Genomic DNA, 103,073 nt, shown 5'->3' on the forward strand with positions numbered 1-103,073 from the left:
GTCCAACAGGTCCAACAGGCCCAACAGGCCCAACAGGTTCAACAGGTCCAACGGGTCCAACAGGTCTAACAGGTCTAACGGGTCCAACAGGTCCAACGGGTCCAACAGGTCTAACAGGTCCAACAGGTCCAACAGGTCCAACAGGTCTAACAGGTTCAACAGGCCCAACAGGAGCAACAGAAGGTTGTCTTTGTGATTGTTGTGTTTTCCCTATGCAGGAAGTTTTACGACAACTTGTCGGACAGACTGTGATTCTTGCCACTATTGCAGACGCACCAAACGTAGCCCCTCTTTTCTTTTTATTCAATATTACTTCTGTGAATGATTTTTTAGTTACAGTTACAGATCCAGTTAGCAACGCAACCTTCGTGGTCAATATTTCTGATGTAATAGGGGTAGGATTTTCACTAACAGTACCACCTCTAACATTACTTCCACCTGCCGATTTAGGGTGCGAATGCGATTGTCGTGAACGACCAATTAGAGAATTACTAGATACACTGATTGGTTCTACAGTGAACCTTTTAGTAAGTAATGGCTCTATGGCAACAGGTTTTAATGTGGAACAAACAGCTCTTGGTATAGTTATAGGTACTTTGCCAATACCTATAAATCCACCTCCACCTACACTCTTTAGATTCGCTATTTCAACTTGTAAAATTACAGCTGTGGATATAACTCCTACGGGGACATAGTTCATTTCTTTCAAGAAGTCCCGTTGCAATTTTTCTAAACTTGAGGAAAAATATATAATAGAAGAAAAATGAAAAATTCATTCGCTTTGTTATCACCCTGTTGGTAACAACCTCATGCGCCTAATGGCCACAAAAAACATATACTTCGTCCCATTCGGCCAAGACGCACCAGAGAAAAAACCGAACTCAATGGTAGCTCGTATGGAGCTACTGGAAGATACAGTATTAGAAGCGCTACAAGGAAAACAATTGCAACCGGTTGTCGTAGAAAAATTCAGATATATGAATTAAAAAACGAAAAAAAACGGACAATTTTCGATGAAACCATCATTCTTACTGTAGAATATGATAAAATTAACGTTATTAAGATTAGAAGGGGTATTGTATACTCCTTCTAATTCTAAGTTATAGAAGGATTGGTATCTAGAAAGGGGCATAGTGATGGAAAAGCAAAAAACTTTTCATGTCGCTGTAGTTGGAGCAACCGGCGCAGTTGGTGAACAAATGTTAAATACTTTAGAGAAACGAGAATTTCCAATCGGGAAATTAACGTTACTTTCATCTAAACGATCTGCAGGTAAGAAACTTGTATTTAAAGGCGAAGAATTTACAGTTCAAGAGGCGACTCCTGAAAGTTTTGAAGGAGTAGATATCGCACTATTTAGTGCTGGTGGATCTGTATCGAAACAATTAGCGCCAGAAGCAGCAAAGCGCGGTGCGATTGTTGTTGATAATACAAGTGCATTCCGTATGACAGAAAACGTGCCACTTGTTGTACCTGAAGTAAATGAAAACGACTTAAAAGAACATAATGGTATTATCGCAAATCCAAACTGTTCTACAATTCAAATGGTAGTAGCTCTTGAGCCAGTTCGTCAGCAATATGGTTTAAAACGAGTAATCGTTTCCACATATCAAGCTGTATCAGGTGCTGGTGCGGCAGCGATTGAAGAACTTCATGAACAATCACAAGCAATCTTAAATGGCGAAGAAGCTAAGGCGAATGTTTTACCTGTATCAGGTGATAAAAAACATTACCAAATTGCTTTTAATGCGATTCCACAGATTGATAAGTTCCAAGATAATGGATTTACATTTGAAGAAATGAAAATGATTAATGAAACGAAAAAAATTATGCATATGCCTGAATTAGAAGTAGCGGCAACATGCGTACGTTTACCAGTTGTATCAGGGCATTCTGAGTCTGTTTACATCGAAGTAGAAAAAGAAGGCGTAACAGTAGCAGAATTAAAGAGCTTACTTGCAAATGCAGAAGGTATTGTTCTGCAAGATAATCCAGAAGAGCAGTTATATCCAATGCCAGCTACTGCAGTAGGTAAAAACGAAGTATTCGTTGGAAGAATCCGTAAAGATTTAAATAACGATAAAGGATTCCATCTTTGGGTCGTATCTGATAACTTATTAAAAGGCGCTGCATGGAATTCTGTTCAAATTGCAGAGCGCTTAGTAAAATTACAATTAGTGTAAACGGCTAAGAGAAGGTGCAAAATATGAAAATAATTGTTCAAAAATTTGGTGGCACATCAGTACGTGATGAAAATGGACGTAAGCATGCGCTTCATCATATAAAAAAATCGTTAGCTGCTGGATATAAAGTAGTTACTGTCGTATCTGCTATGGGTCGTAAAGGTGAACCGTATGCAACGGATACGTTATTAAGTCTTGTAAATCAAGAGGAATCTACTATTTCTAAACGTGAGCAAGATTTATTATTATCATGTGGAGAGTTAATCTCTGCAATTGTTTTCTCTAATATGTTGAATGAGAACGGTATAAAAGCAGCGGCATTAAATGGTGCACAAGCTGGTTTTGTAACAAATGATGACTTTACAAATGCGAAAATCGTAGAAATGAATTGCGATCGTATACATGAAGAATTAGAAAATCTAGATGTAATCGTCGTTACAGGATTCCAAGGGCAAACGAAAAAAGGTGATACGACAACACTTGGACGCGGAGGTAGCGATACTTCAGCTTCAGCATTAGGTGTTGCGCTTCATGCTGAATTTATTGATATCTTCACAGATGTAGAAGGTGTTATGACTGCGGATCCTCGTATTGTAAAAGATGCACGTCATCTTCAAACGGTAACGTATAACGAAATTTGTAATATGGCTTACCAAGGTGCAAAAGTCGTTCATCCACGTGCGGTTGAAATTGCGATGCATGCAAAAGTACCGCTTCGTGTACGTTCTACGTATTCTGATAGCGAAGGTACGCTTATTGCAGCATACGATGGTGCTACAAAAGGGCAGGATGTAGAAGAACGTCCTGTTACAGGTATTGCCCACGTATCAAACGTAACGCAAATTAAAGTACTTGCAAAAGAAACGGCATATGATTTGCAACAACATGTATTTAAAGAAATGGCAAACGAAGGCATTAGTGTTGATTTAATTAACATTTCTCCTACTGGTGTAGCTTACACAGTAAATGATAATGTATCAGCTTGTGCTGTCGAAGTGTTGAAACAACTTGGATATGAGCCAATTGTGACAGAGCATTGTGCCAAAGTATCTATCGTTGGAGCTGGAATGGCAGGAATCCCAGGGGTTACTGCGAAAATCGTTACAGCTTTAGCAGAAAAAGGTATTCAAATTCTGCAATCGGCAGATAGTCATACGACAATTTGGGTTCTTGTAAAAGAAACTGATTTAGTGGAGGCTGTAAATGCATTACATAGTGCGTTTGAGCTTTCAAAAGAAAAGCAACTGGAACAATAAGGAGTGAGACCATGATAGATTTTGGGACAATTGCAACTGCGATGGTAACACCGTTTGATATAAACGGGAATATCGATTTTGCAAAGACAACGAAATTGGTAAATTATTTAATTGATAACGGTACAACAGCAATCGTGGTAGGAGGAACGACAGGTGAATCTCCTACATTAACTTCAGAAGAAAAAGTAGCGTTATATCGCCATGTCGTATCTGTTGTCGATAAAAGGGTGCCCGTAATCGCTGGAACAGGTAGCAATAATACACATGCCTCTGTTGACTTAACTAAAAAGGCAACAGAAGTTGGTGTTGATGCAGTTATGCTAGTAGCGCCGTATTATAACAAACCGAGTCAAGAAGGAATGTATCAGCACTTTAAAACGATTGCTGAAAGCACGCCACTTCCGGTTATGCTATATAACGTTCCAGGACGATCTATTGTACAAATCTCCGTTGATACAGTTGTTCGTTTATCAGAAATAGAAAACATTGTTGCGATTAAAGATGCAGGCGGCGATGTACTAACAATGACAGCAATCATTGAAAAAACAGCGGACGACTTTGCAGTATACAGCGGTGATGACGGTTTAACGTTACCGGCTATGGCGGTTGGAGCAAAAGGTATCGTTTCAGTAGCATCTCATGTTATCGGAAATGAAATGCAAGAAATGATTACAGCATTCCAAGCGGGAGAGTTTAAGAAGGCGCAAAAATTACATCAATTACTTGTAAGAGTAACGGATTCATTATTTATGGCGCCAAGCCCAACGCCAGTAAAAACAGCGTTACAAATGGTTGGATTAGATGTAGGTTCTGTACGTTTACCGCTTCTTCCATTAACAGAAGAAGAAAGAGTAACGTTACAATCTGTAATGCAATCTATTCCTCGTTAATAAGAAATGACCTAGTGTGAAACTAGGTCATTTTTATTTAGATTAAATATACGTGAGTGGTAAAAATAGCATAGTTAACGAGGTGTAATAAGAAGGGGACGGCATAATATTGGTTAGAAATTGATTATAGAGATCATGTGTTTTTAGTGAATAGCGCTTTATGTTTATATACAGAACACACATGTATATTTTTCCATTAATATCTTATATAAGTAGAAAAAATAATAGGTAGTATGTGGAAAAAAACCTCCCACATTACAACCTCAATTTAGCTTCTTATCTAGTCTTTCATATAATTTAACTTGTGTTCTATTTCTTGTATCAGGTATAATATGGCTAAGTAGCTTAGTACGGGTATGCTTAGCAAAATTGGAAGAAATTATAATTTAATTAAATTTTCATATCATATCGAATAAGATATTTGATTTATATAATGAAAGAGAGGTGAAACCTGGTTTAAAAAATATACAAGGACATGATATCGCATAACGGTAAGGACATTCGTCTTGGACGGTGAATATATGGTGGTTGTAGAGTTTCCCCTGGTGTCTCTACAATTTTAGTGAAATCAGTGTTTGCAAGATTTTTAAACCAGGCAACAACATGAAGAGAAAAGAGAATGAGTCTGTTAAAGTATTTGCTCTTGGTGGAGTAGGTGAAATCGGGAAAAACATGTACTGTGTTGAAATTGATTCTGAAATCTTTATTGTAGATGCAGGATTAATGTTCCCAGGAGATGAAATGTTTGGGATTGATATCGTTATTCCTGATATTACATACTTAGTGGAAAATCAAGAGCGAGTAAAAGGTTTATTTATTACTCACGGTCATGAAGATCATATTGGTGGAATTGTTTATGTACTTCGTAAATTATCTATTCCAGTGTATGCAACGAAATTAACGGTAGGACTTATACAAGAAAAACTTGGTGAAGCGGGCATGTTAGGCCGTGTGGACTTAAAAACAATCGATTCAAATTCAACAGTAGAGTTTAATACTACAACAGTGTCATTCTTTGGAACGACACATAGTATTCCGGATTCTGTTGGTGTTTGTTTCCATACATCAAAAGGTGCTGTAGTGTATACAGGAGACTTTAAATTTGATCAAACTCCAATTGGAAATAATGGAGCAGATCTTGGGAAAATGGCACAAATCGGAAATGAAGGCGTACTTTGCTTATTATCTGATAGTACAAACGCTGAGCGTCCAGGCTATACAGGTTCGGAAAAAGAAGTTGGTGTAGAAATTTCTAAAGTGTTCTACGGTGCAGAAGGTCGTATTATCGTTGCTTCATTTGCATCGAACGTACATCGTATTCAACAAGTATTTGACGCGGCTGCCGAAACAGGAAGAAAAGTAGCGGTAGTAGGACGTAGTATGGTGAAAGTAGTAGACATTGCAAGACGTCTTGGTTATTTAGATGTTCCAGAAGGTATGGTTATTTCATTACAAGAAGTAGACAACTTCCCAGAGAAAAAGGTAGCTATTTTAACGACAGGTAGTCAAGGGGAACCGATGGCAGCACTTTCTAGAATGGCGAAGCAAGCTCATAAACAAATTTCAATTCGTAAAGGTGATACTGTTATTATTGCAGCTTCTCCAATTCCGGGGAATGAAATATCTGTATCGAAAATTATTGATTTGTTATTTAGAGCTGGAGCTGAAGTTATTTATTACGGTGAAAGAAAAGTTCACGTTTCAGGTCATGGTAGTCAAGAAGAATTAAAACTAATGTTAAATTTAATGAAACCTAAGTATTTTGTACCCGTACATGGTGAGTTTCGTATGCAAAAAGCACATGCATATTTAGCTGAAGATGTAGGTATTACAAGAGAAAATATTTTTATCGTAGAAAAAGGCGATGTAATTGCTTTTGGTGATAATGAAGCCAACTTAGTTGGTAAAGTGCAAGCTGGTAATGTCTTAATTGATGGATTAGGTGTAGGTGACGTTGGTAATATCGTTCTTCGAGATAGAAAGATGTTATCTCAAGATGGAATATTAGTAGTTGTTGTAACACTTGGTAAAGATGAAAAGAAAATTATCTCTGGTCCAGAAATCATTTCACGTGGTTTTGTATATGTTCGTGAATCAGAAGCATTAATTGAGCGATCTACAGAGATTGTACGCATGATTGTTGAGCAATCAATTAAAGAATATTCAATTGAATGGTCTATGTTAAAACAAAATATTCGTGAATTATTAGGGCAGTTCTTGTACGAAGAGACAAAGAGAAAACCTATGATTTTACCGATTATTATGGAAGTGTAAAAAAGATCACCTTTACGGGTGATCTTTTTTCTTTTTAAACCCTATCGAATGAAATTTATAACTTAAGAAATAATAGTTATATACGAGTGAAAGGGGATGCGATATGACAGAACGTGATCGTTATACAAATGAAGAAAAAGAAGCTGGGCCGAAAGAAGTTCCGAAAGAAGCTTCAATAGTGGAGAAAATTCAACAGCTTGGACAAACGAATGTGCCGCAAATGAATGAATCACGTATTCATTGTTTAACAATCATTGGACAGGTGGAAGGTCATGTTCAGTTGCCACCGCAAAATAAAACAACAAAATATGAGCACATTATCCCTCAAATTGTCGCGATTGAGCAAAATCCGAAAATTGAAGGTTTGCTTTTAATATTAAACACAGTTGGAGGAGACGTTGAAGCAGGGCTAGCGATTTCTGAGATGGTAGCTTCGCTTTCGAAACCGACGGTATCTCTTGTTTTAGGCGGAGGGCATTCGATTGGTGTACCAATTGCAGTTTCGACTGATTATTCATTTATTGCAGAAACAGCGACGATGACGATTCACCCAATTCGTTTAACCGGTCTTGTTATAGGTGTGCCGCAAACATTTGAGTATTTGGATAAAATGCAAGAAAGAGTCATTCGATTTGTGACGAAACATTCGAAAGTAACGGAAGATCGTTTTAAAGAACTTATGTTTGCGAAAGGGAATTTGACCCGAGATATTGGGACGAATGTAATTGGTGGAGATGCAGTGAAGTATGGTCTTATTGATGATGTGGGTGGCATTGGGAGTGCACTTCAAAAACTAAACGAATTAATAGAGGCTCGCGCAGATGATAATGCAGAAGGAACGATGCTACAATGATTCTATATACAATTATGCCAGAGCAACTTGTATACCCTGCCGATTATTCGCAATGTGAAAGTCAAAAAGTTGTAAATATACATGGTGTTGAATTGATGGTTTCTGAAGAGGAACATGGGTGTTATTCTATTGTGCGTGTGTTAAGTACGAATCCATTGCACTACTTAGAGTATGAGCCTGGTCAGAAAATAACCTTTTAGCAAAAAGAAGGATTTTGTTCAGAAGCTATGGTATAATATAAAAAACAAGACGGTTGAGCAGCCATGAGTAGGGGGCTGCTTTCTTCTGTTTATTTAACATTTTACAAGAAGTGTAAAAATAGAAGAGATAAAGACCTGAAAGAATAGAGAAAACAGACATATAAGTAGAGTTTTTTTAGAGGTTGTCCTTATTTATATGTAGAACACGAGGTGAAGAAATGGCAAAACAAAAGCAAAGAGGGACGAAGGCAAAGGCAAGACGTACGATAAAGCCAACTCTATATTATGAAATCGTCGGTTTGGCTCTTTTTGCACTTTCAATCATTACGATTTTACAGCTAGGCGTTGTAGGGAAATCGTTTGTGTTATTTTTTCGCTTCTTCTTTGGTGAGTGGTACATAATTGGTGTGTTAGGTGTAATAGCTTTATCGGTTTCGTTTGTTATAAAACGTGGATGGCCGAACCTTTTAAATAAACGGTTAATCGGTTTTTATTTAATTGTATTGGCGATATTAATGTTCAGTCATATTACATTATTTAACCTTCTTACGAAAGATGGAGCAGTGCAAAATACTTCTGTTATTGTGAGTACGAAAGATAACTTCTTTCTTGAAATGAAAAAAGGGCCAGATAGTGTTCACTTAGGCGGTGGGATGTTTGGTGCGCTCATGTTCGCAACATGTTACTTCTTATTTGATGAAGTAGGAGCCTATATCATTGGAATTATTTTAGTTATTCTTGGAATACTTTGTATAACAAATAAGCATATTGGAGAAGTTCTTGCCCCGGTGGGTAGAATTCTTAGAAGTCAATTTCAAGTTATGCAAGGAGATTATAAAGATTGGCGATCAAAAAGGATTGCTGAACAAACAGAAAAGAAAAAAACAACAAGAAGTTCAAGACACGCACGTGCTGTGGAGCAAGAAGAAGTGATTGAGCCGATGGAAGAGATGCAAATTGATCCCCCCATTATTTCAAATTTCACTGAGAATTATCCTGTAAATGAAGAAGAGGATAAACGGATGGAAGAAGAACATGTAACAGATCCAATTACTTCACCGTTTATTGAAGAAGCTCCACCTATTGAAGAGCCTAAGAAAAAGCGTGGAGAAAAAATTGTGGAATCTTTAGAGGCGGAAACAAGTGCCCCACCGATGCAATTTTCAAATGTTGAAAATAAAGATTATAAGCTTCCTTCGCTTGATATATTAAAGTTCCCAAAAAATAAGCAAGTTACAAATGAAAATGCGGAAATTTATGAAAATGCTCGTAAATTGGAACGTACATTCCAAAGTTTTGGTGTGAAAGCGAAAGTGACAAAAGTACACAGAGGTCCTGCAGTTACGAAGTATGAAGTGTATCCTGATATGGGAGTAAAGGTAAGTAAAATTGTTAGTTTAAGTGATGATTTAGCGCTTGCTTTAGCTGCGAAAGACATTCGTATTGAAGCGCCTATTCCCGGGAAATCAGCTGTGGGGATTGAAGTTCCGAACTCAGAAGTTTCTATGGTAACACTTAGGGAAGTGCTGGACTCTAAGGCTAATAATCATCCAGAAGAGAAGTTGTTAATTGGTCTTGGACGAGATATTACAGGTGAAGCTGTATTGGCCCGTTTAAATAAAATGCCCCATTTACTAGTAGCCGGTGCGACAGGTAGTGGGAAAAGTGTGTGTATTAACGGGATTATAGTTAGTATTTTAATGCGTGCAAAACCGCATGAAGTAAAATTAATGATGATCGATCCGAAAATGGTAGAGTTAAATGTATATAATGGTGTGCCCCATTTGTTAACACCAGTTGTAACTGATCCGAAAAAAGCATCGCAAGCTTTGAAAAAGGTTGTAAGTGAGATGGAACGCCGTTATGAGTTGTTTGCTCATAGTGGTACGCGGAATATTGAAGGGTATAACGATTATATTAAAGCGCATAATAATCAATCGGAAGCGAAACAACCTGAATTACCGTATATTGTAGTAATTGTGGATGAGTTAGCAGATTTAATGATGGTTGCTTCGTCGGATGTAGAGGATGCGATAATGCGCTTGGCACAAATGGCTCGTGCGGCTGGTATTCATTTAATTATTGCAACGCAGCGCCCATCGGTTGACGTTATTACAGGTGTTATTAAAGCGAATATTCCATCACGTATTGCATTCGCTGTATCTTCTCAAACGGATTCTCGTACAATTCTTGATGGTGGTGGCGCAGAGAAGCTGCTAGGTCGTGGAGATATGCTATTTATACCAATTGGTGCATCAAAGCCTGTTCGTGTACAAGGTGCATTTTTATCAGATGATGAAGTTGAGAGAGTTGTAGAATATGTTATTGGACAGCAAAAAGCACAATATCAAGAGGATATGATTCCACAAGATGTCCCTGAGACAAAGCAGCAAGTTGAAGATGAATTATACGATGAAGCAGTTCAGCTCGTAGTGGAAATGCAAACAGCGTCTGTTTCTATGTTGCAACGTAGGTTTAGAGTAGGTTATACGCGAGCTGCTCGTCTAATTGATGCAATGGAAATGAACGGTGTAGTAGGTCCATATGAGGGTAGTAAACCGAGAGAAGTGCTCATTAATGATGTACAAGAAAAAAGTTCTTAAAAAAAGCCTAATTGTTTTTGCAATTAGGCTTTTTTATATACTGTTTTTGTTATATACTATATTCAACAAGAAAGAAAGGGCTTACATTCAAGTCGATTCTTTAGAATACGAATGCTATGAGTGTGCCTTTTTATAAATGTTCGATATTCATTGTAGAAAAATGTTAAATTTTGTTGACACGTATGAGAGCAAGTGGTAAGATTACTTCGAAAAGAATCACTGCCTCATATAATCTTGGAGATAAGGTCCATAAGTTTCTACCTGGCAACCATGAATTGCTAGACTATGAGGGGAAAAGTGTGTAACAAAGGATGTAAGGGATCTTTGTGCCGAACTTTTTCTCGAAAAGAGGAATGTTTATGGTGCAAAGTTTTTTTTATGCAGTAAAGAGTGAAAATTTTATCTAAAAAAATTATTAATATTTATTCGACAATTGTGTTTATTTATAGTGATTAGTCATGTTTACTATGTTGTAAGTTGAAAAAAGAGAAAAGAAGTCTTACATCAGAGGTCGAATAATTGAAATGCGGGGGAGTCTTATGTCAGTAAAATCCGATAGTCGTCACCTATATTTACGGGTGATTGATCACATCAAAGAAAAAATTAAAGATGGGGCTTACAAAGAAAGACAAAAGCTGCCATCAGAGTTTGATTTAGCGAAAGAACTTGGCGTAAGTAGAGCTACTTTAAGGGAAGCATTGCGTATTTTAGAAGAAGAAAATGTTGTCATTCGTAGACATGGTGTAGGGACGTTTGTAAATGCAAAGCCATTATTTTCTTCTGGAATAGAACAACTTTCTAGTATTACAGATATGATTTCTAGTGTGGGGAAAACACCAGGAACAATCTTTTTATCATCATCTACAACAACTTTAACCGAAGAAGAAAAAGAGAAGTTTAATAGTGAAGATGGTTTTAATGCAGTGATGATTGAGCGTGTGCGTACAGCGGATGGGGAACCTGTTGTATATTGCATTGATAAACTTGCAAAAGAAATATTGCCGGATTTATCGGGCTACAATGAAGAATCATTACTTACAGTGATACATAATAACACGCATAAGCGCATAACGTATGCGGTTGCTCATATTGAGCCGATTGGTTACCATCCGAAAATCTCACCGATTTTAGAATGTGAGCCTGAAACAGCACTGCTTGTATTAAAACAAATGCACTATGATCAAAATGATGAGCCAATCTTATATTCTATTAATTACTTTAGAGCTGATAAGTTTAGCTTCCACGTATTAAGAAAACGTATGTAAGTAAGTTCCTTTTTAGGGAGGTGACAGCAAGAAGTAAGGGACAGCAGCGTAAGAAGAAATATATATATATCATTTTAGGAGGGGTTTCTAGTATGAAGAAAAAAGCAGGTCTTTTATTATCATTAACATTAGCAGCAAGTACAGTTTTAGGTGCATGTGGTAACTCGGATAAAGCGAGCAGTGACAAGAAAGACAGTAAAGACAATAAAGATTTCAAAGTCGGTATGGTAACAGATGTTGGAGGCGTTGATGATAAATCATTCAACCAATCTTCTTGGGAAGGGCTAAAAAAGTTTGGTAAAGATAACGATTTAAAGGAAAAGACAAATTATCGTTACCTACAGTCTGAAAAAGAAGCAGATTATATTCCGAACTTAAAGAAATTTTCAAAAGATAAGTATGATTTATCTTTCGGAATTGGTTATAAATTAGAAGGTGCAATTAAAGAAGTAGCAAAAGAATCTCCAAAACAACAATTCGCAATCGTTGATACTGTTGTAGATGCACCAAACGTAACAAGCATTACATTTAAAGATCATGAAGGCTCATTCCTTGTAGGTGCGGTAGCAGCTATGTCAACGAAATCGAATAAAGTAGGATTTGTTGGTGGAATGAAGAGTGATTTAATTAGTAAATTCGAAAATGGATTTAAAGCTGGTGCAAAGGCAGTAAATCCAAATATTGAAATCGTATCTGAATATGCAGAAGCATTTGATAAACCTGAAAAAGGTACAGTTCTTGCTTCAGCAATGTATGGTCAAGGCGTAGATGTAATTTATCATGCTGCTGGTGGTACAGGTAATGGTGTATTCACTGAAGCGAAAAACCGTAAGAAAAAAGGTGAAAACGTTTGGGTAATCGGTGTTGACCGTGACCAAAACCAAGAAGGTATGCCTGAAAACGTAACATTAACTTCAATGGTAAAACGTGTAGATATCGCTGTTGAAAAAGTAGCACAAGAAGCGAAAGACGGTAAATTAAAAGGCGGTAAAATAGAAGCGTTTGGCTTAAAAGATGACGGCGTTGGTATTGCAAAAACAACTGACAACGTGAAAAAAGTTAACCCTGAAATTTTAACAAAAGTAGAAGAGTTTGAAAAGAAAATTACAGATGGTGCAATTAAAGTACCAGCTACAGATAAAGAGTATAAAGAATATGAAGCTTCTCTAAAAAAATAAATAGAGAAATAGCAAAGGTTAGTTCATAGAACTAACCTTTGTATGTATAAAACTTCCGAATTGCTTAATAAGTTAATAGTGTAATAGGGGAATGTTCCCTGTTAAAAGGAGGAACACAATGGAATACGTAATTGAGATGAATAACATTACGAAAGTATTCCCAGGCATTGTAGCGAATGATGATATTACGCTGCAAGTAAAGCAGGGAGAAATACATGCTTTACTTGGAGAAAATGGTGCAGGGAAATCCACATTGATGAATGTACTATTTGGTTTGTACCAGCCAGAACAAGGTGAAATTAAAATTAAAGGAAAAACTGTAAAGATTACAAATCCGAATATAGCAAATGACCTTGGTATTGGAATGGTACATCAGCACTTTATGCTTGTTCATAATTTTACAGTTACAGAGAATATTATTCTCGGAAACGAACCGAAGAAAAAAGGGAAAATTGCTGTTGAGGAAGCTGCTAAAGAAATTCAAAAACTGTCTGAACAATACGGTTTAGCTGTAGATCCATATGCGAAAATACAAGATATTTCTGTCGGTATGCAACAGCGTGTTGAGATTTTAAAAACACTTTACCGCGGGGCAGAAATTTTAATATTTGATGAACCGACAGCTGTGTTAACACCACAAGAAATTCATGAGCTAATTCAAATTATGAAAAAGCTTGTGCAAGAAGGGAAATCTATTGTTCTTATTACACATAAGTTGAAAGAAATTATGGAAGTTTGCGATCGTTGTACGATTATTCGTAAAGGAAAAGGGATTGGAACGGTTGACGTTGCAAATACGGATGAAAATAAACTTGCAGAATTAATGGTCGGACGTCAAGTGAATTTTAAAACAGAAAAAATAGACGCGAAGCCAAAAGAAGAGGTACTTTCAATTGCAAACCTTGTTGTTCACGATGCACGTCAACTACCTGCTGTAAAAGGCCTTGACTTAACTGTTCGTGCGGGGGAAATTGTTGGTATTGCAGGAATTGATGGAAACGGACAAAGTGAATTAATAGAAGCAATTACTGGTTTACGAAAAGTTGAGTCAGGTTCTATTGCAATTAAAGGGAAAGAAATAACAAATTGGCCTGTTAGAAAAATAACAGAAGAAGGAATTGGTCATATTCCAGAAGATCGTCATAAACACGGACTCGTTCTTGATTTTTCTGTTAGAGATAATATAGTTTTGCAAACGTACTATAAAAATCCGTTTTCAAAGAAAGGGATTTTAAATTTCAGCAAAATTACAGAAAAAGCAAAGGCACTTATTGAACAGTTTGATGTACGTACACCTAGTGAGCAAACGTTAGCTCGTGCACTATCTGGGGGAAATCAGCAAAAGGCAATTATTGCACGTGAAGTAGACCGTGATCCAGATTTATTAATTGCAGCACAGCCGACACGTGGTTTAGATGTAGGGGCAATTGAATTTATTCATAAGAGATTAATAGAGCAAAGAGATAAAGGAAAAGGTGTATTACTTTTATCACTAGAGTTAGAGGAAATTTTAAATGTTAGCGATCGAATTGCTGTTATTTATGAAGGAACAATTGTAGCAATAGTTGATGCGAAAGAAACGAATGAACAACAGCTTGGATTGTTAATGGCTGGAGGAACAAAGAAGGAGCAGGTGGGTACAAATGGCTAAAAAACTTTTAACAGAACGAACGATAAATATTTTAGTCCCAGTACTATCCGTTATTTTTGGCTTACTTGTAGGAGCGATTGTAATGCTAGTTAGTGGCTATGACCCAATTGTTGGTTATAGTGCACTTTGGACAGGCATGTTCGGCAGTCCAAGTGCGATTGGTGAAACACTTCGTACAATGATACCGCTTATTCTTGCTGGTTTATCGGTGGCGTTTGCATTTCGTACAGGTTTATTTAATATCGGGGTAGAGGGTCAATTGTTAGTTGGTTGGCTTGCAGCGGTTTGGTTCGGTTATGCAGTCTCGCTACCAGCTGTTCTTCACATTCCATTATCTATTTTATTCGCAGCGTTAGTAGGCGGAATCTGGGGTTTCATCCCTGGATATTTAAAGGGAAAGTTTCAAGTTAATGAAGTTATTGTAACAATTATGATGAACTATATCGCGTTATATGTAACATATGATATTATTAAGCGCTTTTTACACGAGGGTAATGATAAAACGTACGACATTAAAGAGAGTGCGTCATTATCTTCAGACTGGCTTGCATCCATTACTGACGGTTCACGCCTTCACTGGGGAATTATTGTAGCAATTTTAATCGCTATTTTAATGTGGTTCTTATTAGATCGAACAACTTTAGGTTATGAATTAAAGTCAGTAGGATTTAATCAACATGCTTCTCAATATGCAGGGATGAAAGTTTCTCGTAATGTAGTATTTTCCATGACAATTGCTGGTGCGTTCGCAGGGATTGGTGGAGCGATGGAAGGATTAGGAACATTCCAAAGCATGACAGCGATGTCCTCCTTTACAGGGGTAGGGTTTGACGGGATTGCCGTAGCCTTACTTGGAGGAAATAATCCGTTTGGTATTATCCTTTCAGCTTTATTATTTGGTGGTTTGAAAAGTGCTTCCCCTCAAATGAACTTTGAGGCAGATGTGCCATCAGAGCTTATAAACGTAATTATTGCATGTATCATCTTCTTTGTTGCATGTAGTTATGTGTTAAGATGGGCGCTTACACGCATGAGCAAGGAGGGGAAATAAATGAGCTTTTTAGATATATTAGCCATTCTTGTGACGGGTACGTTATATACATCGGCACCTATAATTTTCACAGCACTAGGTGGTGTATTTAGTGAACGATCGGGTGTTGTAAATATCGGATTAGAAGGACTAATGCTATTTGGTGCATTTATTGGAGTTGTTACAAACTTATTAATGGGTGATACTTGGGGAACGATGACTCCGTGGATTGCGTTATTGTTTGCGGCAATTGGTAGTGGTTTATTTGCATTACTTCATGCAGTAGCATCTATTACATTCCGAGCGGATCAAGTTGTAAGTGGTGTAGCAATTAACTTCTTATCTCTTGGTTTAACAGTATTTGCAATTAAGAAGATCTTTGATAAAGGGCAGACTGACTTTATTCAGTACCGTATTGAAAAGATTGATATTCCAGGTCTTTCGGATATTCCGGTTATAGGGAAAATATTCTTTTCAAATGTACCAATAACGTCGTATATTGCGATTATTTTAGCATTTGTTGTTTGGTATGTTATTTATAAAACACCGTTTGGTCTTCGATTGCGTGCTGTTGGTGAACACCCAATGGCAGCGGATACGATGGGGATTAACGTATATAAAATGCGCTATATCGGCGTTTGTATATCAGGGGTGTTTGCCGGAATTGGTGGGGCGATTTTTGCAATGTCCATTTCTAATAACTTCTCAGGGGCAACTATTACAGGACAAGGTTTCTTAGCTTTAGCTGCTATGATCTTTGGGAAGTGGAATCCGCTAGGCGCACTGGGTGCAGCTCTATTCTTTGGTTTTGCTCAGTCTCTTAGTGTAACGGGTGGAACAATTCCTGTATTAGACCAGATTCCAAGTGTTTTATTAACGATATTACCGTATGTATTCACAATATTAGCACTTGTCGGTTTTGTAGGTCGTTCTGAAGCTCCGAAAGCATTAGGAACTCCTTATGAAAAAGGAAAACGATAAGTAATTTGTAAGTAGAAAAAAGCTCGCACATTAGTGTGAGCTTTTTTACATAGAATATATGTAATACGAAATTTTACTATGTTCCTTACATATTATAGTTTTTAGAAAAAGTCATTTGTAAGCATAATAAGGAAGAAAAATTGGTTTTTTATTTCTAAAAACTGTATATTGAAGAGGAATATTCCTATATACGTAAAGGAGGGCTATAAATGAAACTAATGGAACAACAATTACATGAGTTAGGTGGTTTGCGAGTACATATTATTCCGACTGATAAATATAAAACAAATACCTTTGTATTTCGTTTTAAAGCACCTTTAAATGAGGAGACGGTGACAGAGCGTGCCCTATTGCCATACGTATTGCAAAGTGCGACAGAAAAACTTCCTTCTGTAATTCGTCTACGTCAATATTTAGAAGAATTATACGGATCTTCTTTGGGAGTAGATGTAAGTAAAAAAGGGGAAGACCATATCATCTCCATTTATGTAGACATTGCAAATGAAGTATATTTACACGATGCACCACCGTTATTTGAAAAAGCGCTTTCTATGTTATCGGATATTGTTTTACATCCAGCAACAGAGGGGAATAGTTTCCTACCTTCTATTGTAGAAAGTGAAAAAAGAGCGCTTTTGCAGAGAATTGAAGCTACTTATGATGATAAAATGCGCTATGCAAATGAGCGTTTAATCGAAGAAATGTGCAAAGTAGAACCGTATCGATTAAGTGCAAATGGAAAAAAAGAGAGTGTTACTTCTATTACAAATGAAAGTCTGTATCAATATTATCAAAAGGTGTTAGCGGAAGATGAAATGGATCTATATATTATTGGTGATATTTCAGAAAACGCAGTTGATCTTGTAAGTAAGTATTTTTCTATTACAGCGCGTCCTGTGAGAGAAAGAAATGTACTCCTTCATAAGCGAAATAATGAAGAAAAAGAAGTTGTTGAAAAACAAGAATTAAAACAAAGTAAATTACACATTGGTTATCGTACGTTTGTCACATATAAAGATGAAGATTATTTCGCACTGCAATTGTTCAATGGGCTATTTGGAGGTTTTTCTCATTCGAAGTTATTCGTAAATGTCCGTGAAAAGAATAGTTTAGCGTACTATGCAGCATCAAGATTTGAAAGTCATAAAGGCTTGTTGTTTGTTATGTCAGGGATTGAAGCAAAAAATTATGAAAAAGCAGTTGAAATTATTAAAGAACAAATGCTTGCGATGCAAAATGGTGATTTTTCTGAAGAAGAGATGCATCAAACGAAAAGTGTCATTCAAAATCAAATATTAGAAGCAATTGATACGCCACGTGGATTTGTGGAAATGCTATATCATGGTATTATTTCAGATCGTACACGTCCAGTTGAAGAATGGTTAACAGGTATAGAAAGTGTGACGAAAGAAGAGATTGTGAAAGTTGCTAAAAATATTGAACTAGATACAATTTACTTTTTACAAGGAACGGAGGGAGAATAAATGGAGAAGATTGTTTATGAGCAATTAAAAGAGACGCTCTATTATGAAAAACTTCCGAATGGATTAGATGTATATGTTTTACCGAAGCAAGGATTTAATAAAACATTTGCAACGTTTACGACAAAGTATGGTTCTATGGATAATACATTCGTACCATTAGGTAAAGAAGAAATGATTCGTGTACCTGACGGAATTGCGCATTTTCTTGAGCATAAATTATTTGAAAAAGAAGATCACGATGCTTTTCAATTGTTTAGTAAACAAGGAGCATCGGCAAATGCTTTCACATCCTTTACAAGAACAGCTTATCTTTTTTCATGCACATCAAATGTAGAACAAAATTTAAATACGTTGTTAAATTTCGTACAAGAGCCTTACTTCTCTGAAAAAACTGTTGAAAAAGAAAAGGGGATTATCGGACAGGAAATTCAAATGTATCAAGATAATCCAGATTGGCGCTTATACTTTGGATTAATTGATAGCTTGTTTGTAAAGCACCCCATTAAAATTGATATTGCAGGGACAATCGAGTCTATTAGTAAAATTACGAAAGACCTATTATATGAATGCTACGAAACATTTTATCATCCGAGCAATATGTTACTATTTGTTGTTGGTGCAATTGATCCAGAGGAAACAATGGACTTAGTGCGTGAAAATCAAGCGAAAAAAGATTATAAAAATCAGCCGGAAATTGTACGTTCATTTGAAGATGAACCAAATGAGGTAAATGAAAAGAAGAAAATCATTTCAATGCCTGTACAAACACCGAAATGTTTAGTCGGTATTAAAGCGACAAATTTAAAAGAAAAAGGGAAAGCTCTTTTAAAACAAGAAATCGCGCTTACGTTACTTTTAGATTATTTATTTGGAAAAAGCTCCGTTCATTATGAATCGTTATATAATGAAGGGCTTATTGATGATTCGTTCTCGTATGATTATACGGAAGAGAATAACTTCGGTTTTGCAATGGTTGGCGGTGATACGAAGCAACCGGATGAATTGGAAAAGCGTTTGAAAGATATTTTATTAAACACAAATTATGATCAATTAGATGGGGCAGCATTAGAACGAGTAAAGAAAAAGAAAATTGGTGGCTTTTTACGCTCGTTGAATTCACCGGAATATATTGCAAATCAATTTACGCGATATGCGTTTAATGAATCTAGCTTGTTTGATGCATTGACTGAATTAGAAAGTCTAACTGTTCAAGATTTACAAGAAGTAGCGAAATTATTATTATCAGAAGAAAAAATGAGCGTTTGTCAAGTTTTACCGAAAAAATAAAATTTAAAAGATACCCTCATCTTATCATTGATAAATTGTAAGATGAGGGTATTATTTAGTTATATGAAAAATGAGCTTGTAGAGATAAGAGAGGGTAATTATGAAAAAGTATGCATTAGTAACTGGAGGGAGCGGAGGGATTGGCTCTGCTATTTCAAAACAATTAATTCAAGATGGATATACTGTATATGTTCATTACAATAACAGTGAAGAGAAGGTAAATGAGTTACAGAAGGAATGGGGTGAAGTAATTCCTGTTCAAGCGGATTTAGCTTCTAATGATGGGGCAGAGCAGTTGTGGGGACAAATTGAACATCCTATTGATGTTATCGTATACGCAGCTGGAAAGAGTATCTTTGGATTAGTGACAGATGTAACAAATGGTGAGTTGAATTATATGGTAGAACTTCAAGTTAAGAGTGTATATAAATTACTATCAATGGCACTTCCACCTATGATTGGGCGGAGAAGTGGAAATATTGTAGTTGTTTCATCTATATGGGGGCAAATAGGGGCTTCTTGTGAAGTGTTATATTCAATGGTAAAGGGAGCACAAAATTCATATGTGAAAGCTTTAGCAAAAGAGGTTTCTTTAAGTGGATTGCGTGTGAATGCAGTAGCACCAGGTGCAATTGAAACGGAAATGTTAAGTGTCTTTTCTGAAGAAGATAAGATTGGCATTGCTGAAGAGATACCATTAGGCAGAATAGGTTTACCAGAAGAGGTAGCAAAGACAGTTTCATTTCTCGTATCACCAGGAGCATCTTACATAACTGGACAAATTATCGGTGTGAATGGTGGCTGGCATTGTTAAAAAATTCTTACATAAAAAATGAAAAGTTGCACAAATTAAGCATGATTTTATTACTCAATAGTGAGGTGCTTAATTATGTCAGTGTTAGATAATTTTGATCAGTGGAAGAGCTTTTTAGGAGAACGTTTAGAACAAGCGGAAGGAAAAGGGCTTAATAATGGTGCCGTATCAGATATGGCATTTCGTGTTGGCGATTATTTAGCAAATGAAGTAGAAGCGCGTAACGATCAAGAAAAATTATTGTCTGAGCTTTGGAAAGTTGCTGATGAACAAGAGCAGCATACAATCGCAAATTTAATGGTTAAGTTTGTACAACATAAGTAAAAGTAGAGAGGAGAATCTCCTCTCTACTTTTTTTGTATAATAATTACACGGGAGAGATTATACATTTAGCTTCCCTATTAAGGTGAAATCATATAATATAGTACGTAGGTGTAAAGTAAGCAAGGGGAGTGATCTTGGATGATTGAATGGTATTTTGAATATGAAATACATAAAAACCGACCTGGCTTGCTTGGTGACGTTTCTTCGTTAATCGGTATGCTCGGCATTAATATTGTCACAATTAATGGTGTTGATAATGCACGACGTGGGTTACTCCTTATGTGTGATAATCAAGAGCAGATCTCTAGACTTGAATCAATTTTAAATACGATGGATAACATAACGGTAACGAAATATCGTCCGCCAAAGCTAAGGGATAAACTAGCGGTTAGACATGGTAGGTACATACAACGAGATGCAGATGACAAGAAAACATTTCGTTTTGTGCGTGATGAACTAGGATTACTTGTAGACTTTATGGCGGAAATCATGAAAAAAGAAGGCCATAAACTAATTGGGATACGAGGAATGCCTCGTGTCGGAAAAACAGAATCCATTGTTGCCGCAAGTGTTTGTGCAAATAAACGATGGTTATTTGTATCATCTACTCTCATTAAACAAACTGTTCGTAGTCAATTGATTGAAGATGAGTATAGCGATGACAATATTTTCATCCTAGATGGAATTGTGTCAACAAAGCGTGCCAATGAAAGGCATTGGCAACTCGTTCGTGAAATTATGAGATTGCCTGCAACGAAAGTTGTGGAACATCCTGATGTATTTGTGAGTCAGTCAGAATACACATTGGATGATTTTGATTATATTATCGAGTTACGTAACGATTATGATGAAGAAATTCAATATAATTTAGTAGATGAAATTGAGCAAGGTACGCAAAATAATTTCTCTATGTTCGACTTTTAAAGAAATATTGAGGTGTTAGTAGTGACAGAATTAGGACAAAAGCTGAAAGAAGCAAGAGAAGCAAAAGGCTTGTCTATTGATCAGCTGCATGAGATTACAAAAATTCAAAAACGCCATTTAGTAGCGATTGAAGAAGGCAATTATGACGTATTGCCAGGAGCTTTTTATGCACGTGCATTCATTAAACAATACGCGGATGCGGCTGGATTAAATGGAGAGGAACTGCTTGTAGAATATCAGAGTACGATACCACAATCTGAAAATCGTGATGTTCCACAAGTATCAACTGGACAAAAAACACAAGAAACAATGCAAAAATCTTCATCATTGCCAATGGCAGATCATATGCCGAAAATCTTAATTGCATTGTTAGTAATCGCATTTGGAGTCGTAGTTTGGTTTGTTATTCAAGCACTGACTGGTAAAGATGACGGACGAGTTCCGGCTACTCAAAGTGAGAAAATTGAAGTTAAAAAAGCAGAAAATTCTCCGCTAGATACGAAGAAAGATGAAGCGAAAGCGGAAGAACCAAAGAAAGAAGAGCCAAAAAAAGAAGAGCCAAAAAAAGAAGAGCCAAAGAAAGAGGAACCAACTGGACAACAAGAAGTAAAAGTAGTTGGAACAAGTGGTAAGGTATCTACTTTGGAAATTCATAATAATAAAACATTAGAACTGGAAATTTCAGCGAAGGGTACAAGTTATGTAGATGTTAAGGACGATGCGGGTAATGAAATTCTAAACACTACAGTACAAAGTGGTCAAACAGAAAAACGAGATTTATCAACAGCAAAAGAAGTGCGACTTAATATTGGAAATGCAACGAATGTTGAAGTTAAACTGAATGGCCAAGTGGTCGCTTACCCATTGGATCCAGAAAAAGAACTTCACCAAAGATTGGTGATAAAAAACCAAGGGGTAGAGCAACCTGCACAATAACAGTCATCGCTTCGATGACTTTTTTCAATGAACAAATGTTTTTGATATGATGGAGGAATAGCTGTGAATTTACCAAATAAAATTACAATATCTAGAATCTTCTTAATCCCAGTTTTTATGGTAATTATGTTAGCACCCTTTGATTGGGGTTCATACACAATTGGTGATGTAGATCTACCAATTCAACACTTAGTAGGGGCGCTTATCTTTATTATTGCCTCAGCTACAGATTGGATTGATGGACATTACGCAAGAAAGTATAATCTTGTAACAAACTTAGGGAAATTCCTTGACCCGTTAGCAGATAAATTACTTGTTTCGGCAGCACTTATCACATTAGTCGAGATGGGATCTGTACCAGCTTGGATCGTTATAGTAATTATAAGCCGTGAGTTTGCTGTGACAGGTTTACGACTTGTACTTGCTGGAACAGGGGAAGTCGTTGCAGCGAATCAATTAGGGAAAATTAAAACATGGACACAAATTATCGCGATTGCGGCATACTTATTACACGATGTACCTTTAAATTTAATCCATATTCCAGTTGCTGATATCTTTATATGGATTGCATTAATTTTTACTGTTATTTCAGGATGGGATTATTTCTGGAAAAATAGAGCTGCTTTTGTAAACTCAAAATAGAAGTTTATGGGGGAATTGGGATGAATGCTGAAATTATTGCGGTTGGAACGGAATTATTACTTGGACAAATTGCAAATACAAACGCCCAGTTTTTATCTGAAAAGTTAGCTTCAATTGGCATTAATGTGTACTACCATACTGTAGTTGGAGATAATAACAAACGATTACAGCAGGCGATTGAAGTTGCAGAAGAACGTGCGGATATGCTTATTTTTACAGGTGGATTAGGCCCGACAAAAGATGATTTGACGAAGGAAACAATTGCGTCTAGCTTAGGGGAAGAGCTTGTATATGACGAAAATGCATTAGCATTAATAAGCGATTATTTTAAGCGTACAGGTCGTGAGTTCACTGAAAATAATAAAAAGCAGGCACTCGTTTTGAATGGAGCAACTGTATTTGCAAATGATCACGGTATGGCACCTGGTATGGGTTTAAATAAGAACGGAAAAGTTTATATTTTATTACCAGGACCACCGAAAGAAATGAGGCCAATGTATGTAAGTTATGTAGAGCCTTTTTTACGTAACTTTACAACAGGAGAAAACATTTATTCTCGCGTGCTTCGCTTCTTCGGAATTGGGGAATCTCAATTAGAGGTGAAAGTTCAAGATTTAATTGATGGACAAACGAACCCGACAATCGCCCCGCTTGCGAATGATGGAGAAGTGACATTACGTTTAACTGCGAAGCATCAAAATGCTCATGAAGCGGAGAAACTCATTCAGCATATGGAAGATTTGATTTTAGAAAGAGTAGGAGAATTTTTCTACGGGTATGACCAAGAGTTTCTGCACTATAAGGCGATAGAGTTATTGAAGAAAAAAGGTTTAACTTTAGCGTGTGCAGAAAGTTTAACAGGTGGTCTCTTCGGTAACCAAGTAACAGAAAGTGCTGGTGTGTCTTCAGTATTTAAAGGCGGTGTCATTTGTTATCATAATGATGTGAAGCAACATGTTTTATATGTACCTGAGGAAGTGTTGTCTACTGACGGTGCAGTTAGTAAAGAATGTGCTCGTTATCTTGCTGAAAATGTTAAAAAATTATTAAAAGCGGATATCGGAATTAGTTTCACTGGGGTAGCAGGACCAGATGCTTCAGAACATAAAGAGCCGGGAACAGTATTTGTTGGATTGGCGATTAAAGATGAACCAACTGTAGTCTTTCCTCTAAATTTAAGCGGAAGTCGTCAACAAATTAGGGAACGCTCAGCAAAATATGGGTTTTATCATTTGTATAAAAAGCTAGAAGAGATATAAGTCTCTTTTAGCTTTTTTTAATGGTTAAATGCAGTTTTATGTAATGGAAAATAAAAAAATCGAATAAATGTTCGATTTTTGTTGGCAAATTGAATTGAAAATAGGTATAATAAGATTAGCAATTCAGTTAAGGAGGAATTTTGAATGAGTGATCGTCAAGCGGCATTAGATATGGCGTTAAAACAAATAGAGAAGCAATTCGGTAAAGGTTCAATTATGAAATTAGGAGAACAAGCGGAGCGTAGAATTTCTACAATTTCAAGTGGTTCTTTAGCACTTGATGTGGCACTAGGGGTAGGCGGATACCCACGTGGCCGTATTATTGAAATTTACGGACCTGAAAGTTCAGGTAAAACAACAGTTTCATTACATGCAATCGCTGAAGTACAGCGTCAAGGTGGACAAGCAGCATTTATTGATGCGGAGCATGCAATGGATCCTGTATATGCACAAAAATTAGGCGTTAACATAGATGAATTACTATTATCACAGCCTGATACAGGGGAACAAGGACTAGAAATCGCAGAAGCACTTGTACGAAGTGGCGCGGTTGACATTATCGTAATTGACTCTGTAGCAGCTCTTGTACCGAAAGCAGAGATCGAAGGAGACATGGGTGACTCACACGTAGGTTTACAAGCACGTTTAATGTCACAAGCACTTCGTAAGCTTTCAGGTGCAATCAATAAATCAAAAACAATCGCAATCTTTATCAACCAAATTCGTGAAAAAGTTGGGGTTATGTTCGGGAACCCAGAAACAACTCCAGGTGGTCGTGCGTTGAAATTCTATTCAACAGTTCGTCTTGAAGTACGTCGTGCTGAGCAATTAAAGCAAGGTAACGACATCGTTGGTAATAAAACGAAAGTAAAAGTAGTGAAAAATAAAGTAGCACCACCATTCCGTGTTGCTGAAGTTGATATTATGTACGGAGAAGGTATTTCAAGAGAAGGTGAAATCTTAGATATGGCTTCTGAACTTGATATCGTTCAAAAGAGTGGTGCTTGGTACTCGTATAATGAAGAACGTTTAGGACAAGGTCGTGAAAATTCAAAACAATTCTTAAAAGAGAATACGGATTTAAGAGAGGAAATTGCCTTCTTTGTTCGTGATCATCACGGAATTGGTGAAGACTCAGGTGTGGAAGACACGGAAGATTCAACTCTTCAAGATTAAAAAATAAAAGACACGGTCCCGTGTCTTTTATTTTTTTACCTTCTATTAAAATCGTGTATATCGCAGTAGTTAAAAAATTTTTTTTGACTCAAACGGGATGTGTAAAGAGGGATATTCATATGTTTTAAGGGAATAAAATGGTATTTACTAAGGTTTTCCAGGATAATATGCTATCAATTTTTCAAATTCAGATAACATTCAGGACTGAAGGTAAAGAAAGTAAAAGTAGACAACGCTTGACAATGAAAATTCCGATAGATACAATGAGAATGTATATTTTTTCTTATATACGATACACTCTTCTCAAGAAGAGAAGTAATATTTGGAGTAAGGTTTAAATCTTGCCGAAATAATAATATGACATTTTAATTGTGAAATGAAGAAAGTCCCTTAAAAAAGCGGGACGACGGTCTTTGCTGTATGTTGTAATTCAATGTACATGCCGACAGTCTTTTTTCATTCATAGCAAGGGGAGGTGAAATCATGACGAGTACATTTTGGATACTCATCTCCATTTTGCTTGCAACAGCAGTCGGTGCAGTTGTTGGCTTTTTTGTTCGAAAGTCTATTGCTGAAGCGAAGATTAATGGTGCAGCTAATGAAGCGAGACGTATTTTAGAAGAAGCGAATCGTGATGCTGAAGCACTTAAGAAAGAAGCGCTTTTAGAAGCAAAGGATGAAATTCATACACTTCGTACAGAAGCTGAATTAGAAATTCGTGACCGTAGAAGCGAATTACAAAAACAAGAAAATCGTTTAATGCAAAAAGAAGAGAACCTTGATCGTAAAGACGAAACGCTCGATAAGCGCGAGCAACAGTTAGAGAAGAAAGAGGATTCTCTTGTAGCGAAACAACAACAGATTGAAGAGTTGGAAAGCAAAGTGGGAGAGTTAGTTCAAAAGCAACAAACAGAATTAGAGCGCATTTCCAATCTGACACGCGAACAAGCGAAAGCAATTATTCTTGGTAAAGTGGAAAGTGAAGTTTCTCATGAAATTGCCGTTATGGTAAAAGAAAGTGAAATTCGCGCGAAAGAAGAAGCGGATAAGAAAGCAAAAGAGATTTTATCTCTTGCAATGCAAAGATGTGCAGCTGATCATGTTGCTGAAACAACCGTTTCGGTTGTAAATCTTCCAAATGACGAAATGAAGGGACGTATTATCGGGCGTGAAGGTCGTAATATTCGTACGTTAGAAACGTTAACGGGTATTGACTTAATTATCGATGATACACCAGAGGCAGTAATCCTTTCTGGATTCGACCCAATTCGTCGTGAAACAGCTCGTATCGCTCTTGATAAACTAGTACAGGACGGACGTATTCACCCAGCGCGTATTGAAGAGATGGTCGAAAAATCAAGACGTGAAGTGGACGAGTATATTCGCGAAGTCGGAGAGCAAACAACGTTTGAAGTGGGTGTTCACGGATTACATCCAGATTTAATTAAGATTTTAGGTCGTTTGAAATACCGTACAAGTTACGGACAAAACGTCTTAAAACACTCTATGGAAGTTGCATATTTAACTGGACTTATGGCAGCAGAGCTTGGTGAGGATGAAAAACTAGCAAGACGTGCAGGTCTATTACATGATATCGGGAAAGCTATTGATCATGAAGTAGAAGGTAGTCACGTTGAAATTGGTGTTGAACTCGCGACGAAATATAAAGAGCATCCTGTAGTTATAAACAGTATTGCATCTCACCATGGTGACACAGAACCAACTTCTATCATTGCAGTTTTAGTTGCAGCAGCAGATGCATTATCAGCTGCAAGACCGGGAGCTCGTAGTGAAACGCTTGAAAACTACATTCGTCGTCTTGAAAAGTTAGAAGAGATTTCAGAGTCTTATGAAGGCGTTGAAAAATCATTCGCAATTCAAGCAGGACGTGAAGTTCGTATTCTGGTAAAACCAGATACAATCGATGACTTAGAAGCTCATCGTTTAGCTCGTGATATTCGAAAACGTATTGAAAATGAACTGGATTACCCAGGACATATTAAAGTAACTGTTATTCGTGAAACACGTGCAGTGGAATACGCAAAATAAAGTGGTGAAACACCACTTTATTTTTTTGTGTTGGAATTGGATAAAATAAAGAAAATCAAGTGAAACAAACTTATAATAAATTTGTTGTAAGGAAATTGCTTGAAGTTATAGTAATAAAAAATGTAGTACATAGAAAGGGTAAGACATATGAGAATATTATTTGTTGGGGATGTAGTAGGATCTCCTGGTAGAAGTATGATTCAACAATACGTACCGGCGTTAAAGAAAAAATATACACCTACAGTAACAATCATTAATGGAGAAAATGCAGCAGGTGGGCGTGGTATTACAGAAAAAATTTATCGAAACTTTTTAGAGTGCGGCGCACAAGCGGTTACACTTGGAAACCATGCTTGGGATAATCGTGAGGTATTTGAATTTATTGATGATGCAAAATATCTTGCAAGACCAGCTAACTTCCCAGAAGGAACACCGGGAAAAGGTCTTATATTTGTGAATTGTAATGGAACAGAAGTTGCAGTTATTAACTTACAAGGGCGTACGTTCCTTCCTCCGATTGATTGTCCATTTCGAAAAGTGGATGAATTAATTAACATTGCGAAAAAACGTACGAATATTATCTTTGTTGATTTTCATGCGGAAACTACAAGTGAAAAACAAGCGCTAGGTTGGTATGTAGATGGTCGTGCTACAGCGGTAGTAGGTACACATACTCATGTACCTACAGCAGATAATCGTATTTTACCAAGCGGAACAGCATACATTACAGATGTTGGTATGACAGGCCCGTATGACGGAATTTTAGGTATGGATAGAGAAGCGGTCTTGAAGAAGTTTTTAACAAACTTACCGGTAAGATTTGAAGTGACGAATGGTAGAACACAATTAAGTGCAGTGCTAATTGATGTGGATCCGAATACAGGAAAAGCAAAGAAAATTGAGCGCATTTTAATTAATGACGATCAACCATTTTTTGAGTAAATCTCCGTAAAAATTTAGATAAGTTATTATATTTTAATTTTTTAGAAAAAATACGAAAATTTAGCAGGAATACGCGCCATTCCTCGTGAATATAAGTTAAAGTGATATAATTGCTAATACTTTTTAAAGAAACGAGGAGGAAACGCGGAATGGAAATATTAAAAGTTAAAGCAACGTCGGTCCCTAATTCTGTAGCTGGTGCACTTGCAGGTGTTATTCGCGAACGCGGAACAGCAGAAATTCAAGCTATTGGTGCAGGTGCATTGAACCAAGCGGTAAAAGCAGTAGCAATTGCAAGAGGGTTTGTAGCGCCTAGTGGTTTGGACCTGATTTGTATCCCAGCGTTTACAGATATTATGATTGATGGGGAAGAGCGTACAGCAATAAAATTAATTGTAGAACCTCGTTAAGTTTAAACAACCTGTTTGCAGTATGCAAACAGGTTATTTTTATAGTGGAGGAATGAAAATGAAAATTTTTGATGCTCATTGTGATGTACTCTTACAGTTATGGATTGCAAAGGGGAAAAAGAATTTTAAAAATGATTCACAATTACATATTACATTTGAACAATTAAAGAAAAGAAAAGGAAGTATACAATGTTTTGCTATATATGTGCCAGAAACAGTAGCATATGAAAAACGTTTTGAAGCGGCATTACAAATGATAGATATTTTTTATAATGAAATTTTATCGCTACCAGGTGTGAAGTTGATCCGAACGAAAGCTGATATAAGTATGTTAAAACAGGACGAGATTGGAGCACTTTTAACATTAGAAGGATGCGAAGCAATTGGAAAAGAAGCGATGAAATTACGTTTGTTTTATCAATTAGGTGTACGTTCCTTTGGATTAACATGGAACTATGCGAATTTGTTAGCTGATGGGGCGCTAGAGACACGTGGAGCAGGCTTAACTACTTTCGGTAGACAAGTTGTACAAGAACTTAATACGTTACATGTATGGACCGATCTGTCCCATTTAAATGAGAGAAGTTTTTGGGATGTGGTAGAAATTGCAAATAATCCTATTGCATCTCACTCAAATTGCTATAAACTGTGTGACCATCCACGTAATTTAAATGAGGAACAAATTCAATTCCTTATAAAGCGAAATGGCATGATTGGTGTCACTTTTGTACCTCAGTTTCTTACAAATGAAAAACAAGCGAATATTACAGATATAATAAAACATATCGATTATATTTGTTCGCTAGGTGGAGAAAACAACATAGGGTTTGGTTCAGATTTTGATGGGATTTTAGAAACAGTTGTAAATGTATCGGTGTATGAAGATTATGAAAATGTAATTAATGAACTATATAAACACTATGCTGCATCAACTGTAGAACGATTTTTGTATGATAACTTTGTTGAACATATAAGTTTTTAAGTGTTTTGTTTTAAAAATTCAGAAAAATTAAAATAAATTCAATTGATATTATTGCTTTTTTTAGGACCTAATACTAGAATGAAAAACGAAATAGCTTTATACTTAAGATTCAGGGAAATCAGAAGAGGCATAATTTGCGTCCGTTGTAGTTTATTTGCATAAAAAATGCTAAACTAATACTGTAAAAAAATACACTACAATGAATGCAGCCAAAAGGGGTGTAGGAGATGATTAGTCAACTTTCATGGAAAGTTGGAGGCCAACAAGGTGAAGGAATTGAAAGTACAGGGGAAATCTTCTGTATAGCATTAAACCGATTAGGATATTACCTATACGGTTACCGCCACTTCTCATCACGTATAAAAGGCGGCCATACAAATAATAAAATTCGCGTAAGTACAACAGAAGTACGTGCGATCTCAGATGACTTAGATATTTTAATTGCTTTTGATCAAGAAACAATTGATTTTAACTTCCACGAACTACGTCCAGGCGGAATTGTCGTTGCGGATGCGAAATTTAATCCAACAATACCTGACAATACAGATGTAAATTTATATGTGATACCGTTTACAGATATTGCTTCAGAATTAGGCACATCATTAATGAAAAACATGGTTGCTGTTGGAGCATCAAGTGCGGTATTAGGTTTAGACGAAACAGCTTATTTGGATGTTGTTGAAGAAATCTTTGGTCGTAAAGGAGAGCAAGTCGTTCAAAAGAATATGGATGCAATTAAACGCGGCTCTCAATATATGAAAGAATTGCTAGGTGAGAAAGTAAACATGATGCAGCTTGAAAAAGCTGATGGTAAGAAACGCATGTTTATGATTGGAAACGATGCAATCGCATTTGGTGCGGTAGCTGGTGGCGCTCGTTTTATGTCAGCATATCCAATCACACCTGCATCTGAAATTATGGAATACTTAATTAAAAAATTGCCTAAAGTCGGCGGAACAGTAATCCAAACTGAGGATGAAATCGCAGCTTGTACAATGGCAATTGGCGCAAACTATGCTGGTGTTCGTACATTAACAGCATCTGCAGGGCCTGGTCTTTCTTTAATGATGGAAGCCATTGGGTTAGCAGGTATTACAGAAACACCGCTAGTAATTGTTGATACGCAACGTGGTGGTCCAAGTACGGGGTTACCAACGAAACAAGAGCAGTCTGATTTAATGGCGATGATTTACGGTACGCATGGTGAAATTCCAAAAATCGTAATGGCGCCAAGTACAGTGGAAGAAGCTTTCTATGATATTGTAGAAGCGTTTAACTTAGCTGAAGAATATCAAGTGCCTGTTATTTTCTTAACAGATTTACAGCTTTCTTTAGGTAAACAAACTGTAGAACCGCTTACGTTAGATAAAGTGGAAATTCGTCGTGGTAAGCTGGATTTAGAAGCAGAATTACCAGAACGTGAAAATAAAGCATACTTCAAGCGTTATGAAGTAACAGAAGATGGCGTTTCACCACGTGTTTTACCTGGTATGAAAAATGGTGTTCACCATGTTACAGGTGTAGAACATGATGAAACTGGTAAACCATCTGAATCGGCAATAAACCGTAAAGATCAAATGGACAAACGTTTCCGTAAAATGGAGAACTTGAAGTTTAATACCCCTGTTTATAAAAATGTTAAGCATGAGGAAGCAGATGTGTTACTTGTTGGATTTAACTCAACTCGTGGTGCGATCGAAGAGGCAATGGAGCGTTTAGAACAAGAGGGTATGAAAGTAAACCATGCTCAAATACGTTTAATTCACCCGTTCCCGAAAGCTGAAATCGATCCACTTGTGAAAAATACAAAACGTGTTGTAGTTGTAGAAAACAACGCGACTGGTCAGCTTGCTAACATTATGAAAATGAATCTTGGTAATGGTGAGAAAATTTCTAGTCTTTTAAAATATGATGGAAACCCATTCTTGCCGAAAGAGATTTACAACGAATGCAAAAAAGGGGTTGTATTAAATGGCAACATTTAAGGACTTTCGTAACAGTGTAAAACCAAATTGGTGCCCAGGTTGCGGAGACTTTTCGGTGCAAGCTGCAATTCAGCGTGCGGCAGCTAACGTTGGCTTAAATCCAGATGAACTTGCTGTTGTTTCTGGTATTGGTTGTTCAGGTCGTATATCAGGTTATATTAATTCATATGGTGTGCATAGTATTCATGGACGTGCCCTTCCGATTGCACAAGGTGTAAAAATGGCAAATCGTGATTTAACAGTTATCGCATCAGGTGGGGACGGTGATGGATTTGCGATTGGTATGGGACATACAATCCATTCTATTCGTAGAAACATTGATATTACGTATATCGTAATGGATAACCAAATTTACGGATTAACAAAAGGCCAAACTTCACCACGTAGTGAAGCTGGATTTAAAACGAAAAGTACACCACAAGGTTCGATTGAACCATCACTAAATGTTATGGAAATGGCTTTAACAGCTGGTGCAACATTTGTGGCGCAAAGCTTTTCAAGTGATTTAAAAGAATTAACGCAAATTATTGAAGCTGGTATTAACCATAAAGGATTCTCATTAATTAATGTATTTAGTCCATGTGTTACTTATAATAAAGTAAATACGTACGATTGGTTCAAAGAGAACTTAACGAAACTAAGTACAGTAGAGGGATATGATCCATCTAATCGCATGATGGCTATGCAAACATTAATGGAAAATAACGGATTAGTAACAGGTTTAATTTATCAAAATACTGCGCAACCATCATATCAAGAACTTGTAAAAGGCTATAGTGAAAAGCCATTAGTACAAGCTGATTTAAATATGGATCAGAAAATGTTTGATGAGCTTGTTGCTGAATTTATGTAACGATTAGAAGGTTGCCATTTGGCAACCTTTTTTTACTGAATGAAAAATATAGGATAGCTTTGTTTACTTAGAAAATTCAGAATGGTAAAATAATATAAGGATCGTTGTATGGAAATGGCAAGTTCATTGCTTATGAAATGTAAGATAAGGCAGGGCCTCTTCCTTGTTAAAATTGGCTAAACGCTTCATACTATGGTAATGTGTATAGGGATAAAGCAATATGCTTTTGGGTAGGACAAGATGAAATAATAAAAAGGGAACGTCTATTTGTGTGGGGAAGACTTCATTCTTACGGATGATTAGATCGATTACTCAAGTTTCAAAGGACAAGTTATCTCTCAATCAAGCTATCTAACCATTTTTAAGGTGGGTCTAAGCGCATTAAAATAGACTACAGAGTGTGTATAGTTAAGGGTGAAAGGAGATTACCGATGAACGAGCAACAACGATTAGCAAGTCAACAAGCAAATTCCTCTACGAAAAAAGAAGAGAAAGATTATAGCAAATACTTTGAAAGTGTATATCAACCACCTTCCTTAAAAGATGCCAAAAAGCGCGGAAAAGAAGAAGTTAAAATTGAACGGGATTTTGGCTTACCTGAAGAGTTTCGTAATTTTGGTGCAGGAAGAAAGTTTTATATTCGTACATATGGGTGTCAAATGAATGAGCATGATACGGAAGTAATGGCAGGTATTTTCACAACACTTGGATATGAACCGACATTTTCAACTGAAGATGCAGATGTAGTTTTATTAAACACTTGTGCAATTCGTGAAAACGCTGAAAATAAAGTATTCGGTGAACTTGGTCATTTAAAATCATTAAAACGTAGAAATCCGGACCTTTTAATTGGTGTATGTGGTTGTATGTCTCAAGAGGAATCTGTTGTAAATAAAATCATGCAAAAAAATCAGCATGTAGATATGGTATTTGGCACGCATAATATTCATAGATTACCGTACATTCTAAAAGATGCAATGTTCTCGAAGGAGACGGTAGTTGAAGTTTGGTCAAAAGAAGGGGACGTAATTGAAAATCTTCCGAAAGTGCGTCGTGGCGATATTAAAGCTTGGGTAAATATTATGTATGGCTGTGATAAATTTTGTACATATTGTATTGTACCGTATACACGCGGAAAAGAGCGAAGCAGGCGTCCAGAAGATATTATTCAAGAGATTCGTCATTTAGCTGCGAATGGTTATAAAGAAATTACGCTACTTGGACAAAACGTAAATGCATATGGTAAAGACTTTGAAGATTTAGAATACGGTCTTGGAGATTTAATGGACGAACTTCGTAAAGTTGATATTGCCCGTATTCGTTTTACAACGAGTCATCCACGTGATTTCGATGACCACTTAATTGAAGTGCTTGGAAAAGGTGGAAACCTAGTGGAACATATTCACTTACCAGTTCAATCTGGAAGCACAGATATGTTGAAAATTATGGCACGTAAATATTCGCGTGAGCATTATTTAGAACTTGTAAGAAAAATTAAAGAAACAATTCCAAGCGCAGTATTAACAACTGATATTATCGTCGGTTTCCCAAATGAAACAGATGAGCAATTTGAAGAAACGATGTCGTTATATCGTGAAGTAGGATTTGATACTGCATTTACATTTATTTATTCCCCGCGAGAAGGTACACCAGCTGCAAAAATGAAAGATAATGTGCCTATGGAAGTAAAGAAAGAACGACTACAACGATTAAACACACTCGTAAATGGGTTGGCAGTTGAAAAGAATAATCGTTATAAAGGTCAAGTTGTAGAAGTGTTAGTTGATGGGGAAAGTAAAAATAATCCGGAAGTACTTGCAGGTTATACTCGTACGAATAAACTTGTAAACTTCGTCGCTTCAAAATCTTTAATTGGTCAGCTTGTGAAAGTAAAAATAACGGAAGCAAAAACTTGGTCTCTTAACGGGGAATTAGTTGAGGAACCGATTGAGGTGAAATAATAGATGAAAGTATATACGAAAGACGAAATTGTAGAGCAAGCGAAAGAATTAGCGAAAATGATTTCTGAAACAGAAGAAGTTGATTTTTTTAAGAAAGCAGAGGCGCAAATTCATAAAAATGAAAATGTAAAGCACGCAATTGATGAAATTAAAGCATTGCAAAAACAAGCAGTTAACTTGCAACATTACGGGAAGTGGGAAGCTTTGAAAAAAGTAGAAGCTGAAATTGACGCACTTCAAGATAAGTTAGACAATATTCCAGTTGTGCAGGAGTTTAAATCTTCACAAACATATGTAAATGACTTACTACAGTTAGTTGCGAGTACCATTTCTAATAATGTTACAGATGAAATATTAGTTTCAACTGGCGGCGATGTACTTAAGGGTGAAACTGGTGCGGCGGTAGAAAGTAAAAAAGGAAATTGTGGTTGTTAAAGAGATGTCATATTGACATCTCTTTTTTTTTAGTGGATTAAACGTAAGTTCTTCCCAAAAAAGAATGACACATTCCGCTATTGTCACGCATATGATTAAGTGAATAGTGATTGAGGAGGGTTACGAATGTCCGAATTTAGAGAGATTATTACAAAAGCAGTGGTTGGAAAAGGACGTAAGTATACAAAGTCAACGCATACATGTGAATCGAATAATGAGCCAACAAGTATTTTAGGGTGCTGGGTAATTAACCACTCGTACGAAGCAAGAAAGAATGGAAAACATGTAGAAATTGAAGGTTTCTATGATGTGAACACTTGGTATTCGTTTGATGGCAATACAAAGACTGAAGTTGTAACAGAACGTGTGAACTACACTGACGAAGTAAGCATTGGTTATCGTGATAAGAACTTCTCTGGTGACGATTTAGAAATTATTGCTCGTGTCATTCAACCGCCAAATTGTTTAGAAGCTCTTGTATCGCCAAATGGGAATAAAATTGTTGTAACTGTAGAACGTGAATTTGTAACAGAAGTAGTTGGGGAAACAAAAATTTGTGTAAGTGTAAATCCTGAAGGTTGTGTAGAATCAGATGAGGATTTCCAAGTCGATGATGATGAGTTTGAAGAATTAGATCCGAACTTTATCGTTGACGCAGAAGAAGAGTAATAGAAAGCTAGGGAGAAGTTCTTCCTAGCTTTTTACTTTACATAAGTGGTGCTGAATGAACATGAATCTTTATGAAATATGTTATAATGAAGAAAGACTCCTGAAATAGGAGAGATGGATGTCCGTGAAGTGTGACATATATAAAGTGAAACTTTAATCAGTGGGGGGGGCATCCCCACTGATTATTAGTTGAACCAATCGGGCTTTTACGGGCAGTTGATCTCCCACCTAACTTCTTTGTTCCAGCCGATTTTTGAGGTGGGAATCTTACTGCCCGTTAATGCGGGATGAATATAGATTATTATGTAAAAATTATGGAGGAAAGACATGACGCAATATACGCCTATGATACAGCAATACTTAAAGGTTAAGGCAGACTATCAAGATGCCTTTTTATTTTTCCGATTAGGTGATTTTTATGAAATGTTCTTTGAAGATGCGGTTAAAGCAGCTCATGAACTTGAAATTACATTAACGAGCCGAGATGGTGGTAGTAGTGATCGTATACCGATGTGCGGTGTACCGCATCATGCAGCTAAAAATTATATTGAACAACTTGTTGAAAAAGGATATAAAGTAGCTGTTTGTGAGCAAGTGGAAGATCCAAAAACAGCTAAAGGTGTAGTACGTCGTGAAGTAGTACAACTAATTACGCCAGGAACGATGATGGAAGGGCGTACAATAGACGAGAAAGAGAATAACTTCTTAGCAGCATTAACACATTTCGAAGATGGATCTTATGCGCTAGCTTGTAATGACTTAACGACTGGACAAAATACAGTGACGTTGTTAACAGGTTCAGTAGAAGATATTTTATTAGAAGTGTATGCAACTGGTTCGAAAGAAATTGTTGTAGATTCTACATTTTCAAAAGATGAATTAAATAAATTAACTGAAACATTAAAAATGACGATTTCGTATGAAGATGCAACAACGATTCCGGAAGGGTTAGAACATCTTGTGAAAAATGTTTCACAAGCAAAGTTAATTAAAGCAATTGGACGCTTATTTAACTATGTGATAAGAACACAAAAACGTTCGTTAGATCATTTGCAACCAGTAGAAATTTATTATACAAATCAATTTATGAAAATTGATGTGCACTCAAAACGTAATTTAGAGTTAACTGAGACTCTTCGTACGAAAGAAAAAACAGGCTCACTATTATGGCTATTAGATAAAACGAAAACAGCTATGGGTGGCCGTATGTTAAAACAGTGGATGGAACGTCCGCTTATCCAGAAAGAGAAAGTGGAAGAACGTTTAGAAATGGTAGAAACATTTGTAAATGATTACTTCTTACGTGAAGATTTAAAAGAAAAGCTAAAAGAAGTATATGATTTAGAGCGTTTAGCAGGGAAAGTTGCATTTGGTAATGTAAATGCACGGGACTTATTACAGTTAAGACGTTCTTTACTTCAAGTACCAGCTATTTTAGAAGCGATTAGTCTTTTAGATAATGCTTATGCAGCAAGGTTAATTCAAGGTGCGGATCCATGTGAGAGCTTAACTGAATTACTAGGAAGAAGTATTCAGGAAAACCCACCACTTTCTATTAAAGATGGAGATATTATTAAAGACGGTTATAATGACAAGCTTGATCAATATCGTTACGTGAGCAAAAACGGGAAAACGTGGATTGCGGAGCTTGAAAAACGAGAGCGTGATATTACAGGGGTTAAATCATTAAAAATTGGATACAACCGTATTTTCGGCTACTACATTGAAGTGACGAAGGCGAATCTTGCAGCGCTTCCAGAAGGGCGCTATGAGCGAAAACAGACGCTTGCTAATGCTGAGCGTTTCATTACAGATGAACTGAAAGAAAAAGAAACGTTAATTTTAGAAGCAGAAGAGAAAATTGTACAACTGGAATATGATTTATTTACAGCACTCCGTGAAGAAGTAAAAGTATTCATTCCGAAATTACAACATTTAGCGAAAGTAATTAGTGAATTAGATGTACTACAAAGCTTTGCGACTGTAAGTGAAGAAGAGCAGTTTGTAAAACCCGTGCTAACAACGAAGCGTGAAATCTTTATTAAAGATGGTCGCCATCCTGTCGTTGAAAAAGTATTGAACGGGAAATTGTATGTACCAAATGATTGTATTATGCCAGAGAAGATGGATGTCTTTTTAATTACAGGACCGAACATGTCTGGTAAAAGTACGTATATGAGACAATTAGCACTTGTTACTGTTATGTCACAAATTGGTTGTTTCGTACCAGCGACAGAAGCGGTATTACCTGTATTCGATCAAATCTTTACGAGAATTGGTGCAGCGGATGATTTAATTTCAGGTCAAAGTACATTTATGGTTGAAATGTTAGAAGCGAAAAATGCGATTGCAAATGCGTCAGAAAGAAGTTTAATTTTATTTGATGAAATTGGACGCGGTACATCAACGTATGATGGTATGGCGCTTGCACAAGCAATCATTGAACATATTCATGACCAAATTGGTGCAAAAACATTATTCTCTACGCATTATCATGAATTAACGGTGCTAGAAGAAAGTTTAGACCAACTGAAAAATGTACATGTTTCAGCTATTGAAGAGAATGGAAAAGTAGTCTTCCTTCATAAAATTCAAGATGGAGCAGCCGATAAAAGTTACGGAATTCACGTTGCGCAACTTGCTGAGCTTCCAGATAGCTTAATCGCTCGTGCAAAAGAAGTGTTAGCGCAACTAGAAGGACAAGAAGAAATTATTATTCCAAAGCGTGTAGAAGTAAAGGTACAAGAAGTTGTTCCAGAACCTGTAGTTGTAAAAGAAGAACTGGCAGAAATACAAGAAAAGAAAGAAGAGACTGAAGAAGAGTCACAACTATCTTTCTTTGGAGGAGACCAATCTTCAAAAAAACAAGACAAGCCTGTGCTTGATCAAAAAGAAAGCGCAGTACTTGCACAAATTAAAAAAATTGATTTACTAGATATGACGCCTTTAGAAGCGATGAACGAACTGTATCGCTTACAGAAAAAGTTAAAGAAAGGATGAGTAAGTAGATGGGGAAAATTCGCAAACTCGATGACCAACTCTCTAACTTAATTGCGGCAGGGGAAGTAGTAGAGCGCCCTGCCTCAGTCGTAAAAGAACTTGTGGAAAATTCCATCGATGCGAATAGTACATCTATTGAAATCCACTTAGAAGAAGCTGGTTTATCAAAAATTCGCATCATTGATAATGGAGATGGCATTGCCGAAGAAGATTGTATCGTTGCATTTGAACGCCACGCAACGAGCAAAATTAAAGATGAAAACGATCTGTTCCGTATAAGAACGCTCGGATTCCGCGGTGAGGCATTGCCAAGTATTGCCTCAGTTAGTGAATTGGAATTAATCACTAGCACAGGTGATGCGCCGGGTACCCACCTTATCATTAAAGGTGGAGACATTATAAAACAAGAAAAAACAGCAAGCCGAAAAGGGACGGATATTACAGTACAAAACTTATTCTTTAATACACCAGCGCGTCTTAAATATATGAAAACCATTCATACAGAGCTTGGGAATATTACAGATATCGTGTATCGTATTGCAATGTCACATCCAGAAGTATCGTTAAAACTGTTTCATAATGAAAAGAAATTGCTTCATACATCCGGAAATGGTGATGTAAGGCAAGTACTTGCATCGATTTATAGCATTCAAGTTGCGAAGAAGCTTATTCCAATTGAAGCTGAATCTTTAGATTTCACAATTAAAGGGTATGTAACATTACCAGAAGTAACGCGAGCGTCTCGTAACTATATGTCAACGATTGTAAATGGCCGTTACGTGCGAAATTTCGTATTAATGAAAGCAGTTCAGCAAGGATACCATACATTACTGCCAGTTGGACGGTACCCAATCGGCTTCTTATCGATTGAAATGGACCCAATGCTTGTTGATGTTAACGTACATCCAGCGAAATTAGAAGTTCGTTTTAGTAAAGAACAAGAATTGCTAAAGCTTATCGAAGAAACATTGCAAGCTGCATTTAAAAAAATACAGCTCATTCCAGATGCAGGCGTAACAACGAAGAAAAAAGAAAAAGACGAAAGTGTGCAAGAACAGTTCCAGTTTGAGCATACAAAACTGAAAGAACCACAGATGCCAAACATCGTTTTACCGACTGGCATGGATGAAAAACAAGAAGAACGAACAACTGTGAAACAGCCAGCGCAGCTTTGGCAACCGCCGAAGCGAGAATGGCAACCACCACAGTCACTTGTAAGAGAAGAGAAAAGTTGGCAGCCATCCTCTAAACCGATAATCGAAGAACCAATTCGAGAAGAGAAATCGTGGAACAGTAACGATGACGATTTTGAATTAGAAGAATTGGAAGAAGAAGTTCACGAAATAAAAGAGATTGAAATGAACGGTAATGATTTACCACCGCTTTATCCAATTGGACAAATGCACGGAACATATATTTTCGCTCAAAATGATAATGGGTTATATATGATTGATCAGCACGCAGCGCAGGAACGCATCAATTATGAATATTTCCGTGATAAAGTAGGGAGAGTAGCGCAAGAAGTACAAGAATTACTTGTGCCGTACCGTATCGATTTATCTCTTACTGAATTTTTACGTGTCGAAGAACAGTTAGAAGAACTAAAAAAAGTCGGCCTATTTTTGGAACAATTCGGTCATCAATCCTTTATCGTCCGCTCGCATCCAACGTGGTTCCCAAAAGGACAAGAAACAGAAATCATTGATGAAATGATGGAGCAAGTGGTCAAACTAAAAAAAGTAGATATTAAAAAACTACGAGAAGAAGCAGCCATCATGATGAGCTGTAAAGCTTCCATAAAAGCAAATCAATATTTAACGAACGATCAAATATTCGCTTTACTCGAAGAACTTCGTACAACAACAAACCCATATACATGTCCGCATGGAAGACCAATTCTTGTACATCATTCTACTTATGAATTGGAGAAGATGTTTAAGAGGGTTATGTAGGCACACTAAAATTCGATATCAAAAGGGAGCAACAGTAAATGTTGCTCCCTTTTAATATGTGGAGTCAATTGTTAAACGAAAATAAGGTGGATTGATTTTACAGTTTATTTAAATTTGAGCATAAACTACGTAAGGTTGTAAGTAGTTTATTTCTAGACTAAGGAAGCTTTAATTTATCTATGTATAAAAAAGCGCCGTATATCAGCACTTTTTAAAGGTACGTAAATTGTATAATAAAGATTTCTACATGAGTAAACACATAACTATGCATGGCCAAATATTGATTCTTATTTGGTTAATTGTTATATGGGTCTATAGGATTATTTGTTTTTATTATTATTATTAATTTTTTCAGTATATAAAACCTGCTCTTTATAATGCTTTTTAATTGGGAAGTTATGTGTACCTGTGCCGTTCTTGAATTTTTTATCAATGGGGTTCTTTAGAGGGACTGTTGTAGTTTCAGTAAATTCATATGGGTAATTTATTTTAGATTTATCTTCAAACATGAAAATGCCTCCTTTTTAGGATCTCCTGAATTCTTTACTATAACATGATATGCATATAGAGTTTTTTTGGACTAGTTATTTATATAGGTTAGAACAATTTAATTACATAACTACTGAAATATTTTAAAGGAAAACAATTTGAGCAAGGTATAGTAATGATAGCCGTTCACTATTATTGTTGTTTAAGTTATCGTGGTGTGTTTGAAATTCTGAAAGGACGTAGCATATTGGTCTATCTAATAACCATTATGTGGTGAGTTCTTTTATTTATCGGTGAAACAAACAGTGCATATATATTCGTTATAGATTGTTTTTATAATGTAATGTATATATAGTTTTCCTGATAATATAATGCGGAATATTATAGTGTTATTAGGTTATTAGGAACACTTAATGTTGTTTCACAACTGAAAGAGAATTGAAAAAGAACTGAAACTTTTCTCATAAAAATTCAATCTTACTTGAAAAATGAAAGGAAAATGAAATTTTCCAAAAGAAATTCTTTGTTAAGATAAAAAGCATACATAAAAAAAGTATTGACATATCTTAAAAGTGTGTTTTCAAGATATAGTGGGGGAAAAGATGAGAATAGAAAAACAATTAATAAAAAAGATGTATTATGAAACATTCCTAATGGAGAATGAAATAAAACCGCCTCTTGACGTACTTGGGGAAGTTTATGTAAACGAAGAAAAACATGAGATTTCCGATGGGTCTTATATTCGTTTTGCACAAGGTGAATTTTATTATCACCATCAAGATTTTGAAGCAGCTATTTTCAAATGGGAGAAAGTTGGCAATGAACTAGCACCATGGGCACAAAAAAACATTGCGGATGCTTACTTTGAACTGAACCGACTATCAGTTGCTGAAGAGGTTTATACTTCTATTACTACTGATAATAAAATATTGATGACCGAAATTGGACTACAATTGCTTTCTCTTTACATTGAGCAAAATAATTTTGACTCAGCTTTCGCTGTTATTAAAGAAGCGGTCTCTTTAAATCCCGATTATCCGAATGTCACAAAAATTGCCCGTTCTTTTTATGAGGAACAGCAAGATTTTGATAGTGCAGTAGAGCTTGCTGTGAATGAGCTAGTTCGAACAGAATCTTATCCTTGGTTTGAGGTGCTAAAAGGATATATCGATAGAGGATTTACTAAAAATATTTCACCAGACTATTTTCATGAAGTATTAGTTACATTAAATCATGTAGATCAAGTGCAATTTACACAAATTGTATCATCACTTTGGAACAGTTATAAAAATGAACAAAATTACTTATTATGGCTTAACACAATAAATGAGTTTTTCTTACATATCGAAATACATTCGTCCGATATATGGGACAAAATTTCTTCTCTTTACGAAGAAACGTATTTTGAATTAATTCAAGGCCAATATACGCTTAGACAATTACATGATATCATTCCAAATCTGTTAACAAATTGGTTAAAGGTAGTCAATTCTTCTTATGCTGTATTTCCATCAGCAGCTGTATTGGCATGGGATGAGATTTTCCCTTCCAAAATAGATGCAGCAAATATAAAAAATGCAGAAAACCTACTGTTATATTCTATTAATCATGTGGATGGCTTAGAGTATAGTTTACATCTTTTTGAATCTATTACACAGTGGGCGCAAAAGCATGATATAGAAATGGGTCACCGATTTAGATGGTTAGTTAGCGAACTTGCAGATTTAAGAACAAATCGTATTTTAGTAACGGGCACTTCAGGAAATGGAAAAACTGCATTTATTAACTCTATAGTAGGAGAAAATATATTAGAAAACTCAATTTCAAATGTAGTGGTTTTAAAAAATGATGCTCACACAGAAATTAACGCTATAACAGACTCAGCAATTACAACAACTGAGAATTTCTCTAATTACCATGATATGATGTCTTTACACCACCAAACGTATAGAGATAGAGCGTGTGTTGAATTTAAATTACCATGCAAATTTTTAAGTGAAAATAAACTTACATTTGTAGTTACACCAGGCTTTAATAGAAATAACGATACTAGAGATGAGATATTTGAATATCTAAATTCTGTAGACGAATTATTGTTCGTATTGAATGCGGATTCACCTTTTACTGACAAAGAACGGGACATTCTATTAAGCATTCAGGAACATACACCAAATCTACAAATTCATTTCTTATTAAATAAAATCGATAACATTTACAGTGAAGCAGAAGTAAAAAGAGTTTTACATGATACGCAAGCGAGAATAAACGCGTATTTCCCGCAAGCGAGACTGTTCCCTTACTCTTCGTTATATACAAGTAGTCAACAACTAAATGATTTAACTGAGTTTATTCGTTTTAACTTTAACTATAAAAATATCGATGCAGATCGTACTGAAAAGCTATTGTTTTTCATTCGAAAAACAATTACATACCTTTTAGATAAACGCGTTGAGAAGGAAAACAATCTAGTGGATGCTATGAATTGGAATGAAGATATGTTAGTTAAACTAAATGGTAGTATTAATAATCTTACTGCTTTTGAGAGGGAAAAAATTCATATCATTACACAATCGTATCGTACAATGAAAACAGAAATTACGAATGATCTTACTGAACATATTCCGAAGCTACTGCAGAGTTGTTCTGATTTAATCAGTGAAGAAAGAGATTTTGGAAACATTGAAATGGAACTAAATACAGCAATGAACGAAAGAGTACACAAATATTTAGAACAAACTGTATTACCTAACTTTGCTCGTTCTATGCAAAATTGGATTGAAACTTCTAATAATGAGTTACTTCAAAGTCAATCGCACTTAGAAGAACTCAGTGAAGGACTTAATTCTTTATTTGGAGAAAATCGAATACAATTAGAATGTGATTTTAAAGTGCTTGATGACTGGCGCAGAGATACTGATAGAATGACGACTAGAATACAAATGGAAGAAGTAAATATTTTACGCCGATTTACGCCAGCGCAATTTTTACTGAAAAGTGCCGGTAAATTATTTGGGGTTCTTCCAAAGAATAGATCTATGCTATATAACAAATATAAACAGTATATAGAAAATGAAGATTATACAGAAGTAACGGCTTCTATTATGAAGAAATTTTTCTTGCAATTTGAGCTGTTTGAAAATACACAAGAGCGGGATATTAATATGTTCTTTAGAAATCCATTTAACTCCTTGAAACAAGCTGTAGAAAATACGCAGTTAGAAATACAAGAAAAACAAGAGATATTACATAAAATGAAATCAAATCCTGAAGTGTATCATGATTCTATAACGCTCTTTGAATTGAGATTACGTCAATGTGAAGTAATCTTAAATATAGGTGAGTATAATGCCTATACAGATGTAAATTTAGAAACAAGCATAGAATAAACGTAAAACAACTCCAAAAGTGGATTTTGGAGTTGTTTTTTTGTTTATATCCGTTGTTATAAGAGGGGAAAAAGGGAGCAACCGTAATGAGTTGCTCCCTTTGCATATATAGATTATTTTTCAGTTTCTTTAATTTTAGTTTTTACTTCGCCAGTTTTAATTTTATTACTTTCTGAGAAACGTAATAAATCGCCTTCAATAATTTTGTCAGACATACGTAATTCATTTTGTGCACGGTTAATGAGTGCTTGAGCTTCTTTTTTTGGTAAATCTACAATTTCACCTGTTATGCGGTCATAAAAAGTGTTGTTTTTGTATGCATATTTGTCTGTAACGAAGCTACCATCACGTAAAACAACAAATCCTGTATATTCATCTGAAAACATATCGTGACCAAAACGGATATCGTTCGTAGTATCAATCCCTAATAAATTTAGAATAGTAGGTTTCACATCAATTTGTCCCGTAGGCTTTGAAATCGTTTGACCTTTTGTTTGTCCAGGGATATGAATATATAAAGGTGTACGTTGTAAATGTAAAGTATCAAATTCTGTTATTTGATCTTTTTCTAAAAACTGCGCCATTGCTCGGTTATGTTTTTCAGAAATGCCATAATGATCACCGTATAATACAATAATAGAATCATCATAAAGCCCCTCGGCCTTTAAACGCTCAATAAAGTTTTTAATGGATTCGTCTAAATAACGTGATGTTACGATGTAACGATCAAATACGCCATTACCAGAGTTATATGGTTCAATGAATTTTGTGTCTTCATCATACGTAAATGGATAATGGTTTGTTAAAGTAAGGAAACGAGCGTAAAATGGTTGATCAATCGTTTTTAACATATCTACTGATTGATCAAAGTATTCTATATCTTTTAATCCCCAATTTAAATTTGTTTCGGGCGTGATTTTGTAATCAAGTTCATTATAGTAACGATCATAACCAAGAGCTGAGTACATAATGTTACGATTCCAAAATGTTGCGTTATTCGCATGGAATACAGAAGTGAAATAACCTTGTTCACGTAAAATTTCTGGAGTTGCAGTATAATCATTGTTTCCGTGTGTGAAGAATACAGCTCCACGGTTTAATGGATACAACGATGTATCTATTAGAAATTCAGAATCGGATGTTTTTCCTTGTCCAGTTTGGTGGAAAAAGTTATCAAAGTAATAGCTTTCATTTATGAATTCATTCAAGAAAGGTGTAACTTCTTGACCATTGACGGATGCTCCTATTAAAAAGGTTTGCAAGGATTCAAGAGTAACGACAATTACATTTTTTCCTTTCGCTGCGCCAAACATATTAGGATTTGGTTCACTTTGGGTTGCTTTTACGTAGTTTTCAGTTTCTTGTAATTTACTACTATCAGCGAGTGCCTTTTGTGATCCTGCTTTTGCTTGCAGCGTTAAATCATATATTTGGTGAGTGTATAGTCCTAAATTTTTGACAAGCATTACTCGGTCGAAGGATCTCGTTAATAATTCAGGGCGTTCTTTTTCTGCAAGATGCAGATTTGCAGAAAATACAGCAATTGTTAAGGCGAAATATAGTAAGCGTGTAGAATGTGTTAAACGTTCTGTTTTAAAGACCAATGTCTTCTTTTTTAATAAAATAAAGAAGAAAATAATGTCTACGAATGCGAGTATAATTTTGTAGTTCAATATTTCTATAATACTACCGCCTAATTGGCCAAAGTTTGATGTTTGTCCAAGTACTGGTAACGTAACGAAATCACTATAAAAATCATAGAACATTACATTTCCGACAAGTACGATCGTTAATAAGAAATTAATACATAGCGCTATATAATTTCGCTTTTCACCAGTTGCAAATAATGCGAATCCAACAAATGCTAACGATGCAGCGAGAGGACTAATAAACAAAATAAGCTCTTGTGTAGAAGACTCAATTTTTAAATCAAAACTGAATCGTGTAATAAGATATGTTTTTAACCATACTGCTAAAGCAATTATGATAACAAAGCTTATATTTTGCATTTGTAAATTTATTTTATTCTTCATTTTTACACCTTCTTTATAAAATTTATTTAACCAAGGTTATATGTTCTGTTTTTATAACTATTATAGTAGGGTGAACCATTTAAATTATGTTTTCTAATGGTAATAATTTGCAGTGTTCCTATACATACAATGGGGAATTTAAATGCGAAGTAACATAAATTTAATTTTTTTAGATGCGAAGCAGAAAAAGTCATATTTGTAGTGAAAGTGACTTATAGACATCCTAACATATTAAACACTATGATGATGTTACAAAATATCGAACAAATGAAAGTGAAAAGGAATAGACGCTTTTTAAACTATTGACATTCAATGAGTTGGAATTTGAATAAAAGGTGAGTTTAAAGTAAACGGTTATATGAATGAGTAGAAAACTACATTCTACATAGAATGTAGTTTTTCATATATCCCGTAAAATCATGCTTCTTTGTAGGATAATCATTTCATTAAGTAAAGTGGTGGCGAAACGTAAAACGTTTGACTAGTAGTGTAATGAAAGAGTTTACATATCAGATAAATATTTTCCAACATATAGACCACTTGCAGCTGCTTGAGATAATGAATGAGTAACACCTGAACAATCTCCAACTAAAAATAGCCCATTCATACTTGTTTCAAAATGGTTATTGATTTTTATCGTAGGGGCATAGAACTTTCCATCTATTCCATATAATAAAGTATCTTTATCGATAGGTTCTTGGATAAAATGTTCTAAGCGTAATAAAAATTCTTTGAGTCCATCAATATATAATGGAGGAATTTCTTTATGCAAATCTCCATAATCTCCGTGTAGTGTAGGTTGTATACGATTATGTTTCATATCTTTTTCCATTGTAGGTTGTTTCTTTAATAAGTCCTCTAAGCGCTGTATAACAATCCGATCTCGTCCTTGATTAATGCCTTTAATAATTGAGTTTGCATATATATTGGCTTCTTTAAGAGTTGGGAAATAGCGCGGGATAAACAAAGTGAAATTTAAGTTAGGAGTGCCAGTTCCTTGCTCTCGAAAATTTTGACCGTCAGGCATAACTAAACCTTCTTCGTACTTTCGAATAATGCGTCCTTTTGGATTCATACAGTAAGTAGTTGCTGTGAAATTTTCACCTTGATAAGAAAGTTTCGTTTCAAAAGTATCTTTTAATATAGAACGTAATTGATGTTCTTTCATTTCTACTCTAATCCCTAAGTCTACACGTGTTTGTTCCTGAGAAATATTTAGAGAAGTGCACATTTCTTTTAACCAATCTGCCCCAGAGCGCCCCGTTGCAAATACGAGTTGCTTAGATTGAATTGTTCCTTGATTTGTAGTTATATTAAAATGATCTTTCTGTTTCATAATATGCTCTACATCTATATGAAATTGGATATTTATTTTCGTCAGTAAAAATTCATAGAGCTGCTGAAAAATGTTACTGGAAAGTGTAGTACCAAGATGTCTTACTTCTGTTGTTAGCATTTGTAAACCACACGCTTCAGCTCTCTTAGTGAGACTTGAATTTTCAGTAGAATATTTTGAGACAGAACTTCCACCAAACTGACATAGAATTTCATCTACTTCAGCCATGAGTTGTATAAAGCCTTCTTTACCGACTTTTTGCTCAAGTTCTCCGCCAAATCCGTTTGTATAATTAAATTTCCCTTCAGATTTTCCTAAGCCACCAAACCCGAAATATTTATCACATGTAGTACAATTACACACTTTTCCTTCGTCTAAAGGACAATGGCGTTCTTCTAGCGCTTTACCTTTATCAAGAATTAAAATGTTTTTGTTACTTTTAGCTAGTGAATAAGCCATAAAAATGCTACTTACTCCAGCGCCGATAATTGTAACATCATACATATTCTTTCACCTGCTAACGAATAGTTTGTTTTTTATTTTTCTAGTGTATAACAATTTTATGAAGTTAAGAAATAGCTTTTATTAATAAAGTGGGAGTTTTTGAACTTGATGCTTTATTAATTTCTCCGAGTGGTGGAGTAAATACAAAAATTTTTATTTGAAAGAAGAAATAGTTTAAAAAATCACTATGTCATATGCTTAATAACATCTTACATATAAAAAAACAGACCTTTTAAGTGAGGAGGTCTGTTAATGATTTTAAATCTTATTTAGCAAACACATGGTTACCAATTACTGCTACTGTTTGACGTGTCGTAATCCATTTGTCTGTTGATGTTTTTGGGTTGTAGAAATAAAGCCAATCAGAATGTATTCCCTTTGTGGAGATAGCCTCTTCTACAGCCATTTTTGCTTCAGCGCTTGCAGGCTGATTAATTCTTCCATCTGTAACAGGAGTAAATGCATATCCGTATTTAATAGGTTCATAAATAACGCCTGTTATTGTATTTGGAAACCCTTTTGCATTTACTCGATTTAGGATAACTTTTGCTACAGCTACTTTTCCTTTATAGGATTCGCCACCTGCTTCAGCGGTAACTAAGCGTGCCATTAAGTCTTTTTCTTTTTCGGAAATACTGAAATTAATTTTCAAATGTTGCCCTGTATAAAGCTTGTTACCGATTGTGTTGTTAATTTGTTTTATAGATTGAACGGTTACGTTGTAGCGCTTTGCTATCGTTTCTAATGAATCTCCCGGTTGTACTTGGTAAATAATTTGTCCAGAAGTGTTCGTAGTTTTTTCGTTTTGATGAACTGTAACCACATTTGATTTCATAGATCCTGGAATATGTAACTGTTCTCCAATAAAAGCTTGATCGTTTCCTTTATTATTCGCTTGTTTAATGGCTTGGATGGAAACTCCATATTGTTTACTAATGCCCCAAAGTGTATCATTCTTTTTTACTGTATGAATGGTGGAAGCTTCAGCTGTACTTTGATTACATACGAATGTAAGTGCTACTGCAGATAAAGGAATTATATGTTTTAGTTTTAATAATTTCATTGTAAATCCTCCTAAAAAAGTAAGGTATAACTGTTGCATAATGTAATTCAGAATATGGAAATATAAATATTTTAATGTAAGTATATTAGCACATATAAAATAAATAATCATTATAAGTTTTTTATTTACATCCATATAGGATTCAAATATGAAATATTGCATATGAAAATACATTGAAGTTCATATTGTTGCTTACTATAATCTATTTAGTAGAAAGGTAATATGTTATAGAAATATAATCATTATAGATTAATATAATGATTATTAATTGTTATGAATTAGGAGGATTTATGTAATGAAAATGTTTCAAAGAGTAGGTGTTTCAGCTGTGATCGTCTTAACATTTTTAGGAATAGGGGACAGTGTTAATATTGTAACTGCTGATTCTATAGAACAGCAGAGTAAATTAGGGATAGAACAAGAAACAGATAAACAAATCATTGTAAAATTCAGTGCAGATTTGAAATTACCATATGAAGATGGTATTGAAAAACAGATACAATCTGAAACGAACGATAAAGTATTAGAAGATTTTTTGGCAGAATATCCAGATGTAACATTTACTCGTCTATTCACATCTGTAAGTCCGGAAGAAATACAAAACCTTGAAGTGAAAGCACCTAATAATGTATCTACAAGCTTATTAAACTACTATATTCTTCAAACCAAAAATGATGGGCGTGAAGAAACACTAGTAGATAAGTTAAAAACATCTTCTTTAATAGAAGATGTGTATATGAAGAAACAAGAAAAAATAATACCGCCTGAAGTGAAACAATTAAGTATATCTCTTAATCCTAATAACAATCCTAGATTTAATAAACAAGGTTATCTTGAAGCAGCACCATACGGTATTAATGCGCCTTTCGCCTGGGGAGTTCAAGGCGGTAATGGAAATGATGTAACCTTTGTTGATATGGAATATGGTTGGTTATTAAATCATGAGGATTTAGTACATCAAAATATTGAATTGATGTCTGGAAGAAATATAGATCAACATGTCGGTCATGGGACGTCTGTACTAGGAATTGTATCATCTGAAGATAATGAAGTAGGGAATATTGGGATTGCACCAAAAGCGAAAGCAAAAGTGATTTCTCAAATAAGAGATAACGGACAGTATAATACAGCTGATGCAATATTAAGTGCTGTAAATCATTTAGAAGCTGGGGATGTTTTATTATTAGAGGCACAAGCTTCTTTTGATGGATATGGTGATAAATATTTACCTGTTGAAGTACAACCAGATATCTTTGATGCAATTCGTGCGGGTACAGATAAGGGTGTTGTAATTATAGAGGCTGGAGCAAATGGTTGGAATGATTTAGATCAATTTAAAGATAGAAATGGTAAACAAGTTTTAAATCGTAATAGTAAAGATTTTAAAGATTCGGGTGCAATTATGGTAGGAGCGGGCTCTTCATCTTTCCCTCATGAACGTATGTGGTTTTCGAATTATGGAAGCCGTATTGATGTGTACGGCTGGGGAGAAAACGTAGATACAACTACAGCTGAGCAAAGTAGAAGTGCTGTAAATCTTTATACATCCAGCTTTAGTGGCACGTCTAGTGCCTCGCCTATTATTGCTGGAGCAGCGACTTTAGTACAAAGTATTGCTAAAGAAAATGTAGGACAACCATATAGACCAAGTGAATTGAGAACGATATTAAGTAACCATAACACTGGAACGAAGTCTAAAGATCCATATTCAGATAAAATTGGTGTTTTACCTGATTTGAAGTCTATTCTAGTAAATTTAGGGTATGAACGAAGAGAGTCAAACGGTGGGAATGAGTTACAAGTAACAGAAAATGAACCAAATAATGAACCTAGACAGGCAAATAAAATTAACTTTCATACACCAATGAAAGGGACACTACATAATCGTGATAACGTAGATGTATTTACTTTCCAAATTGACTCGCCAGAAACTATTAATATCTCTCTACTAAATGAAAAAAATATTGGAATGACATGGGTACTTCATCATGAATCGGATGTAAATAACTATGTAGCATATGGAGAAAATGAAGGAAATGTAGTTAAAGGAACCTATAATGCAAAGTCAGGTAAATATTATTTATATGTTTATAAGTATGAGAATAAAGATGGTTCATATGTATTGAATATAAAATAATCGAAAGGAACTTCAGATGAAGTTCCTTTAAACTTTTCTAATGCAGGATATGTGAATGTTTTTTTACTTTATCCCACAATTTGTCGGCAGTAAGACTTCCGCCTCGTATTCGTCCGATTGGTTCAACTAATAATTAGAGGGGGATACCCTCCTAATTAAAGTTTCACGTTACTTCTATGCAATATTTCATATTTATGAAATATTATTTATTTTTTACTCACTAGATTATATTATATTCAATAAGTTTGATGTAAAACAGAAAAAGGAGGAATAGTAATGAACAATAAGAAGTTTATTTTGAAGTTATTCATATGTAGTATGGTACTTAGCACTTTTGTATTTGCTTTCAATGATAAGAAAACCGTTGCAGCTAGCTCTATTAATGAGCTTGAAAATTGGTCTAGATGGATGAAACCTATAAATGATGACATACCGTTAGCACGAATTTCAATTCCAGGAACACATGATAGTGGAACGTTCAAGTTGCAAAATCCGATAAAGCAAGTATGGGGAATGACACAAGAATATGATTTTCGTTATCAAATGGATCACGGAGCTAGAATTTTTGATATAAGAGGGCGTTTAACAGATGATAATACGATAGTTCTTCATCATGGGCCATTATATCTTTATGTAACACTGCATGAATTTATAAACGAAGCGAAACAATTTTTAAAAGATAATCCAAGTGAAACGATTATTATGTCTTTAAAAAAAGAGTATGAGGATATGAAAGGGGCGGAAACCTCATTTAGTAGTACGTTTGAGAAAAATTATTTTCGTGATCCAATCTTTTTAAAAACGGAAGGAAATATAAAGCTTGGAGATGCTCGTGGGAAAATTGTATTACTAAAAAGATATAGTGGTAGTAATGATTCTGGGGGATATAATAATTTCTATTGGCCAGACAATGAGACGTTTACCTCAACTATAAATCAAAATGTAAATGTAACAGTACAAGATAAATATAAAGTGAGTTATGATGAGAAAGTAAACGCTATTAAAGATACAATAAATGAAACGATTAACAATAGTGAAGATGTTAATCATCTATATATAAATTTTACAAGCTTGTCTTCTGGTGGTACAGCATGGAATAGTCCATATTATTATGCGTCCTACATAAATCCTGAAATTGCAAATTATATGAAGCAAAAGAATCCTTCAAGAGTGGGCTGGATAATGCAAGATTATATAAATGAAAAATGGTCACCATTACTTTATCAAGAAGTGATAAGAGCGAATAAGTCACTTGTAAAAGAGTAAAGCTGATGAGAGTAGGAAGCGATGAAATACGTCGCTTCTTTTTTGTTTTCTAATAATTAACATTAAATATAGGTTTATATATCATACGTTCATGATAGAAAAAAATTGAAACTTAAGCTATAATTACACACATAAAATTTGTACCTATAAATTTTATATGTAGTAATGAATTTAAATTATTGTAATGAAACGGAGGTATATAATATGAAGTTTCCACATGATTTCTTATTTGGGGCTGCTTCAGCTTCTTATCAAGTAGAAGGTGCATGGAATGAAGATGGAAAAGGTGTTACGAATTGGGATGAGTTTTCAAAAATCCCTGGCAAAACATACAATGGAACAAATGGTGATGTAGCTGTTGATCATTATCATCGATATAAGGAAGATGTTCGTTTAATGGCTGAGATGGGATTAGAATCGTATCGTTTTTCTATTTCTTGGGCGAGAATATTGCCGACTGGAGATGGAGAGGTAAATAAAAAAGGAATAGAATTTTATAACAACTTAATTGATGAATGTTTAAAATACGGGATTGTACCGTTTGTCACTTTATATCATTGGGATTTACCGTTATCTTTAGAAAAGGACGGTGGATGGACGAATAAAAGAACAGCAGAAGCTTTTGTAAAGTACGCAGAGATTTGTTTTAAGGCCTTTGGTGATAGAGTGAAACATTGGATTACTTTTAATGAGACAGTGATGTTTTGTGGATTAGGGTACTTAAAAGGTGCACATCCACCAGGAATACAAAATGATGTTCCAAAGTATTTTCAAGCGACTCATTATGTATTTTATGCACATGCAAAAACAGTTGCAGTGTACAAGCAGTTGAAACAATATGGAGAGATTGGTATCACGCATGTTTTCTTGCCTGCCTATAGTGTGGACGATCAAAAAGAAAATATACTGGCAGCAAATCATGCGAATGAATATGAAACGTATTGGTACTATGACCCAGTTTTAAAAGGCGAGTATCCGTCTTATGTTGTACAACAATTAAAGGGAAAAGGATGGACTCCTAATTGGACGGTTGAAGAATTAGAAATCATTAAACAAAATGCTGGGAAAAATGATTTTATTGGCTTGAATTATTATCAACCGATACGAGTGGAAAGATACGATGTAGATTTAAAGAATGAAGAACACTCTCGAGAAAACTCAACACTTGCTCCAGGTAATCCTTCTTTTGATGGTTTTTATCGAACGGTTAAAATGGAAGATAAAACATATACAAAATGGGGATGGGAAATATCTCCCAAAGGTTTCTTAGACGGATTGCATATGTTGAAAGCACGTTACGGTGACATAAAGATGTATGTAACGGAAAATGGACTTGGTGATGAAGATCCAATCATTGACGGAGAAATTGTAGATGTTCCGAGAATTAAATTTATTGAAGAGCATTTAAAAGTAATGAAGCGTGCAATTCAAGAGGGAATCAATTTAAAAGGTTATTATGCATGGTCTGTTATCGATTTGTTAAGCTGGCTAAATGGGTATAAAAAGCAATATGGCTTTATTTTTGTCGATCATAATGATAACTTAAAACGTAAGAAGAAACTTTCGTTTCATTGGTATAAAAATGTGATTGAAACGAGAGGAGAAGAGTTTTAACAGATAAAAGAGTATTTTAGGAGAAAGTGTATGAGTGCAAAGTATAAACAAATTGCAGATGTGTTAGAGCAAAACATTCGAGATGGGCTTTTTACTGAAACAAAAAAATTGCCTACAGAAGAGGCATTGATGAATCGATTTGAAGTAAGCCGTAATACGATACGAAAAGTAATTAGTCAACTTGTGAATAGAGGCTATATTTTTCAAGTGCAAGGTAGTGGGATGTTTTTACGCGAAACTTCTGTAACAGATTACATTAATTTAGGAAGTTTACGTGGATTAACGAAAAACCTCGTTTCGCAAAATATTGAAACGCAAGTGTTAGAGCTGGAAGTAATAGATGCGGACGAAGAGATAGCAAAGCGGATGCAATGTGAAATTGGAAATAGGTTATATTTTTTGAAGCGCTTAAGAATTATAGATGGGAAACCATTCTCTATTGAAGTAAGTTATTTTAAAAAAGATATCATTCCGTATTTGAATGAAGAGATAGCGTTAAGTTCTGTATATAGTTATTTCATTGAAGATTTACGATTAAATATTGGCTTTGCCGATAAAGTTATTAGTTGTGAAAAAGTAAATAAAGAAAATGCACAGCTTTTAGAACTAAATGAAGGTGATCCAGCGCTTCTTATTGAGAATACCGTTTATCTTGTAAATGGAACAATTTTCGAGCTATCGCAATCAATGTTTCATTATGAAAAGACGAAGCTTTTAAATCGGATTAATTTTAAGTGAAAAATGAATACAAATAACCTTGTGAAAAAGCAACTGATCTTAACGATTAGTTGCTTTTTATTTTGAAGTGGATGAGCAAAAAAACATAAAAGTGGTTGGTCCGTTTTTTACAAACATCCATTATGATAAGAGAAGAAAGGTAGTATTTTATTGATGCTTTAAAGAGGAAGTTTTTTATTGAAGTTCTTAATTAAAATAGACTAGCCTTAGAGAGGTGAAAATACAATGAGTTTTGCAATTTTACTAGTAGTTATTATTATAATTGTATCGCTGTTTGGGACCGTACTAGTTGCACGAAATGTGGAGGAGAATTACGGCAAGTCTACAAAGAGAAATGTGAAAAACTTATCGACTATCTATATTATCCTTCTTTTCGTTCTACTTGTTGGGGTAACGTGGTATGCGGTAGTGATTTAATAACTTTTTAAAGGAACACATTCATATTGTGTATGATGGAGGAGTAGCACTTTGATAAAAAATGAGCGCCACGTTTTAATTGTTTTTCCGCATCCAGATGATGAATCATATTGCGTGGCTGGAACAATTTTAGCTTATGCTCAGCAGAATGTTCCTCTTACGTATGTTTGTTTAACGCTTGGCGAAATGGGGAGAGCGATGGGAAATCCTCCTTTTGCAACACGTGAATCATTATATGCTATAAGAGAGAAAGAATTAAAGAGCGCAACTAATATTTTAGGGATTAAAGATTTACGTATGATGGGATATCGTGATAAGACGCTTGAATTTGAAACTCCTGGAGAATTAAGAAGTGTAATACAAAATTGTGTGGAAGAATTGAATCCTTCGTTAGTCATTTCTTTTTATCCGGGATATGCAGTTCATCCAGATCATAATGCAACAGGAGAAGCAGTAGCCAGGGCGTTAGCTAATATTCCGGAAAATAAGAGGCCAAGATTTTATGCTGTAGCTTTTTCAAATAATCATGAAGCAGAAATAGGGCCACCAAGTTTTAAAAATGGGGTAAAAGAATATGTTCCAAAAAAGTTGGACGCATTGCAAGCACATGCATCACAATTTGCGACTAAGGTAGCGGAACTGAAAAGAGAGTATGAAGATGGTGTTCCGGAAACAGTCGAGTGGTTAGAGAGAGAACCGTTTTGGATATACCCGTTCAAAGATAAAAATAAGTGATGCTATAGCTGAAGGTGATGAATATGTATTTTGAATATAAGAATCGAAAGGTTTTTTATAATATAGAAGGATCGGGTCCCGTCATATTGTTTTTACACGGTCTTGGAGGAAACGCAAATAATTGGTTATATCAAAGGCGATATTTCAAGGGGAATTGGACAGTGATTTCAATAGATTTACCTGGGCAAGGGAAATCTGAAGGACTAGAAATTAGCTTTAAAGAATACACAAATGTTTTGTATGAGTTATGCAATTATTTAAAGCTACAAAAAGTAGTCATTTGTGGTCTTTCAAAAGGGGCTAGAGTAGGAATTGATTTTGCTATACAATATCCAAGCTTTGTTTCTAGCTTAATTGTTGTAAATGCATTTCCTTATTTGGAACGAAAGGATCGTAAAGAGCGACTTGAAGTATATGATTTACTTAGCTTACAGGATAACGGAAAAACATGGGCGGATACATTATTGAAGGCGATGGGAGTAGCAGATAATGAAGGGATTGTCCGGGGATTTTATCAATCTTTACAGTCTATTAACCCATTGCATATTCAAAGATTATTTGCTAAATTAGTTGATTATGATCAGAGACCGTTTCTTGCAAATATTTCATGTCCTGTTTTAATAATAAGAGGGGGAAATGATGATTTTGTCCCTGAGAAATATGTAAGAGAGTTTGAAATACATTTAAAAAATACGACTTTCATTGATTTTGAAAATAGTGGACATTTACCTTATTTAGAGCAGCCAACTAGCTTTAATATGACGGTAGAAACATTTTTAAATCATGCGCTTAATTAATACGATTGTTACAGTAAATACTGTTATTAATGAGTAAAGTATAGTTCGTTTTGAGAGGAGGGAACTAGATGGAATGGAAACTAAATCGTGCAGATAAGACACCCGTATATAAACAAATTGCTGATTATATTGAAAGAGGTATTTCTTCAGGTGAATTTCCTTCTGATAGCAAGTTACCTTCTGAGCGTATGCTAGCAAAGGAATTACAAGTGAACCGGAGCACAATAGTAGCTGCATATGAAGAGTTAAAATCACTTGGAGTAGTAGAACGGCAAAAAGGAAGCGGAACTCGGGTGAATACAGACATATGGGGTGTGTCACATAAACGAATACCGAACTGGGGGAGGTACGTTGAGGATGGATCGTTCTTACCTAACGTACCACTTGTTCAACAAATTCGAACGGAAACACAAAAAGATGACTTAATTAATTTAGCGAGTGGAGAATTGTCACCAGAATTAATTCCGAGCGATAGATTTCGAACGATTTTGTCGGAGAAAACATTTATGGAAAACCTCGGTTATGACCATCCACTTGGAAATGAGATGTTGAGAAAAACAATTGCAGTACATGTTCAGCAATACAAACAAATTGAATCAGAATCAAGCTCGATTCTGATTACATCTGGAGCACAACAGGCACTTAATCTTATCGTTCAATGCTTATTAAAACCGGGCGATGCCATTGCAATTGAAGATCCTTCGTATTGTTTCTCGCTTCCCATGTTTAAATCGGCCGGTTTAAATATATTCCATTTACCTGTTGATGAGCATGGAATGAATCCAGATGACTTAATCGATTTGCACAAAAAGCATCGTATTCGTATGGTGTTTTTGAATCCAGATTATCAAAATCCAACGGGCACTGTACTTTCATTAGCGAGACGTAAAAAGATTTTAGAACTGTCTTCTGAATTCGGTATACCGATTGTAGAGGATGATCCATATAGTTTAACTTCTTTTAATGGAGAAGTGAATCCAACATTAAAATCAATGGATCAGAATGGGAATGTTCTTTATATAAGTTCATTATCAAAAATTGTTGCGTCAGGATTACGTATTGGCTGGGTAATTGGTCCTACGCGCGTAATAGAACGTTTAGCAGATGCGAAGCAACAAGTTGATTTTGGTCATAGTGTATTTACGCAGTGGGTAGCAAATCAATTTTTAGAATCAGAAGATTTTCATACGCATATTACAATGCTTCGTGGACAATTGAAACAAAGAAGAGATGAGTTAATTAGAAAGCTTGATGAAATATTAGGGGACCGAGTTGAATTTTTTGTTCCAGAGGGTGGAATACATGTATGGTGCAAAGTGCAAGGAACGTTTGATGAATATCATTTATTAGGTGAATCTATACGGAATGGTGTAGCGTTTGTCCCTGGAAGTGTTTTAGGTTCTAAAAGTGAATATATACGTTTTACTTTTGGGAGAGTAAATGTAGAACAAATCCAACTTGGAATTACGAGGTTTGGGGAAACGTTAAACGAGATTTCATAATAGTGATACGTAATATTGGAATGAGGGGAAGAAATGAAGTACGTGACGCTTTTACTTCAAGTAGGCGTGATATATGTGTTTAGCTTAGCTGGTACGTGGATTCAGGGAATATTCCATCTATCGATGCCAGGAAGTTTAATAGGGATGTTAATGCTGTTCCTACTCCTTTCTACTCGTATTTTACCATTAAAGTGGTTTGAGTTAGGGGCAGAAAAGTTAATCGTATTTTTACCGTTATTTCTAATCCCTTCGACAACAGGATTAATGGAATATGGATCTTTTCTTTTAAGTAAGGGAAGTATTATATTCCTTTTAGTTGTTGCAAGTACGGTAGTAACATTGATTGTTTCAGGGTATGTAAGTCAATTATTAGTAACATCCAAAAAATAAAATCGACAAGGTGCACGATTCAAATGGTCTTAATAATTATTACTGTAGTCATATATTTATTTGCGACAAAGCTGTATAAAAAATATACGTTTCCATTTATGTTACCAGTATTAACAGTTACAGCAATTATGATTTGCTTATTTCTGATGTTGGGCATTTCTCATCATGAGTATAAGGGAAATGGTGGGGACGTTCTTTCAGGCTTTTTGAGCCCTGCAATTGTAGCGTTAGCCATACCTCTATTTAAAGAACGAAAGATACTTATGAAAAACTTTTTATCGATACTTACTGGCGTATTGATAGGTATAGTGACTTTAACGAGTATGAATGTAGTGATTGGTGGGATTTTGAATATAGATAAGGAAGTTATACTAACAACTCTTCCGCAATTAGCGACAATGCCAATTGCCATTTCAGTAGCGGATCAAATTGGTGGTATTCCAACTATGACTTCTAGTTTTGTAGTTGTTGCAGGAATAACAGGTGCTATTATCGGACCAACAGTACTTAAGTTTTTCCGTATAACAAGTACGATTGGAAAAGGAGTGGGGATGGGCTGCGCATCACATATTATCGGTGTGAGTCGACTCGTGAAGGAAAGCGAGAAAGAAGCGACTATCGGTTCAGTAACGATGATTGTAACAGGACTACTCATTAGTATATTAATACCTTATGGAACGAAATTTATATTTTAAAAGTTGTAATAAGAAGTATAATACTACTTATTTTAAAATGTATGGAGATGATAAAAGTGACAACATGGTTTATAGTTACATTATTTATTTTTGGTGCCATTAAAGTACTAGTTTCTAGTATGCCAACTTCTGTTGTAGAATCCATTATTAGTAGATTTGAATTACATCAAAAACTTGATGAAGAACATACGACTGTATCGCTAGATGGAAAGAATATAGAGGGCGAAATGAAACTGCAAGTTATAAATGATTTTAACGAGGCTTTATTTTTAGATAAACATTATTTTCCGCCACACGGTGAAGGGACGCCGATAATCATTGAAACGAAAAAAGGAAAAAGAATAATTACGTTATCGATATATAGTTATGAAGAACATGTTGATGTAATAAGGCAATATAAGAAGAAATTCGTTGCCTATCGTTTACGTTCTAAAAGTCTTCAAACTCTTGCACCATTAGCAGTAACTGAAGAGTATGCTTAAGAAGAGACCTATAATGGTCTCTTTATTTTTGTATCCAATTATATACTTTCCAAATAAAAGAAAGGAACACCATATAACCAAATAAAGAATATGCATGGTTCCAATTTGCACTATGAATAAATAAACCTAAACCTTCCGCAACTTGTTCAAAAATGCTAGCACAAATACCTATGGAAATAATAAATATAGTTCTAGAAACGGCAGATAATGTTTTTGAAATTTGTATGAAAATAATTGTTGAAATCGGTAGTACAAACAACGTAAAGCCGACGTTAACTGAAAATATGGATGGGAAGGGCCTAACTGGAAAGAAGTATATGTGCTTATGGACAAAGAAAGCATCTAAGCAAGTTCCGATAATTGAAGAGAGTAAGATTGTAACTGCTAATGCTAGAAAATTATTCTTCTTCTCGAAGGAGGACATTTTTCTTTGCGAGAATTGCCAGTTCAATTTTTTCGAGTGTTTTGCAGTAGTCTTCTGTAATTTTTCCATTCATATTTTCCTCCTTATCCACTAAGTAATTTACAACTTGCCAGTCCGTAAACCAATCTTCACTTTCAACTTCTTCATGCTTCATATCTCGCCATGCATAGATGAGTGCAGGGCTGTATATACGATATGCGCCACTACGCAACTGGCATTTCTTTATTCGGCGTTTATAAAACTCACGGGAAAAAGATTCATTTACACTTGAAAATAAATGAGGCCAGTAATCTTTCCTTGAGCCTGTATGTGGATGATGCTCGGCCCAATATATGATTTGAGATAAAATATGTGTATCTCGAAATAATAATGAATACAACCTTTTTCCAATTAAGATTCGTTCATGCAAGGAAGTAAAATGTTTCATTGTATCGCCAATTAATAAAGTTTTTTGATTTGTATTATTTTCGTAGAAAGGGAAAAGGATATGATTAAACTGAAAGAAATCAAAGAGTTTAAATCCGATACTATTGAGTACGGTCTTTTGAAAGTGTGCATTTTGAATCACTCTTTTTTCTAAGTAGTTTTGCTCATTAATAATAGTTGCGATTGCTAATGTTTTTTTGTTCCCAGTTTTCCAAAAATCGTTCCACATCGTTTCCATAAATGTAGAAACATTTAGGTGAGGGAGAAGATGAAATAGCTTTTTTGCTTTTTTAACACTTTGTTCATAAAGTAAAAATTGAGGATATACATCTTGAAAAATGAGCCAATTCCCTCTTTCTAAAAAAGAAAAAAATGTAATTTGATCTTTCTCTGATAAAAGTTTCGTATATAAATCGCCCTTTAAATCAGTCATATTCCAACCGCCATTACGTGATACCATATGCCCAAGTAGTGCCCAATGTATTTCTGGAAATCGAATGTAAAATTGGTAGTATGCGCGTGTTCTCGTAACATTATTTTTATTTAGTTGTTCTGTCTGTATTTTTATATTGTTGATGATGAATTGCTCTTCTTTCGTTAATGTATACATGGTGTCAGAATGAATGAGTTTGCTTTTTTGTTTCAATTCATTTTTTACATCAAATAGGGAGAGAGGCAGTGCTTTGGAAGGTCCGTTATATGTATGATTTGAATTGCTTCGGTCCATTCCGTTACCTCCCTTTTTCATAAGTTTAAACGTGATTATTGGCTATGAATCATTCTATTTATCCCGCTATTTGCCGGGCAGTAAGATCCCCACCTCAAAATTCAGCGGAAGCAAAGAAGTTCAGTGGAGGTCGGGCTGCCCGTAAAAGTCCGATTGGTGAGGGCTGATAATCAGTGGGGGATGCCCCCCCACTAAATAAAGTTTCACTTTATTTTATTACGAGTATAAGAAATAAATGAGCGGTGTTTTTTACAAGGAATTTATTTATCATGCAAATAGTATAAAAAATCTTACCGTTATGAAGCGAAATGAAAAACAGAAACTATGTTTAATAGTTTCTGTTTTTTTATTTTGTCAATTTAATGTAACAAACGACAATTATGATTTGAATCAATTGAAAATAATTCAATCGCTTTTAATAAATACAATTTTTATGAAATGTACAGCAGGAGGAAAAGGAATGCTTAATAAAATAATTTTAATTACTGGTGGTACAGGTTCGTGGGGACATGAACTTATAAAACAATTATTAGAAAAATCACCGAAAGAAATTAGAGTTTTTTCAAGAAATGAAACGGTTCAGTTTGAAATGCAGCAACAGTTTATAAATGAAACTAGATTAAAATTTATCATTGGAGATATTCGTGATAAAGACCAACTCGTCTATGCTTGCCAAGATGTACATTATGTATTCCATCTTGCAGCTTTAAAACATGTTCCAGTATGTGAGTATTATCCTTATGAAGCTATAAAAACAAATATACATGGTACGCAAAATGTAATTGAAGCATCTATCCAGATGCAAGTTGAGAAAGTTATATATGTTTCAACAGATAAAGCAGCGGATCCATCAAATACGTATGGGATGACAAAAGCAATTGGTGAAAAATTAATGGTTCATGCGAATGTGCAAACGAAGAAAACAAAATTCATTTGTGTTCGTGGTGGAAATGTTTTAGGGACGAGCGGAAGTGTAGTGCCGCTTTTTAAAAAGCAAATTAAGAAGTCTTCACAAATAGGAATTACCGATGTAAATATGACTAGATTTTTCTTAACGATTGAAGATGCTGTTCGGTTGTTATTTAAAGCAGCATTTGACGGAAGAGGAGGGGAAATCTTTGTCATGAAAATGCCGGCATGTAAAATTACAGATTTAGCAAAGGTGTTGATGGAAGATTCGAAAAAAGAATACGTGAAGATAAAAGAAGTAGGGATAAGGCCAGGTGAAAAATTAAGTGAAATGCTTTTATCTGAAGTAGAGAGTAAAACAAGTATAAGTTTTGATCAAAATTATTTTGTGGTACTACCGACTATTCCTATAGAGGGACTTCAAGAATATTATGCTAGTTATCCGCTTGTGGATGTGAAGAGTTTTAGTTCTCAACAAGACTTACTTGCAAAAGATGAGGTGAAACAAATGCTATTAAAAGGAGGATTTCTACGATGAAAAAAAATGCAAGCCTTTTAATAACTGGTGCAAATGGTTTCACAGGTCGACATGCTTGCCAATATTTTTTAGAGCAGGGCTTTCATGTAATTCCTATGTTTCAAAAACGTCCACATAGAGAAAACATCGGAAATAGTATTACTTGTGATTTAACTAATAAGAGCGAAGTAATGAAGGTAATGAAACAAATAAAACCAGACTATGTATTGCATTTAGCAGGAAGAAATTCAGTTATAGAGTCTTGGACAGCTTCTCTTGAATACATGGAGATTAATGTAATAGGGACTTTGTATTTATTAGAAGCGATTAAGCAGGAAGCTTCGCATTGTAAAACATTAGTTATAGGATCTGCATTGCAAGCAGATAGTATGAATAACATAAAAGTTTCAAATCCATATAGTTTAAGTAAAACGATGCAAGTCATTATTGCAGAGGCTTGGGGCGGATTAATGGATTCAAATATTATCATTGCAAAGCCCTCAAACTTAATTGGTCCAGGAGAATCGAATGGCATTTGTTCGATTCTCGCAAAAAAAATGATAGATATAGAATCGGATAGAAGTAAAGCGATTATTGAAGTAAACAGTTTGAAAGATAGTAGGGATTTTCTAGATGTACGTGATGCGGTTAAAGCGTATCATGTGTTATTACGTAATGGTATAAATGGGAAACAATATAATATTGGATCAGGAGTGAGACGATCTTTATTAGATGTACTAGAACAATATAAAAGATTAACACAGCTCCATTTTACTATAAAAGAAACAGAGAATAGTGGAAGCAGCTCAAATGAGAGCTTAGTAATAGAGGATATAAAAAAGTTAGGTTGGATCCCAGAAATTCAATTTCATCAATCATTAAAAGATGTACTTGAATATGCGAAGTGCAGTGACATCTGCATGCAATGAAAAATAAAAAAGGGTGTAAGAAGTATATGAATGTAAATGGTTATGAAGCAATAAATAATCAAAATACACTATTTCTTTCGATTGTCGATACGCTGGATTGGAAAGATGAAGAAGCGCATGTTTTGCACATCTATGAGGCGATAAATAAATGTCGAGCATACGTGGAAAAGGTTAATCGGAAAAATCCAGCAGTAGAGACGGGAATTAGGCCTGTAATCCAAGTCTTTACTCAGTGTGAATGTAGTGAGTATGGAAATGATTTTTATGAACTTATCAAAGATCTTTTGCAAGATATAGGATTTGAGTTAAATATTTATATAAATAATAGTAAGTTTACTTACATGTAATAGATTGATATAAAGCAAGATTTTTAATGATAAAGGTGGATATAAGTTATGAATAAAAAGATTCTCTTTACTGGGGGCGGTACAGCAGGACACGTTATGATTAATATGGTATTGATTCCTAAATTTATGGAAAAAGGATGGGGAGTTGAGTATATTGGATCTCAAAATGGAATTGAAAAGTTATTAGTTCAAAATGTTAAGTACAATAGTATTTCAACGGGGAAGCTTCGGAGATATTGGGATTGGGAGAACTTTAAAGATCCTTTTAAAATTATAAAAGGCTGCTTACAAAGTTATAAATTAATTAAGAAAGTGAAGCCAGACGTTATCTTTTCGGCAGGAGGATTTGTTTCAGTTCCTGTAGTTATAGGGGCATGGTTAAATCATGTACCAATCGTAATACGTGAGCCAGACAGTACGTTAGGGTTAGCAAATAAAATAGCGTTGCCTTTTGCTACAAAACTATGCACAACATTTCCTCATACAGGGGAGAATGTAAGTAACGAGAAAAAAGTTTATGTAGGACCAATTGTAAGGGAAGAAATTGAGAGAGGTAACGTATTACGAGGAAGAAGTTATTGTGAATTTCAGCAAGATAAGCCAGTATTGTTAATTATGGGTGGGAGTCAAGGTGCTAAGTGGATAAATGATATGGTAAGGAAAAGTTTAGATACATTATTATTAAGTTTTAATATTGTTCATATGTGTGGTAAAGGAAAGATAGATTCATCTATTGGCATGGAAGGTTATATGCAATTTGAATATATAGGGGAAGAATTGCCGCATATATTGAATATGGCAAGTGTTGTCGTTTCCAGAGCGGGTTCTACTGCTATTTCTGAATTGTTATTTTTGAAGAAACCGATGTTGCTTATCCCGTTAACTAATGGTTCCAGTAGAGGGGATCAAGTTTTAAACGCTGAATATTTTTCTAGGCAAGGGTATGCGGAAGTTTTACTTCAAGATAGAACAAGTAGTAGTACATTTACACATGCAGTAAACCAGCTATATGCAAATAAGGAGAGGTATGTTCAAAACATGAATGGATATAAGAAAACAAATGATGAGGGGATTCATCAACTAATAGATTTAATAAATGAAGTGGTGAAATAATAGGGGGTTAAATGGAAAAAGAAAAGGAAAGAAGATATCTTCTTTCCTTTTCTTTTTCAAATTCATTATTATGTAGCCTATTATATGCTGTATAGAGCTATATACTATAGACGAATACCGTTTTTTAACAGCTTAGTAAATGCATTAGAATAAATAGGTTTACTGTAATAGTAGCCTTGAATAAACTGACATTTATTTTTTTGAAGGAAATTCACATGTTCTTTCGTTTCTACACCTTCAGCGATAACCGACATCTCTAATGTATGTGCTAATGTGATGATCGTTTTAATGATTTCCATTCCATCTTCACACGTTTCAGACATTGTCATAAACTCCCTCGGGATTTTTAAAGTATCGATTGGATATAAAGGTAAGTAAGCTAGCGAAGAATAGCCTGTACCAAAGTCGTCGATTGAAATGTGAATTCCTAAATTTTTTAGTGTACGCAGTTTTATTAATGTTTCTCTTTCATCCATCATTGCAATTCGTTCTGTTAATTCAAGATCGAGAGAACTCGCTGGTAAGCCTGTAGTTGCTAAAGTAGATGAAATAGACTTTACAAAATCTTCTTGTTCAAATTCTTTAGCAGATAAATTTACTCCTATTTTTAAATGAGAATACCCGAGTGCATGCCAACGTTTCATTTGCTCACAAGCTTGTTGTAATGTCCATTTTCCTATTGGAATAATTTGTAGTGTTTCTTCGGCAATAGGAATAAATTCGTATGGAGAAATAACACCTAATTCAGGATGGTTCCATCTGATCAAAGCTTCAGCACCGATAATTTTGTTCGATTTACTGTCAACTTGAGGTTGATATAAAAGGAACAATTCTTCATTTTGAAGTGCGTTTGGTAAATCTTTCTCTAATCGTAATCGTCTTTCAATTTTTTTAGCGATTACATCGTCATAAATAGAGACCGAGTTAAGCTCTTTTTCTTTCGCATCATACATTGCGACATTAGCGTTTTTCAAAAGTGTAGAGGCATCGATTCCAGAATGTGGATAAATAGCGATACCAATACTAAGTGATACATTTAATTTTTGTTCATGTATGACAAATGGTTTTTTCATACTTTCAAATAATTCGTTACATAACTGGAATAAGGAATCATAGTCAGTATAGTTTTCAATTAAGATTGTAAATTCATCGCCACCGATTCTTGATACATAAGTATGTGATGGAAGACATGATTGGACTCGCTGTGCCACTTCTTCTAATATATAATCACCTGACGAATGCCCAAGTGTATCGTTAATTGCTTTAAAGCGGTCTAAATCTAAATATAATAATGCAAACTCACTATTTATTGTTTGAGCATTCTTTATAACTTTTCTTAATTTCTTATGGAAATAGGCTCGATTCCCAATTTTCGTTACAGTATCGTGGAATGCTAAATATTTTATTTCTTCTTGTTGTTTTTTTTGTGCGGTAATATCCTTTACCATAATATAGCTTCCTGAAATTTGTCCATCTATCATAATAGGGACGATGGTAACGTATAAAAAATAAATAAAACCATCTTTATATTGAGAACTAAGTTGTAAGGATGCCGATTTTTGTTGTTTAACTTTTTCTAATGCAGTTACCAGTTTGTGTTTATCTTCATCTAAAATGATCGAGAAACATGTCTCACCGAGTAACTCGTTTGTTGGTGCTCCGAGCAGGACGCTTCCTGCCTCATTTACATTTAAGAATACTCCATTTAAATCAATTGTAAAAATGGGATCAGGATGATATTCATATAATGATTCGAATTTTTGCTGTTTCTGAGATAGAGCCTCTGACTTATGGACTAAATCAGAAGTCCTTAAAGTAACTTTATCTTCAAGTTGAGCATTAAATGCTTGTAGACGTTTTGTTAGAGTAGCATTTTGCATACCCACAATAGAATGTCGAATAAGTACAAAAACAAAAGCGATACAATTTCCTGTAATGAGAGTGGAAGATGATGTTTGTTCTTTTAACGTAAACCCGATTAGTATTGCGACGGCAAGGTAGGGGAATACGACTAAAACTTTTTTCCCTAATTTAGGGTGTACAGTAAAATAATTTTTATTGCTATTATAATCGTCTGAAATGGAACCAGCTATTGCGATGAGTAATATAGGTACTCTATATAAAAGACGTAATAGCGTTATAGTATCATTTGCTAAATGGCTATATAGGTAGAAATAAATATAGTTAAAAGTTGCAGAACTTATTAACACAAAAATAAAAATATAAATTTTCCGTTTGGAATTAAAAACAGTTGGACGGAAAAAGAGACTAACGCTTAGTAGAAGAAATAATAGGTCTGCAATTGGATATAGAAAGGAAAGAAAAATATCTCCCAGTGAAAGGGAAAATATATTTAAATCTGGCTGATTAAATAAATACCATTCTAATGTGAATACGGAAATGAGTACTATACATAGATCACAAATAAAGAATGCCTTTTCCCATTTGTTGCATTCTTTTAAGATTTTATAGCAGAAAGCGATAAGGCAGAAGAATAGAAAAAACATGTAAAATACATCAGAAATAGTAAAACGATGTATTGGAATTTCAAAAAAGTTATCTTGATACGTATATACTATTTTTCCTAATAAAAAACTACCAATTGCTATTGTGATACATATCCAAAAAGGATTTGAACTAACTTTTTTAGAATATATAGAGTAAATTAGTGATACAAATGTAATGGTTTCAATGATGAGTGAAGCGAAGCGTACATTGAAATTTGAAAAATGAGTAGGGAACAGAAAGAAAAACATAAAATAGATTGAATAGCATACTAATGTTGTGATTAATATGCATAGTTGTAAATTTTTATTTAATTTCAATAAAATCACCTTCTTTAATTATGCACCATATTCGTAATATCTATACATAATAATATTACTTAAGGATTGTATCAGATTTCCATATAAAAAGCATGCTAATAAGAAAAGAATTGAAGAGTGTAATACTTCTTAAAATTGAAAAAGTATTACGTTCAATAATTTTTAGTTTATAAGGAATGTAGATAGAATTTGTATATTTAGTCATCCTTTAGATTGTAAAGGTTTTTTAGTGATTTGCAAGCAGAGATGCAAAATTACATATAAACTGATAAGGGACTTCCTTCTAGGTTATAAAATTAAAGGGAAGACTTTTTGTTTTTATAATCTGAAAATTTATAATTGAAAATTAGTTAAAAAAAGTAATAAGATAAGAACGTATGATTTTGTGGGTTTGATAGTGTTGCCATTAAAAATGTAAAAAAAGGGTGAACTTTTAATGTTATGTCGAATTAAAGATGCAGAAATATACTACGAAATTGTTGGAGAGGGTAAACCAGTCCTTATTATACATGGCTGTGCCCCTGATCATAGGTTAATGCAAAGATGTATGGAATCAGTATTTCAAAAATATGAAGGATATCAAAGAATTTATATTGATTTACCTGGCATGGGAAAATCGAATGCTCCAGATTGGATAAATAGTTCAGACCATATATTAGAAGTACTTATTGCATTTATTGAGGAGATTATTTCTACTGAAAAATTTTTATTGGTAGGAGAATCGTACGGAGGATATTTGGCTAGAGGGATACTTTCAAAAATGTCTGAGAAGGTTAATGGGTTATTGTTAGTATGTCCTGTTGTTGTAGCACAACCAAAAGAAAGACTTTTACCGGATAAACAGGTACTTGTACGAGACGAGGAGTTTTTAAATACGCTCACTTCTATCGAAAGAGAAGAATTTTGCGATTTGGCAGTGGTAGCAAATGAATATACATATACACGATTCAAAGAAGAAATTAAGCCAGGATTAGATGTTGCTAATTATGAATTTATTGAAAGGTTGCAAAAGAATTACCCTCTTACTATAGATTTTCACCGTAAGAAATATGAGAAACCCGTTCTTTTATTAGCTGGAAGACAAGATATAACGGTAGGGTATCAAGATATTATAGGAATGATTGAAAATTATCCAAGAGCGACATTAGCTGTGTTAGACACGGCAGGACATAATTTGCAAATTGAACAGCCTGAACTATTTGAGAGTTTAGTAGGAGAGTGGATTAGAAGAACAACTTAGCAAAGTGTATAAAGTATATTAAAGGAGAATAAATTAATATTGCGATTACGCCTAAGTTTTTGGATGGGACAGATTAACGTGATGTATAAAAAATCTTAAGGAGGAATTATGAGTACATTTATTTACATGGTTAGACATGGCGAATCACTTAAAATAGAGGGGAATGAAAGAACACGTGGATTAACTGAGAAAGGAAATTTAGATACTCATAGAGTAACTGAGATATTAAAAACAGAGGGAATTGATACTTTCATTTCAAGTCCGTATAAGAGAGCTATGTTAACGATAGAAGAGGCAGCTAATTTCTATGAAAAAGAAATAGTAGTATATGAAAATCTTAAAGAGTGTCGATTTGCAAGTGAGGATCAGATTATATTAGACAAAGAGGTGTATCCACTTGTAAAGAGGATGTTCTCTAATCCGGACTTTGCACGAACGGAAGGAGAGTCATATGCGGATTGTCAGAGAAGAGTAGTGAAAGTATTAAAAGAAATCTTAATCGATTTTCAAGGGCGCAAAATTGTAATTGGTACACATGGGCTTGTCATGACATTGATGATGAACTATTTTGATAAGCAATATGGACTTGAATTTTTAATGAATACAGCAAAACCGGATATATATAAGATGGAATTTAAAGAAGAACAATTAATGAACGTAGAGAGATTATGGAAAGCGGAATAAAATTGGTTGCATGGATTTTGCTGTAAAAGTTACTTTTATAGCAAAATCTTTTTTATTTGAATAGAAAGCATCTTTATCAACTATTTTTAGAATGTTACATCAATAAGTAATTATTCAGTATTTGAATAAATTATGGGAAAATTGGTTTAAGGAAACCATTTTAAATATGACAAAACTCCAAACATTGGATTTATATTCAATAGAAGAAAAAGATGTAGAATTTTGTCTTGTTGTACGTGTTTACTTTTTATTCCGTTACATATAGGCTTTGTGGTGTAAGGGGGAGACATCACCTTTGCGCTACATTTAGAAGGAGGTCATTGTGATGAAAAAGATGAGAAAATTTGCGGGAGTAGCTTTAGCGGGGACAATTGGATTAAGTGGACTACTTTTTTTAGAACCAAGTATAGGTGCTGCAGAAACATCGCAAGTGCAAGAGGAGAATTTTAATGCGATTCATGTAAAGATGAATCAAAGTGAGCAGTATTTATTGAGTGGTAGAAGTATTGATGTTCTTTCGGGAGATAAAGAAGCAATTCAGTTAAATAAATACACAATTAGTTTTAGTAAACCTGGCGAGTATGTGATTAGGGTAAATGGTTGTGTTTATGACGATATCTATACTTTTACTGTGAGTGAGTAGTATATACTCTTATATTGTGAGATAAAAAAAGAAACACCCTATTTGCGGTGAGAATCGTAAATAGGGTGAATTATTTGTTAGAAAGTTAATGAAAAGAGCAATAGGTATTTAGTTGTGTTTTATATATTTTCATTAATTTGCTCTTTATTTTTGTTATGTAAAGTGTGTAAAAGTGTTTGAAATACTTTAAATGATTGCTGAAAGATTGGACTTTGAATAAAAGTGTATAGAAACGTTACGATGAAAACAGGACCTCCTAGCATATATCCAATAACTAATACAACGCATTCTACTATGATTCTAGCACGGCTAATAGACAGTCCCGTTTTGTCGGAAATAGTAAGCATGAATCCATCGCGAGGTCCAGCACCAATTCCAGCCGCAACATACATACCTCCCCCAATACCTGTGATTGCAATACCGGAAAATAAGATGAGTAAGTTTATCCATAAATAATGAGTAGCGTTTGGAAGGATATTTGATTGTAAGAAAAAGTCCATAATAGGACCGATAAGCAGTGCATTTAAAAATGTGCCTACGTTTATATATTTTCGATCTACTAGTAAAGAAATGAGAACGAGACATAATCCACATATGACACTCCACGTACCAATGGTCCATCCAAATCTTTGGTAGAGGGCCATATTTAAAACTTCCCAAGGATGCAAACCGAGAAATTTAACTTTGACTGCAAGAGCGTTTCCAAGGCCAAAGAAAATTAATCCTAAGAAAAAAAGAAAATAGCGAAAGAGAGTTAGCCTCATCTTTAAAACCTCCCATATTTTATAATTATGTATGTTACCTGTTACGGTTTTAATGTACAAATATTATGTCTTTTTAGCATTCGTTTAAAATTGTTAACAATGTAAATGAAATATACATCTTCACAGTCAAAACAGTTAAAATATTTCGTTTTAAGGATTATAATGGAGAGAGAAACAGAAAAGGGAGTGAACGAACTTGAAAAAAGAACTTATTGAAAGATTTACGAGATATGTAAAAATTGATACCCAATCAAATGAAGAAAGCCATACAGTGCCAACAACACCTGGACAAATTGAATTTGGTAAATTATTAGTTGAAGAGTTAAAAGAAATTGGGTTAACAGAAGTAACGATGGATGACAATGGTTATGTAATGGCAACACTTCCCGCTAATACGGACAAGGATGTGCCTGTAATCGGATTTTTAGCCCATTTAGATACGGCAACAGACTTTACAGGGGAAAACGTAAAACCACAAATTCATGAAAATTTTGATGGTCATGCAATTACGTTAAATGAAGAGTTAAATGTTGTATTAACACCAGAGCAGTTCCCGGAATTACCATCATATAAAGGTCATACGATTATTACAACTGATGGTACAACACTTCTAGGAGCAGATGATAAAGCTGGTCTTACAGAAATTATGGTTGCAATGAACTATTTAATACATAATCCGCAAATTAAGCACGGGAAAATAAGAGTAGCATTTACACCGGATGAAGAAATTGGTCGTGGGCCAGCGCATTTTGATGTAGAAGCGTTTGGTGCATCATTTGCTTACACGATGGATGGAGGTCCATTAGGTGGTTTAGAGTATGAAAGTTTTAATGCTGCAGGTGCTAAGTTAACGTTTAACGGAACGAATACACATCCTGGAACAGCGAAAAATAAAATGCGTAACGCAACGAAACTTGCTATGGAGTTTAACGGGCATTTACCAGTAGAAGAGGCGCCAGAATATACAGAAGGCTATGAAGGGTTCTATCATTTACTTTCTTTAAATGGTGATGTTGAGCAAAGTAAAGCGTATTACATTATTCGAGATTTTGATCGTGAAAATTTTGAGACACGTAAAAATAACGTTGAAAATATTGTGAAGCAAATGCAAGAGAAGTATGGGCAAGATGCGGTCGTTTTAGAAATGAATGATCAATATTATAACATGCTTGAAAAAATTGAACCGGTAAGAGAAATTGTTGATATTGCATATGAAGCGATGAAAAGTTTAAATATCGAACCGAACATTCACCCGATTCGCGGTGGAACAGATGGATCACAATTATCATATATGGGATTACCGACGCCAAATATTTTCACTGGTGGTGAAAACTACCACGGTAAATTTGAGTATGTTTCGGTAGATACTATGGAAAAAGCTGTTCAAGTTATTGTAGAAATCGCAAGACGATTTGAAGAACAAGCTTAGACGAGAACCAAGTAGTACGAATGTGCTACTTGGTTCTTTTTAATATAGCACGCGCCACAAATAAAAAGTTGCATAAGATTCCCAATTTGTCCAGTTTGCCGCAAAGTCTTTTATTTCATGTTTAGTCGGTTTATTTTCGGAACATGTAATAAATTTAATTGCATTATGCAGACCAACATCATCAATTGGAAAGGCTGAAGTGAAGCGTAAACAGCGCATTAAAACATAGTGGGCAGTCCACGGTCCTATACCATGGATAGCGGTTAATTGTTTTTCAGCAATTTTTACATCTTGTGTTTGTAGTAACGATTCTTTTGATAGTTTCCCTTCTGTAATAAGCCTCGCAATACCGATTAAATATTCACATTTTCTAGTCGTCATTTTTAATTTTTTAAGATCCTCTACATGTAAATTTGCAATTGTTTCAGGTGATGGGAATATCCTATGTTTTCTATCGTTCCATTTTACGTAACTTCCAAATTGTTCAACTAATCTTCTTTTTAGCGTATAAGCATATGCGAGGTTAATTTGTTGACCGATAATTCCCCAGGAAAGTGCTTCAAATAAATCTGGAATACCTAATGTGCGAAGCCCATAATAATCTTGAATAGGGCCTTGAAGGAGTGGGTCATGTTTAGCTAATGTATAAAAAGGAGCTAAATCGGTAGTGAAATCAAACCACTCTATTACGTAGTTAGCTACAGCATCACATACCCATTTTTCAGAGTTATAGGATTCTCCTAAAAAACGTATTTGAATATTTCCGTCAGTATTTATACTAATTTCAACTAAAGGGTTTACATGTTCAACAGGAATGACTTTATAAATTTTGTTATCTTCAATGTGAAACATACATTCATTGTTAGAACGTGATAGATAGCGTAAGTTTTCTTGGAAATTAAATTCTTTTGGAGCTGCTAAAGTCAATGCGTTATTATATTCTGCTGTCATATGAATTCCACCTGTAATTTTTCTAATGTGAGCAATTCTTTTTTCATTTCTAATCCGCCTCTAAAACCAGTTAGTTTTCCATCTTTTCCTATAACGCGATGGCAAGGAATCGTAATGAGAAGAGGGTTGGCGGCAATAGCAGAAGCAACGGCACGCACAGCTGTAGGTTTTTGAATTCTTTCTGCAATTTCTGAATAAGAATAGGTCTTCCCGTAAGGAATTTCACGTACCGTATTCCAAACGGATAATTGAAAAGCAGTTCCGTAAGCATCGATAGGGAAAGTAAAAGTTTCACGCTTGTTTTCTAAATACTCCATAATTTCTTTCGTATATGTTTGCATGTAATCTGGATTGCAAGTCAATATATGTTGGGGCTGTTTTTTTCTAGCCCATATATTTAGTTCTTCAAAGTTTGCGTCTTGTGATCCAATGAAACAAATTCCATTTTCAGTTGCAGCAATATGAAAGCACCAATTTTTATGTGTAAGTAGCGCCCAATATATAGATTTATTTTTGTAGGAATTCATTATTGTCTACCTCTTTCATTACGTTCTTTTTTCGATATTCAGTAGGAGTAAATCCAGTTTTCTTTTTAAATAAAGTTGCGAAATACTCTTGGTTTTCTATCCCGACAGCAGTACTAATTTCCTTAACGGATTGCTTTGTATGTGAAAGATATTCCATCGCTTTTACAATCCTGAATTGCTGTATATATTCCATTGGGCTAATTCCTGTTATTCTTTTGAAAGTGCGTTGTAAATGAAAGGGGCTACCGTGGCACATTTCCGCCAGTATGTCGAGAGTTAATGCTTCGTCAAAATGCTTTTCAATATACTCTTTAATTTGTTCTACCCACTCTTCATTTGGTAAAGTAATCCCATTTGGTTTACAACGTTTGCACGGACGAAAGTTTTCATGCAATGCCTGCTCTGCATGAAGAAAAATTCGTACATTGTTTTGATTCGGTATTCTTGATTTACACGATGGTCGGCAAAAGATACCAGTTGATTTCACAGCATAAAAGAATTTGTTGTCATAGGAAGAATCATTATGAATAATTGCTTGCCAATACACACTTGTTAACATAAATTCTCCATTGTGCAAAGAACATCACCTCTGAAATTAGTATAACCTGAATAAAGTGCGTATGTACGTATTCAAAAATGTAAGAGCAAGATTACAAAGATGAAAATATGATTGTTTTTCTATTTTGTGATAGCATGAACTTTGAAAGTGAACAGCAAGAGGAGGATTATAAGTGAAGTTAATTTCATGGAATGTAAATGGTTTACGTGCAGTTATCACAAAAGGTGGATTTTTAGAATATCTTGAGGAATCCAATGCAGATATATTTTGTCTACAAGAAATTAAATTACAGAGTGGACAAATTGATTTAAATCTAGAGGGATATTATACATATTGGAATTATGCTGTGAAAAAAGGCTATTCAGGAACGGCAATTTTTACGAAAAAAGAACCGCTTTCTGTTACGTACGGTTTAGGCATTGAAGAGCATGATCAAGAAGGAAGAGTCATTACTTTAGAATTCGAAGATTTTTACATGATAACGTTATATACGCCAAACTCAAAACGAGGATTAGAGCGTTTAGATTACAGAATGGAATGGGAAGATGATTTCAGGGCTTACATAAAGCAATTAGATGAAAAGAAACCAGTTATTTTCTGTGGAGATTTAAATGTTGCTCATAAAGAAATAGATTTAAAAAATCCAAAAAGTAACCGTAAAAACCCTGGATTCTCTGATGAAGAAAGGGAGAAGTTTACACGTATTTTAGAAGAAGGATTTGTTGATACGTACCGTCACCTTTATCCTAATCAGGAAGGGGCATACTCTTGGTGGTCCTATCGTATGGGAGCAAGAGCGAAAAATATCGGATGGCGTTTAGATTATTTTGTTGTCTCGGACAGAATAAAAGGGCAAATAACGGATGCGAAAATTAACAGTGAAATAATAGGATCAGATCATTGTCCAGTTGAATTACATATAAATTTCTAAAAAAAGAAGTATCTCGCTAATAATAGGCGGATACTTCTTTTTAATTCAGTTTGTTAAAATTTTTCAAATCATTCTTGAAATAATTACATATTAAATATATACTTAGTAACGATAATCATTATCAACGAAAAGAATTATCAATGGATGAAGTATAAAAGAATTATAGTTTAGGGGAAGTGAATGAGAATGAGTTCCGGATAAAATTATTAATCTAATGAAATATATGCTTAGAACAAGTTTCATGTAGTTAAGTTTTTATATAAAAATAATCTATTTACAGGTTTCGAGAGGAGATATATGAAGATGAACAAGAAGTTATTTACATTAGGGATGGTTACAGTTTTAAGTGTAGGGTTAGCGGCATGTAATAGTGCGGATAAAACTTCAGGGGAGCAAAAGCAACAGACAAAAGCTACGGAAACAAAAAAAGATGAAAAACGAAAAATTACATATTTAGGTAAAGAATATACAGTGCCAGCAAAAGTAGATAAAATTGCGACAGCTAGTTTAGAGTCAATGGAAGATGCGGCAGTACTTGGAATTAAACCAGTTGGTGCGATTACTGTAGGTGGTAAATTACCAAAGTATCTTGAAAAAGATTTAGAGGGTGCAAAATCTGTTGGTGAGAAAATGCAACCGAATTTTGAAACATTACTTCAATTAAAACCAGATGTTATTACATCAAGTACGAAATTCCCAGCAGAAACAGCTGAAAAGTTTACGAAAGTAGCTCCGACGTTCCCAGTATCACACGTTTCAACAAATTGGGAAGATAACTTAAAGTTAATGGGAGAATTAACTGGTAAAAAAGATAAAGCAGAAAAGATTATTAAAGATTACAATGCGGACGCTGAAAAAGCAAAAGCAAAACTAGGAGATAAGTTAAAAGACAAAAAAGTACTTGTCGTTAGACTGAGAGCAAACGAATTATTCCTCTATCCTGAAGGCGTATACTTTAACCCTGTCATTTATAAAGATCTTGGACTAACTGCTCCAGAGCAATTGAAAACTGTAAAAGCACAAGAGAAAATTTCATTTGAAAAACTTGCTGAACTTAACCCGGATTATATTTTCTTACAATACGAGGCAAGTGAAAATAAAAACCCGAAAGTACTAGAAGAAATTGAAAGCAATCCAATTTGGCAAAGTATGAATGCTGCGAAAGAAAAGAAAGTATTTGTAAACGTTGTGGATCCAATGGCACAAGGTGGTACAGCTTGGAGTAAAACAGCATTCTTAAAAGAAGCAGTGAAAAATTTATCTAAATAATACAATAAGTAAGGTGCGTTGAATGATATGCAGAAAACAAATGCAGTACCAGTAACTATATTATGTATAGCACCCATACTCATCTTAGCTACAGTTATACTTTCTATTTTGTATGGTGCGAAAAGTATTGATGCTGAAACAGTGTGGAACGCATTATTTCATTTTGATTCAAGCGATGTAAATCATAATATTATTATTACTTCACGTTTACCAAGGGTAGTTGCAGCTCTTTTAGTCGGAGCATTTCTAGCCATATCAGGAGCACTTATGCAGGGGATGACAAGAAACTATCTTGCATCCCCTTCTATTATGGGTGTGACGGATGGTGCAGCCTTTGTTATTACACTATGTATGATTTTTCTTCCAGGAATGTCATCGATCGGTATGGTTTTATGTTCAATGATTGGTTCTGCACTAGGGGCCGGTATCGTGTTTGGTTTTGGCTCACTTCTTCAAAATGGCTTATCTCCTGTTAGGTTAGCAATTATAGGGACAGTTATTGGAACATTTTTAAGCAGTGTATCAGCTGCGATGGCTTCGTATTTCCAAATCTCTCAAAATGTTAGTTTTTGGTTTAATGCAAAGTTAGACCAAGTGGACCCTAATATAATTAAAATTACGATACCTTTTGGGATAATTGGGATAGTTTTAGCGCTGTTAATAGCGAAATCTATTACCATTCTTTCTTTAGGAGAAGAAGTTTCTATTAATCTAGGGCAGCGTACAAAACTAGTAAAAGCGATGGCAATTTTATCAGTAATTTTTTTAACAGGAACAGCAGTTGCTTTAGTAGGAAAAGTTGGTTTTGTAGGCTTAATTATTCCACACATTACTCGCTTTATTATTGGGGTAGATTATAAGTGGATTTTACCATGTGCGGGTGTTATTGGTGGAGTTTTCTTAGCTTTATGTGATGTATTAAGTAGATTTGTAAACTATCCATTTGAAACGCCAATTGGAGTCGTTACATCTTTAATTGGGATTCCTTTCTTCCTTTATTTAATCCGTACAAGAGGAGGAGAGAGACATGCTTAAAAGTTCAAGTCAACGTTTTGGAATGACGATGGGGATTATTATATTTTTAATACTATGTGCCATTTATATTAGTTTAACGAATGGAACGTTTGATATTACGATTACAGATGTATTTAAAACACTTTTTAGAATAGATCCGTTACCAGAGCATGATTTAGTTATTTTTGAGTTTCGTCTTCCGCGCATTGTAATTGCTGGATTAGTAGGATTAGGATTAGGCGTTGCGGGTGCTGTAATTCAAGGGATTACGAGAAATGGTTTGGCGGACCCAGGTATTTTAGGAGTAAATGCCGGAGCAGGTACAGCTATCGTCATTTTTATGTTTTTCTTTCAAGGACAATTAAAGAGCACAGACTGGATTTCTATAATGATGATGCCGATGTTTGGCCTAGTTGGTGGATTAGGTGCAGCCATTATAATCTATCTGTTTTCTTGGAAAAACGGTAAGTTAGATTCGCAGCGACTTTTGTTAACAGGGATTGCAATCGGTTCAGGGTTTGGCGCATTCTCTATGTATTTATCACTCAAAATGAAATCAACAGATTTTGAGATGGCTGCAGTTTGGGTGTCTGGAAGCATATATAGTGCAAACTGGAAGTATATTATTGCTATGTTACCGTGGCTTATCATTTTAATTCCACTGATACAGAAGAAAGCTTATTTATTAGATTTATTTCAATTGGAAGAAACGAGTATTACGAGTTTAGGTGTTTCAGTAGAAAGAGAGAAATCAATTTTACTATTAAGTAGTATCGGACTTGTAAGCGCATGTGTTGCTGTTTCAGGAAGTATTGGTTTCATCGGACTAATGGCACCGCATATAGCGAAAAGACTTGTTGGTATTCAGCATAAGCATATCATTCCTACGTGCGGAGTAATCGGAATATTTCTTGTAATTGCTTCAGACTTTATTGCAAAAACAGTTTTCACACCTGTAGAGTTACCAGTTGGAATCGTTATTTCTATTGTCGGTGTACCGTATTTCTTATATTTACTTTATAAGGCGAAAGCGTAAGAGGAGGAATAAAAGTGAGTATGTTAAGTGCAAAAAATTTAGAAACGAGTTATGAAAAACTTACAGTGTTTCGCGATTTAAATGTGGAAATACAAGAAGGAAAAGTAACGACAATTATAGGGCCAAACGGGTGCGGTAAATCAACACTATTAAAAACGATGGGACGAATTTTAAAGCAAAAAAGCGGTAAAGTGTATTTGCAAGGACAGGATTTAAATACAATTCCAACGAAAGAAATTGCCAAGCTGTTAGCTTTACTTCCGCAAACTCCGATTGCACCAGGAGAGCTTAAAGTAGAAGAATTAATTTCTTATGGACGCTATCCACATCGAAATAACGTAAACAAGTTAACCTCAAAAGATAAAGAAATCATTGATTGGGCATTAGATATAACGAAAACTTCAGAATTTAGAACGAGACAAATTGCAAATTTATCAGGTGGTCAACGACAAAAGGTATGGCTAGCAATGGCTTTAGCACAAGAGACAGAAGTGTTGCTATTAGATGAACCGACTACATATCTTGATATGTCTCACCAATTAGATGTATTGCAAATTGTAGAAAAGTTAAATAGAGAACATAACTGTACGATTGTAATGGTATTGCATGATATTAACCACGCAGCAAGGTTTTCCGATGAAATTATTGCAATGAAAGATGGGAAAATTGTTAAAACTGGTAGTCCAGAAGAAATTATTACAAATGAAGTCTTAAAAGAAGTATTTCATATTGATGCACGTGTCATGATTGACCCGTATAATGGGGCTCCTGTTTGTTTCGGTTATGATAGTGTTGTATCTCAAGAAGAAAAAGTAGAAATATATGTAACGAGCTAAAAGGGGGAGATAGGGTGAATACTACTATTGAAAAACAGCAGATTATTACATCTAATACAGAACAGTGGAAAATGTATTCAAAAGTAGAGGGTAAGGAATATCAAATTCATATTTCAAAGCCGAGGCAACCAGCACCGGATTCAGGATACCCTGTCATATACGTATTAGATGGCAATGCCTTTTTTCAAACATTTCATGAAGCGGTTAAAATACAATCAGTAAGGGCTGAAAAAACAGGTGTTTCACCAGCCGTTATAGTAGGTATCGGTTATCCAATTGAAGGAGCATTTTCAGGAGAAGAAAGATGCTATGATTTTACACCTAGCGTAATTTCAAAAGATGCTCCTTTAAAACCAGACGGTAAACCGTGGCCTAAAACAGGAGGAGCACATAACTTCTTTACTTTTATTGAAGAAGAAGTTAAACCGCAAATTGAAAAAAGTTTTGCGATTGATAAAGGAAAACAAACGTTATTTGGGCATTCGCTAGGTGGCCTATTTGCTTTACACATACTATTTACAAACGTAAATGCCTTTCAAAATTATTTTATTAGTAGTCCATCTATTTGGTGGAATAACCGATCTGTACTTGAAAAAGAAGAGAACCTTATAAATGAATTAAACAATGCTAAGTTTGAAACAGGGGTATTCCTTACAGTTGGGTCACTAGAACGAGAGCATATGGTTGTAGGTGCAAATGAATTATCAGAGCGACTTCTCCAAGTAACACATGATAAACTTAAATTTAAGTTTTATGAAGCGGAAGGGGAGAATCACGCATCTGTTGTCCCAACGTCTTTAAGTAAAGGATTGCGATTTATTAGTCAAGTGTAGAAGAAGTATATGAAAAAAGGTAAGCGATTGCTTACCTTTTTTCATTATAGTTTTATTGCTACGTATCCATCAATTAAAAAGCTAGTGAAAAAGCGATTGATTTGAGTAAATCCACATTCCTCCATAATAGCAAGTAGATTATTTTCGGAAATAGGAAATATGTCTGTTTCAAAAGAATTTTCAAATCGGTTCCAATCTTCTAATGGAATTTGATTTTGTATCATGTAGTTTTGCCAAGCATTCAATTGTGCAGAAAACATACTTGTATGGGGTACACCATTTATTGTAGAGAGAAAGAATGGAGCACCAGGTTTTAAACGCCTACTAATTTCATGAAGAAGCTCTTTTTTCTCCTCAATAGTTGGGATGAAATGAAGAACAAGCATACAAGTAGCGGTGTCAAATAACGAATTTGGTAATAATGAATGGACAGTTCCATGTACGAAGTGAATTTGATTCTGTACGCCTTCGTTTTCAATTCTTTTTTTAGCTAACTGTATCATGCTTTCAGATGGATCAACACCTGTAAAAGATAAATTGCTATTTTGTTTACCTATTGAGAGGATTTCTTGTCCACCTCCAGCACCTATAACTAGTAAATTCGGATTGATATGTTCTTTAGGGAGTGTAGTAAACAAGAAATGATTTATCATGTCGTATAGGGTGTAGTAGCTTGGGATTTTTAATGGAATTCTTTGTTCATATGAACTTACGGTAGTATCATTCCAATTCATTTTTGACCTCCTTAGTATATGTGCTATAGCTTTATTATGAAATAAATGTATGAAGGTGAACAATCCCATAAATCTGGGGGGAAGAGGATGTATGAAAAAACAACGAAAGAAATTACAATGGTAGCGAATCGTATAAGTTCTATAAGGACATTTCAAAAGTCATTTCTCCACTTGATTCGTAAAGTCATTGATTTTGAAGCCGCTTGTTTTACAATTATAGACCCAATTTCTTTTTTATCTACTGGGGCATTTACGGATGCAAGTGTTGAAAAGATTCATCCACAATTGTTTATGAATGAATTTCTAGAAGATGATTTTAATAAATTTAAATATTTATCAGAACACTCACCTCATGTTGCTGCTCTTAGTATGGCGACAAATGGTGAGCAAAAGAAAAGTTCTAGATACCGAAATATTTTACAACCAGCAAGTTTTGGAGATGAATTAAGGGGCGTTTGTATAAGTAAGGGGAAATGTTTTGGGCATCTTAGTTTATTTCGAGGGAGTACCAGTCCCGTTTTTCATATCGAGGATTGTAAGTACTTAGCAACGATAGTCCCAATTGCTGGAGAGGCTTTAAAAAAGGCATTTTCTATACCTTTTTCAGAAGAGAAGGTGATAGGGACAGGCACGATTATATTAAGTGAGGATTTTAATTTATTATATTCGAATCAAGATGGCAGCGATTGGCTCTCAAATCTTAGAAAGTATGAACAGTTAAATTTAAAAGAAATACCAAGGCCAATACGAGCAGTTTGTTCAAAAGTAAAGGCTACCGAATATAATGTAGATTGCATACGGAGAGAAGAAAAAGTTTGTATACCTTTAGCCTATGGACATTTTCTAATCATTCGGGCCAGTAAGTTAGAATGTACAAGTAGTTTTCAGGGTGGTTATGTTGTTCTTTTCGAAAGAGCAAGACCAGAAGAAATCTTTCCACTTATTATGGAAGTTTATAGTTTTACAACACGTGAGAAGCAAGTAATACGTAAAATTCTTACAGGTATGTCGACAAAGGAATTAGCCCAAGAACTGTGTATATCTATATACACAGTACAAGATCATTTAAAATCCATTTTTGAAAAGATTGGGGTAAGTAGTAGAAATGAACTTGTGTGGGAGGTTTTTTCGAAATTTTGCTTTGATGTTGATAAATAAAAATAAAACAAGTCTACTAAAACCACATGAAGTACGGTGGATGAGTTATAAAATAGGGCTGAAAAAAGGTTATGGATGAAACATTCCATAACCTTTTTTCATAAGTAGAATTGTCCTTTTTGAAAGTTTTGTTTCAACTTTTCGTCTAAAGAGACAAAAAGTTGTCACATTTCCGTCACAATTAGCATAAACATAAAATAGACGAAATGAACTTATTTCCAAAAAGGCTTGATTCATTCAAATCAAGAGGGATAGAGCTGAAAAAGCGCGGATTAAAAGTTCACTATATTCTCAAGGAGGTAGATCGTATGAAAACTATTCTTGCTATCGCTGGACTGATTTGGGTTCTATCACATGGCATCCCAATTTATGAAGGAGAACAAATTCGCAGTGCTCTGAATAAAAATTTTAATGAATATCATATCATTGATCGGCAAGATAATGTTGTGACAGTTCGAGTGAATGATTGTTTTCATACGGTGACCGTTGAAGGAACTTCAGTAGTGAATGATACAAAAGTATGTGATCAGCAATAACTATATATAGGAAGAAAAAAGTCTCAATTTAAACGTGTGAAGATTGAGGCTTTTATATTTGTAGGCGAATAATAAGCGGGGATGGACAATCCCCGCTTATTATTGTTTCAATTTATACCGCTATTTGCCGGGCAGGCTACCCGTAAAAGCCCGATTGGGGAGTGCTAATTAAAGTTTCACTTTATTGGATTTTGATTGGAGATATAATGATTTTTTTACAAAAAGGAAAGGGTATAATAAAAATTGAGACTGAGAAGCTAATAATGTGTTAAGAATAATCATAAAGTGGAAATATACTCATATGGGGTATCATACATGGATATTTAATGCTATAATTAGTATACTCATAAAAGCAATTGTTTTATTGGATGAAGAGAAATTTTAAGAAGGTGATAATATGGATCATAAAGAGCATGAATCAGTAACACATAGATCAGAAAAAGAAAAAGAGCAAATTATAAATAGATTGAAGAGAATCGAAGGACAAGTTCGTGGTATTCAAAATATGATTGAAAATGATCGTTATTGCGTTGATATTTTAGTGCAAATTTCAGCGATTAATGCAGCGATGAAAAAAGTAGGAATGGGTGTCTTAAAAAATCATACGAGTCATTGTGTTTCAGGAGCTATTAAAAATGGAAATGGTGACGAAGCAATTGAAGAATTAATGACAGTATTTGAACGTTTTTCAAAAGCGTAAAAACAAGCTAGTATGTAACTGGCTTGTTTTTTTTGTTTACCCGTATATTGGATTTAGGTGTATTGTAGTGAAAAAGTGTGTGTAAAATAAACGTTTAGAAAATAATTGAAAAATCATGATACAAAACCATTGATTACCTTAGGGGGGTATGGTAAGATGTAGTTGTGATTAACAAACAATGAAGAAACAAGAGGAGGATTTTAAATGGAACAGTTAACATTAAAAGTTGAAGGTATGTCTTGTGGACATTGTGTAAACTCTATCGAAAGCAGTGTGAAAGAGCTAAACGGTGTTGAACAAGTGAAGGTTCAATTAGCAGAAGGAACTGTTGAAGTTACTATCGACTCGTCTGCTATAACATTAAAAGATATCGTTGCTGTAATCGAAGATCAAGGATACGATGTTCAATAATTATTTTTAGATATGGAAATAAATCGTACTTTAAACGAAGTACGATTTATTTTGCTAATAATTATACCTTATAAGGGTATATAGAGGTGAGAGACATGAATGAACAAAAAGAGGCCAATCTTCAAATATCAGGAATGACATGTGCAGCATGTGCCAATAGAATTGAAAAAGGTCTGAAAAAAGTAGAAGGTGTTCATGATGCAAATGTAAATTTTGCACTTGAAAAAACAAAAATAATGTACGATCCAACTAAAACAAATCCGCAACACTTTAAAGAAAAAGTTGAATCGTTAGGATATGGAATTGTAAGTGATAAAGCTGAATTTACTGTTTCAGGAATGACATGTGCAGCATGTGCGAATAGAGTTGAAAAGCGTTTAAATAAGTTAGATGGTGTGAACAAAGCGACGGTTAATTTCGCTTTAGAGTCGGCAACGGTAGACTTTAATCCTGATGAAGTCAGTGTAAATGAAATGAAGAGTACGATTACAAAGTTAGGATATAAATTAGAAGTGAAATCAGATGAGCAAGATGGATCAACAGATCATCGCTTACAAGAAATTGAACGACAAAAGAAGAAATTTATTATTTCGTTTATTTTATCATTCCCGTTATTGTGGGCAATGGTGAGTCATTTCTCATTTACATCGTTTATTTATTTACCTGATATGCTAATGAACCCTTGGGTACAGCTAGCCCTTGCAACTCCTGTTCAATTTATCATTGGTGGACAGTTTTATATTGGAGCTTATAAAGCGTTACGTAATAAAAGTGCGAATATGGATGTTCTCGTGGCACTTGGAACGTCGGCCGCTTATTTCTATAGTGTATATTTAAGTATTCAATCTATTGGTTCTTCGGAACATATGACAGATTTATATTTTGAAACGAGTGCGGTACTTATTACATTAATTATTTTAGGTAAATTATTTGAAGCAAAGGCAAAGGGACGTTCATCAGAAGCAATTAAAAAGTTAATGGGATTACAAGCGAAAACAGCTACAGTTGTGCGAGATGGAACAGAAATGAAGATTTTAATCGAAGAAGTGGTAGCTGGTGATATCGTTTATGTAAAACCTGGTGAAAAAATACCAGTTGATGGAGAAATTGTAGAAGGAAAATCTGCGATTGATGAATCGATGTTAACGGGTGAAAGTATTCCAGTTGATAAAACAATTGGAGATGTAGTAATTGGTTCTACAATAAATAAAAATGGATTTTTAAAAGTTAAAGCAACTAAGGTAGGTAGAGATACGGCATTAGCTCAAATTATTAAAGTAGTAGAAGAAGCGCAAGGATCGAAAGCGCCTATTCAACGGGTAGCTGATCAAATTTCTGGTATTTTCGTACCGGTTGTAGTTGTGATTGCTATTATTACATTTGCAGTGTGGATGATATTTGTTACACCTGGTGATTTTGGCGGAGCGCTTGAGAAAATGATAGCAGTACTTGTTATCGCTTGCCCATGTGCGTTAGGTCTTGCGACACCTACATCTATTATGGCTGGATCAGGAAGATCAGCTGAGTATGGTATTTTATTTAAAGGTGGAGAGCATTTAGAAGCAACGCACCGATTAGATACGGTTATTTTAGACAAAACGGGTACTGTGACAAATGGGAAGCCAGTGTTAACAGATATAATTGTAGCAGATGGATTCCATGAAGAAGAAATACTACGTTTAGTAGGAGCGACAGAAAAAAATTCTGAACACCCACTTGCAGAAGCGATAGTAGAAGGAATTAAAGAAAAGAAAATTGATATACCAAGTTCGGAAACATTTGAAGCAATTCCTGGGTTCGGTATTGAATCGATTGTTGAAGGGAAACAATTATTAATTGGTACACGTCGATTAATGACGAAGTTTAATATTGATATTGAAGAAGTTTCTAAATCGATGGAAGAGCTAGAGCGAGAAGGAAAAACAGCAATGTTAATAGCGATAGATAAGGAGTATGCTGGAATAGTTGCTGTTGCGGATACTGTAAAAGATACTTCAAAAGCAGCTATCGCACGACTTAAGAAAATGGGTCTAGACGTTGTTATGATTACAGGGGATAATACACAAACTGCTCAGGCAATTGCAGGGCAAGTTGGTATTGATCACGTAATTGCAGAAGTATTGCCAGAAGGAAAAGCAGAAGAAGTGAAAAAACTGCAAGCGCAAGGTAAGAAAGTAGCGATGGTTGGAGATGGAATAAATGATGCTCCTGCTCTTGCTATAGCAGACATTGGTATGGCAATTGGAACAGGAACGGATGTAGCGATGGAAGCAGCGGATATTACGTTAATCCGTGGTGATTTAAATAGTATTGCCGATGCAATTTTTATGAGTAAAATGACGATTAGAAATATTAAGCAAAACCTATTCTGGGCGTTAGCTTATAATGGCTTAGGGATCCCAATTGCAGCATTAGGTTTCTTAGCACCTTGGGTTGCAGGGGCGGCGATGGCATTTAGCTCGGTATCAGTCGTATTAAATGCACTAAGATTGCAAAGAGTGAAATTAAAATAATAAAAATTTTAATTTATAGAGCAATTGAAAATGCTTTTATACAAAAAAACAATACTTTGAATAAGTGTTGTTTTTTTGTTTGTATAAAAAGAAAAAAGGTATAATAAAGCAGCAATATTGAATCTTATTATAGTAGAAAGCCGAGTGTTAGTTTAGTAAGGAGACTCATATATGTTAACGGATATTATAATTAGGACATTCCAGAAAGAGGATTTAGAAACAGTATTACAATTGTTCTATGAAACAGTTCATACGGTGAATGCAAGAGATTATAACGAGTTACAGCTACAGGCATGGGCGCCAAAGCGACTAGATAGAGAAAGATGGCTACAGTCTTTAGAAAAGAATATTTGTTACGTTGCTGAGTATAGAGGTGTGATAGTGGGGTTTGGGGATTATAATGATGAGTATTACATAGATCGCTTATTTACGCATAAAGATTATCAAGGAAAAGGGGTAGCTTCATACATATTACAGAAGTTAGAAAAAGAAGCAGTGAACTTAGGGCACGGGGATATATATACAGAGGCGAGTATTACAGCAAAATCTTTCTTTGAAAGGAAAGGTTTTATTTGCATAAAGGAACAAAAAAAACAGCACAATGGTCAGATTTTTATTAATTATGTTATGAAAAAATAGCCTTCTCATAAACGAGAAGGCTATTTTTTCATTATTTTACAGCTTCTTTTAGTTCTTTACCAGCTTTGAAAGCAGGTACTTTAGAAGCTGCGATTTGCATTTCTTCACCAGTTTGTGGGTTACGGCCTGTACGAGCAGCTCTTTCACGAACTTCGAATGTACCGAATCCGATAAGTTGTACTTTTTCACCAGCAGCTAAAGCGTTAGTGATTGATTCTACTACAGTTTGTACAACTACAGTAGCTTCTTTTTGAGAAATCTCAGCATTTTGTGCTACGTTTTTAATTAATTCTGTTTTATTCATGTTTTTCACCTCATATGTAAATAATGCTATTTAAGTTGTTATTATAACGTATAAAACATTCGAGAACAAGTGTACGTAGATATATTCACGAAAAAAATGAAATTTGTAATATTTTTTAGGCCTACTTTATAACCATTCCATTTAAGCGGATATAGATTTGTTCTGTATTTCAGTCTTCTCTTTATTTGTAGGTAGTTTCTTATTATAAGATATGAAATAAGGTAGTTCTACAAAATACAAACCGCCTACTAAATTCCCAAAGAAAACAAGAAGTTTGGGAAATATTCAATCCAAGTTACATGACCGGTAAAAATTGCAGCTGGGATAACAAACATATTTGCTACAACGTGTTGAAACCCCAATTTTTTTCATGTTGTCACATCAATGTAACAAAAGGATTTTAAACTACATCTAGAGGTGAAAACATGAATACGCATCATGTAAAAAAAGAACAAAAAAAATCAATCTTAAAGAAATTTATTATAAGTTTCATAAGTATAGTAATGATTCCAGTAAGCTTGTATTTCTATGCGACAGAAATAGAACGAAAACTAATAACAGTTACGTGGAATGAAATAGAAGCCCCGACGATTCCTAAAGAGTTTAATAATAAAAAAATATTGCAATTCTCAGATGTACATTTAGGACCAGAGTTTACATTGAAACAACTAGAGAATTTGGTGGAGAAGATGAATGAATTGCATCCAGATATAGTAGTTTTCACAGGAGATTTAATAGATAAGTTTGGATCTTATAGTGCGGAAAAAGATGAAGCGAAGGTTATTTTGCAGAAAATTAATGCTCCCTTAGGGAAATATGCTGTGTTTGGGAATCATGATAGGGGCGGGGGTGGTAGTGTGTTTTATAAAAAGTATATGGAGGAAGCTGGTTTTTCTGTATTAGTAAATGAAGTTCAGAAAATTGAAGTGGGAAACGGCAAATATATTACAATATCAGGTTTGGATGATTTCTTATTAGGGAAGCCGCAAATAGCCGCGACTTTAAAACATGTAAGGCAACAAGATTTCAATATGCTATTAGTACATGAGCCGGATGTTGTAGACAAAGTAGCTTGTTATCCAGTTGATTTTCAAGTTTCAGGGCATAGTCACGGAGGACAAGTTCAAATTCCTTTTATAGGTCCATTAATTACTACAAAATTAGCTGAGAGCTATGTTGAAGGTATGTATGAATTAGAAGGGAAGAATAAGCCGTTACATTTATACGTAAATCGAGGTATTGGGACAACCCGAATGCCGGTTAGATTTTGGAGTGTACCTGAACTTTCAGTATTTGTGTTGAAGCAAAATAGTAATTAGACGATTCTAGAATAGTAGGAGGAGTTTCAGAGAAAGTTCTCCTTTTTATTGATTAAATACAGAATGTTATGTAAATTAAATTTAAAGTGTTAAAAAAGAAAGGGGAATTTCTATGATAGAAACATGGCATAAAGAGTTGGAAAGTTTGTATAACCAAATGGTTTCGTGGCGAAGAGATTTTCATCAATACCCAGAGCTATCGTTTCAAGAAATAGAAACACCGAAAAAAATAGCTGCAATCTTAAAAAGTTTTCATATTGATGTGAAAACAGATGTCGGGGGAAGAGGAATCATCGGCGTAATTGAAGGTGGGAAATCTGGGAAGACAATCGCGTTGCGTGCTGACTTTGATGCACTACCTATTCAAGATGAAAAGAAAGTTTCATATAAATCAAAGGTTCCGGGCGTAATGCACGCTTGTGGCCATGATGGACATACAGCAACACTTTTAGGAGTTGCAAAAATATTAAGTGATCATAGAGACCAGCTTTCTGGAAAAATAGTTCTTATACACCAACATGCAGAAGAGAAAGAGCCTGGCGGGGCTATCGCTATGATTGAGGATGGTTGTTTAGAGGGAGTAGATGTTGTTTTTGGTACGCATGTATCTTCTCAAATGCCTGTAGGAATTGTTGGTGCGAAAGCAGGAGCAATGATGGCGGCAGCTGATTCTTTTGAGGTGAAGGTTCAAGGGCGAGGTGGTCACGGAGGTATGCCACATCATACTGTAGATGCTATTATTGTTGCAACACAAATTATTAACCAGTTGCAACTGTTAGTTAGTAGAAAAGTCGATCCACTTCAATCCGTAGTTTTAACAGTTGGTACATTCCATGCTGGTCAAGCGGATAATATTATTGCGGATACTGCTATGTTTACAGGAACCATTCGAACGTTAGATCCTGAAGTAAGAGAATATATGGAGAAGGAATTTAGACGAGTTGTTGAGGGGATTTGTCAGTCTCTTCAGGCTGAAGTTAATATTCAATATAAACGTGGCTATCCAATATTAATAAATCATGTAGAGGAAACGAGTCATTTTATGGAGGTTGCAGAACGTGATCTTGGAAGAGAAAGGGTCATTGAAGTGCCGCCGATTATGGGTGGTGAAGATTTTGCATACTACTTAGAGCATGTTCCAGGAGCATTTTTCTTCACAGGTGCGGGTAATGAAGAAATAGGAGCAACATATCCGCATCATCATCCTCAATTTGATTTTGATGAACATGCAATGTTAGTTGGTGGGAAGTTACTTTTAAGTCTCGTAAATAGCTATTTACGAAATGGAGATGAATCTCTTCGTACTGTAGATATGGATGTGAAAAAGTAATTTACATAAATAAAAACAGCAATAGGTTACTTTATATAACCTATTGCTGTTTTTTATTATTTTTGCAAAGGAATAGCATCAAAATATGTTCTGTAGTTATTGGAGAATTCAAAGTTGTTTTTTGCATCCCAATTAATGGACCAAGACATTAGACCACGAAATGCAGGGTAGCCATTTTGATTAGAAAGCTTATACTTTCCTCCGAAAGGAACGCCTTTAATGATATAATCTAAAGCTTTTTTCATTTCAGTTGGAGAAATATACCCGCCACTTGGAGCTGCTGCTGGTGCCGCCGGAAGTCCAATCATTACTTGATCTGAACGAAGAGCGGGGAAAATATTATTTGGATTACCGCCTACAGGAAAGCCATGTAAGAGCATATCTGTCATCGCGACCTCGTAGTCTGCGGTTCCTTGATTATAATTATTACCGTCCATCCCAATGCCGCTACCAGCATTATAGTGTTGAACGTGAATATAAGTTAGTTTGTCTTTCACTCCGTAAATAATTGGTAAATATGCACCCCATATGCTTCCATATGCGCTATACCCGCCTTGAACATAAGCTGTTTCAGGGGCCATGCTTAATAGGAAATCTGGACCGTAATGGTCTGAAATCGTTCGAATTGCTGAGATAAGATTCACGATTTGAGGAGTTGTTGGGTTTTTAAAATTAGTGTCATTGCCGTTTAAGTAAATACCTGATTCAAGGTCAATATCTATTCCATCAAAACCGTATTTATCGATTAGAGATTGTATGGAATTAATAAAACGTTGTTTAGCGGCATTGTCAGGAAGTAAAACGACTCCATTTTGTCCACCTATTGAAAGAACTACTTTTTTTCCTTTACTTTTTAAATAGGAAATATCAGATTTGAACTCTGCATCTGTACCATACACAGGGGAAAATTCAACAGTGGAACGATCACCACCAGTTTCACCGAAAGATACATTTATTACATCCCATTTTGGTGAAACATCTTTTAATTTAATAATGCCAGTACCGTTATCAAAGTTATGCCAATATCCAACGAGTAATTTTGATCCTAAATTGTTTGCTGCTTTTGTTTGGAAGGGGGCTAGCGGTAGCAGTAAGAAAATTACTAACATACAACAAATGAATTTGAACTTGTTTAACATATCAACACTCCTATACAAAAAGTTGTCTAGATGTATAATCTTGTTTCTTTAATGATATCTGAAAATTTTATCTTTTGTTAGGTTTAAAAATTTTCTCAACAATTGTGTATGGAAAATTATTAAACCTAATGTAATAATTTAGGAAGGAGGTGGATTTATAATTTTTGAATTCAGAATATTTTGATATATTAAGAAATGTAAGACAAGGTTTTTTGCATAATACTCTTACATAAATTTCAAAATAAAGTTTGGAAGGGGATGTACAAAATTTGGATAAAAATCTTAAGAAAGACCTAAAAATACGCCACATTACGATGATCTCAATTGGTGGTGTAATAGGGGCTGGTTTGTTTGTTGGAAGTGGTGCAGTTGTACATTCGGCCGGGCCAGGTTCTATCGTTTCATATGGATTAGCAGGACTTCTAGTCATTTTCGTCATGAGAATGTTGGGGGAAATGGCAGCTATTAACCCGACAAGTGGTTCATTTGCAACATATGCACGAGAAGCTATTGGTCCATGGGCGGGGTATACAATTGGGTGGCTATATTGGTTTTTCTGGGTAATTGTTATTGCAATAGAAGCCACAGCAGGTGCTGGTATTATTCAATACTGGATTCCAGACATCCCACTCTGGTTATTAAGCCTAATATTAACGATTTTATTAACGTTGACGAATGTTTTTTCAGTGAAATCATTTGGAGAGTTTGAATATTGGTTTTCTTTTATTAAAGTAATAAGTATCGTCTTATTCCTTTGTCTTGGACTTGCTGTTATTTTAGGATTTGTACCAGGAACGGAAGCACCTGGCACTTCAAATTTAGTAGGACAAGGGGGATTTATGCCAAATGGGATAAGTTCGGTGCTGCTTGGAATTACCGTCGTTATATTTTCATTTATGGGGTCAGAGATTGTAGCAGTAGCGGCTGGTGAGTCTGCTGAGCCTGTAAAAGCGGTAAAAACAGCAACAAATAGTGTAATTTGGCGTATTCTCGTATTTTTCATTGGATCTATTGCTATAGTCGTTACACTTCTTCCGTGGAATTCAGCAAACATACTAAAAAGTCCTTTTGTAGCGGTACTTGAACATATAGGAATACCAGCGGCAGCACAAATTATGAATTTTATCGTTTTAACAGCTGTACTCTCTTGTTTAAATTCGGGCTTATATACAAACTCAAGAATGCTTTTTTCGATGGCAGAAAGAGGAGATGCTCCAAAGGTGTTTTTAAAATTGAACAGTAGTGGTGTTCCAGTTCGAGCAGTTTTATTTGGAACTTTCTTCGCTTATATTGGAGTTGTTTTTAGTTACATATCTCCAGATAAAGTATTTTTATTTTTAGTGAATGCTTCTGGTGGGATCGCGTTACTCGTTTATCTCGTTATTGCAGTTTCGCATTTAAAGATGCGTAAAAAAATGGGAAAAGTAGAACAAAGAAATTTGAAAGTGAAAATGTGGCTTTTCCCATATGTAACGTATGTTACAATTGCTGCTATTATAGCAGTTTTAGTTGCAATGCTTGCAATTGAATCTTTGCGTCCACAAGCACTTTTAACGATGCTTGTTACTGTTCTTATAATACTTTCTTATTTTATTTTTAATAGAAATAAAAATAGCACAGTTTTGAAACCTAAAAGTAGAAATGAAGAATCCGTTCGATTCTAATTTATTGTTTTGGAATAGAGTTACACCCAATCATTGCTATAAAAGAATCATATATAAACATAGAAACGAGTAATTACTATTGTCATAGTGAATATAAACTTTTTTCTTGACTTTTTATACGAAGGCGAGCAAAATGGTAAAAAAGGAAGGGGGGATGATGATGGAAGAGTACGTATTAGAGCTGTATAACCTGTTAGATACGACAGAATGGCAAGATATTGTTTCGTTTCTAGGAATAGTATTTTGCATGAAAATTGTAATTGTATATATGGAAGAGCAAGGTATGTTCTATTCCTTCTCATCCCCGTTCGATGTGCAGCGCGAGCCGTTGCTGAACTATGCCAAGGTGAATTACGAACAAATTCCTTTTGTTATATTCTTTATGATTCGATTTATAACAGCAATTGTAAAGAAGAAAGAAAGTGATGATGAAGAGTGCCACGTAACTTGTAATATAGCTAACGTTTTTTAAGCTAAATACAAGGAGGAGATTTATATGTGGTTTCGATTTCTTATGATTGGTTTCTTTTCATTAACAGCAATTTCATTAATGGGATATCAAGTATCTGAAATTTTTCAAGCATATAGCAATACGTTTTTTAACAAAAACTAATTGCATTGCTATTTGAATAATAAAGCGATAAAATCCTTCTTAAGAAGTCTTATTAAGAAGGATTTTTTTCTTTGTCTTGTCTTACTGTGTCAAACTATTGTCACATTTACACTGTGAATAATATGTTAAAATAGTGAGGTTACGTATACATATTTGAAGGAAGAGGGAGTGACCATTTTGGTGGATCAATCAACAAATCAGAAAAGCTATGCTCCTATTGTGATAACGCTTTCTGTAATTGTAAATGCGATTATTTTATTTTTGTTCTTTGGACCTGTTGGCTATGAAGGAGAAGTACATTTTGATGTAACGATTTTACCAATGTTAAATGCAATTTTTAATAGCTTTACGTTCGTATTCTTATTAGCAGCTTTATACTCTATTATTAAAAAGAATGTGAAAATGCACCGTGGTTTCATTCTTGCGGCATTCACGACGACTTTGCTATTCTGTGTTTCGTATTTATCGTATCATTACTTGGCGCCAGCAACACATTTTGGCGGGGAAGGATTTATTAAATATGTGTACTTCATCATTTTAATTACACATATTATCCTTGCGGCAATTATTGTACCACTTGCATTGTTCGCACTTGTATTTGGTTTTACGAATCAATTAACACGTCACCGTAAAATTGTACGATGGACGATGCCAATTTGGCTATATGTAAGTCTATCTGGTGTTATTGTTTACTTAATGATCTCACCTTATTATCAATAAAAAATCTCAGCCCTAAAGGCTGGGATTTTTTTGTTAAGCAAATATTTTTGTGAAATGAAAAAAATATGGTATACAAAAGTATAGTTGCTTTTTAAATAGAAGGGATGGTAAAAAGATATGCAAAATTTTGTATTTCGTAATCCGACAAAACTTATTTTCGGTAAAGGACAATTAGAGCAGTTAAAAACTGAAATTCCACAGTTCGGTAAAAAAGTTCTTCTCGTATATGGAGGAGGCAGCATTAAAAGAAACGGTATATATGATAATGTAATTTCTATTTTAAAAGATATAAATGCGGAAGTATTTGAATTGACTGGTGTTGAACCGAATCCTCGTGTATCAACAGTAAAAAAAGGGATTCAAATTTGTAAAGAAAATGGTGTCGAATTTATTTTAGCAGTTGGTGGAGGAAGTGTAATCGACTGTACGAAAGCGATTGCCGCTGGTAGTAAGTACGATGGTGATGTATGGGATATTGTAACGAAAAAAGCATTTGCTAGCGAGGCATTACCATTTGGTACTGTACTTACTCTTGCAGCAACAGGATCTGAAATGAATGCAGGCTCGGTAATTACAAACTGGGAAACGAATGAAAAATACGGCTGGGGTAGCCCGGTTACTTTCCCGCAGTTTTCAATCTTAGACCCAGTTCATACTGCGTCTGTACCGAAAGATCAAACAATTTACGGTATGGTAGATATTATGTCACACGTATTAGAACAATATTTCCATCATGGAACAAATACAGAACTACAAGACCGTTATTGTGAATCTGTTTTAAGAACAGTAATTGAAACAGCTCCTAAGCTTTTAAGCGATCTAGAAAATTATGAGCATAGGGAAACAATTTTATATTGCGGTACTATGGCGTTAAACGGCATTTTAGCAATGGGAGTAAAAGGAGACTGGGCAACTCATAATATTGAGCATGCAGTTTCTGCTGTTCATGACATACCACACGGCGGCGGCCTTGCAATTCTATTCCCAAATTGGATGAAGCATGTTATAGATGAAAATGTAAGTCGTTTTAAGCAGTTCGCTATTCGTGTATTTGATATAGAAACAGATGGCAAAACAGATAAAGAAGTGGCGTTAGAAGGAATTGAGGCACTGCGTCAATTTTGGACTTCAATTGAGGCGCCAGTAGCATTATCTGATTATACTATTGGAGAAAATGAAATTGATTTAATGGCGGATAAAGCGATGGCTTATGGTGAATTTGGTAACTTTAAAAAATTAAATAAAGATGATGTTTTAAGCATATATAAAGCTTCTTTATAAGTGAATCGAGAAAAGAAACCCATTTGATATAACAATCAAACGGGTTTATTTTTTGTTTTCTATCACTATTTTTGATTGTTTTTGGTTATTTGTGAATGAATATGGTTGATTTTTGTGATCGTTTTCATTATACTGTAATCAAAGAAGAGGTGAGTAAAATGTTAACTCCTGAACGTCATCAAATGATATTGCAACTTGTAAAAGAACAGAAAGTAGTTAAATTACAGCAATTAGTTGAAAGAACAGAAAGCTCTGAATCAACAATTCGTCGTGATTTAGCACAATTAGAAAAACAAAGGTTATTAAAAAGAGTTCATGGTGGTGCCTCTGTTTTAACAGCAAAGGGACAGGAGCCAACGATGATTGAAAAATCATCCAAAAACATTCAAATAAAACATCAAATTGCTAAGTATGCAGCTACTATTGTGGAACAAGGGGATTGTATTTATTTAGATGCAGGAAGTACAACATTTGAAATGATTCCATTTCTAATAAATAAAGATGTTACTGTCGTGACGAATGGACTTATGCATATTGAAGCTTTAGTTGAAAATAATATTCGTGCGTATTTACTAGGCGGAATGATGAAGAGTAGGACGAAGGCTTTAATTGGTGCGATGGCACAGGAAAGTATGCAGAAGTATCGCTTTGATAAATGTTTTTTAGGAGCGAATGGCGTACATGAACAGTTTGGTTTTACAACACCAGATCCAGAAGAAGCGCTTTTAAAACAAATGGCATTAACATTAGCGAACGAAGGGTATTTCTTAATTGATGAAAGTAAGTTTTCAGAAGTTGCGTTTGCGAAAATTGCCAATGTTGAAGATGCAAATATTATTACAAACCATTTAGAAATTGATTTAGAAAAATATAAAAGACAAACCAATGTAATTGAGGCTGATAAACAATGATCTATACAGTTACTTTAAACCCATCTATTGATTATGTAGTACAAGTTAATTCTTTTGATTTAGGCACAGTAAATCGAGCAGAGAAAGACATGAAGTTTCCTGGAGGAAAAGGGATTAATGTTTCTCGCGTTCTTCATCGTTTAGGTGTTGGAAATGTTGCACTTGGATTTACTGGTGGATTTACTGGTCAGTTTATTCAAGATGTATTACATGATGAAGGTGTAACAACAAATTTCGTCCAAGTAGATGAAGATACTAGAATTAATGTAAAAATAAAAGGGGAAGAAGAAACAGAATTAAATGGACAAGGTCCTATTGTGACAAAAGAACAGTTTGGACAATTGATGAAAAAAATTGAAAGTATGCAACGTGAAGATTGTGTTGTACTTGCTGGAAGTATACCGGCTTCTATTCAAAATACCTTTTATGAATCAATTGCTGCGTTGGGAGCTGAAAAAGGTATTCGTGTAGTAGTAGATGCAAGTGGAAGTGCACTGCAACATGTAATTAAAAATAAGCCATTTTTAATAAAGCCAAATCATCATGAACTTGGTGAGTTATTTGGAGTGGAGCTTTCAACGGTAGAAGAGATTTTACCGTATGGAAGAAAATTAGTCGAACAAGGTGTAGAGAACGTTATTGTATCAATGGCCGGAGATGGAGCTTTATTATTTACGGCAGAAGGTATATATGAAGCAACTGTTCCAAAAGGTGTTGTTATTAATTCAGTTGGGGCAGGAGATTCTCTCGTTGCTGGATTTGTAGGTAAATACGAACAGACAAAAGAAATTGAAAAGGCATTCCAATATGGCGTTGCAACAGGGAGTGCAACAGCATTTTCGGCAGATTTATGTAAAAAGGAAAAAGTAGAAGAATTATTGTCGCAAGTAATTGTAGTTAAGCGATAGGGGGAAGTAACATATGAAAATTACAGAACTATTAAAAAGGGATACAGTCATTATGAATTTGACAGCTTCAAATAAAGAAGCTGTCATAGATGAATTAGTTGAGAAATTAAGTGGGGCAAATCGTTTAAATAGTAAAACGGAATTTAAAGAAGCTATTTTAAAGCGGGAGTCCCAAAGTACGACTGGAATTGGGGAAGGCATTGCCATACCTCATGCGAAGACGAAGGCTGTTAAGCAACCGGCGATTTGTTTCGGTAGAAGTGTAAGCGGTATCAATTATGAATCTCTTGACGGACAGCCTGCACATTTATTCTTTATGATTGCTGCAAGTGAAGGAGCAAATAATACACATTTAGAAACGTTGTCCCGTCTTTCTACATTATTAATGGATGAAGGATTTCGCAAGCAATTATTAGAAGCAAAGGATGAAGAGGAACTTCTTCGCTTATTTGATGAAAAAGAGAATGAAAAAGAAGAAGAAGTTGAAGTAGCGAAACCAGAAGGGGATGAACCATACGTATTAGCTGTTACAGCTTGTCCGACTGGAATCGCTCACACATATATGGCTGCTGATAGTTTGAAAGCGAAAGCGGCAGAGTTAGGGATTGCGATTAAAGTTGAAACGAACGGATCAACAGGTATAAAAAACGGTTTAACGAAAGAGGACATTGAACGCGCAACGGCCATTATCGTTGCGGCAGATAAACAAGTAGAAATGAATCGTTTTGCTGGAAAACATGTCATTCAAGTGCCGGTAGCTGATGGGATTAGAAAAACGGAAAAGCTTCTTAATCGAGCTGTCAAACAAGATGCACCAATCTTTAAAGGTGTAAAAGAGAATGGGAAGTCAGAGAGTATAGAGAAAGAAAAAGGATTAGGAATTTATAAGCATTTAATGAGTGGTGTAAGTAATATGCTTCCGTTCGTTGTTGGCGGTGGAATTTTAATAGCGCTAGCGTTTTCGTTTGGTGGTATAAAGGCGGAAGGTCCATTAGCTGAATTGTTCATGTCTATTGGTGGAGGAAAAACAGGGGCGTTTTTATTCCTTGTACCAATTTTAGCTGGATTTATTGCGAGTTCTATTGCTGATCGTCCTGGTTTTATGCCTGGTGTTGTCGGAGGATTTTTAGCGGCACATGCGAATGCTGGATTTTTAGGAGGATTAATTGCTGGTTTCTTAGCTGGATATGTTGTTTTAGGATTGAAAAGATTATTTTCAGGATTACCAGCGCAGTTAGAAGGAATTAAACCTGTTTTGTTATATCCAGTCTTTGGATTGTTAATTACAGGAGTTGTAATGCAAAAAGTAGTAAATCCACCTGTAGTAGCATTGAATGAAATGTTAACAGGATGGTTAAATGGTTTGAACGGTACAAATGCTATATTACTAGGTCTTATTTTAGGTGGTATGATGGCAATCGATATGGGTGGTCCAATTAATAAAGCCGCATTTACATTTGGTATTGCTGCAATAGAAGCGCAGAACTTTGGAGTTCACTCTGCTGTTATGGCTGGTGGTATGGTACCGCCACTTGCAATTGCATTTGCAACTACATTCTTTAAAACGAAGTTTACAGAAGCGGAACGTAAATCTGGTTTAACAAATTATATTATGGGAGCATCGTTTATTACAGAAGGTGCAATTCCATTTGCAGCTGCAGATCCGATTCGAGTAATTGTAAGTTGTGTTGTTGGTTCAAGTATTGCAGGCGCGTTATCTATGTTATTCCAAATTACATTACCGGCACCACATGGTGGGTTATTTGTTATAGCATTAGTAAATAAACCGTTGCTATATATTTTCTCTATATTAGTAGGGACAGTTATTTCTGCTCTTATGATGGGAATTTGGAAAAAGAAAGTTAAATAATAAATGAAAAAGGAGTAGCTGCTATAAGCTACTCTTTTTTATTACAAAAAAAGAGATTAATAATTGGAGAATGATGTTTTATGGTAAAAGATGTAATGGAATATGATTTTTTTGTAACAAAACAGTAATACTGTAATTTTTTTTGGAAAAAAATTTTCATGCTTGTATGTGGAAAATATATGAAAAATATTGGGGTTTCTATTGAAAATGCATTTCATTAATATGGAAATTTATGTTACAACTCGTTAATCGTATATTACGAATGCTTTGTAATTGTGTGATTTCTAAAAAACTAAAAAATCTGTTGCTATAATGAAAATACGAAAACAAAGCAAATGGAGGCTATTCATGAAAAAATTATTAGGTATAGCAACAGCGGCAGTTTTTGGTCTTGGGATTTTTGCAGGTTCTGCGAAAGCAGAAACGATTGTAACAACAGACGTATTAAATGTGAGAGAAAACCCAAATGTAGAGTCAAAGCTTGTAGGTAAAATGTTAAGTGGAAATAAATTAGATGTTATAAATACAGAAAACGGATGGTCGAAAATTAAATTAGACGGTAAAGAAGCATTTGTAAGTGCTGAATTTACTAAAAGTACGTATTATGTAACTGCGAACGTATTAAATATTCGTGCTGGAGCGAATACTGACTCTGAAATTCTTGGTAAATTTAATAAAAATGATTTGATTGAAACGACAAATCAAGTTCAAAATGAATGGTTACAATTCGACTACAATGGAAAAGTTGCATATGTTCACGTACCATTTTTAACAGGAGAAGCACCTGTGATTGAAAAGAAAGAAGTTGTAACGCAAGAAGAACCGGCTAGAGTAAATCCGTCGGTTAAAAATAATACGGCAGTTAAGAGCAAAGAGTCTGTTAAAAATGTAGAATCAAGTAAGCCTGTAGCAAAGGAAAAGCCAGCTGCGAAACCAGTTAAGAAATCTGCTGAAACAAATGCACCTGCTGGCGGTCGTGAAATAACAGTAGAAGCGACGGCGTATACAGCAAATCCGAGTGAGAATGGTACGTATGGTGGTCGTGTGTTAACTGCAATGGGGCATGATTTAACAGCGAATCCAAATATGAAAGTAATTGCTGTTGATCCAAAGGTAATTCCACTTGGATCGAAAGTATGGGTAGAAGGATATGGAGAAGCGATTGCTGGAGATACTGGTGGTGCGATTAAAGGAAATCGCATTGATGTATTAGTGGGCTCAGATGGTAGTGCTAATAGCTGGGGCCGTAAGTCTGTAAAAGTGAAAGTTATACAATAGTGTATATGTATTAATTTAAAAAGCGGTTGCTTACATATTTTCAAGCAACCGCTTTTTATGGATTATTGAAAGGGATAAATAGTTGTACCTGTAAGAATTTTATATGCACTGCAAAATTGAGTCTGCATATACTCTGTATTTTTATTTTCTGGATGTAATGTTGTTTCTTGGAGCATAGAATGAAAAGAACGTAGCAAACAATTTAGAGCGAAGTATAATTCTTCTTGTGAACAGTTTTGTTCTTTTGTAGCAGTGGCTAAAATGAGGTCTTTTGTTAAAGATGAAAAATTAATGGTAGATTGTTTCATAGTCAACTCATCCTCTCAAATCTATTTTTTATCATGTGTATGCAGAATTGGACAAACTATGTTCTTTTTTATATGAAATTTCATGTACCAGAATGAAAGAACTTGCAATCGTACCGTTAAAATTGTTAAGATTGGATATAATCAATAGATGGAGTATATTACATAAAGAGAGTTGAATGATATGGGAGAAATGCAACGCGAAAAGGTTGCTGTCATCATTGGACCAACTGCTGTTGGAAAGACGAAGTTAAGTATTGACCTTGCCAAAGCGTTGAATGGTGAAATTATAAGTGGAGATTCCATGCAGATTTATCGCACGATGGACATTGGAACCGCAAAGGTGACAAAAGAAGAGATGGACGGAATTCCACATTATATGGTCGATATAAAAGATCTGGAAGATTCATTTTCTGTCGCAGAATTTCAAGAACGTGTTCGTAAACATATTCGAGAAATTACAGAGCGGGGTAAATTACCGATTATTGTTGGTGGAACCGGTCTTTATATACAATCAGTTTTATTCGATTATCAGTTTACAGATGATGCTGGTGATGCTATATACCGAGAGCAAATGGAAAAGCTAGCTCAAGAACGTGGTGTGGAATATGTACATGAAAAATTGCAAGAAGTAGATCCAGAAAGCGCGGAGCGTATTCATGCTAATAATGTGCGTCGTGTCATTCGGGCGTTAGAAATTTTCCATACGACGGGCGAAAAAATGAGTGATCAACTCGAAAAACAAGAAAACGAGTTATTATATGATGTTTCATTAATTGGCTTGACAATGGATCGAGAAATGCTATACGATCGCATTAACTTACGAGTGGATTTAATGATGGAACAAGGTTTATTAGAGGAAGTAGAAGGGCTGTATAATCGTGGGATAAGAGATTGTCAATCTATTCAAGCGATTGGGTATAAAGAGGTATATGATTATTTTGAGAATCGTGTCTCTTTAGAAGAAGCGGTATCACAATTAAAGACGAATTCACGTCGTTATGCAAAACGTCAATTAACGTGGTTCCGTAATAAAATGGATGTCACATGGTTTGATGTTACAGATGGTGAAAAAACGTCAGAAATTTTACGATACATAGAAGGAAAGTTACAACTAAAGTCGAATAATAGTAAGTAGAGAAAAAGAGGAGGATTCGACATGAAGCAATCAATCAATATTCAAGATCAGTTTTTAAATCAACTCCGTAAAGAAAATACGTTTGTTACGCTGTACTTATTAAATGGTTTCCAGCTTCGTGGATTAATTAAAGGATTTGATAATTTTACAGTCCTACTGGAAACAGAAGGTAAGCAACAGCTTATTTATAAACATGCAATTTCTACATTCGTACCACAAAAAAATGTTTCGATTGAATTAGAGTAGTAATGAATTATTGTACATAACAAAAAAAGAGCGAGTTTCTGAAGTGACCCCTAAAAGTTAGACACGGTTATTTCATTAGGCAGCTTGATCCAAATGAGTCCGGTATTGCACCGGGCTCATTTTTAATTTTGCCTTTATCCGTTTCGTATTATAATAATCTACATATTTTTCTAATTCTATTTTAAAATGATCTACACTTTCAAACTCTTTTATGTAGAGGAATTCCGACTTCATGATCCCGAAGAAATTCTCCATTACTGCGTTGTCATAACAGTTTCCCTTTCGAGACATACTCTGCACAATACCTCTTGATTCAAGTGTCCGGGCATATTGTTTCATTTGATAATGCCACCCTTGATCTGAATGCATCAATAGTTGGTGATTTTCCGGT

The 103,073-nt window shown here is 34.9% G+C and carries 93 protein-coding genes, 3 pseudogenes and 1 riboswitch (1 of these 97 running past the window's edge); of the genes and pseudogenes, 79 read left to right on the top strand and 17 right to left on the bottom strand.

The annotated features are described in order from the left end of the window. From ACS2MN_RS19545 to mutL, 34 genes and pseudogenes are all read left to right on the top strand, one after another. Positions 1–695 carry the 3' portion of an exosporium leader peptide-containing protein gene (locus tag ACS2MN_RS19545; protein WP_346994975.1) on the top strand. The gene continues 151 nt to the left of window position 1, outside the view, so the window shows 695 of its 846 coding nt (coding positions 152–846); its start codon lies beyond the left edge, outside the window; it ends in the stop codon at positions 693–695. Between the two features lie 102 nt (positions 696–797). After that, a pseudogene (spoVFB, locus tag ACS2MN_RS19550) lies at positions 798–986 on the top strand (dipicolinate synthase subunit B); the annotation flags it as partial. 150 nt (positions 987–1,136) lie between these two features. After that, positions 1,137–2,183 carry an aspartate-semialdehyde dehydrogenase gene (gene asd / locus ACS2MN_RS19555; protein ID WP_000414844.1) on the top strand — a complete coding sequence of 349 codons (1,047 nt, stop codon included), beginning with the start codon at positions 1,137–1,139 and terminating at the stop codon, positions 2,181–2,183. Between the two features lie 23 nt (positions 2,184–2,206). After that, positions 2,207–3,439: an aspartate kinase gene (gene dapG, locus ACS2MN_RS19560; protein WP_346994976.1), complete on the top strand. Its 1,233-nt coding sequence runs from the start codon at positions 2,207–2,209 to the stop codon at positions 3,437–3,439. 11 nt (positions 3,440–3,450) lie between these two features. Next, positions 3,451–4,329 carry a 4-hydroxy-tetrahydrodipicolinate synthase gene (gene dapA, locus ACS2MN_RS19565; protein ID WP_000564770.1) on the top strand — a complete coding sequence of 293 codons (879 nt, stop codon included), beginning with the start codon at positions 3,451–3,453 and terminating at the stop codon, positions 4,327–4,329. A 603-nt stretch (positions 4,330–4,932) separates the two neighbouring features. Next, positions 4,933–6,603, top strand: coding sequence for a ribonuclease J (locus ACS2MN_RS19570; RefSeq protein ID WP_000823093.1), 1,671 nt, complete (start codon positions 4,933–4,935; stop codon positions 6,601–6,603). 103 nt (positions 6,604–6,706) lie between these two features. Next, complete coding sequence (gene tepA / locus ACS2MN_RS19575) at positions 6,707–7,456, top strand: translocation-enhancing protein TepA (RefSeq protein ID WP_000139820.1); 750 nt, start codon at positions 6,707–6,709, stop codon at positions 7,454–7,456. Continuing rightward, entirely contained in the window at positions 7,453–7,656 is a 204-nt protein-coding gene (locus ACS2MN_RS19580; RefSeq protein WP_000605019.1) for a YlzJ-like family protein, read from the top strand. The genes tepA and ACS2MN_RS19580 overlap by 4 nt, the downstream gene beginning before the upstream one ends. A gap of 218 nt (positions 7,657–7,874) precedes the next feature. Further along, the gene (locus ACS2MN_RS19585) at positions 7,875–10,259 is read left to right on the top strand and encodes a DNA translocase FtsK (protein ID WP_001118764.1); all 2,385 of its coding nucleotides are present in this window, start codon (positions 7,875–7,877) and stop codon (positions 10,257–10,259) included. Between the two features lie 204 nt (positions 10,260–10,463). Continuing rightward, positions 10,464–10,565: riboswitch (purine riboswitch) on the top strand. A gap of 233 nt (positions 10,566–10,798) precedes the next feature. After that, on the top strand, positions 10,799–11,524 hold the full coding sequence (locus tag ACS2MN_RS19590) for a GntR family transcriptional regulator (protein WP_000114182.1): 726 nt from the start codon (positions 10,799–10,801) through the stop codon (positions 11,522–11,524). Positions 11,525–11,616: 92 nt separating this feature from the next. Continuing rightward, complete coding sequence (locus ACS2MN_RS19595) at positions 11,617–12,702, top strand: BMP family lipoprotein (protein ID WP_000725766.1); 1,086 nt, start codon at positions 11,617–11,619, stop codon at positions 12,700–12,702. A 118-nt stretch (positions 12,703–12,820) separates the two neighbouring features. Further along, entirely contained in the window at positions 12,821–14,353 is a 1,533-nt protein-coding gene (locus tag ACS2MN_RS19600; RefSeq protein ID WP_000456934.1) for an ABC transporter ATP-binding protein, read from the top strand. Further along, positions 14,346–15,404: an ABC transporter permease gene (locus ACS2MN_RS19605; protein WP_001085263.1), complete on the top strand. Its 1,059-nt coding sequence runs from the start codon at positions 14,346–14,348 to the stop codon at positions 15,402–15,404. Before ACS2MN_RS19600 ends, ACS2MN_RS19605 begins: the two co-directional genes overlap by 8 nt. Then, positions 15,405–16,364: an ABC transporter permease gene (locus tag ACS2MN_RS19610; protein WP_000008852.1), complete on the top strand. Its 960-nt coding sequence runs from the start codon at positions 15,405–15,407 to the stop codon at positions 16,362–16,364. 209 nt (positions 16,365–16,573) lie between these two features. Continuing rightward, positions 16,574–17,848 carry an EF-P 5-aminopentanol modification-associated protein YfmF gene (yfmF, locus tag ACS2MN_RS19615; protein WP_000772425.1) on the top strand — a complete coding sequence of 425 codons (1,275 nt, stop codon included), beginning with the start codon at positions 16,574–16,576 and terminating at the stop codon, positions 17,846–17,848. Further along, the gene (yfmH, locus tag ACS2MN_RS19620) at positions 17,849–19,135 is read left to right on the top strand and encodes an EF-P 5-aminopentanol modification-associated protein YfmH (protein WP_000411963.1); all 1,287 of its coding nucleotides are present in this window, start codon (positions 17,849–17,851) and stop codon (positions 19,133–19,135) included. A 100-nt stretch (positions 19,136–19,235) separates the two neighbouring features. Next, the gene (ymfI, locus tag ACS2MN_RS19625) at positions 19,236–19,949 is read left to right on the top strand and encodes an elongation factor P 5-aminopentanone reductase (RefSeq protein WP_000759614.1); all 714 of its coding nucleotides are present in this window, start codon (positions 19,236–19,238) and stop codon (positions 19,947–19,949) included. Between the two features lie 75 nt (positions 19,950–20,024). Beyond that, on the top strand, positions 20,025–20,273 hold the full coding sequence (locus tag ACS2MN_RS19630) for a DUF3243 domain-containing protein (RefSeq protein ID WP_000114447.1): 249 nt from the start codon (positions 20,025–20,027) through the stop codon (positions 20,271–20,273). 138 nt (positions 20,274–20,411) lie between these two features. Continuing rightward, positions 20,412–21,197, top strand: a complete 786-nt coding sequence (locus tag ACS2MN_RS19635; RefSeq protein ID WP_000574107.1) for a DUF3388 domain-containing protein — start codon at positions 20,412–20,414, stop codon at positions 21,195–21,197. 21 nt (positions 21,198–21,218) lie between these two features. Next, positions 21,219–22,133 (top strand): helix-turn-helix domain-containing protein, encoded by a 915-nt coding sequence (locus ACS2MN_RS19640; protein WP_000137455.1) that lies wholly within the window; start codon positions 21,219–21,221, stop codon positions 22,131–22,133. A gap of 63 nt (positions 22,134–22,196) precedes the next feature. Next, entirely contained in the window at positions 22,197–22,775 is a 579-nt protein-coding gene (gene pgsA / locus ACS2MN_RS19645) for a CDP-diacylglycerol--glycerol-3-phosphate 3-phosphatidyltransferase (RefSeq protein ID WP_001052980.1), read from the top strand. 20 nt (positions 22,776–22,795) lie between these two features. Beyond that, positions 22,796–24,034: a competence/damage-inducible protein CinA gene (gene cinA, locus ACS2MN_RS19650; RefSeq protein WP_088055206.1), complete on the top strand. Its 1,239-nt coding sequence runs from the start codon at positions 22,796–22,798 to the stop codon at positions 24,032–24,034. Between the two features lie 144 nt (positions 24,035–24,178). Then, a complete protein-coding gene (gene recA / locus ACS2MN_RS19655) occupies positions 24,179–25,210 on the top strand; it encodes a recombinase RecA (RefSeq protein WP_001283854.1) in 1,032 nt (343 codons plus the stop codon). Between the two features lie 483 nt (positions 25,211–25,693). Continuing rightward, on the top strand, positions 25,694–27,259 hold the full coding sequence (rny, locus tag ACS2MN_RS19660; RefSeq protein ID WP_000204714.1) for a ribonuclease Y: 1,566 nt from the start codon (positions 25,694–25,696) through the stop codon (positions 27,257–27,259). A gap of 147 nt (positions 27,260–27,406) precedes the next feature. Beyond that, positions 27,407–28,201: a TIGR00282 family metallophosphoesterase gene (locus tag ACS2MN_RS19665; RefSeq protein ID WP_001221099.1), complete on the top strand. Its 795-nt coding sequence runs from the start codon at positions 27,407–27,409 to the stop codon at positions 28,199–28,201. A 149-nt stretch (positions 28,202–28,350) separates the two neighbouring features. Continuing rightward, on the top strand, positions 28,351–28,611 hold the full coding sequence (spoVS, locus tag ACS2MN_RS19670; RefSeq protein WP_000404341.1) for a stage V sporulation protein SpoVS: 261 nt from the start codon (positions 28,351–28,353) through the stop codon (positions 28,609–28,611). Between the two features lie 58 nt (positions 28,612–28,669). After that, positions 28,670–29,593 (top strand): dipeptidase, encoded by a 924-nt coding sequence (locus ACS2MN_RS19675; RefSeq protein ID WP_000688028.1) that lies wholly within the window; start codon positions 28,670–28,672, stop codon positions 29,591–29,593. Positions 29,594–29,820: 227 nt separating this feature from the next. Next, positions 29,821–31,578, top strand: a complete 1,758-nt coding sequence (locus tag ACS2MN_RS19680; RefSeq protein ID WP_000625414.1) for a 2-oxoacid:acceptor oxidoreductase subunit alpha — start codon at positions 29,821–29,823, stop codon at positions 31,576–31,578. Continuing rightward, a complete protein-coding gene (locus ACS2MN_RS19685; RefSeq protein WP_000190161.1) occupies positions 31,565–32,431 on the top strand; it encodes a 2-oxoacid:ferredoxin oxidoreductase subunit beta in 867 nt (288 codons plus the stop codon). The genes ACS2MN_RS19680 and ACS2MN_RS19685 overlap by 14 nt, the downstream gene beginning before the upstream one ends. A gap of 431 nt (positions 32,432–32,862) precedes the next feature. Continuing rightward, the gene (miaB, locus tag ACS2MN_RS19690) at positions 32,863–34,392 is read left to right on the top strand and encodes a tRNA (N6-isopentenyl adenosine(37)-C2)-methylthiotransferase MiaB (RefSeq protein ID WP_001005380.1); all 1,530 of its coding nucleotides are present in this window, start codon (positions 32,863–32,865) and stop codon (positions 34,390–34,392) included. 3 nt (positions 34,393–34,395) lie between these two features. Continuing rightward, a complete protein-coding gene (locus tag ACS2MN_RS19695) occupies positions 34,396–34,827 on the top strand; it encodes a RicAFT regulatory complex protein RicA family protein (RefSeq protein WP_000870465.1) in 432 nt (143 codons plus the stop codon). A 126-nt stretch (positions 34,828–34,953) separates the two neighbouring features. Beyond that, positions 34,954–35,496 (top strand): outer spore coat protein CotE, encoded by a 543-nt coding sequence (cotE, locus tag ACS2MN_RS19700; protein ID WP_001288802.1) that lies wholly within the window; start codon positions 34,954–34,956, stop codon positions 35,494–35,496. Between the two features lie 327 nt (positions 35,497–35,823). Continuing rightward, entirely contained in the window at positions 35,824–38,496 is a 2,673-nt protein-coding gene (mutS, locus tag ACS2MN_RS19705; protein ID WP_000195999.1) for a DNA mismatch repair protein MutS, read from the top strand. A gap of 8 nt (positions 38,497–38,504) precedes the next feature. Beyond that, on the top strand, positions 38,505–40,448 hold the full coding sequence (gene mutL, locus ACS2MN_RS19710; RefSeq protein WP_087950637.1) for a DNA mismatch repair endonuclease MutL: 1,944 nt from the start codon (positions 38,505–38,507) through the stop codon (positions 40,446–40,448). A gap of 320 nt (positions 40,449–40,768) precedes the next feature. On the opposite strand, the gene ACS2MN_RS19715 is transcribed toward mutL, so the two are convergent. Further along, the gene (locus ACS2MN_RS19715) at positions 40,769–40,957 is read right to left on the bottom strand and encodes a hypothetical protein (protein WP_000461139.1); all 189 of its coding nucleotides are present in this window, start codon (positions 40,955–40,957) and stop codon (positions 40,769–40,771) included. Positions 40,958–41,070: 113 nt separating this feature from the next. On the opposite strand from ACS2MN_RS19715, the pseudogene ACS2MN_RS19720 reads away from it, so the two are divergent. Together ACS2MN_RS19720 and ACS2MN_RS19725 are read left to right on the top strand one after the other, a co-directional pair. Continuing rightward, a pseudogene (locus ACS2MN_RS19720) lies at positions 41,071–41,208 on the top strand (IS6 family transposase); the annotation flags it as partial. A gap of 331 nt (positions 41,209–41,539) precedes the next feature. Beyond that, positions 41,540–44,323, top strand: coding sequence for a dynamin family protein (locus ACS2MN_RS19725; RefSeq protein ID WP_346994977.1), 2,784 nt, complete (start codon positions 41,540–41,542; stop codon positions 44,321–44,323). 113 nt (positions 44,324–44,436) lie between these two features. On the opposite strand, the gene ACS2MN_RS19730 is transcribed toward ACS2MN_RS19725, so the two are convergent. From ACS2MN_RS19730 to ACS2MN_RS19740, 3 genes are all read right to left on the bottom strand, one after another. After that, the gene (locus tag ACS2MN_RS19730) at positions 44,437–46,356 is read right to left on the bottom strand and encodes an LTA synthase family protein (RefSeq protein WP_346994978.1); all 1,920 of its coding nucleotides are present in this window, start codon (positions 46,354–46,356) and stop codon (positions 44,437–44,439) included. A gap of 502 nt (positions 46,357–46,858) precedes the next feature. Continuing rightward, on the bottom strand, positions 46,859–48,196 hold the full coding sequence (locus tag ACS2MN_RS19735; RefSeq protein WP_346994979.1) for an NAD(P)/FAD-dependent oxidoreductase: 1,338 nt from the start codon (positions 48,194–48,196) through the stop codon (positions 46,859–46,861). 265 nt (positions 48,197–48,461) lie between these two features. Next, on the bottom strand, positions 48,462–49,259 hold the full coding sequence (locus tag ACS2MN_RS19740) for a cell wall hydrolase (RefSeq protein ID WP_346994980.1): 798 nt from the start codon (positions 49,257–49,259) through the stop codon (positions 48,462–48,464). 295 nt (positions 49,260–49,554) lie between these two features. Between ACS2MN_RS19740 and ACS2MN_RS19745 the strand changes: the two genes are divergently transcribed. The 11 genes from ACS2MN_RS19745 to ACS2MN_RS19795 all read left to right on the top strand — a co-directional run bounded on the left by ACS2MN_RS19745 (position 49,555) and on the right by ACS2MN_RS19795 (position 60,032). Continuing rightward, positions 49,555–51,396: a S8 family peptidase gene (locus ACS2MN_RS19745; protein WP_346994981.1), complete on the top strand. Its 1,842-nt coding sequence runs from the start codon at positions 49,555–49,557 to the stop codon at positions 51,394–51,396. Between the two features lie 276 nt (positions 51,397–51,672). Next, on the top strand, positions 51,673–52,662 hold the full coding sequence (locus ACS2MN_RS19750; protein ID WP_346994982.1) for a phosphatidylinositol-specific phospholipase C: 990 nt from the start codon (positions 51,673–51,675) through the stop codon (positions 52,660–52,662). A 204-nt stretch (positions 52,663–52,866) separates the two neighbouring features. Then, a complete protein-coding gene (locus ACS2MN_RS19755; protein ID WP_000671625.1) occupies positions 52,867–54,276 on the top strand; it encodes a glycoside hydrolase family 1 protein in 1,410 nt (469 codons plus the stop codon). A gap of 30 nt (positions 54,277–54,306) precedes the next feature. After that, a complete protein-coding gene (locus tag ACS2MN_RS19760) occupies positions 54,307–55,014 on the top strand; it encodes a GntR family transcriptional regulator (protein WP_001274920.1) in 708 nt (235 codons plus the stop codon). Positions 55,015–55,239: 225 nt separating this feature from the next. Continuing rightward, complete coding sequence (locus ACS2MN_RS19765) at positions 55,240–55,431, top strand: hypothetical protein (protein WP_346994983.1); 192 nt, start codon at positions 55,240–55,242, stop codon at positions 55,429–55,431. 54 nt (positions 55,432–55,485) lie between these two features. Continuing rightward, complete coding sequence (gene bshB2 / locus ACS2MN_RS19770) at positions 55,486–56,166, top strand: bacillithiol biosynthesis deacetylase BshB2 (RefSeq protein WP_346994987.1); 681 nt, start codon at positions 55,486–55,488, stop codon at positions 56,164–56,166. Between the two features lie 23 nt (positions 56,167–56,189). After that, positions 56,190–56,963, top strand: coding sequence for an alpha/beta fold hydrolase (locus ACS2MN_RS19775; protein ID WP_346994984.1), 774 nt, complete (start codon positions 56,190–56,192; stop codon positions 56,961–56,963). Positions 56,964–57,031: 68 nt separating this feature from the next. After that, positions 57,032–58,465 carry a PLP-dependent aminotransferase family protein gene (locus tag ACS2MN_RS19780; RefSeq protein WP_000454947.1) on the top strand — a complete coding sequence of 478 codons (1,434 nt, stop codon included), beginning with the start codon at positions 57,032–57,034 and terminating at the stop codon, positions 58,463–58,465. A gap of 33 nt (positions 58,466–58,498) precedes the next feature. After that, complete coding sequence (locus ACS2MN_RS19785) at positions 58,499–58,855, top strand: CidA/LrgA family holin-like protein (protein ID WP_087950629.1); 357 nt, start codon at positions 58,499–58,501, stop codon at positions 58,853–58,855. Positions 58,856–58,878: 23 nt separating this feature from the next. Then, on the top strand, positions 58,879–59,550 hold the full coding sequence (locus ACS2MN_RS19790) for an LrgB family protein (protein WP_088055199.1): 672 nt from the start codon (positions 58,879–58,881) through the stop codon (positions 59,548–59,550). A 56-nt stretch (positions 59,551–59,606) separates the two neighbouring features. Beyond that, positions 59,607–60,032 carry a YfmQ family protein gene (locus ACS2MN_RS19795; RefSeq protein ID WP_088055198.1) on the top strand — a complete coding sequence of 142 codons (426 nt, stop codon included), beginning with the start codon at positions 59,607–59,609 and terminating at the stop codon, positions 60,030–60,032. Positions 60,033–60,054: 22 nt separating this feature from the next. Here ACS2MN_RS19795 and ACS2MN_RS19800 read toward each other — a convergent pair whose 3' ends face one another. Together ACS2MN_RS19800 and ACS2MN_RS19805 are read right to left on the bottom strand one after the other, a co-directional pair. After that, entirely contained in the window at positions 60,055–60,456 is a 402-nt protein-coding gene (locus tag ACS2MN_RS19800; protein ID WP_140154184.1) for a CBO0543 family protein, read from the bottom strand. Next, positions 60,431–61,609, bottom strand: a complete 1,179-nt coding sequence (locus tag ACS2MN_RS19805) for a DUF2515 domain-containing protein (protein ID WP_088055197.1) — start codon at positions 61,607–61,609, stop codon at positions 60,431–60,433. Before ACS2MN_RS19805 ends, ACS2MN_RS19800 begins: the two co-directional genes overlap by 26 nt. Before the next feature lie 460 nt (positions 61,610–62,069). Here ACS2MN_RS19805 and ACS2MN_RS19810 point away from each other — a divergent pair, with 460 nt between their 5' ends. The 4 genes from ACS2MN_RS19810 to ACS2MN_RS19825 are packed head-to-tail and all read left to right on the top strand — an operon-like array spanning position 62,070 to position 65,424. Continuing rightward, positions 62,070–63,056, top strand: coding sequence for a UDP-N-acetylglucosamine 4,6-dehydratase family protein (locus ACS2MN_RS19810; protein ID WP_000932616.1), 987 nt, complete (start codon positions 62,070–62,072; stop codon positions 63,054–63,056). Continuing rightward, positions 63,053–63,964, top strand: coding sequence for an NAD-dependent epimerase/dehydratase family protein (locus ACS2MN_RS19815; protein WP_000739087.1), 912 nt, complete (start codon positions 63,053–63,055; stop codon positions 63,962–63,964). Before ACS2MN_RS19810 ends, ACS2MN_RS19815 begins: the two co-directional genes overlap by 4 nt. Then, positions 63,961–64,311, top strand: a complete 351-nt coding sequence (locus tag ACS2MN_RS19820; RefSeq protein WP_002093408.1) for a DUF6572 domain-containing protein — start codon at positions 63,961–63,963, stop codon at positions 64,309–64,311. The genes ACS2MN_RS19815 and ACS2MN_RS19820 overlap by 4 nt, the downstream gene beginning before the upstream one ends. Before the next feature lie 48 nt (positions 64,312–64,359). Continuing rightward, positions 64,360–65,424 (top strand): undecaprenyldiphospho-muramoylpentapeptide beta-N-acetylglucosaminyltransferase, encoded by a 1,065-nt coding sequence (locus tag ACS2MN_RS19825; RefSeq protein WP_001035075.1) that lies wholly within the window; start codon positions 64,360–64,362, stop codon positions 65,422–65,424. 104 nt (positions 65,425–65,528) lie between these two features. On the opposite strand, the gene ACS2MN_RS19830 is transcribed toward ACS2MN_RS19825, so the two are convergent. Beyond that, positions 65,529–68,249: a sensor domain-containing protein gene (locus ACS2MN_RS19830; protein ID WP_000773582.1), complete on the bottom strand. Its 2,721-nt coding sequence runs from the start codon at positions 68,247–68,249 to the stop codon at positions 65,529–65,531. 436 nt (positions 68,250–68,685) lie between these two features. Between ACS2MN_RS19830 and ACS2MN_RS19835 the strand changes: the two genes are divergently transcribed. From ACS2MN_RS19835 to ACS2MN_RS19845, 3 genes are all read left to right on the top strand, one after another. Next, a complete protein-coding gene (locus ACS2MN_RS19835; protein ID WP_000882569.1) occupies positions 68,686–69,489 on the top strand; it encodes an alpha/beta fold hydrolase in 804 nt (267 codons plus the stop codon). A 108-nt stretch (positions 69,490–69,597) separates the two neighbouring features. Beyond that, the gene (locus tag ACS2MN_RS19840) at positions 69,598–70,173 is read left to right on the top strand and encodes a histidine phosphatase family protein (protein ID WP_000102869.1); all 576 of its coding nucleotides are present in this window, start codon (positions 69,598–69,600) and stop codon (positions 70,171–70,173) included. A gap of 325 nt (positions 70,174–70,498) precedes the next feature. Then, on the top strand, positions 70,499–70,816 hold the full coding sequence (locus ACS2MN_RS19845; protein ID WP_000738754.1) for a hypothetical protein: 318 nt from the start codon (positions 70,499–70,501) through the stop codon (positions 70,814–70,816). Between the two features lie 119 nt (positions 70,817–70,935). On the opposite strand, the gene ACS2MN_RS19850 is transcribed toward ACS2MN_RS19845, so the two are convergent. Further along, positions 70,936–71,580, bottom strand: a complete 645-nt coding sequence (locus ACS2MN_RS19850; protein ID WP_001241266.1) for a YczE/YyaS/YitT family protein — start codon at positions 71,578–71,580, stop codon at positions 70,936–70,938. 196 nt (positions 71,581–71,776) lie between these two features. Here ACS2MN_RS19850 and pepT point away from each other — a divergent pair, with 196 nt between their 5' ends. Then, positions 71,777–73,009, top strand: a complete 1,233-nt coding sequence (pepT, locus tag ACS2MN_RS19855; RefSeq protein ID WP_000711886.1) for a peptidase T — start codon at positions 71,777–71,779, stop codon at positions 73,007–73,009. 39 nt (positions 73,010–73,048) lie between these two features. Here pepT and ACS2MN_RS19860 read toward each other — a convergent pair whose 3' ends face one another. From ACS2MN_RS19860 to ACS2MN_RS19870, 3 genes are read right to left on the bottom strand one after another with little or no spacing between them, the layout of a single operon-like run. After that, complete coding sequence (locus ACS2MN_RS19860; RefSeq protein ID WP_000123495.1) at positions 73,049–73,960, bottom strand: DNA-3-methyladenine glycosylase 2; 912 nt, start codon at positions 73,958–73,960, stop codon at positions 73,049–73,051. Then, positions 73,957–74,487, bottom strand: a complete 531-nt coding sequence (locus ACS2MN_RS19865; RefSeq protein WP_001089818.1) for a methylated-DNA--[protein]-cysteine S-methyltransferase — start codon at positions 74,485–74,487, stop codon at positions 73,957–73,959. The genes ACS2MN_RS19860 and ACS2MN_RS19865 overlap by 4 nt, the downstream gene beginning before the upstream one ends. Further along, positions 74,468–75,046 (bottom strand): bifunctional transcriptional activator/DNA repair enzyme AdaA, encoded by a 579-nt coding sequence (locus ACS2MN_RS19870; protein WP_346994988.1) that lies wholly within the window; start codon positions 75,044–75,046, stop codon positions 74,468–74,470. Before ACS2MN_RS19870 ends, ACS2MN_RS19865 begins: the two co-directional genes overlap by 20 nt. A 172-nt stretch (positions 75,047–75,218) precedes the next feature. Between ACS2MN_RS19870 and ACS2MN_RS19875 the strand changes: the two genes are divergently transcribed. The 6 genes from ACS2MN_RS19875 (at position 75,219) to ACS2MN_RS19900 (ending at position 80,965) form a co-directional block, all read left to right on the top strand. Beyond that, positions 75,219–75,977: an exodeoxyribonuclease III gene (locus ACS2MN_RS19875; protein ID WP_000767623.1), complete on the top strand. Its 759-nt coding sequence runs from the start codon at positions 75,219–75,221 to the stop codon at positions 75,975–75,977. Positions 75,978–76,280: 303 nt separating this feature from the next. Beyond that, on the top strand, positions 76,281–77,246 hold the full coding sequence (locus ACS2MN_RS19880; RefSeq protein WP_001035500.1) for an iron-hydroxamate ABC transporter substrate-binding protein: 966 nt from the start codon (positions 76,281–76,283) through the stop codon (positions 77,244–77,246). A 27-nt stretch (positions 77,247–77,273) separates the two neighbouring features. Next, entirely contained in the window at positions 77,274–78,281 is a 1,008-nt protein-coding gene (locus tag ACS2MN_RS19885; RefSeq protein WP_001173039.1) for a FecCD family ABC transporter permease, read from the top strand. Then, on the top strand, positions 78,274–79,296 hold the full coding sequence (locus tag ACS2MN_RS19890; RefSeq protein ID WP_000920444.1) for a FecCD family ABC transporter permease: 1,023 nt from the start codon (positions 78,274–78,276) through the stop codon (positions 79,294–79,296). Before ACS2MN_RS19885 ends, ACS2MN_RS19890 begins: the two co-directional genes overlap by 8 nt. Positions 79,297–79,310: 14 nt before the next feature. Continuing rightward, positions 79,311–80,132: an ABC transporter ATP-binding protein gene (locus tag ACS2MN_RS19895; RefSeq protein WP_088055195.1), complete on the top strand. Its 822-nt coding sequence runs from the start codon at positions 79,311–79,313 to the stop codon at positions 80,130–80,132. 14 nt (positions 80,133–80,146) lie between these two features. Next, complete coding sequence (locus tag ACS2MN_RS19900) at positions 80,147–80,965, top strand: alpha/beta hydrolase (protein ID WP_001098325.1); 819 nt, start codon at positions 80,147–80,149, stop codon at positions 80,963–80,965. A 44-nt stretch (positions 80,966–81,009) separates the two neighbouring features. Here ACS2MN_RS19900 and ACS2MN_RS19905 read toward each other — a convergent pair whose 3' ends face one another. Further along, positions 81,010–81,699, bottom strand: coding sequence for a class I SAM-dependent methyltransferase (locus ACS2MN_RS19905; protein ID WP_087950624.1), 690 nt, complete (start codon positions 81,697–81,699; stop codon positions 81,010–81,012). An 87-nt stretch (positions 81,700–81,786) separates the two neighbouring features. Between ACS2MN_RS19905 and ACS2MN_RS19910 the strand changes: the two genes are divergently transcribed. The 6 genes from ACS2MN_RS19910 (at position 81,787) to ACS2MN_RS19935 (ending at position 87,656) form a co-directional block, all read left to right on the top strand. Beyond that, a complete protein-coding gene (locus tag ACS2MN_RS19910; RefSeq protein ID WP_000273068.1) occupies positions 81,787–82,857 on the top strand; it encodes a helix-turn-helix transcriptional regulator in 1,071 nt (356 codons plus the stop codon). 308 nt (positions 82,858–83,165) lie between these two features. Further along, positions 83,166–83,393 (top strand): hypothetical protein, encoded by a 228-nt coding sequence (locus ACS2MN_RS19915; RefSeq protein WP_000849103.1) that lies wholly within the window; start codon positions 83,166–83,168, stop codon positions 83,391–83,393. A gap of 397 nt (positions 83,394–83,790) precedes the next feature. After that, complete coding sequence (locus tag ACS2MN_RS19920) at positions 83,791–84,093, top strand: metal-sensing transcriptional repressor (RefSeq protein WP_000349642.1); 303 nt, start codon at positions 83,791–83,793, stop codon at positions 84,091–84,093. A 204-nt stretch (positions 84,094–84,297) separates the two neighbouring features. Further along, on the top strand, positions 84,298–84,504 hold the full coding sequence (copZ, locus tag ACS2MN_RS19925) for a copper chaperone CopZ (protein WP_000436968.1): 207 nt from the start codon (positions 84,298–84,300) through the stop codon (positions 84,502–84,504). A gap of 95 nt (positions 84,505–84,599) precedes the next feature. Further along, the gene (locus ACS2MN_RS19930) at positions 84,600–87,017 is read left to right on the top strand and encodes a heavy metal translocating P-type ATPase (protein WP_346994985.1); all 2,418 of its coding nucleotides are present in this window, start codon (positions 84,600–84,602) and stop codon (positions 87,015–87,017) included. Between the two features lie 171 nt (positions 87,018–87,188). Beyond that, entirely contained in the window at positions 87,189–87,656 is a 468-nt protein-coding gene (locus tag ACS2MN_RS19935; RefSeq protein WP_000954492.1) for a GNAT family N-acetyltransferase, read from the top strand. Positions 87,657–87,687: 31 nt separating this feature from the next. Here ACS2MN_RS19935 and ACS2MN_RS19940 read toward each other — a convergent pair whose 3' ends face one another. Together ACS2MN_RS19940 and ACS2MN_RS19945 are read right to left on the bottom strand one after the other, a co-directional pair. After that, the gene (locus tag ACS2MN_RS19940; protein WP_001043903.1) at positions 87,688–87,960 is read right to left on the bottom strand and encodes an HU family DNA-binding protein; all 273 of its coding nucleotides are present in this window, start codon (positions 87,958–87,960) and stop codon (positions 87,688–87,690) included. Positions 87,961–88,101: 141 nt separating this feature from the next. Further along, positions 88,102–88,322 (bottom strand): annotated as a pseudogene (locus ACS2MN_RS19945) (formate/nitrite transporter family protein); the annotation flags it as partial. Positions 88,323–88,385: 63 nt separating this feature from the next. Here ACS2MN_RS19945 and ACS2MN_RS19950 point away from each other — a divergent pair. Both ACS2MN_RS19950 and ACS2MN_RS19955 read left to right on the top strand, forming a co-directional pair. Then, the gene (locus tag ACS2MN_RS19950; protein WP_088055193.1) at positions 88,386–89,279 is read left to right on the top strand and encodes a metallophosphoesterase; all 894 of its coding nucleotides are present in this window, start codon (positions 88,386–88,388) and stop codon (positions 89,277–89,279) included. A gap of 112 nt (positions 89,280–89,391) precedes the next feature. After that, positions 89,392–90,609 (top strand): M20 metallopeptidase family protein, encoded by a 1,218-nt coding sequence (locus ACS2MN_RS19955; protein WP_000573504.1) that lies wholly within the window; start codon positions 89,392–89,394, stop codon positions 90,607–90,609. A gap of 56 nt (positions 90,610–90,665) precedes the next feature. Here the strand turns inward: ACS2MN_RS19955 and ACS2MN_RS19960 are convergent, their stop codons facing one another. Next, positions 90,666–91,748 (bottom strand): chitinase, encoded by a 1,083-nt coding sequence (locus ACS2MN_RS19960; RefSeq protein WP_000932451.1) that lies wholly within the window; start codon positions 91,746–91,748, stop codon positions 90,666–90,668. Between the two features lie 269 nt (positions 91,749–92,017). On the opposite strand from ACS2MN_RS19960, the gene gabP reads away from it, so the two are divergent. From gabP to entD, 8 genes are all read left to right on the top strand, one after another. After that, entirely contained in the window at positions 92,018–93,412 is a 1,395-nt protein-coding gene (gene gabP, locus ACS2MN_RS19965) for a GABA permease (RefSeq protein WP_000360129.1), read from the top strand. Between the two features lie 133 nt (positions 93,413–93,545). Continuing rightward, positions 93,546–93,884, top strand: a complete 339-nt coding sequence (locus tag ACS2MN_RS19970; protein ID WP_015000843.1) for a hypothetical protein — start codon at positions 93,546–93,548, stop codon at positions 93,882–93,884. A gap of 318 nt (positions 93,885–94,202) precedes the next feature. After that, positions 94,203–94,745, top strand: coding sequence for a DUF420 domain-containing protein (locus ACS2MN_RS19975; protein ID WP_000228316.1), 543 nt, complete (start codon positions 94,203–94,205; stop codon positions 94,743–94,745). 117 nt (positions 94,746–94,862) lie between these two features. Beyond that, entirely contained in the window at positions 94,863–96,026 is a 1,164-nt protein-coding gene (locus tag ACS2MN_RS19980; RefSeq protein ID WP_001179085.1) for an iron-containing alcohol dehydrogenase, read from the top strand. Positions 96,027–96,184: 158 nt separating this feature from the next. Beyond that, entirely contained in the window at positions 96,185–96,937 is a 753-nt protein-coding gene (locus ACS2MN_RS19985; protein ID WP_000957289.1) for a DeoR/GlpR family DNA-binding transcription regulator, read from the top strand. Then, on the top strand, positions 96,934–97,845 hold the full coding sequence (gene pfkB / locus ACS2MN_RS19990; protein ID WP_000640840.1) for a 1-phosphofructokinase: 912 nt from the start codon (positions 96,934–96,936) through the stop codon (positions 97,843–97,845). The genes ACS2MN_RS19985 and pfkB overlap by 4 nt, the downstream gene beginning before the upstream one ends. Before the next feature lie 13 nt (positions 97,846–97,858). Beyond that, entirely contained in the window at positions 97,859–99,715 is a 1,857-nt protein-coding gene (locus ACS2MN_RS19995) for a PTS fructose transporter subunit IIABC (RefSeq protein ID WP_000704650.1), read from the top strand. A 348-nt stretch (positions 99,716–100,063) separates the two neighbouring features. After that, entirely contained in the window at positions 100,064–100,993 is a 930-nt protein-coding gene (gene entD, locus ACS2MN_RS20000) for a cell wall-binding protein EntD (protein WP_000734606.1), read from the top strand. 62 nt (positions 100,994–101,055) lie between these two features. Here the strand turns inward: entD and ACS2MN_RS20005 are convergent, their stop codons facing one another. Beyond that, a complete protein-coding gene (locus ACS2MN_RS20005; RefSeq protein ID WP_000814417.1) occupies positions 101,056–101,301 on the bottom strand; it encodes a hypothetical protein in 246 nt (81 codons plus the stop codon). A gap of 181 nt (positions 101,302–101,482) precedes the next feature. Here ACS2MN_RS20005 and miaA point away from each other — a divergent pair, with 181 nt between their 5' ends. Both miaA and hfq read left to right on the top strand, forming a co-directional pair. After that, the gene (gene miaA / locus ACS2MN_RS20010; protein WP_098805606.1) at positions 101,483–102,436 is read left to right on the top strand and encodes a tRNA (adenosine(37)-N6)-dimethylallyltransferase MiaA; all 954 of its coding nucleotides are present in this window, start codon (positions 101,483–101,485) and stop codon (positions 102,434–102,436) included. Between the two features lie 21 nt (positions 102,437–102,457). Further along, a complete protein-coding gene (gene hfq, locus ACS2MN_RS20015; RefSeq protein WP_000813896.1) occupies positions 102,458–102,682 on the top strand; it encodes an RNA chaperone Hfq in 225 nt (74 codons plus the stop codon). A 75-nt stretch (positions 102,683–102,757) separates the two neighbouring features. On the opposite strand, the gene ACS2MN_RS20020 is transcribed toward hfq, so the two are convergent. Continuing rightward, positions 102,758–103,073, bottom strand: a 316-nt coding sequence (locus tag ACS2MN_RS20020) for an IS3 family transposase (protein ID WP_438894758.1), incomplete at its 5' end; no start/stop codon positions are given.

It is taken from the genome of Bacillus cereus group sp. BceL062, assembly GCF_051780025.1.
GTDB classification, from domain to species: domain Bacteria; phylum Bacillota; class Bacilli; order Bacillales; family Bacillaceae_G; genus Bacillus_A; species Bacillus_A toyonensis.

What these genes read in the sequence shown, in the direction of transcription:
- hfq (WP_000813896.1), top strand. Translation starts at nt 102,458, where the DNA reads ATGAAGCAATCAATCAATATTCAAGATCAGTTTTTAAATCAACTCCGT.
- ACS2MN_RS19725 (WP_346994977.1), top strand. Translation starts at nt 41,540, where the DNA reads ATGAGAATAGAAAAACAATTAATAAAAAAGATGTATTATGAAACATTC.
- ACS2MN_RS19835 (WP_000882569.1), top strand. Translation starts at nt 68,686, where the DNA reads ATGTTATGTCGAATTAAAGATGCAGAAATATACTACGAAATTGTTGGA.
- ACS2MN_RS19595 (WP_000725766.1), top strand. Translation starts at nt 11,617, where the DNA reads ATGAAGAAAAAAGCAGGTCTTTTATTATCATTAACATTAGCAGCAAGT.
- ACS2MN_RS19610 (WP_000008852.1), top strand. Translation starts at nt 15,405, where the DNA reads ATGAGCTTTTTAGATATATTAGCCATTCTTGTGACGGGTACGTTATAT.
- ACS2MN_RS19780 (WP_000454947.1), top strand. Translation starts at nt 57,032, where the DNA reads ATGGAATGGAAACTAAATCGTGCAGATAAGACACCCGTATATAAACAA.
- ACS2MN_RS19755 (WP_000671625.1), top strand. Translation starts at nt 52,867, where the DNA reads ATGAAGTTTCCACATGATTTCTTATTTGGGGCTGCTTCAGCTTCTTAT.
- ACS2MN_RS19805 (WP_088055197.1), bottom strand. Translation starts at nt 61,609, where the DNA reads ATGGACCGAAGCAATTCAAATCATACATATAACGGACCTTCCAAAGCA.
- ACS2MN_RS19570 (WP_000823093.1), top strand. Translation starts at nt 4,933, where the DNA reads ATGAAGAGAAAAGAGAATGAGTCTGTTAAAGTATTTGCTCTTGGTGGA.
- ACS2MN_RS19810 (WP_000932616.1), top strand. Translation starts at nt 62,070, where the DNA reads ATGCTTAATAAAATAATTTTAATTACTGGTGGTACAGGTTCGTGGGGA.
- cinA (WP_088055206.1), top strand. Translation starts at nt 22,796, where the DNA reads ATGAATGCTGAAATTATTGCGGTTGGAACGGAATTATTACTTGGACAA.
- ACS2MN_RS19970 (WP_015000843.1), top strand. Translation starts at nt 93,546, where the DNA reads ATGGTAAAAAAGGAAGGGGGGATGATGATGGAAGAGTACGTATTAGAG.
- yfmF (WP_000772425.1), top strand. Translation starts at nt 16,574, where the DNA reads ATGAAACTAATGGAACAACAATTACATGAGTTAGGTGGTTTGCGAGTA.
- ACS2MN_RS19860 (WP_000123495.1), bottom strand. Translation starts at nt 73,960, where the DNA reads ATGACAGCAGAATATAATAACGCATTGACTTTAGCAGCTCCAAAAGAA.
- mutS (WP_000195999.1), top strand. Translation starts at nt 35,824, where the DNA reads ATGACGCAATATACGCCTATGATACAGCAATACTTAAAGGTTAAGGCA.
- asd (WP_000414844.1), top strand. Translation starts at nt 1,137, where the DNA reads ATGGAAAAGCAAAAAACTTTTCATGTCGCTGTAGTTGGAGCAACCGGC.
- ACS2MN_RS19995 (WP_000704650.1), top strand. Translation starts at nt 97,859, where the DNA reads ATGAAAATTACAGAACTATTAAAAAGGGATACAGTCATTATGAATTTG.
- ACS2MN_RS19840 (WP_000102869.1), top strand. Translation starts at nt 69,598, where the DNA reads ATGAGTACATTTATTTACATGGTTAGACATGGCGAATCACTTAAAATA.
- ACS2MN_RS19665 (WP_001221099.1), top strand. Translation starts at nt 27,407, where the DNA reads ATGAGAATATTATTTGTTGGGGATGTAGTAGGATCTCCTGGTAGAAGT.
- ACS2MN_RS19785 (WP_087950629.1), top strand. Translation starts at nt 58,499, where the DNA reads ATGAAGTACGTGACGCTTTTACTTCAAGTAGGCGTGATATATGTGTTT.
- mutL (WP_087950637.1), top strand. Translation starts at nt 38,505, where the DNA reads ATGGGGAAAATTCGCAAACTCGATGACCAACTCTCTAACTTAATTGCG.
- ACS2MN_RS19850 (WP_001241266.1), bottom strand. Translation starts at nt 71,580, where the DNA reads ATGAGGCTAACTCTCTTTCGCTATTTTCTTTTTTTCTTAGGATTAATT.
- ACS2MN_RS19985 (WP_000957289.1), top strand. Translation starts at nt 96,185, where the DNA reads ATGTTAACTCCTGAACGTCATCAAATGATATTGCAACTTGTAAAAGAA.
- ACS2MN_RS19845 (WP_000738754.1), top strand. Translation starts at nt 70,499, where the DNA reads ATGAAAAAGATGAGAAAATTTGCGGGAGTAGCTTTAGCGGGGACAATT.
- cotE (WP_001288802.1), top strand. Translation starts at nt 34,954, where the DNA reads ATGTCCGAATTTAGAGAGATTATTACAAAAGCAGTGGTTGGAAAAGGA.
- ACS2MN_RS19585 (WP_001118764.1), top strand. Translation starts at nt 7,875, where the DNA reads ATGGCAAAACAAAAGCAAAGAGGGACGAAGGCAAAGGCAAGACGTACG.
- ACS2MN_RS19890 (WP_000920444.1), top strand. Translation starts at nt 78,274, where the DNA reads ATGCTTAAAAGTTCAAGTCAACGTTTTGGAATGACGATGGGGATTATT.
- ACS2MN_RS20005 (WP_000814417.1), bottom strand. Translation starts at nt 101,301, where the DNA reads ATGAAACAATCTACCATTAATTTTTCATCTTTAACAAAAGACCTCATT.
- ACS2MN_RS19815 (WP_000739087.1), top strand. Translation starts at nt 63,053, where the DNA reads ATGAAAAAAAATGCAAGCCTTTTAATAACTGGTGCAAATGGTTTCACA.
- dapA (WP_000564770.1), top strand. Translation starts at nt 3,451, where the DNA reads ATGATAGATTTTGGGACAATTGCAACTGCGATGGTAACACCGTTTGAT.
- recA (WP_001283854.1), top strand. Translation starts at nt 24,179, where the DNA reads ATGAGTGATCGTCAAGCGGCATTAGATATGGCGTTAAAACAAATAGAG.
- ACS2MN_RS19760 (WP_001274920.1), top strand. Translation starts at nt 54,307, where the DNA reads ATGAGTGCAAAGTATAAACAAATTGCAGATGTGTTAGAGCAAAACATT.
- ACS2MN_RS19825 (WP_001035075.1), top strand. Translation starts at nt 64,360, where the DNA reads ATGAATAAAAAGATTCTCTTTACTGGGGGCGGTACAGCAGGACACGTT.
- ACS2MN_RS19885 (WP_001173039.1), top strand. Translation starts at nt 77,274, where the DNA reads ATGCAGAAAACAAATGCAGTACCAGTAACTATATTATGTATAGCACCC.
- ACS2MN_RS19920 (WP_000349642.1), top strand. Translation starts at nt 83,791, where the DNA reads ATGGATCATAAAGAGCATGAATCAGTAACACATAGATCAGAAAAAGAA.
- tepA (WP_000139820.1), top strand. Translation starts at nt 6,707, where the DNA reads ATGACAGAACGTGATCGTTATACAAATGAAGAAAAAGAAGCTGGGCCG.
- ACS2MN_RS19715 (WP_000461139.1), bottom strand. Translation starts at nt 40,957, where the DNA reads ATGTTTGAAGATAAATCTAAAATAAATTACCCATATGAATTTACTGAA.
- copZ (WP_000436968.1), top strand. Translation starts at nt 84,298, where the DNA reads ATGGAACAGTTAACATTAAAAGTTGAAGGTATGTCTTGTGGACATTGT.
- ACS2MN_RS19630 (WP_000114447.1), top strand. Translation starts at nt 20,025, where the DNA reads ATGTCAGTGTTAGATAATTTTGATCAGTGGAAGAGCTTTTTAGGAGAA.
- ACS2MN_RS19685 (WP_000190161.1), top strand. Translation starts at nt 31,565, where the DNA reads ATGGCAACATTTAAGGACTTTCGTAACAGTGTAAAACCAAATTGGTGC.
- ACS2MN_RS19605 (WP_001085263.1), top strand. Translation starts at nt 14,346, where the DNA reads ATGGCTAAAAAACTTTTAACAGAACGAACGATAAATATTTTAGTCCCA.
- ACS2MN_RS19955 (WP_000573504.1), top strand. Translation starts at nt 89,392, where the DNA reads ATGATAGAAACATGGCATAAAGAGTTGGAAAGTTTGTATAACCAAATG.
- ACS2MN_RS19765 (WP_346994983.1), top strand. Translation starts at nt 55,240, where the DNA reads ATGAGTTTTGCAATTTTACTAGTAGTTATTATTATAATTGTATCGCTG.
- ACS2MN_RS19745 (WP_346994981.1), top strand. Translation starts at nt 49,555, where the DNA reads ATGAAAATGTTTCAAAGAGTAGGTGTTTCAGCTGTGATCGTCTTAACA.
- ACS2MN_RS19930 (WP_346994985.1), top strand. Translation starts at nt 84,600, where the DNA reads ATGAATGAACAAAAAGAGGCCAATCTTCAAATATCAGGAATGACATGT.
- ACS2MN_RS19915 (WP_000849103.1), top strand. Translation starts at nt 83,166, where the DNA reads ATGAAAACTATTCTTGCTATCGCTGGACTGATTTGGGTTCTATCACAT.
- ymfI (WP_000759614.1), top strand. Translation starts at nt 19,236, where the DNA reads ATGAAAAAGTATGCATTAGTAACTGGAGGGAGCGGAGGGATTGGCTCT.
- ACS2MN_RS19790 (WP_088055199.1), top strand. Translation starts at nt 58,879, where the DNA reads ATGGTCTTAATAATTATTACTGTAGTCATATATTTATTTGCGACAAAG.
- ACS2MN_RS19695 (WP_000870465.1), top strand. Translation starts at nt 34,396, where the DNA reads ATGAAAGTATATACGAAAGACGAAATTGTAGAGCAAGCGAAAGAATTA.
- ACS2MN_RS19730 (WP_346994978.1), bottom strand. Translation starts at nt 46,356, where the DNA reads ATGAAGAATAAAATAAATTTACAAATGCAAAATATAAGCTTTGTTATC.
- ACS2MN_RS19935 (WP_000954492.1), top strand. Translation starts at nt 87,189, where the DNA reads ATGTTAACGGATATTATAATTAGGACATTCCAGAAAGAGGATTTAGAA.
- ACS2MN_RS19735 (WP_346994979.1), bottom strand. Translation starts at nt 48,196, where the DNA reads ATGTATGATGTTACAATTATCGGCGCTGGAGTAAGTAGCATTTTTATG.
- ACS2MN_RS19600 (WP_000456934.1), top strand. Translation starts at nt 12,821, where the DNA reads ATGGAATACGTAATTGAGATGAATAACATTACGAAAGTATTCCCAGGC.
- yfmH (WP_000411963.1), top strand. Translation starts at nt 17,849, where the DNA reads ATGGAGAAGATTGTTTATGAGCAATTAAAAGAGACGCTCTATTATGAA.
- spoVS (WP_000404341.1), top strand. Translation starts at nt 28,351, where the DNA reads ATGGAAATATTAAAAGTTAAAGCAACGTCGGTCCCTAATTCTGTAGCT.
- ACS2MN_RS19675 (WP_000688028.1), top strand. Translation starts at nt 28,670, where the DNA reads ATGAAAATTTTTGATGCTCATTGTGATGTACTCTTACAGTTATGGATT.
- ACS2MN_RS19750 (WP_346994982.1), top strand. Translation starts at nt 51,673, where the DNA reads ATGAACAATAAGAAGTTTATTTTGAAGTTATTCATATGTAGTATGGTA.
- ACS2MN_RS19820 (WP_002093408.1), top strand. Translation starts at nt 63,961, where the DNA reads ATGAAAAATAAAAAAGGGTGTAAGAAGTATATGAATGTAAATGGTTAT.
- ACS2MN_RS19950 (WP_088055193.1), top strand. Translation starts at nt 88,386, where the DNA reads ATGAATACGCATCATGTAAAAAAAGAACAAAAAAAATCAATCTTAAAG.
- dapG (WP_346994976.1), top strand. Translation starts at nt 2,207, where the DNA reads ATGAAAATAATTGTTCAAAAATTTGGTGGCACATCAGTACGTGATGAA.
- ACS2MN_RS19960 (WP_000932451.1), bottom strand. Translation starts at nt 91,748, where the DNA reads ATGTTAAACAAGTTCAAATTCATTTGTTGTATGTTAGTAATTTTCTTA.
- ACS2MN_RS19905 (WP_087950624.1), bottom strand. Translation starts at nt 81,699, where the DNA reads ATGAATTGGAATGATACTACCGTAAGTTCATATGAACAAAGAATTCCA.
- ACS2MN_RS19870 (WP_346994988.1), bottom strand. Translation starts at nt 75,046, where the DNA reads ATGTTAACAAGTGTGTATTGGCAAGCAATTATTCATAATGATTCTTCC.
- ACS2MN_RS19910 (WP_000273068.1), top strand. Translation starts at nt 81,787, where the DNA reads ATGTATGAAAAAACAACGAAAGAAATTACAATGGTAGCGAATCGTATA.
- entD (WP_000734606.1), top strand. Translation starts at nt 100,064, where the DNA reads ATGAAAAAATTATTAGGTATAGCAACAGCGGCAGTTTTTGGTCTTGGG.
- ACS2MN_RS19740 (WP_346994980.1), bottom strand. Translation starts at nt 49,259, where the DNA reads ATGAAATTATTAAAACTAAAACATATAATTCCTTTATCTGCAGTAGCA.
- ACS2MN_RS19580 (WP_000605019.1), top strand. Translation starts at nt 7,453, where the DNA reads ATGATTCTATATACAATTATGCCAGAGCAACTTGTATACCCTGCCGAT.
- ACS2MN_RS19680 (WP_000625414.1), top strand. Translation starts at nt 29,821, where the DNA reads ATGATTAGTCAACTTTCATGGAAAGTTGGAGGCCAACAAGGTGAAGGA.
- miaA (WP_098805606.1), top strand. Translation starts at nt 101,483, where the DNA reads ATGGGAGAAATGCAACGCGAAAAGGTTGCTGTCATCATTGGACCAACT.
- pfkB (WP_000640840.1), top strand. Translation starts at nt 96,934, where the DNA reads ATGATCTATACAGTTACTTTAAACCCATCTATTGATTATGTAGTACAA.
- ACS2MN_RS19635 (WP_000574107.1), top strand. Translation starts at nt 20,412, where the DNA reads ATGATTGAATGGTATTTTGAATATGAAATACATAAAAACCGACCTGGC.
- ACS2MN_RS19980 (WP_001179085.1), top strand. Translation starts at nt 94,863, where the DNA reads ATGCAAAATTTTGTATTTCGTAATCCGACAAAACTTATTTTCGGTAAA.
- ACS2MN_RS19800 (WP_140154184.1), bottom strand. Translation starts at nt 60,456, where the DNA reads ATGTCCTCCTTCGAGAAGAAGAATAATTTTCTAGCATTAGCAGTTACA.
- rny (WP_000204714.1), top strand. Translation starts at nt 25,694, where the DNA reads ATGACGAGTACATTTTGGATACTCATCTCCATTTTGCTTGCAACAGCA.
- ACS2MN_RS19775 (WP_346994984.1), top strand. Translation starts at nt 56,190, where the DNA reads ATGTATTTTGAATATAAGAATCGAAAGGTTTTTTATAATATAGAAGGA.
- ACS2MN_RS19590 (WP_000114182.1), top strand. Translation starts at nt 10,799, where the DNA reads ATGTCAGTAAAATCCGATAGTCGTCACCTATATTTACGGGTGATTGAT.
- ACS2MN_RS19940 (WP_001043903.1), bottom strand. Translation starts at nt 87,960, where the DNA reads ATGAATAAAACAGAATTAATTAAAAACGTAGCACAAAATGCTGAGATT.
- miaB (WP_001005380.1), top strand. Translation starts at nt 32,863, where the DNA reads ATGAACGAGCAACAACGATTAGCAAGTCAACAAGCAAATTCCTCTACG.
- ACS2MN_RS19880 (WP_001035500.1), top strand. Translation starts at nt 76,281, where the DNA reads ATGAACAAGAAGTTATTTACATTAGGGATGGTTACAGTTTTAAGTGTA.
- ACS2MN_RS19865 (WP_001089818.1), bottom strand. Translation starts at nt 74,487, where the DNA reads ATGAATTCCTACAAAAATAAATCTATATATTGGGCGCTACTTACACAT.